Raw genomic sequence first — 115,343 nt, forward strand, 5'->3', positions numbered from 1 at the left:
GGGGTAGGGGGGCTCGGGGTTGTTCAATCTGGCGTCCCGGGCGATGGGGGCGCTGCTGCCCCCGCCTGTCCCGCTCAGGCCCGTCTTGGCCGGGGCGCTGTTGCTGCCGCGACTCAAGGGATTGGCCGCGGTCAGCGGTGCGGCTGGGGCTGCCGGTGCAGTCACCGGCTGGGCCTTGGCGACAGGTTTGACCACGGGTGCTGGCGGCGCCTTGGGCACCGGCCTGGGCGCGGGTCTCTTGACCACCGGCTTGGGCTGCTTATGGGATACGGGCACGGGCGGCTTGGCGACTTTCGGCTGCGCCGGGGTGGGCGCTGGCGCCGCCGGTTTGCCCGGCGCGTCATGCTGGTTCGACTCCCCGGCCCAGCGGGCAGAGAGGGTAATGGGTTCGGGCGGCGTGACGGGGCGGCTGCCTTGCATCAGCCACAGGAGGGCGAGGTGCAAGACAAGGGCGACGGTCAGGCAGGCAAGGTGAACAGCGCCCAATGCCTGCGGGTCGCGGCCGTGGGTCGGCCTCATTGCGCAGGCATCCATCAGCCTGCCTCCTTGCTGGTCGTCATATTGGTACTCAAATGCCCATGGGATTGGCCCCGGATCCGGGCCCTGGCGTCCAGCATGCGCCATCGGATAACGCGCAAACAAGAAACATTATCAATCGCGTTTTAATCGCTCCGTCATCACCCAGGCTCTTCGGGCTCCTGACCAGGGCGTGATCAAGAGGTGGGATGCTAGTGGCAGGTGCCGAGCGTCATCCTGGCCCGCGATCTAAGCAGAAATGAAAGCGCTATCAATCACATACAGCCAATGGCGAGGTCGACGGCGGTCACATTTTGCGCCTGTTGGCCATGAGTCGGTCACTCGGGACTCTAGACTGGTCGGGCTCATCTGAAGGCGGGACGTTGCGGATGGGGGAATGCCGGGACACACCGGCATCACACACAAACAATGAAAATAAAGGACTATCAATGGCTAGATGGATACTCGCGGCCGGATTGTTGGGAACCCTGATCACGGCGCCGAGCACGGCGGCGGAGTGGTTCTTCCGGGGCACCGCGAATGGATGGGCGGCGACCGCCATGGTGTCGACCGATGGGGTCAACTTTGACACCTGTCAGCGCTTCCAGAGCGGAGACGCCAGCGGCGGCCCGCGCTTTAAAATCGACCGATACGGTAACTGGCAGCAGAGCTCCCCGAGCGCCGACTACGCGGTCACTGCCAATACCTCCTATCAGATCCGCATCCATGCCGGCACCCAGGCCATCACCACCACGGCGGTGGCGAGTTGCGAAGGGGCGGGGTTTGCTAGCACGCTGCCGCAGCTCAAGGTGCGCGGCACCTTCAATGGCTGGGCCAGTTTGCCCATGACGCTGGTGGCAGATCACCTGTGGCAGGCCGACGCCTACATGGATGGCAAGACCAACCAGCGGCTCAAGTTCGATCAGGCGGGTGACTGGGCCATCAACTTCGGCGACAGCAACGTCGACGGTGTGCTGGAGCGCAGCGGCGGCGACATCCTCTGGAGCGGCACCGGCAATGTGCGCTTCCAGGTCAACGACCAGACCCAGGCCTACAGCATCACGGCGCTCGGGGACGACAACCAGCCCCCCATCGCCGTCATCACCCCGGGGGGCATCCTGAATGTCGCTGTGGGGGATACCGTTACCTTGAGCGGCAGCGACTCCACGGATCCCGACGGCCAGATAGCGAGCTATCTCTGGAGCAGCGGCGAGACCACGGAGAGCATCAGCGTCAACACAGCCCAGGCGGGCACCTTCACCTATGGCCTGACGGTCACCGACGATCAGGGGGCCAAGGGCAGCAGCAGCGTGAGCCTGGTGGTTGCCGCCCCCCAGACCGGCGGCAGCTGGTATTTCCGCGGCACCCCCAACAACTGGGGCCTGACCCCCATGACCAGCGAGGACGGAGTGACCTTCTGTACCGAGCAGGCCTTTGGCAGCAGCAACCCCCGCTTCAAGATTGACCGCAAGGGTGACTGGACCGAGGCTTACCCGGCCCAGGATTACCTGGTCAGCGCCAACACCAGTTACCGCATCTGCTTCGATAGCCAGGACAAGACGCTGGAGGTGGCACCGCTCGCCGGTGCCGACAATCAGGCGCCCACCGTGACCGCCACCCCGGCCCCGGGGAGCTATGTGGATAGCCAGTCCATCACCCTGGGGGTGAGCGACGATAACGACAGCGCCCCCGCCGTCCATTTCACCACGGACGGCAGCACCCCCACCACGGCGTCCCCCCTCTACGCCGGTCAGACCATTCTCGCCAGCGACAAGGGGAGCGGCACCGATCTGGTGATCCGCACCCTCGCCATCGACGCCAGCGGCAATCAAGGGGTGCAGAGCTTCAGCTATCAGATTGGCGAGACCCCGGTGGCGGGGGGCGATTTTCGCGCCGAGAGCATCTACTTCCTGCTGACCGCCCGCTTCTACGATGGGGACGGGAGCAACAACTACTTTAACCGGGACCGCTACAAGGCGGGGGATCCCCACTGGCGTGGCGACTTCAAGGGGCTCATCGAGAAGCTCGACTACATCAAGGATCTCGGCTTCACCGCCATCTGGGTGACGCCGCCGGTGGAGAACCGCTCCGGCCTCGACTACCACGGCTATCACGCCTACGACTTCTACCGGGTCGATCCCCGTCTGGAGTCGCCGGGAGCCGGTTATCGCGAGTTCATCCAGGCCGCCCACGCCAAGGGGCTCAAGGTGATACAGGACGTGGTGATCAACCATTCGAGCCAGTACGGCCTGCGCGGCAAGACCTGGATCGATCGCCTGCCGGTCAAGTACTACGTGCCGGCAGGCTCCAGCCAGGGGCTCATCAGCAACGGCCCCTATCAGGGCAACCTCGGGGACTACGCCAGCGCCAACCGCTGTGACGACGACAACCCGGCGGCCCCCGACTGGTACAAGGCCCGCTGCCAGTCCGATCCGGCGGGCACCCAGCCCCTGGTTGACCCCAAGACCGGCGCCACAGTGCCGAGCGCAGGTTACAACCCGAACCGCTTCTTCGGCATCGACGCCCAGACCCTGGATCCCAGCTGGTATCACCTGGACGGCTTCATGTCCGGCGGCGATTGGGAGAGCCCGCTGGCCCTGCAGCGCAAGCACATGGCGGGGGATTGCATCGATCTCGCCACCGGCAACCAGAACGTCAAGGAGTACCTCAACGGCGCCATCCACCAGTACCTCGACATGGGAGTCGATGCCATTCGCATCGATACCTTGAAGCACATAGAGCGGGACGAGCTGCTGACCTATGTGCACGACTGGCAGGCCCACAAGCCGGGGCTGTTCGTCTTTGGCGAGAACCTGGTCAAGGGCACCGGCTGGGGCTCTGAGCTGGCCAACGACAATGCCTCCGCGGTGATCCGCCCCTGGTGGTATACCCGCACCACGGCCAACCCGGCGGATCCCCGCGCAGGGGGCGATTCCGGCCTCTCGGTGCTGGACTTCTCCCTCTTCTCCACCTTCCGTGACAACGTCACCAAGGGGAGCTTTGGCGGGGTGGGGGGGATCTTTGCCATGGACTGGGTCTATGGGGATGCCACCAAGCTCATCACCTTCTTCCAGAACCACGACGTGGGGCCGGACAACGACTTCAAGTACCGCTACGGCGGGGAAGAGGGCAATGCGGCCATGACCTACAACCTGCTCTGGACCGCGCGGGGCATCCCGACCCTCTACTACGGGGAGGAGGTGATGTTCCAGGCCGGCAAGCCGCAAGACATCGACGGTGCCACCATGACGGTGGATCAGACCGGTCGCGCCTACTATGGGGAGGTGCTGGACAACCCGGCCACCCCGAGCCACCCGCTCTATCAGCACATCAAGCGCCTGAACCAGATCCGCAAGGCGGTGCCCGCCCTGCAGAAGGCGCCCATGAGCCAGGTGAACGAGTGGGGGAGCGGCATCAGCTTTGTGCGGGATCTCGGCGCCGAGGGCAGCTACGCCGCCGTGGGCCTTGCGGCCAACGCGGCCCAGCAGATAAACCTGAGCGGCCTGAAGAACGGCACCTACAGGGACGCGGTGACTGGCGCAAGCCAGAGCGTCAGCAACGGCAGCCTAAGCTTCCAGGTGCCCGCCTATTCGGCGCGAGTCTGGGTGTTGAACGGCCCGGGCAAGGTGGGGGCTGACGGCACATACCTCAAATAAGGGAAGCCTGTCATTGTGTGCAGCGAGTCGGCCTTGGGGCCGACTTTTTTATGGCGCCGAGGCATGAAGCGGGGGAGGAGAGCAGGTCCATCCCGCCCGGATCGCGCCGGGGGAGGCAAGCGCAGGGCCCAGAATTGCACATTTTTGGTGCGCTTGCCCCGATATGGTGCATATCCTTTTTGTTTGCCCTTGAGCCTAATCCCGCAGAAACATGTCATATCGCCCCCATGGCGCCCTCCTGATGGACATCTTACATGCTGTAAAGTGGCATTTCGTCGGCATGATCTACCGAAAAAACGAGTTAATCAGGGGTGACCGCGACATGTTTTCTGGTTGACTGGGTAAACATGCTGATCCGGCACAGAAGGCCATCCCTGGATTGGTATAATTCATCTGCTTTTTGATAGTTATGCGGAATTTAAATTTGATTTTTGATGGTATCTCGGACTCTTGTTTTGATTGGCGCTCTTTTTGCTGTGACTTGTCATGCCCATGATGGCGATATCAGGGGCAGGGGGCCGCAAGGTCGGGGGCGGGTGCCGGCAGGCTGAATGCACCGCCGCCATCCGTGCCGGAACGGCCTGGTTTTCGGGCAAGGGACGCCACAATCAATTCGTGTTAAGGAGTCATATGGAAGGTGAAATGACCATGCAGCCACTCTCTGTGGACAAGGGGCTGGCCCACACCCTCAAGGACGATGTCTACGGCATGGTGCTCGGCGTCATGTTTATCGCAGTCGGCCTCAATCTGCTCAAGTGCGCCGGCATGATCACCGGCGGCATCGCGGGCATAGCCCTGCTGCTTGCCCATGTCAGCAGCCTGCCCATAGGGGTGCTCTTCTTCCTGGCCAACCTGCCCTTCCTGGTGTTTGGCTACGTCACCATGGGGCGGGCCTTCATGGTCAAGACGCTGATCGTCAATATCGCCCTCTCGGCCGCCACCCAGGCGGTGCCGCTGCTGTTGACGGTGAGCTATGTCCACCCCCTGTTCTCGGCCCTGGTGGGGGGCACCTTCCTCGGCATGGGGGTCTTGTCCCTGGCCCGCCACAACGCCTCGGTGGGAGGCATAGGCGTGGTGACGCTCTGGCTGCAACGGCGCACCGGCATCAATGCGGGAAAGAGCCAGATGGTGCTGGATGTGCTGGTGTTCGCCCTCTCCCTGCTCACCCTGCCGCTCTCTTTGCTGCTCTGGTCTACCTTGAGTGCGCTCGCCATGAACGCCATGCTGATGAACTGGCACAAACCCGGCCGCTATCAGGGGGGCTGAGTCCGGCCCCCTGCGGCGCTCGGGGGAGGGGAAGTGTTGAAAAGTGACCCGACGGGCCCTTGGCGGGCATTTGGCTGCCAACGGCAAAAAAGATCATCTTGTCGCGAAAAAAGGCATGGTTACGCCTGAATTTATTGGTTTTTTGCCCCGTTGGCGGCGTTAAACCGGGCTACACCATAAAAAATTCAAAAAACTTCTTTACCACTGACCAATGCATGAGTAAAATTTGTCGGCAATATTTTACACCCCCACTCCTCAACGGTGAGATATTGCCATGCTCAGGATTGCCAAAGAAGCGCTGACCTTCGACGATGTACTGTTGGTTCCAGCCCACTCCACTGTTCTTCCGAATACCGCCGACCTGCGTACCAAGCTCACGTCTGCTATCTCCCTGAATATCCCGATGATTTCCGCTGCCATGGACACAGTGACCGAAGCCCGTCTGGCTATCGCACTGGCCCAGGAAGGCGGCATCGGCTTCATTCACAAGAACATGTCCATCGAGCAGCAGGCTGCCGAAGTGCGCAAGGTCAAGAAGTACGAGAGCGGCGTGGTCTCCGACCCCGTCACCGTACGCCCTGACATGACCATCGCCCAGATCAAGGAGCTGAGCCACAAGAACGGTTTCGCCGGTTACCCCGTGGTGACTGACGGCAACCAGCTGGTGGGTATCATCACCGGCCGTGATGTGCGCTTCGTGATCGATCTCTCCCAGACCGTTGAACAGATCATGACCCAGAAGGATCGTCTGGTCACCGTGCGTGAAGGGGCCCCTCGCGAAGAGGTGGTTGCCCTGATGCAGAAGCACCGCATCGAGAAGGTGCTGGTGGTGAACGCCGACTTCAAGTTGAAGGGCATGATCACCGTCAAAGACTTCCAGAAAGCCGAACGCAAGCCGAACGCCTGTAAAGACGAGCGCGGCCGTCTGCGGGTCGGTGCCGCCGTCGGTGCCGGTGCCGGCAACGAAGAGCGCGTCGCCGCCCTGGTGGAAGCCGGTGTGGACGTGCTGCTGATTGACTCCTCCCATGGCCACTCCCAGGGCGTGCTGGATCGCATCAAGGCGACCCGTGAAGCCTACCCTGACCTGCAAATCATCGGCGGCAACGTCGCCACTGCCGCCGGCGCCAAGGCGCTGGTCGCCGCCGGCGTCAACGCGGTCAAGGTCGGTATCGGCCCGGGCTCCATCTGTACTACCCGTATCGTGACCGGTGTGGGCGTGCCCCAGATTACCGCCATCTCCGACGCCGTGGACGCCCTGGAAGGCACCGGCGTGCCTGTGATTGCCGATGGCGGCATCCGCTTCTCCGGTGATGTGGCCAAGGCCATCGCCGCAGGCGCTAGCTGTGTCATGGTGGGCTCCATGTTTGCCGGTACCGAAGAAGCGCCGGGCGAGATCGAGCTCTACCAGGGCCGCTCCTTCAAGTCCTACCGCGGCATGGGCTCTCTGGGTGCCATGTCCAAGGGCTCCAGCGACCGTTACTTCCAGACCGACAACGCCGCCGACAAGCTGGTGCCGGAAGGGATCGAAGGGCGTGTGCCGTACAAGGGCCGCCTCAAGGAGATCATCCACCAGCAGATGGGCGGCCTGCGCTCCTCCATGGGCCTGACCGGCAGCGCCACCATCGACGACATGCGCACCAAGGCCGAGTTCGTGCGCATCTCGGGCGCCGGGATGAAAGAGTCCCACGTTCACGACGTGACCATTACCAAAGAAGCCCCCAACTACCGGATGGGCTGATAAAACGGGGCCCTGCGCCCCGTTTTTCCACCATTTTTTTATCCCGTGCTTTTTGTGACAACATCAGCCTGATGCAGGAATAAAATGACTAAAGACATTCACGCCCACCGTATCCTTATCCTGGATTTTGGTTCCCAGTACACCCAGCTCATCGCCCGTCGCGTCCGTGAAATCGGCGTCTACTGCGAGCTGTGGGCCTGGGACGTAACCGAAGAGCAGATCCGCGAATTCAATCCGAGCGGCATCATCCTCTCCGGCGGCCCGGAATCCGTGACCGAGGCAGGCAGCCCGCGCGCCCCCGAGTACGTGTTCAACGCCGGCGTGCCGGTGTTCGGCATCTGCTACGGCATGCAGACCATGTCCGAGCAGCTTGGCGGCAAGGTGCAGTCCTCCAACCTGCGTGAATTCGGTTATGCCCAGGTCGAAGTGCTGGGCCACTCCGGCAAGACCAGTGCGCTCTTGCGCAACATCGAAGACGCCATTGCCGACAACGGCAATGCCCTGCTGGATGTCTGGATGAGCCACGGCGACAAGGTCACCGAGATCCCCGCAGGCTTCACCACCATAGCCCAGACCGCGACCTGCCCCCATGCGGCCATGGCCGACGAAGCCAAGCGCTTCTACGGCGTGCAGTTCCACCCGGAAGTGACCCACACCCGTCAGGGTGCCCGCATGCTGGAGCACTTCGTCAAGGACATCTGCGGCTGCGAATGCCTCTGGACCCCGGCCACCATCATCGACGACGCCGTCGCCCGCATCCGCGAGCAGGTGGGTGACGACGAGGTGATCCTGGGCCTCTCCGGCGGCGTGGACTCCTCCGTGGTCGCCATGCTGGTGCACCGCGCCATCGGCGATCGCCTCACCTGCGTCTTCGTGGACAACGGCCTGCTGCGCCTGAACGAAGGCACCCAGGTGATGGACATGTTCGGCGATCACTTCGGCCTGAACATCATCAAGGTCGATGCCGAAGAGCGCTTCCTCTCTGCTCTTGCCGGCATCGACGAGCCGGAAGCCAAGCGCAAGACCATCGGCCGCGTCTTCGTGGAAGTGTTCGACGACGAAGCGAAAAAGCTGAAAAACGCCCGCTGGCTGGCGCAAGGCACCATCTACCCGGACGTCATCGAATCCGCTGCCAGCAAGACCGGCAAGGCCCATGTCATCAAGTCTCACCACAACGTCGGCGGCCTGCCGGAAGAGATGAAGATGGGTCTGGTGGAGCCCCTGCGCGAGCTGTTCAAGGATGAAGTGCGCCGCGTCGGCCTCGAACTCGGCCTGCCCTACGACATGCTCTACCGTCACCCCTTCCCGGGTCCGGGTCTGGGCGTGCGCGTGCTCGGCGAAGTGAAGAAGGAGTACTGCGACTTGCTGCGCAAGGCTGACGCCATCTTCATCGAAGAGCTGCGCAAGGCCGACCTCTACAACCAGGTCAGCCAGGCGTTCGCCGTCTTCCTGCCGGTGCGCTCCGTCGGCGTCATGGGCGATGGTCGCAAGTACGACTGGGTCATTGCGCTGCGCGCTGTCGAAACCATCGACTTCATGACCGCCCACTGGGCTCACCTGCCGTACGACTTCCTGGGTCACGTGTCGAATCGCATCATCAACGAGATCAACGGCATCTCCCGCGTGGTGTACGACGTCTCCGGCAAGCCGCCCGCGACCATCGAATGGGAATAAGCGGCTAACGCCTCTTCCTGCGATCACGCAAAACTGTCAAAAAGGCGCCCTTGAGGCGCCTTTTCTTTTTCCAATCGTTTGCGCCACACATCTTCGTTTTCCGAGCAGCTTTTTCACCGCTTTGCCCCTGTCATATGTGACAGGGGCATTTTCACTATCCCGCACTAGGCTCTCTCATGCCAATTGAGACCATTATCATCAGGCGCTCATGGCAAGGGGAAGGGCTGACTCACAAGCTGACAGCTGCGCAAACAGCCCATCGTCATCACGTCAAACGGCAGTGATGACACCCCGGTGGAGTCCGGACACCACTTGAATCAACGGGGCGGAACCCGAACAGCCAAACGAGTAGGGACAAGCGATCACGGAGGGTTTGTTTATGTCAGAACAAGCAGTGTTGTTGGGCGGATGGACTGCCTACCACAAGCTGAGCGCCAAGGATCAGGCGGTATTCAACCAGGCGCTGGAAGGATTTGTCGGGGTGCAGTACACCCCCTTTGAAGTCTCCACCCAGGCCGTCGCCGGCACCAACTACCGCTTCAAATGCAAGAGCACTGTGCCGCTGCCCAACCCGATCCATGGGGAAGCCGTGGTGCAGATCTTCCAATCCCTGGATGGGTCGGCCCATATCACCTCCATCACCCCGATCTGATCCGGTAGCGAGACGAATTGGGGAGGGAGTGAGGGCATTGATCGGCTAGCCTCGAAACCTCACCAATAAGAAAGACGCCCTTAGGGCGTCTTTCTTTATCTATGGCTTGCAAGAACGTTATCCCTAAAGCTGGACGCAGCTGCGACTTGTAGATGCAATGATTCTGCCCTCGGAGGAAATTAAACCTGACCTTCGGGCGTATTTTTTGCCGATCCAGGAAGCTCTTTCCCCATCCAGCGAACGGCATATCCCTATGTCACCAGTGGCTATACCACTGCGCTCGGCTCGGTGGTCTGTATGGGGATCAATATCCTATCTATCAATGGCAAGGATTGGCTCGAACAATGGAAAGGTGGGTGTCCCAATATCTTGTCTTGCAGCAATAAGCTTGTAAACCGTGTGTAGTTCAGTTGAAATGAATGAACTTCAGGGGCGACTACCAAACTCCAATAGGACATTATTAGAAATTTGAGCGGTAGTATGACCAAAGGTGAGTTGAAAAAATGGCGTTTGTATGTTTCCGTTTTTTAAGGGGGCGTTAATTCCGTATCATATGATAAAGACAATCACTTCTCTAACACGCAGGCTTGCTAATCGCCTTGATAGCGCAGTGTCTTGGCTGGAAAGTAAAGACTGCTCCGGCCACACTTCATCTAAGTTCGTAGACCTTGCGCCAACTGATGAGGCAGACAAGACTGGCGTATATGCCGAAGCGATTCTGTTTGCTACGAATAATTCGAAGGTATCCAACATTGCTCTAACGGGTCCCTACGGGTCAGGAAAGAGCAGTATAATCCAGACCTTCTTGCGGAAATATCGGCGGCCTGCACTTCATATTTCTCTGGCTTCGTTCGTTCCCGAAACTGATTCGGAGGGAGGGAAGGTGAGCCGCCAAGAGATTGAGAGAAGTATTCTGCAACAGATGTTGTATGGCGCTGATGCAAACAGACTTCCACTATCACGATTTAAAAGAATTCAGTCTCCAAGTGCATTGGCTATATTTAAATCTCTATTCATAATGCTTGGGATCTTCTCACTTTGGTACGTTTTTCATCAGCGAGAGTATATTATCAGTGGCACTTACTTCACTCCATTCGATATCAGCAATGGCATTAATATTGCTGTATTTACTCTCGCTGTAGTATTTTTCTGGGGGATGTTGCATCATTTTTATGTTGCTAGCTTTGGACTGTCACTGAAAAGTATATCATTAAAAGATATTGAAATAAAACCTGCGTGTGATGACCAGACCTCCATATTAAATAGGCATCTAGATGAAATAGTCTATTTTTTCCAATCAACGAATTACGATCTTGTTATTATTGAAGACTTAGATCGATTTGAGAACGCAGAAATTTTTGTCACACTGCGTGAAATTAACAGTCTGGTAAATGAGAATGCTGGTGTAAAACGCACCATAAGGTTTCTCTACGCCCTGCGCGACGATATGTTTGTCAATACAGATAGAACAAAGTTTTTCGAATTTATCATACCTGTCATACCGATCATTAACACATCGAATTCGATCGATATGGTATTGGCGCAAGGAAAGAGACTTGATCTCGATGGGCGCCTTGATAGACAGTTTTTAAGAGAAGTATCACGATACCTGAATGACCTCAGGTTGATTCAGAATATCTTTAATGAATACGCTATCTATGTGGCTAATTTGGAAGCTGATGGAGAAAATCTGCTCGATGCTAATAAACTCCTCGCGGTTTTGATCTATAAAAACGTCTGTCCAAGAGACTTTGAGAAGCTACACCGTGGCACGGGTAATCTTACTGAAATATTAAGCCTGCAAGATAAATTAATTGAGTCTGGTGAAGCTACCTATAGGGCTGAAATTACGGAAATAGAAAAGCAGCTTGAATTTTTCGAACGACAAACACCTTCTAGTCTAAGAGAATTACGGCTAATATACGCTATGGCTCTTGTTGAGAAGCTTCCGATACATGCAACTAGTGCCAGTCATAATGGGCAGATATATATTGCGATCCCTCAGTTAGTCAGCAATGATATTTTTGAGAAACTTATAGAATCCTCATATGTTTACTACAGCTACTCCAATGGTCATGCATCCCAGCCAATCGATATTTCAAAATTGCAAAGTGAGGTGGACTCTCATAAAAGTTATAAGCAACGAAAAATGGAAATTGAAAGTAAGTCACTTGAAAATAAGAATAAGAGCTTGCGCCAATTACATGACTTAAGGGAAAAAATAGCAACACTTCGCACGACTAAACTTAAAGAGTTGTTGCGCTCGAATGCCAGTAGTGTTCAAGATGTCTTCGACAACTTCGGAGAAAATGGGAAACTTGCTCGCTTCCTGTTATTGGAAGGCCATCTTGATGATACCTACTACCAATATACCTCACTCTTTCACTCAGGCCGTTTGTCACCTAATGACAATAAGTATCTGATTCAGATTCGAGCATTTATCACCCCCGTTCCAAGTTTTCCAATCGATAATCCACATGAAGTTATTGCAGCGATGCGGGATGAGGACTTCCGGCAAAACTATGTTTTGAACATTAAATTGGTTGATTGTCTCCTGAGCGATCGGAGTCGTTACCACTACCAACTGCAGAAGCTTTTCGAGCTTCTTTCCTCCGAATTTGAGAGTTGCGAAGACTTTTTTGATACGTATTATACAAGTGGTCGCGATGTTGTAGGGCTACTTTCGGGACTAGCCAACGCTTGGAAAGGCCTTGTTCCTACTGCTTTGGTAAGCAATAATAATATATCCCACGTAACGCAACTAGTTTCTAACTTGCACGAAAGCCAGCTCGAAGGGCTGGCAAGAAGTTTCGAAGAACTACCATTATTTGTTTCGGAGAACCTCCCCGAGATACTGGTAAATTCACCTGAAATTACACCAGAGCGTCTTGTATGTATCGACTTTGAGGTCAAAAATATGGCCGTCATCAAAGAGCATTCTGAGATTGTACGCACCATGTTCGAAAAGGGGCGATTCGAACTCACAATCGCTAATCTGGAGTATATCTATCAATCCATTTTGGGAGAGAATGATCTTGAGCAACTACGTGAAAGGAACTTTACTGCTATACGCTCGACGAATAACACAATCTTGATGACGCGGATCGAACTCGATTTCGAGCGCTACTTACATGACATCCTTGTGGTGCTTGAAGGGAATTCAAAGGAGGATGTCCCGGCTATTCTTGCCGTTATACACCATGAAGGACTTGATCAGGATGATCTACTGAAATTTCTTGAACGACAGACGAACTTGTTGCCTACTCTTGCGGATGTTCCAGAGAGGCTGCATGCAATACTGTTTAAGTTAGGTTTGATCGAGCCAACTTGGCTGAACTGTCTTTGTTTTATAGAAAGTAAAGAGTTCGTGGCGGAGAGCTTGATAGGATATCTTGAACGAGACGTTGTTCGTACGGCTATCCTGAAACACCTTATTCCTAGTGATGATGATTCACAGAAGCTGCGTCGTTTCCTCTTCAATGCGGGTTCTCTGACTGACTCCGCCTACAGAGAATATATTCATGCTCTGCCGAAGTCGTTCACAAAACCACCTGAAGGGTTTGAGCCAGCCAAGCTTAAAATTCTGATCGATGAAGGGAAAATTACCTTCTCCAATGAGAGTCTTGATGCACTCGCTGATTACAAGGATCTGCAGGTTTTATTTGTAGCAGAAAATATTGATACATACCTTGAAGAGCCAGACGAATTCGACCTCGATGATGATTTTAGAGAAAATCTTCTTCGCGCTGAAATTGATAATAAAGCCAAGCTTGGGATTATTGGTTTGATGGACCTGGAGTTACTTGTGAACCACCCTGAACGGTCGGCTCTCATCGGTAAAATTATTAACAGTACTGATGCTAACCTATCCAATATCAATAGTGGTATTGCTCAATCCTTAGTCATTAACTCCATGCCTATTGCGACGAAAATTTCACTCTTTAATAAACATCATTCTCTTATGACGGATGATGAAGTACGTTTTGTCTTGGCAAATCTACCGAAGCCATATTCAGAAATAAAAGTCGGATACAATATTCCGATGTTGAAGAAAACTCCTGAGAATCAGGTTTTTGTTAGATGGCTTGATGACAGGAACATTATCTCGTCGTGGCGTGAGAACCCTATCTTCACTGACGAGATAAGAGTGAATCTTTATAGGCGCTGATAAGAGAAAAGGCTGATTGTAGAATTAGGTGCTACTCATGCCTCGCCGCTTCCCAGGCGTGTATCGCCTGTTTGCGGGTCTCGCCCCAGTGATAACCGCCGAGTTTGCCGTTTTGCTGAATGACTCTGTGGCAGGGGATCATCAAGGCGACGGGGTTGGCGCCCACCGCCAGCCCCACGGCGCGGGCGGCCTTGGGGTTGCCGACGGCGCTCGCCACCTGGGCGTAGCTCACCACCCTGGCTGGCGGGATCTCGAGCAGCGCCCGCCAGACGCTGATCTGGAAATTGGTGCCGCTCACATGCAGCGAGATGGGGCGATCCGGTGCCTTGCTGGTGTCGAACATGGTGTGGATGACCTCTTGGGTGCGTGATGGCACTTCTCGCAGCTGGGCCGCAGGCCAGCGCTGGGCGAGGGCGACCAGGGGCGCTTGTGGGGCCTGGTCATCGAGAAACGAGAAGTTGCACACCCCCCGCGGGGTCAGGGCGACGAACGCCTGGCCGAAGGGGGTGTCGTGCACCCCGTGATCGATGACCAGCCCGGCGCCGCGCTGCTTGTACTCCCCCGGCGTCACCGCTTCGAGCTGCACGAAGTGATCGTAGAGCCGCGAGCCGCTGCTCAGGCCCAGGGTGTCGGCCACCTCCAGCAGCGGGCGTGACTCCTGCAGCAGCGCCTTGGCCCGCTCCAGGGTCAGTACCTGCAGATAGCGTTTAGGCGTCACCCCGGCCCAGCGGCTGAACAGCCGCTGGAAGTGAAAGGGGCTTAAGTGAACGTGCGCCGCTATCTCGTCCAGGGTGGGCTGGCGCGCCACCTGGCTTGCGATAAAACGGATGGCATCGGCGATGCGGGCGTAATCAGACATAGGACGCTCTCACGATAGGTTTGCAGCCGCAGGATCTTGGGTGCGACAAGGTCATGTGCGACAAATAGATACCCCACCATCGGCCAGCAGGGCAATGCCGGTGGTAAAGCTCGACGCATCGGACGCGAGGTAGAGGGCCGAGCGGGCGATCTCCTCCGGTTGGGCCAGCCGTTTGAGGGCATGCATATTCTGCACAAAGGCGAGGCTTTCCGGCGTATTGGTAAAGGCCCGCCCCATGGGGGTGTCGGTGCCCCCCGGCAGCAGGGCGTTGACCCGCACCCCTTGTGCCCCATATTCGGCGGCCAGCACCTGGGTCAGGCCGATGAGGCCGGCTTTGCTCGCGGCATAGGCCGCCATGCCGGGCAGCCCCAGGGTATGGCCGACGAAGGTGGAGGTAAAGATAAGGGAGCCGCCCCCGCGCGCCAGCATGGCGGGGATCTGGTACTTGGCTCCCACAAAGGCGCTGGTGAGGTTGGTATCCAGGGTCTCATGCCACTGGGCCAGTGCCATCTCCTGCACGCTGCCCGGTGCCCCCGTGGTGCCGGCGTTGTTGAAGGCGACATCGAGCCCGCCGAAACGCCCCACGGCCAGCTCCACCAGGGCGCTGGCGTAAGCCTCGCTTTTCACATCCCCCGCGAGGCTCACCGCCTGGCCCCCGAATTTCCTGATCTCCTCCACCAGCGCATCCAGCTCGGGCTGGCGGCGGGCCCCCAGCACGACGCTGGCCCCCTCCCGTGCAAACAGGATGGCGCTGGCGCGGCCGATGCCGGAGCTGGCTCCCGTGATGATGGCGACCTTGTTGGACAGTTGTGACATGGCAGTTCCCTCGCAGGTGTGTTGTGCAGGCGCACAGGGTTGGCAGTGGGTTGGAACCTCAATAGATTCGAACCCACTTTTGGTTTGAGTCCACTATGGCCGCTGGCCCCCGTCACGACGACCCGGATCTTGCTCTCTTTCTTTACGTGGCTGGCGCCTGTGTGCGTCCTGGTGGCAACAAAACAGGGGATCTCTGGCCGTCGTTCTTTATAATGCCCCTCCTTTGTGGCCATCGGGCGAGTGCCCGGCGGCGCCGTTGGCCGCGAGCCAGCCACCCCGATAGAGACGATCCCATGCATACCCTGGAACAGCTGCGCGCAGGCGAACTCTGCGGCGCCCGCCACTTGAAGCTTTGTGAAAACCTGACGGTGTTCCCCTCCGAGATCCTGAGCCTCAAGGAGACGCTGGAGGTGCTTGATCTCACCGGCAACCAGCTGAGTCGGCTCCCTGACGAGCTGGCCGAATTCACCAGGCTGCGCATTATCTTCTGCTCCGAGAACCGCTTCACCGAGCTGCCCGAGGTGCTGGGGCGCTGCCCTGCACTCACCATGGTGGGGTTCAAGGCCAACCGGATCGCCACGGTACCCGCCGCGTCACTGCCTGCGGGGCTGCGCTGGTTGATCCTGACCGATAACGAGATTGAAGGTCTGCCGGACGAGCTGGGGCAGTGCGCCGCCCTGCAAAAGCTGATGCTCTCTGGCAACCGCCTGCGCGAGCTGCCGGCGAGCCTGGCCAACTGCCAGCGTCTGGAGCTGTTGCGCATCGCCGCCAACCGGCTGGAGGTGCTTCCCGAGTGGCTGCTCGGTTTGCCGCGCCTCGCCTGGCTGGCCTATGCAGGCAACCCCTTTAGCGACGAGCAGGAGCGCCGACTCGGCGAGACGGCAACCGCGGCCGAGATCCCCTGGCAGGCGTTGACGCTGGGGGAGCAACTGGGGCAGGGGGCGTCCGGGGTTATCCATCGCGCAGCACTGCACTCCGATGAGGGGACGCAGGGGGTGGCGGTCAAGCTCTTCAAGGGGGCCATGACCAGCGATGGCCTGCCTCGCTGCGAGATGGCGGTGTCGCTCGCCGCAGGCAGGCACCCCAATCTCATCGGGGTGGCGGGCCGAGTCAGCGGCCACCCCTCTGGCATGCCGGCCCTGGTGATGGCGCTGATAGACCCTGATTTTGTCAACCTGGCGGGGCCGCCGAGCCTGGACTCCTGCACCCGGGATGTCTATCCGGCGGATCTGACCTTCACCCCGGCTGCGCTGCTTGCCATGGCGCAGGGGGTGGCGAGCGCCGCGCTGCATCTGCACGGGCGCGGCATCCTGCACGGGGATCTCTATGCCCACAACCTGCTGCACTCTCTGCTGCGCTCTGTTCAGGAACAGGGCCGGGTGCTGCTCGGGGATTTCGGTGCCGCCTCCTGTTATGACGGCGCCGACCGCGAGCGGGCTGCCCGGCTCGAGCGCCTGGAGGTCAGGGCCTTTGGCTGCCTGCTGGAGGAGCTGCTGGCGCGCTGCCACCCCAGGGACGAGGCGCTTGGGGCGCTCCATTCACTGGCCGAAGCGTGTCTCCTGGAGGCTGTGTTGCAGCGCCCCTCGTTTGCAGAGATTGCTGCCCGGATAGACGCCGTGGCGACCACCATGGCTGCGGAGCCCGCCTGCGCCTGAGTGCGCTCGGCTGGACGTCATCGGGCCCTCGCTCCCGGTGCAGTGGACAACAAGGCTTGCGCCGCCCCGATGAAGTTGTGATATTGATGCATCATTGCAGATGACGAGAGGATGAGGATGGAAGCGGCGTTTTGGCATCAGAAGTGGAAAGAGAACCGGATTGGCTTTCATCAGGCTGATTTCAACCGCTGGCTGCAATCCTGGTGGTCGGCCCAGCAGCAGGGTGAGCCCGTGCTGGTGCCCCTGTGCGGCAAGTCCCGCGACCTGCTCTGGCTGAGCGCTCAGGGGCATCCGGTGGATGGCTTCGAGCTCTCCGAGCTCGCCATCACCCAGTTTTTTGACGAGAACAATCTGAGTGCAGAGACAAGCGAGGTGGGCCCCTATCGGTGTCACCGGCACGACGACCTGCGCATCTATCAGGGGGATTTCTTCGCCGCCCCCGAGCTTGGCCGCCGCTACCGGCTCGCCTATGACAGGGCCGCCCTCATCGCCCTGCCGACGGCCATGCGCCGCCAGTATGCGACCCTGATGAGCCGCCTCATCGAGGCGGGTGGTCAGGTGCTGCTGGTGACCCTGGAGTATCAGCCGGAGCAGCAGGTGCAGCCGCCGTTCTCGGTGGGGGAGATGGAGGTGCGCACCCTGTTCGAGCGCGACTTTAGCGTGGAGGTGCTGGGGCGCGCCGCCGAGCTGGATCACCCAAGGGTGCTCTCGGGGCAGCTCTCCTATTTCGATGAGGTGGCCTATCGCCTGATCCGTCGTGGCTGAGGCGACAATGTGATCCCGCCTGATAAAGACGCTGGCGCGCCAGACTTTGTTACCTCCTTTGACATAGATCAACGTGACAAATCGGGGGAATGCCTAAGATGAGGCTGTTTCTCAATCACTGCAGGTGTCGACCGATACGCTCTGGTTTGAACCATTCGGCCGTTCATCGACTCAGTGTCTGATTTTCACGCTCATGTTCACTTTTGGCGGCTCTGGTCGCAATTGATTATGGTTTTTCCAGCCGACCCCCAGGGTCGGCTTTTTATTGTCCGCAATCTGCCGTGGGACGGGTGGGGGTCGAGGCCTGATCAGGCCTCGAAGGTGGCGGCATTGAGCCGGAACGCCTTGGGATCGTCGATGAACTGGCCGGTGATCCGCTCGTCGTGCTCGTGGCCCAGGCCATAGCTGCAGAGGATCAGCCGATCCGAGGTGCGCGAGCGCAACTGGGTGATAAAGCGCACCAGATCGGCGCGGCTGAGCCTGCCCACCTCCTCGCGCACCCGCTCCCGCTGATCGAAGCCGAGATCCTTGTTGCCTATGCTGACCCAGAGCCGCTGGCCGCGGCTGCGCAGGTTGGCATCCCGCTCGCTGAGCTGGGCCTGCAGCCCCGCCTTGCTGTCCTGCCACTGCTGCTCGGTGAACTCCAGCATGGCCAGCGGGAAGAGATCGATGAACTCCTCAACCGCATCCAGCAGGATCTGCGGCCCCGCCACCGGCGACTGTATATAGAAGATGAGGCCGGGGTGGCGATTGAGGGGCAGGTTGCCGGCCCCCACCACGTAACCGAGCTGCTGGCGGGTGCGCAGCTCGTGGAAGAAGGTGGAGGACATGATGTGGTTGGCCAGGGTGAAGCAGGCGAGATCCCGCGCCCGGGTGGTGCGGGACTGGTAATAGACCAGGAGCGCCGAGTCTTCGTGATCGCACCCCTGCTCGCGAATGAGGGTGCCCCTGTCCTGTATGGAGATGAGGGGGCGGCGGGTCTCGGCACTGGGCTGGCTGCTGACGCCGAGGTGACGCTCCAGCAGGGCGGCCAGTTCAAGCGCCTCGGCGGCGGTCCAGTCGCCGTGCACCAGGGTCTCTATGTGCACCTCGGCAAAGAGCCGGCTGACGAAGTCGGGCATCTCGTCGAGTGCTATGGTGCGCAGGTGGCGCAACAACTGCTCGAACGGCGGGTTGTTCGGTTGCAGCAAACTGGTGAGCTGGTTGAACAGCTGGGAGATGGGCCTGGTCTTGGACTGGTTCTCCCAGTTGCGGATGAGCTGCTCCTTGATTTCGCTGAAGCGTGCCGGATCCGGGTAGCCCAGAGTGCGGTTGCCGAGGATCATGTCGAGCAGCAGCGGCAGCTTGTCGGCAAAGCCGCTCAGGTTGATGGTAAAGCCCCCCTGATGGGCATAGATCTGGTAGCCGAGCCCGGCGAGCTCGGCCGGGTAGGTGAGGGCATTGAGGTGATCCGTGAGCAGCTCCACCGCGAGCCTGGCCATGGCGATGTGGCGCGGGCTTCTGACCGCATGCTCGCTGTCGATGGAGATATAGAGGCTCCCCTTGGGCACTCCAAACAGGTGCTCGTGCAGGTGCCAGAGCCGAAAACCGGGGCGGTCGACCAGACAGGCCGGCATGTCGGCGCTGAGGGACGGCGTCCTGGCATCGAGGCGGTTGCTGATAAAGGGGTTGGGGGAGGGCAGGTGCAAGGCGGGATCCGGCTCGCTCTGCTGCCAGCGGATCTTCTCCGCCTCGGTGATGCTCTGGACGCTGTAGGGGGTCTGATACCAGCGGGCCAGGCGATCCGTGCTCACCTCCGGCGCCTGTATGGTGACGCGCAGGTTGTGGGGGGTCAGCTTGGCGAGGAAGCGCCGGATCAGGGGCTCATCGTACTCGCGCATCATGTAGTCGCCGTGGAGCAGATCGTCCGGGGCATAGCTGAACAGGTTGAGCACGAGGCCGGAGACGGTGTCGAGCGCCCGGCCCCGCTCCTGGAAGCGGAAGGCGGATTCCAGCACGCTGCGCTTCTCGTCATAACGCCAGGCCTGCAGGCCATGGCGTTCGATGAGTTTCAGGTAGCCGAACAGGTCGGCGATGATGTCGTCCACATGGGCAAGCCCGAGGGGCGTGAGGCCGAAGCTGATGCCAAAGTCCTTGAAGTTGGCGCCGCTGATGCCGCCACCGGCGGCGAGCTGGTTGACCCAGCCTCTCGCCTTGAGCAGAGAGAGCAGGCTGCCTTCCCCTTCGTAGCCGATGAGGTGGCTCAGGAAGGTGAGGGGCTTCTTGTCGTAGAGGGCATCCACGCTCGGCAGCGGGAAGGTCAGCGCCAGTTTGCGGGTCTCCTTGACCGGGGCTATCTGGATGCGGATGCCGAGATCATCGAGCCGGTAGAGGGGCGCCGAGAGGGCAGGAGGCCCCAGGCGGCGATCCGGAATGGTGCTGAAGAAGCGCTCGCACCAGGCAAGCTGGGTTTCAATGGATGCCGGAGAGAGCATCACCAGCGCCATGCGATCCGCACTGTAGTGGGTTTCGTAGAACGCAATGAGGTCGGAGCGCAGATCCCGGCCGGGCAGATCCGCCAGGGTATCCAGGTTGCCGACCGAGAACTTGGAGAAGGGGTGGGCCGGGTTGACCGTCTCCTTGTGCACCTGGTAGCTGCGGCGCACATCGTCCTGCAACTTGAGGCGGTATTCGGAGTCGACCGCGTTGCGCTCCTTGTCGACCCACTCGGGGGCGAAGGTGGGGCAGATGAAGAACTGGGAGAAGCGATCCAGCCCCGCTTCGAAGAAGCCGTTGTCGATGTCGAAGAAGAAGTTGGTGAACTCGGTGCCGGTCCAGGCGTTGTTGCTGCCCCCATGGCGGCTCATGAACTGCTGGTACTCGCCGGGTCTGGGATAAGTACGAGTACCGAGGAACAGCATATGCTCAAGGAAATGGGCCATGCCCTGGCGATCGACCGGGTCATCGAAATGGCCTGTGTTGACGGCCAGGGAGGCGGCCGATTTATCGGTCTCGGGATCGCAGATCAACAAGACCCTGAGCCGGTTTGCCAGCTCCAGATAGTGATACCGCCGATGGTCGTTGGGACTGGCATATGGGCTCATTGGGGCGTGACTCGCGGTGAATTTATTTGAATTTAAACATGATTATCGACCCCGCTATCTCACGAGGCAAACCCTTTTCTGAGAGGTAGCGCAATTGTTTCCCCCGAGATGGCGGGGTAAGATCCCCCCGCTATTTAAACAGGCCCCCTGGGCGAGGTTGTAATGAAAATCTACATCATGCGTCATGGCCAGGCTGGCATGAACGCAAAGACTGATGAACAGCGTCCACTGACCGAGCAAGGCATCGAAGAGTCCATCCACATGGCGAGCTGGTTGGCCCCTCAGCTGGCCGGCTCCCTGAGCCTGGTGATCCACAGCAACTACCTGCGTGCCAGACAGACCTGGCAGGCCATCTCTGCCGAGCTGCCCGAGGCCCTGAAGGTCGAGGAGAGCGGCGAGATCACCCCCTACGGGGATCCGGCCTTCGTGGCGAGTTATCTCACCGCGCTGGCGGCGACCCACGACAACATCCTGATGGTCAGCCACCTGCCCCTGGTCGGGTATCTGGTGCAGAGCCTCTGTCCGGCGGCGGGTGCGCCCATGTTTGCCACCTCGGGTCTGGCCTGCATCGAGTGGCGAGATGGCAAGGGGGCCTTGCTCTGGCTGGAAGGACCGCATACAATACGGTAAAAGTTAATAAAAAGTTACAGATTGGTTTTTTGGGGAAGAGAGAGTCGATTTTTCCGGTTTTTTATACAAAATTTACGGAATTATCTCGCATAAGCTGCTGTCATACGGATACAACTGCAAGAGGTTGCAAACGATGAGAGTGTTCAAGAAGTACCTGCCACTGATGGTGGCAAAGCATGTCAAAACCTTCTTCAAGGGGCGGATCTACATCCACGGCAGGGGGCGCTTCGATTTCCAGTCGGGCCTGCTGATGATGCCACTGCAAGCCGATATTCCCCACCGCCAGACGGTGCTCGAAGTCAACGAGCTGATATCGAGGCTGCACATGGATGCCGCTTGAGTCGCATCTATGGTGTCATCTCCCCCTCATGCCCGCCCAGTGCGGGCATGATTGTATCTGGGGCTGAGTGAAGCAGTTTGAACCCATTCAAATCGATTTCCGGATAAGGTTGTCGCGCCCCGCATCAGCATGCTTGCTTATCCTGTTTGCCTCTCTATACTCCCGCGAAATATCCACCCCCTTTCTCTGGACATAGCGATGCCCCTTGCCTTCCTGTTCCCCTTCTCCTGCATGGCCATCTGGGCCGGCAACGGCATCGTCAGCAAGCTGGCGGTGGGGGTGCTCTCGCCGGCCGCCCTGGCCTGGTCGCGCTGGATGGTGGCGGCCCTAGTGCTGACCCCCTTCCTCGCGCGGCGGGCCTGGCGCATGCGGGACAAGCTGCGGGCCGGTTTCTCGAAGCTGGCCATGCTGGCTCTGCTCGGCATGGTGCTGAACCAGACCTTTGGCTACTACGCGGCCCAGACCCTGGGGGCCACCGAGATCGGGCTGATGATGGGGCTGACTCCGCTGATGACGGTGCTGCTCAGCATCTGGCTGCTGCGCGAGCGCCCCACCTGGGGCGCCCTCGTCGGCGGCGTCATCTCCATCCTGGGGCTCGCCATCCTGCTGGGGCAGGGGGATCCGACCCGCTTGTTCACCCAGGGTATTCACATCGGCTCCGTCTACATGCTGCTCTCGGCGGCCACCTATGCGCTCTACAGCGTGCTGCTCAAGCGCTGGGATCTGGGGCTCGACAACTGGTCCATGCTCTACGGCCAGGTGCTCTGCAGCCTCTTGTTCCTCACCCCCTTCTATCTGCTGGTGGACGGGCACTGGCCGGATGGCAGCGCGCTCTGGCTCATCCTCTATGCGGGGATCCCGACCTCGGCCCTCTCGCCCTGGCTCTGGATGCAGGGCATCGCCCTGCTCGGGGCCAGCCGCACCGCCATCTTCATGAACCTGCTGCCGGTGATGACGGCTGCCCTTGCCATCAGCTGGCTGGGGGAGCGGCTCACCAGCTATCACCTGATCGGCGGCGGCATGACACTGCTGGGAGTGCTGCTGGCGCAGCTGCTGGTCAAGCCTGTGAGGGTACGGCGGCGGGCCCGGCTCGCGATGGCGGGCTGTCAGGAGAAGTAGGATAAAAAAAGACCGCCCAGGAGGCGGTCTTTTTGGTCTGGTGCCTGCGTCACTGTGCCGTCAGATAGAGGTCTTTGGCATAGACCAGATCTTGCGGGTTCTGGTAGGGATAGCCCTTGACGTTGGGCTTGAGCAGCCGTGACTTCACATAGAAGTAGACGGGGGCTATGGGGGCCTCCTCGTCGATCAGTGCCTCGGCCTCCTGATAGAGGCGGTTGCGCTCGGCCGGATCCTTGGCGTCATGGGCCTTGGCCAGCAGGGCATCATAGGTCTTGTTGAACCACTTGCCGCTGTTGGCGCTGCTGCTGGAGGTCATGATGTCGAGGAAGGTGGAGGCATCGTTGTAATCCCCGTTCCAGGAGTAGCGACTCACCCCGAAATCCCCCTCGTTCAGGGCGGAGACCATGGTCTTCCACTCCATGTTGTTGAGCTCCGCCTTGACCCCCAGGTTGTGCTTCCACATGGAGGAGATGGCCAGCGCTATCTTCTTGTGCCCCTCGTTGGTGTTGTAGAGGATGTCCACGTCCAGCGGATTCTGCGGCCCGTAGCCCGCCTCGGCGAGCAGCGTCCTGGCCTGCTTGATGCGTTCTTCCTTGCTCATCAGCTCGCTGGCGGGGCGTTTTAGCTCGAAGCCATCCACGCTCGGCGGGGTCAGGCTGAAGGCCGAGAGCTGCCCCTGTCCCAGGATCTTCTCCGTGATGGTGTCCCTGTCGATGGCAAGGGAGAGCGCCTTGCGCACCCTGACGTCGTCGAAGGGTTTGCGCTGGGTGTTGAACACGTAGTAGTAGGTGGCGAGCATGGGGGCGCTCACCAGCTCCTCCGGGCTCTGGCGCTTGATCTGCTGATACTGCTCCAGGGGATAGGTGGTGTAGTGCAGCTCGCTCGCTCGATAGCGGTTGTAGGCCGCAGTATCGGAGACGATCTCCAGGTAGATCACCTTGTTCAGCACTGTGTGCTCGTTGTCCCAGTAATGGGGATTGCGCTCGGCGATGAGCCGCTCGTTGGGGGTCCACTCCTTGAGGGCGAAGGCACCGTTGGAGACGATGTTGCCCGGCTTGACCCACTCGTGACCGAACTTCTCTATGGTGGCCCTGGGGGCCGGGAAGGTGGTGTAGTGGGAGAGGGTCTTCAGGAAGAAGGGGACCGGGGCCTTGAGGGTGATCTGCAGGGTGTGATCATCAAGGGCCTTGATACCGAGGGCATCCGGGCTCTTCTTGCCCTGCACCACGTCGCTGGCGTTGGCGACGCCGGTCAGCTCGATGAACCAGGCGTAGTTGGAGGCGTTCCTGGGATCCGCCGCCCGCTGCCAGCCATAGACATAGTCCGCCGCCGTCACCGGCTCGCCGTTGGACCACTTGGCATCGGGTCTGAGCTTGAAGGTGTAGACGGTGCCGGAGTCATCGAGCTCGTACCCGAGCGCCCCCGCCGCCTGCAGCTTGCCGTCGCCATCCAGGGTGTAGAGCCCCTCGAACAGATCGTTGACGACGTCGCTGCCCGCGTTCTCTTCCACCATCTGGGGGTCGATGGAGGCGGGCTCTGTGCCTATGTTGCGCACGAAGGTTTGCTGGGCACCGGGCAGCAGCTTGGTGCCTTCGGGCACCTGGGCCGCCAGGGCGGGGAGGGAGATCAGGGCGGCAACCGCGCCGGCAATGAGAGTCCTTTTCATTGAATATCCTTATGTTTTTTTGCTTCCAAAGCCGAGCCAGTGTGCTGGATCGAGGAAGAGATCTCAAGAGGGGGAGCGGCGGGTGCCGGGGGAGAGCACCAGACGGGCAGGGGCGGGGTGAAATAGCATTCTTGTCACGAATTAACATGATGAAAGATGCCGGATGGCACCCTTTTTTCACGGTGAAAGCCCGTGGTGGCGCGGTATTCTGGCGATTTATACGGCGGCTTAATTCGCTGCAAAAACAAAAAACAGGCGTTACATTAGGTTACAAAACAACGCTGCCGAGGATCGGCACTTTTTTTGCCGACACTTGCAAACGTTTTCAACGGCCAACGGAAACGATCTTAAAGGAACAAGAATGCGAAACATGATCACCATGGGCGAGTTCATCGTCAAAAAGCAGGCGGACTACCCTACCGCGACCGGCGAGCTGACCTCCTTGCTCAGCTCCATTCGTCTGGCTGCCAAGGTGGTGAACCGGGAGATCAACAAGGCGGGGCTGGCGGACATCATCGGCTCCATGGGGGCCGAAAACGTGCAGGGGGAAGTGCAGCAGAAGCTGGACGTCTACGCCAACGAGCGCTTCAAGGCGGCCCTCGAGGCCCGTGGCGAGGTGTGCGGCATGGCGTCCGAGGAGGAGGAGGACTTCGTCTCCTTCGATTCCGAGCTCTCCCGCCACTCCAAGTACGTGGTGCTGATTGACCCCCTGGACGGCTCCTCCAACATAGACGTCAACGTCTCGGTCGGCACCATCTTCTCCATCTACCGCCGGGTCAGCAAGCCGGGGGCCGGGGTGACCCTGGAGGACTTCCTGCAGCCGGGCAACCGCCAGGTGGCCGCCGGTTACGTGGTCTATGGCTCCTCCACCATGCTGGTCTACACCACCGGGTTTGGGGTCAACGGCTTCACCTACGACCCTTCCATCGGCTGCTTCTGCCTCTCCCACGAGAACATCCGCATCCCGGAGGAGGGCAAGATCTACTCCATCAACGAGGGCAACTACATCAAGTTCCCGGACGGGGTGAAGAAGTACCTGAAATATTGCCAGGAGCGTGACGAGGCGACCCACAGGCCCTACACCTCCCGCTACATCGGCTCCCTGGTGTCGGATTTCCACCGCAACCTGCTCAAGGGCGGCATCTACATCTATCCGTCCGGCACCAACTCCCCGAACGGCAAGCTGCGCCTGCTCTACGAGTGCAACCCCATGGCCTTCCTGGTGGAGCAGGCCGGTGGCAAGGCGTCCGACGGCTTTGGCCGCATCATGGACATCCAGCCCACGGCGCTGCACCAGCGTACCCCCTACTTCGTCGGCTCCACCAGGATGGTGGAGCGGGCCGAGGCCTTCATGCGGGAATTCTCCGCCCACGAGGATCCGGCCCGTCAGGGGTGATGCCCGGTTTGTCGCCCTGGTCGCGGCAAGAGTCACATAAAAAAACGGGAGCCGATATGGCTCCCGTTTTGTTTGGCGCTCCTGGCCATTAGAGGCTGTGGCTGGCGAGATCCGTCAGCAGGGCATCCACCAGTTTCAGCCGCATGGCTCTCTCCTGGTTCGGTACCTGGAAGCGCAATCGGGTGGGTCCATCCATTTTATAGATACGTGGCTGCTCGGAGAGCAGTTTTACCAGATAGGTCGGGTTGACCCTGGTCTCCTGGGTGAAGTCCAGGTAGCCGCCGCGATCGCTCATCTCCACCCGGCGAATGCCCAGCGCCGTGGCCCGCTGGCGGAAGGCCGCGATCTCCATCAGGGTCTTGGTCGGCTCCGGCAGCAGGCCGAAGCGATCGATGAGCTCCACCTTCAGCTCGCGCAGCTCCTGCTCGTCCGCCGCACTGGCGATGCGCTTGTACATGGACAGACGCATGTTGACGTCCGGGATGTAGTCGTCCGGCAACAGTGCCGGCAGGCGCAGCTCCACCTCGGTGTGCTGGCTCATGAGCTGCTCAAGCGACGGCTCCTTGCCATGCTTGAGGGCCTCCACCGCCTGCTCCAGCATCTCCATGTAGAGGGTGAAGCCCACCGATTCGATCTGGCCGCTCTGATCGTCGCCGAGCAGCTCGCCCGCGCCCCGGATCTCCAGATCGTGGGTGGCGAGCGCAAAGCCGGCCCCGAGATCTTCCAGCGAGGCGATGGCTTCCAGCCGCTTGGCCGCATCCTTGGTCATCAGCTTGGGATGGGGGGTGAGCAGGTAGGCATAGGCCTGGTGGTGAGAGCGGCCGACCCGGCCCCGCAACTGGTGCAGCTGGGCAAGCCCCAGATGATCCGCCCTGTCCATGATGATGGTGTTGGCGCTCGGCACGTCGATGCCGGTCTCTATGATGGTGGTGCACACCAGCAGGTTGAAGCGCTGGTGGTAGAAGTCCGACATGATGCGCTCGAGGTCACGCTCGCGCATCTGGCCGTGGGCGATGCCAAGGCGCGCCTCCGGCACCAGCTCGGCAAGATCGCTTGCGCACTTCTCTATGCTCTCCACGTCGTTGTGCAGGTAGTAGACCTGACCGCCGCGCTTCAATTCCCGCAGCACCGCCTCGCGCACCACCGCCGGCTCGTGCTGGCGCACGAAGGTCTTGATGGCGAGCCGCTTGGCGGGCGGGGTGGCGATGATGGAGAGATCCCGCATGCCGGACATCGCCATGTTGAGGGTGCGCGGGATAGGGGTTGCCGTGAGGGTGAGGATGTCCACGTCGGCGCGCAGCGCCTTGATCTTCTCCTTCTGGCGCACCCCGAAGCGATGCTCCTCATCGACGATGAGCAGCCCCAGATCCTTGAAGGTGAGCTCGGAGCCGAGCAGCTTGTGGGTGCCAATGATGATGTCCACCTTGCCATCGGCCAGCTCCTTCAAGACGCTGGTCTGCTCCTTGGCGGAGCGGAAGCGGCTCAGCACCTCCACCCGCACCGGCCAGTTGGCGAAGCGATCGCGGAAGTTGTCGTAGTGCTGCTGGGCCAGCAGGGTGGTGGGCACCAGCACGGCCACCTGCTTGCCGCCGTGCACCGCCACGAAGGCGGCGCGCATCGCCACCTCCGTCTTGCCAAAGCCCACGTCGCCGCACACCAGGCGATCCATGCTCTTGGCCTGGCACATGTCCCCCAGCACCGCATTGATGGCATTGAGCTGATCGTCCGTCTCCTCGAACGGGAAGCTGGCGGCAAACTGGCGGTAACTCTCCTTGTCGTGCTTGAAGGCAAAGCCGGCCCGCGCCGCGCGATGGGCATAGACGTCCAGCAGCTCGGCCGCCACGTCGCGCACCTTCTCCGCCGCCTTGCGCCGTGCCTTGACCCAGGCCTCGCCGCCGAGCTTGTGGCTGGGGGGGTTATCCGACCCCGTGTAACGGCTGATGAGGTGGAGGTTGGTGACCGGCACGAACAGCTTGTCGCCACCGGCGTATTCCAGGGTCAGGAACTCGGTGGGCAGGCCGCCGGCATCCAGGGTCTCGAGCCCGAGATAGCGGCCGACCCCGTGATCCAGATGCACCACGGGCTGGCCCTGGGTCAGCTCGCCGAGGTTTCTGATCACCGCATCCGAGCTCAGGTTCTTGCTCTTCTCCCGCTGCCGCTTGCTGCGGATCTTGCCGCCGAGCAGCTCGGTCTCTGTGATGAGGGCCAGGGCCTCTGCCCCGGCGGGTTCGAGCAGGAAGCCCCGCTCCAGCGGGCTGACCAGCAGGCCATGACGCGCCTTGCTCTCGACGAACTCCTCGAGGGAGGCGAACTCCCTGGGTTGCAGCGCGATCCGCGCCAGCAGATCGCCGAGCCCCTCGCGCCGCCCCTCGGACTCCACCGCAAACAGGGTGCGGCCGGCAAAGCCTTGCAGGAACTGGCTGAGGGCCTGCAGGGGTTGCTCCTTGCTGTGATCGAGCTGCAGGTCGGGCAGGGGGGCGATGGGTAAGTCGTGCTGGCCCGCACCGCCGTCGGTGGCGGCCTCCTGCAGGCGCACGGCGCCATACTGGCCCAGCGCCGCAAACAGCTGCTCCACCGGCAGGTAAATTTGCTGGGGGGGCAGCAGGGGGCGGGTATTGTCCCAGCGCCTGTCTTCATAGCGCTGGCCTATGTCGTTCCAGAAGCGCTGGGCCGCCGGGTAGATCTCCCCCACGGTGAGCAGCAGGGTGTTGTCCGGCAGGTAGTCAAACAGGCTGGCGGTCTGGCTGAAGAAGAGCGGCAGATAGTATTCGATGCCGGCGGGCCAGCGCCCCTTGCTCACCTCCTGATAGACGGAGCCCTCCGCCCGCGACAGCTCGAACTGCTCGCGAAACTGTCCGCGAAACAGCTCGATGGCGGCCTCGTCGGTGGGAAATTCCCGGGCGGGCAACAGGCTCACCGACTTGACCGGCTCGCTGGAGCGCTGGCTCTCGGGATCGAAGGGGCGGATGGAGTCCACCTCGTCGTCGAAGAAGTCGATACGATAGGGGCGGCTGCTGCCCATGGGGAAGAGATCCAGCAGGGAGCCGCGGGCGGCGAACTCGCCGTGCTCCAGCACCTGCTCCACCGCCACATAGCCCGCCTCGGCCAGCCGTCCCCGCAACTGTTGCAGGTTGAGGCGCTGGCCGCTGGTCACCATCAGGCTGTATTTGTCGAGATAGGCCTGGGGCGCCGTGCGCAGCATCAGGGTGGATATGGGCACGATCAGCACGCCGCTGCTCATCTGCGGCAGCGTATAGAGGGTCTCGAGCCGTTGGGAGATGATGTCCTGATGGGGGGAGAAGGTGTCGTAGGGCAGGGTCTCCCAGTCCGGGAACATCAGCACGGGGCAACCCTGATCGGCCAGCAGGAAGCCAAGCTCCTGTTCGAGGCGCAGGGCGCTCGGGGTATCGGCAGTCACCAGCAGGACGGGGCGGTTGGCCTCCCGGGTGAGGCGGGCGGCGACCAGCGCCAGGCTGCTGCCGACCAGCTGGCCCAGAGTCAATTTCTGGCCCGCTTTGGCGGGCAAGGCGGGGAGTTTCATTGGCATCGTTCGATTCTTTTAACGTTGACGTTGGCTGTGATTAGCGCTGACGCTCTTGGGCACGCAGCTTGAGCTGTTTCGATTGCACATGCAGGCTGGCACGCACCAGCAGCTCCCTGTCATCCTCGCGGATCCGCACATAGTCGAGCACCACATGGGTGCCGTGCTCGCCGGGCTCCCGCTGCTTGACCTCCCCATAGCAGTAGACGGCGGAGGCCTCTTCCCGCAGGAAGATCTTGAGCCGCACTAGCTGGTGCAGCTGCGGCGGCTCGCCGTGCCCCTGGTGCGGGTGCAGGTAGGTGAGCTGACCGGCGCCAAAGCGCAGGGTGTGGAAGCGATGTTCGGGGTGGTCCTGCGCCGCCAGCACGAAGCCCATGATCATGTCGATCTTGCGGGACTGCTGGTTGATGATCTCCACCAGATCGTGCATGGACTCGTTCTGGTTGCGCAGCAACCGGCTGCTCACCAGATCGATGGAGGTGATGGCGGAGGCGATGCGAAAGGGCTCGGGCAGCTCGGCATCAAGGGCCTCCAGCGTCGGCAGGTGAAAGTCGGCCGGCATGGGGATCACATTGACCGGCGTGGCATGGGTGACGCTGAAGAACTGTTCCTGCATGGAGGCTATCCCTTGTTGTCATAGACGATTTTTAAAGGCGCTGTTGACCTTGCCCCGCGGCGGCGTCCCCGGCCTGGCGCGAGACGCCATCTCCGGCCGTCCCCGGGGCTCTCCCGTCTGGCGGCGCAACATGACGGCGGGGGCCTCGCATCGGGCGAAACATGGTGCCATGGGCGGCCTCTCGGGCTCAGGGGAATGGGCCATTGAGCCAGCCCCGGCGTCATCTGCTGCGGCAACGCGGCTTGCGTTGAGGCGTCAACAGACCCTATTATCCGGCATCTTATTTTGTTGGCAACGTAGATATCCTTGAAGACCGGACTTTTTCAGCCACTCTCGCTGGCCATAGGGCTGCGTTATGCAGGCTCGCGACGCAGTAACCGCTTCGTCTCCTTTATCTCCCTGTTTTCCACCTTTGGCATCGCCATCGGGGTTGCTGCCCTGATGGTGGTCATTTCGGTGATGAACGGGTTCGAGGGACAGCTCAAGGGGCGCATTCTCGGGGTGATCCCCCACGTGGTGGTGACCAATCCGGCGGGGCGCATCGATGCCCATCCGCCCGGCCTGCCCGATCTCGACAAGTTGCCCCACGTGGTGGCCACGGCCCCCATGCTCGACAGCGAAGGCATGTTGCAAAGCCCGGGCCAGCTCACCGGGGTGAGCGTGCAGGGGATAGATCCGGCCCGCTGGCCCAAGGATGACATCCTCCATGCCCAGATGCTGGGGGGGCGGCTGGACAGCCTGCAGCGCGGCCAATACCACATAGTGCTGGGGCAGGGGGTGGCCAACCGCCTCAAGGTCTCCATTGGCGACGAGGTGCGTCTCATCCTGACCGAAGGGACCCGCTTCACCCCCTTTGGCCGGGTACCGGCCCAGCGGATCTTCACCGTCTCCGGCATCTTCGGGGTTGGCGCCGACGTGGACAGCCAGGTGGCGCTGATTGCCCTGGGGGACGCCCAGCGCCTGCTGCGCCTGCCCGAGGAGACGGTGGGCGGCATCCGCCTCTGGCTTGACGATCCCTTCGCCGCCGACCAGGTGGTGAAAACCGCGCTGCCGGACGGGCTGGAGTGGCAGGATTGGCGCCGGGAGCGTGGCGAACTCTTCCAGGCGGTGGCCATGGAGAAACGCATGATGGGGCTGATGCTGGTGCTGATCATCGCGGTCGCTACCTTCAACATCCTCTCCGCCCTGGTGATGGTGGTCACCGACAAGGAAGGGGAGGTGGCCATACTGCGTACCATGGGCATGAGCGAGTCGGGGATCGTCAAGATTTTCATGGTGCTGGGGGCGTCGAGCGGCGTCATCGGCGCCCTGTTCGGCGGTCTGGCGGGGCTGGCCCTGTCGTTCGGACTCAACCCCCTGCTCGATGCGATGGGGCTCAACCTCTATATGGCGGCGGGGGGCAGTGGTCTGCCGGTCATCGTCGAACCCGCCCAGGTCATGACCATCTTGCTGGGGGCGGTGCTGCTGAGCTTCAGTGCCACCCTCTATCCGGCGGCCCGTGCGGCCCGGGTCAAACCGGCAGAGGCATTACGTTATGAATAGCGCTGTGAATCCATCATCTTCTGTTGTTACCTCCGGTGCGAGTGCCGGCGTTGTGACTGGTGCCAATGTGGTCACCGGTATAAGTGGAGCCCCTGTTATGAATGAACCCCAGTCCTGCGAGCCTCTGCTGCGCTGTCAGGCCCTCAACCATGTCTATAAAGAGGGCAATCTGGAGACCCAGGTGCTCAAGGGGATAGATCTCTGCGTCGCCCCCGGCGAGATGCTGGCGGTGGTGGGGAGCTCGGGCTCGGGCAAGACCACCTTGCTGCACCTGATGGGGGCGCTGGACAACCCCTCGAGCGGTGCCGTGCTGTTCAAGGGGCAGGATATCCACCACTGGGACAGCAAGACCCAGGCCCGTTTTCGCAATCAGGAGCTGGGCTTCGTCTATCAGTTCCACCACCTGCTGGCCGAGTTCACCGCGCTGGAAAACACCGCCATGCCGCTGCTGATCGCCGGCGAGTCGGTGGCGAGCGCCACCGACAAGGCGACCCGGATGCTGGGGCGGGTGGGGCTCTCCCACCGTCTCCATCACCGGCCGTCCGAGCTGTCCGGTGGCGAGCGCCAGCGGGTGGCCATCGCCCGTGCCCTGGTCAACGAGCCGAGCCTGGTGCTGGCGGACGAGCCCACCGGCAACCTGGATCACGCCAGCGCCACTGCGGTGTACGAACTGCTCTGCGAGCTCAACCGGGAGCTGGGCACGGCCTTCGTGGTGGTCACCCATGACTTGAGCCTCGCCGCCAAGCTGCACCGCCGGGTGACCCTGGTGAGCGGCATCATGGCGGAGGTCGCCTGATGTTCAAGCCGCTGCCCCTCTTTCTGGGCCTGCGTTACAGCCGCTCCCGCCGTCGCAACGGCTTCATCGCCTTTATTTCCGCCTCCTCCCTGATCGGCATAGCACTCGGGGTGATGGCCCTCATTCTTGGCCTCTCCGCCATGAACGGCTTCGAGCGGGAGCTCAAGAACCGGGTGCTCTCGGTGGTGCCCCACGGTGAGCTCATCGGCATGGAGGCGCCCCTGCCGGACTGGCCGAGGCTTCGGGACTACCTGCTGGCCCAGCCTGGGATCGAGGCCGCGGCCCCTGTCATCCGCCTCGATGGCCTGCTGGAGCACGGCTCCGCCATCAAGGGGGTGCAGGTGCGCGCCGTGCTGCCCGAGCTCGAGGCGAACCTGTCGGACGCAGGCAACTACATGACAGGGCTTGGCTTTCGTGAGCTGCAGGCGGGCGAGCACGGGGTGATCCTCGGCAAGACCATCGCCGACAAGCTGGGGGTCAAGATAGGTGATCCCGTGACCCTGCTGCTGCCCCAAGGGGGAGACGAGACGGGGATCAAGAATCCCCGGCGGGAGACCCTGACCGTGGTGGGGCTGCTGGAGATAGGCGGCCAGCTCGACGGCGTACTCGGCTTCATGCACTTGGCCGATGCCCAGTCCATCACCGGCATGGGCAGCGCGGTGGAAGGCTTCAGCCTCAAGGTGAACGACGTGCTCAAGGCGCAGTCCATCACGGTGGCGGCCGCCCGCAAATTCCCGCACTACGTCTACATCAGCAGCTGGATGAGCCGTCAGGGCTATCTCTATCAGGACATCCAGATGGTGCGCACCGTCATGTACGTGGTGATGCTGATGGTGGTGGCGGTGGCCTGCTTCAACATCGTCTCCACCCTGGTGATGGCGGTCAACGAGAAGCGCAGCGAGATCGCCATCTTGAAGACCATGGGGGCGAGCCCAGGCCAGATCCGGCTCACCTTCGTCATCCAGGGGATGGTGAACGGGGTGCTCGGGGCCTTGCTCGGTGCCCTGCTGGGGGGCCTGCTTTCGAGCAAGCTCACCCAGATCCTGAGCGGTATCGAACAGCTCATCGGCCATCGCTTCTTGAACCCGGACATCTACTTCATCGACTTCCTGCCGACCGAGCTGCACATGCAGGATCTGGTGATTGTGACCAGCGCCGCCATCCTGATGAGTCTGCTGGCCACCCTCTATCCCGCCTGGCGGGCCAGCGGTCTGGTGCCCTCCCGGGAGCTGGGTCACTGATCCGCGAGCCAGCTCTGCCAAGCCTGGCAATATGCTGAAAAAGAAGGGCCCGCCGATCTGCACCGGCGGGCCCTTCTCTCTTCTGGTCGTTCCGACTGGCTTAGTGGGCGTTGAGCTCATCGAGGGGCAGGGAGAAGCTCGCGACGAACACATCGATAAAGTAGCGCATGGCCGGGTTCATCCTGGCCTCCAGCATCTGCTCGAGGCGCTTGCGCGCGGGCTCGAACTCCCGGTTGCCTGCATTTATCTCCTCCAGACACTTGGTATAGGCACAGAGGGTGTCGGCATCCTTCACCAGCCGGGCGAGGGCGTCGTCCTGGGCAGCGGAGTCGAGCAGGGGGCGAAAGTCTTCCATCAGCTCGGGGGGCAGCATGCCCAGCAGGCGCTGTTCGGCGGCGAGTTCAATCTTCTTGTACTCGCGGGCTATCTCGGGGTTGAAGTACTTGACCGGGGTCGGCAGATCGCCGGTCAGCACCTCGCTGCTGTCGTGATAGAGGGCCATCACGGCGGCGTGGTTGGCATCCACCTTGCCATCAAACAGCCGGTTGCTGATGACGCCGAGGGCGTGGGCCACCATGGCCACCTGCAGGCTGTGCTCGGCGATGTTTTCCGGCTGTATGTTGCGCATCAGGGGCCAGCGGTAGATGAGCCGCATGCGGGCGAGGTTGGCGAAGAAGTGGCTGGGCAGCATGGAGGACCTCGAACTGGGGCAATGAAAAAGGGCAGACCCTAGTCTGCCCTTTTTTGACATCCCAGGCATAGCCTGGTGATGCATTCTTGCTTAGCGAATATAGCGACCGGATTCGGCCTCGTGGTTGGTGACTATCATCTGGCCTATGGGGGCCAGGGCAATCAGCGCCAGCTTGAGGTGTTGGATGCCGAACGGGATGCCGATGATGGTCACGAAGCAGGCCAGGGCCGAGGCGATGTGGCCGATGGCCAGCCAGATCCCGATCACCAGGAACCAGAGGATGTTGCCAATCATCCCGAGGGCCCCTGTGCCGATGTCGCTCTGGCCCGTCATTGTCTTGCGGTTGACCGCCTGCTTGCCAAACGGGAAGAAGGTAAAGGTGCCGATGACGAAACAGGCCCGTCCCCAGGGGATCCCGATCAGGGAGACGAAGCAGAGCAGCCCGGCCAGCCACCAGGCCAGCCCCATAAAGACGCCCCCCAGTACAAACCAGAGCAGATTGAACAAGAAGCGGAAAAAGGACATGTGGGTCTCTCCAGACTCATAAATTGGCAGTCACCATAGCGAGCGGCGCCGAGGGACGCAATGGCTGATGCGAGAAGGCGGACAATTTGGGTCGCAGACCCCCTGACCGCGGCTCTCCCGATGACGCCGGGAGATGAAAAAAGCATAGCGTGACGTGCAAAAGGGTGAGCAAGCGCAAATTATTGCGAACCTGATGCTTGAACTCGGCGCAAGGCTTCCCCATATAGGAGGCAGTCTTGCGCAAATTGTGCTGTCTGTGCCCCTGATGGGGGATGTGCGGCTCGACGCGACCAATGTGCGCCGCTATAATGTCGCGTCATATTTTCTCATCACAAAGACAGTCGTTGTCTTTATAAACAGGAAGACTCCGGGCTTTGCCCAGGGGTAATAAAGGGTCAGCACACAGTGCTGAGTTGAACGAGGTAAAAGAATGCAAGTTTCTGTAGAGACAACCCAAGGTCTGGAACGCCGTCTTACCATCACTGTACCGGCTGCTACCGTTGACGCTGCCGTGCGTAAAGAATTGAATGGCCTGGCCAAGACTCGTCGCATCGACGGTTTCCGTCCTGGCAAGGCTCCGGTTGCCATCATCAAGAAGATGTTCGGCGCCATGGCCCATGCCCGCGTTGCCGATGAAATGATGCAGAACAACTTCATCAAGGCCATCATCGAGAGCAAACTGAGCCCGGCCGGTGCGCCGACCATGGATCCGAAAGAGATCAAGGAAGGCCAGGATTTCGAATTCACCGCCACTTTCGAAGTGTACCCGGAGTTTGAAGTTGCCGGTCTCGAGAGCATCAAGGTCGAGAAGCCGGTTGCCTCCGTCAAGGATGCCGACCTGGCCAACATGATCGACACCCTGCGCAAGCAGCACGCCACCTGGTCTGATGTCGATACCGCTGCTGCCAATGGCATGCGTGTCACCCTGGACTTTGTCGGTTCCATCGACGGTGAAGAGTTCGACGGTGGCAAGGCTGAAGGTTTCACTCTGGAACTGGGCGCTGGGCGCATGATCCCTGGCTTCGAAGACGCCATCCTGGGTAAGAAAGTGGGCGACGAGTTCACCATCGAGGTGACTTTCCCGGCTGACTACCACGCCGAAGCCCTGAAGGGCAAAGCGGCCAAGTTCGCCTCCAAGCTGAGCAAGGTTGAAGAGCAGGTTCTGCCTGAGCTGACCGAAGAGTTCGTCAAGCGTTTTGGCATCGAGAGCGGCAGCGTCGAAGAGCTGAAAGCCGAAGTGCGCAAGAACATGGAGCGCGAACTGGCCCAAGCCCTGAAGAACAGCGTGAAAGAGCAGGTGCTGAACGGCCTGGTTGAAGCCAACCAGATCGATCTGCCGAAGGCTGCCGTTGCCCAGGAAATCGATGCCCTGCGTCAGCAAGCCCTGCAGCGTTTCGGTGGCTTCCAGGGCGGCAACGCTCCCGAGCTGCCGGCCGAGCTGTTCCAGGCGCAAGCCGAGCGTCGCGTACGCGTCGGTCTGCTGCTGGGTGACGTCATCCGCACCAACGAGATCAAGGCTGACGACGCCCGTGTGACCAGCATCATCGAGTCCATGGCCACTGCCTACGAAGATCCGAAGGAAGTGATCGAGTACTACCAGAAGAACGAGCAGATGCTGAACGGCGTTCGTAACCTGGCCATCGAAGATCAAGCCATCGACCTGATCCTGTCCAAGGCGCAAGTGACCGAGAAAGAAGTTGCCTTCGACGAAGTGATCAACAAGTCCGGTGCCGCTGCCTAAGAACATTTGACTTAAGGTCAAAACTGTTAAGTATAATGGCCCGTGTGATCTCCACTCGGGCCATTTTATTTTAGGGACAATGCCTTATGTACAAGAACTATAACGATGTGACTGAATCCCCACGCAATGCGCTCATCCCTATGGTGGTCGAGCAGACGGCGAAAGGGGAGCGTTCCTATGACATCTATTCCCGTCTGCTCAAGGAGCGGGTGATCTTCCTGACCGGTCAGGTTGAGGATCACATGGCGAATCTGGTGGTGGCTCAGCTGCTGTTCCTGGAGTCCGAAAACCCGGATCAGGACATCAGCATCTACATCAACTCGCCGGGTGGTGCCGTCACTGCGGGGATGTCCATCTATGACACCATGCAGTTCATCAAGCCGGACGTCAGCACCGTCTGCATGGGGCAGGCCTGCTCCATGGGCGCCTTCCTGCTGGCCGGCGGTGCCAAGGGCAAGCGTTTCTGCCTGCCTAACGCTCGGGTGATGATCCACCAGCCGCTGGGCGGCTTCCAGGGCCAGGCATCTGACATCCAGATCCATGCCCAGGAGATCCTGAAAATCAAGAATACCCTGAACGATCGTCTGGCTTTCCATACCGGACAGGACATGGCCACCATCGAACGCGACACCGACCGTGACAACTTCATGTCGGCCGAGCAGGCCGTGGCCTATGGTCTGGTTGACGGCATCCTGAGCCAGCGCGGCTGAGCAGGGTATCCCGTCCTGTTGTAAACTCAACAGGACGATCCATCCTCTATTGATAAAACGAGGTCGCTGAATGACAGAGAAACGCAAGGGTGAGGGCGACAAGCTGCTTTATTGCTCTTTCTGCGGCAAAAGCCAGCATGAAGTGCGTAAGCTGATCGCTGGCCCTTCCGTCTACGTATGTGATGAGTGTGTCGAGCTGTGCAACGACATCATCCGCGAGGAGATCCGCGAGATCTCTCCCAAGCGCGATGGTAGCGAGCTGCCGACCCCTCATGAAATCCGCGCTCATCTGGACGACTACGTGATCGGGCAGGAGTACGCCAAGAAGGTGCTGGCAGTTGCCGTCTACAACCACTACAAGCGTCTGCGCAGCGGCAGCGAGTCCGGTGGTGTGGAGCTTGGCAAGTCCAACATCCTGCTGATTGGCCCAACCGGCAGCGGCAAGACCCTGCTGGCCGAGACGCTCGCCCGTCTGCTGGATGTGCCCTTCACCATGGCCGATGCCACCACATTGACCGAAGCCGGTTATGTGGGCGAGGACGTGGAGAACATCATCCAGAAGTTGCTGCAAAAGTGCGACTACGACGTGGAGAAGGCCCAGCGCGGCATCGTCTACATCGACGAGATCGACAAGATCTCCCGCAAGTCGGACAACCCCTCCATCACCCGCGATGTCTCCGGGGAAGGGGTGCAGCAGGCACTGCTGAAGCTGATCGAAGGCACCATCGCCTCCGTGCCGCCGCAAGGGGGCCGCAAGCATCCGCAGCAGGAGTTCCTGCAGGTTGATACCTCCAAGATCCTCTTCATCTGCGGTGGCGCCTTCGCCGGCCTGGACAAGGTGATCGAACAGCGTTCCGTCAAGGGGACCGGCATCGGCTTTGGTGCCGACGTCAAATCCAAGAATGCCAAGGCGACCTTAAGCGAGAACTTTGCCAAGGTGGAGCCGGAAGATCTGATCAAGTACGGTCTCATCCCCGAGTTCATCGGTCGTCTGCCGGTGGTGGCGACCCTCACCGAGCTGGACGAAGCGGCCCTCATCCAGATCCTGAAAGAGCCGAAGAACGCGCTGACCAAGCAGTACGCCGCGTTGTTCGCCCTGGAAGAGGTGGAGCTGGAGTTCCGTGACGACGCCCTGAACGCCATCGCGCGCAAGGCTATGGAGCGCAAGACCGGTGCCCGTGGTCTGAGATCCATCGTCGAAGCCGTGTTGCTCGACACCATGTATGACCTGCCCTCCCTGGAAGGGGTCAGCAAGGTGGTGATCGACGAGACGGTGATCAAGGGGGACTCCGCCCCCCTGATGATCTACGACAATCCCGAGACACAGGCCGCAGCGTCAGAGTAACTGACTGATTTTTAATCACATAAAGGGGCATTTTGCCCCTTTCATGCTTTTTACGGCCAAGGCGATTGAATCTCATCTTTGCGCCCCCATATACTCAGCCAAGCGCTTTGCCAACGGTATAACAAGCCGAGAGGACATATATGAACCTAGAGCGTTCAGAACGCATCGAGATTCCCGTCCTGCCTCTTCGTGACGTGGTGGTTTACCCCCACATGGTCATTCCACTCTTTGTGGGGCGGGAAAAATCCATTCGCTGTCTGGAAGCGGCCATGGAGCAGGACAAGAAAGTCCTGCTGGTGGCCCAGAAGGATGCGTCAACTGACGAGCCGACGGTGGAGGAGATCTTCTCCGTCGGGACAGTGGCCAACATTTTGCAGATGCTCAAGCTGCCTGACGGCACCGTCAAGGTGCTGGTGGAAGGGGGCCAGCGTGCCCGTCTTGAGCGGATGATCGATGACAAGGACTTCTTCGTCGGTGAGGCGCAGTACATAGCGTCTGCCCCCATCGAGGAGAAGGATCAGGATGTGCTGGTGCGCTCCGCCATCGGCCAGTTTGAAGGCTACATCAAGCTCAACAAGAAGATCCCGCCCGAGGTGCTGACCTCGATCTCGGCGATCGATGATGCGGCGCGCCTGGCTGACACCATGGCTGCCCACATGCCGCTCAAGCTCGAAGACAAGCAGAAGGTGCTGGAAATCGCCTCTGTGTCCGAGCGCATCGAGTTTCTGATGGCCATGATGGAGTCGGAGATCGATCTGTTGCAGGTCGAGAAGCGCATCCGCTCCCGGGTCAAGAAGCAGATGGAGAAGAGCCAGCGGGAGTACTATCTCAACGAGCAGATGAAGGCCATCCAGAAAGAGCTGGGTGAGCTGGAAGACAGCCCGGACGAATTCGAAGCCCTCAATCGCAAGATTGACGAGGCGGGGATGCCGGACGATGCCCGTGAGAAGGCCCTGGCCGAGCTTGCCAAGCTGAAGATGATGTCCCCCATGTCCGCGGAAGCCACAGTGGTGCGCAGCTATGTGGACTGGATGGTGCAGGTGCCGTGGAAGGCCCGCTCCAAGGTCAAGAAGGATCTCGCCAAGGCCCAAGAGGTGCTGGATTCGGATCACTATGGCCTGGACAAGGTCAAGGATCGCATCCTCGAGTACCTGGCGGTGCAGGCGCGGGTGAACAAGCTCAAGGGCCCCATCCTCTGTCTGGTCGGGCCTCCCGGTGTGGGCAAGACCTCGCTCGGTCAGTCCATCGCCAAGGCGACCGGTCGCAAGTACGTGCGCATGGCGCTCGGTGGCGTGCGTGACGAGGCGGAGATCCGCGGTCACCGCCGTACCTATATCGGCTCCATGCCCGGCAAGCTCATCCAGAAGATGGCAAAAGTCGGCGTGAAGAACCCGCTGTTCCTGCTCGACGAAATCGACAAGATGAGCTCGGACATGCGCGGCGACCCCGCGTCCGCCCTGCTGGAAGTGCTGGACCCCGAACAGAACAGCAGCTTCAACGATCACTATCTGGAAGTGGATTATGACCTGTCGGACGTGATGTTCGTGGCCACTTCCAACTCCATGAACATCCCGGGTCCGCTGCTGGACCGGATGGAAGTGATCCGTCTGTCCGGTTACACCGAGGACGAGAAGCTCAACATCGCCAAGCAGCATCTGCTGGCCAAGCAGATCCAGCGCAACGGTCTGAAGGAGTCCGAGATCACCATCGAAGACTCTGCCCTGATCGGCGTCATCCGCTACTACACCCGCGAGGCGGGGGTGCGTAGCCTGGAGCGCGAGATCTCCAAGATCTGTCGCAAGGCGGTCAAACGCATCCTGCTGGACAAGAGCATCAAGCATGTTCAGGTTAATCAGGAGAACCTCAAGGAGTTCCTCGGGGTACAGCGTTTCGACTACGGCAAGGCCACCAGCCAGAACCAGATCGGTCAGGTGTGCGGGCTGGCGTGGACCGAAGTGGGGGGCGATCTGCTCACCATCGAGACCACCAACATGCCGGGCAAGGGCAAGCTCACTTATACCGGTTCCCTCGGTGACGTGATGCAGGAGTCCATCCAGGCCGCCATGACGGTGGTGCGGGCCCGTGCCGAGAAGCTGCGCATCAATGCCGACTTCTACGAGAAGCGCGACATCCACGTGCACGTGCCGGAAGGGGCGACCCCGAAGGACGGCCCGAGCGCCGGTATCGCCATGTGTACCGCCCTGGTCTCCAGCCTCACCGGCAACCCGGTGCGTGCCGATGTGGCCATGACCGGCGAGATCACCCTGCGGGGCGAAGTGCTGCCCATCGGGGGTCTCAAGGAGAAACTGCTGGCGGCTCACCGTGGCGGTATCAAGCGGGTGCTCATCCCGAAAGAGAACGAACGAGATCTCGAGGAGATCCCGGACAATGTCAAACAAGACCTTGAAATTTATCCGGTTCGCTGGATTGACGAGGTGCTTGCACTGGCGTTGCAGGACAATCCGCAGGGTTTCGAACGCGTTTCTGTCGTGTAAATGTTGATGCGCCGCAAATTTGGCGCATTCGGGGGGTGGTTAAGGCTTGCATGCGCCGGATAACGGAAGTAGCCTTGACCACCGATCGGGTACTCATGATGAGTCGCAATGCGTGATGTGGCGCGGGTTTGCGCCAGATTGTCACTTGCAACTGATCAGGAGGCTTGTTATAAAACCTCCACTTGTTGTGGCCAGGGAAATCAGTGCCGCAGCGATGTTCGATAAAAGGGGAATATAAGAGTGAATAAATCTCAACTGATTGACAAGATTGCAGACGGTGCTGATATCTCCAAAGCCGCCGCTGGTCGTGCGCTGGATGCTTTCATTGACGCCGTTGGTGAAGCCCTGAAAGAGGGTGACCAGGTTGCTCTGGTTGGCTTCGGTACTTTCGCCGTTCGCGAGCGTGCCGCTCGTTCTGGCCGTAACCCGCAAACTGGTGCGACCATCGAAATCGCTGCCGGTAAAGTTCCTGCCTTCAAAGCCGGCAAGGCCCTGAAAGACGCGGTCAACTAAGCCGGGCGCTGATTTTCATCGGCTCCGACCTTGGTCGCTGACCAGACAAGTGAGAGGGCTCTCCCTCATACTGATTGACCAAGGCGCATCGCAATCGGTGCGCCTTTTCATTATTCATGCCCATCGAGTTCGGGAGCATAAGTACAAACATGATGTTGGATAAACTACGCGAAGGGGCGCAGGGCAAGGTAGCCAAGGTTATCTTGGGCCTGATCATCCTCTCCTTTGCCTTGGCCGGTGTAGGCAGCTACCTCAATGGCCCGGCACGTACCGCCCCCGCTACCGTCAACGGCAATGACATCAGTGCCCCCGCACTGGAGAATGCCTATCGCAACGAGCGGGCCCGCATGGAATCCCAAATGGGTGAGGCCTTCAACCAGCTGGCCGCCAACCCCGACTACATGAAACAGTTCCGCCGCGGCGTGCTGGACCGGCTGATCGATCAGGCGCTGATCGATGACAAGGCCCGTCAGCTCGGCCTGCGGGTCAGTGACGAGCAGATCAAGCAGGCCATCGTCGCCATGCCGGAGTTTGCCGAAGAGGGCAAGTTCAACAACGATCGCTACCTGCAGCTGATCCGTCGTGCCGGCATGACCCCTGAGATGTTCCGCGACTCCCTGCGCCAGGACATGGTGCGCCAGCAACTGATGGGCGCCGTGCTGGGCTCCGAGTTCGCCCTCAAGGGCGAGGCCGAGCAGCTCGACAAGCTCTACAACCAGACCCGGGACCTGCGCCTGGTGCGCCTGGCTGCCTCCGCCTACCTGGGTGAGGTCGAGGTGAGCGACGCCGAGGTGGATCAGTTCTACAAGACCAACAGCGGCCGCTTCATGAACGACGAGAAGGTCAAGGTCGACTACCTGCTGCTGGATGCGGCCAACCTCGGCAAGAACATCAAGGTGACCGAGCAGGATGCCCAGGATTACTACGATCAGCATCAGGACCTGTTCCAGCGTGCCGAGCGTCGCCGCGTGGCACACATCCTGATCCCCTTTGGCAAGGATGAGAAGGCGGCCCAGCAGAAGGCCGACGAGCTGCTGGCCAAGGCCAAGGGCGGTGAAGACTTCGCTACCCTGGCCAAAGCCAACTCCAGCGATACCTTCTCCGCCAAGAAGGGCGGCGAACTGGACTGGTTCGAGAAAGGGGTGATGGATCCTGCCTTCGAGCAGGCTGCCTTTGCACTGGCAAAGACAGGGGATCTTTCCACCGTGGTGAAGAGCCCGTTTGGTTTCCACATCATCAAGCTGCTGGCCGTCGAGCCTGGCAAGACCAAGCCGTTCGTGGATGTGATGAGCGAAACCATCACCCGTCTGCAAGCGGACAAGGCCAAGGAGCTGTTCTTCGCCGAGCAGCAGAAGATGGCCGACAGCAGCTTCGAGAACCCGGACTCCCTGGATCTGACTGCCGAAGCCATGGGTCTGAAGGTGATCTCGTCTGATTACTTCAGCCAGGCCGATGCCCAGGCGCCCCTCAATGATCCCAAGGTGCTTGCGGCTGCCTTCTCCGAGCAACTGCGCGACGAGAACACCAACTCCGACGTGATCGAGCTCTCCGATGGCAAGGCGCTGGTGCTGCACATCATGGGTCACCAGCCCAAGGCAGCCAAGCCGCTGGCGGAGATCAAGGATCAGGTGATTGCGGCCATCAAGCATGAGAAGGCCAGCGAAGTGGCCCGTGGCAAGGCTCAGGGCCTGCTGGACAAGCTGCACGCCGGCGAGGACATCCAGGCCGATCTGACCGCCCTCGGGCTGAAGGTGGAGAGCCACAAGGGGGTTTCCCGCTTCGCCCAGGAGATGGATCAGAACCTGCTGGCCCAGGCGTTCCGCATGCCCCATCCGAAGGATGGCAAGCCGAGCGTCGAGCTGGTGGCCGAAGCCAATGGCGATCGCGTGGTGGTGGCCCTGGACAAGGTCAATGTGACCAAGGAGCCCTCCCAGATGGTGAGCCTGCTGCAAGGCCAGCTCGGTCAGGGCAAGGCCCAGGCCGACTACAAGTCGCTGATCGACGAGCTGCGCAAAGCGGCCAAGATTGAGTACTTCACCGATGTGGAGGCGACCGTCGAGTAATCGACTCACGCCCTCAATTGAAAACGGCTCCTTGATGGAGCCGTTTTTTTATGTCCCGAACACGTGTCTGCTCGGCAAGCGCGGGCGGGCTGAAGAGGGAAGGGGCCAGCCACCGGCTTGTGCTGTCTATCCTGGGATAAGCCGGACGGCTGCATAAGAGTGCGGCTCTTGCACAGCACTCTTGCTCCCCAATCCTTCCCTTGCCGTGGGGGACGCTTGCTGGGGTGCACGGAGGCATAAAAAAAACCGGCGCCACTGGCGCCGGTTTCACGATGTAAGACCCGGGAGTTACACCACGCCCTGACTGCGCAGGTAATCCTCATAGGTGCCGCCGAAGTCGTGGATGCCGTTCTCGGTCAGTTCCATGATGCGGGTCGCCAGGGAGGAGACGAACTCGCGGTCGTGAGAGACGAAGATCAGGGTGCCCTGATACATCTCCAGCGCCAGGTTCAAGGATTCGATAGATTCCATGTCCAGGTGGTTGGTCGGCTCATCCATGATCAGGATGTTGGGACGCTGCATCATCAGCTTGCCGAACAGCATGCGACCCTGCTCGCCACCGGAGAGCACCTTGACCGGCTTCTTGATGTCGTCCTGGGAGAAGAGCAGACGACCCAGCACCGAGCGTACCGCCTGCTCGTCTTCGTTGGGCTGTTTCCACTGGGACATCCAGTCGAACACGTTGAGATCGGTGTCGAAATCGTCGGCATGATCCTGGGCGTAGTAGCCGATCTGGGCATTCTCGGACCACTTGATGGTGCCGCTGTCCGGCGCCAGCTCGCCCATGAGGGTCTTGATCAGGGTGGATTTACCGATGCCGTTGGTACCCAGAATGGCGACCTTCTCGCCCACTTCCAGCATCATGCTCAGGCCCTTGAACAGCGGCTCCTCACCATACCCCTTGGACAGCCCTTCGATCTCCAGGATGTTGCGGTAGAGCTTCTTCTCCTGCTCGAAGCGGATGAAGGGGTTCTGACGGCTGGAGACCTTCACTTCCTCGATCTTGATCTTGTCGATCTGCTTGAGGCGGGAGGTGGCCTGGCTCGACTTGGAGGCGTTGGCACTGAAACGGGAGACGAAGGATTGCAGATCGGCAATCTGGGCCTTCTTCTTGGCGTTGTCGGCGATCAGACGCTCGCGGGCCTGGGTGGCTGCCGTCATGTATTCGTCGTAGTTGCCCGGGTAGACGCGCAGCTCGCCGTAGTCCAGATCCGCCATGTGGGTGCAGACTGAGTTCAGGAAGTGACGGTCGTGAGAGATGATGATCATGGTGCTTTCACGATCGTTGAGCACCTGCTCCAGCCAGCGAATGGTGTTGATGTCCAGGTTGTTGGTCGGTTCGTCCAGCAGCAGGATGTCGGGGTTGGAGAACAGCGCCTGTGCCAGCAGCACCCGCAGTTTCCAGCCCGGGGCCACTTCGCTCATGGGGCCGTTGTGCAGCTCGATGGGGATGCCGGCACCCAGCAGCAGCTCGCCGGCGCGGGATTCGGCGGTATAGCCGTCATACTCGGCGACCAGGCCTTCCAGCTCGGCGGCCTTCATGTAGTCGTCGTCGGTGGCGTCGAGGTTGGCATAGATGGCATCGCGCTCGGCGATGGCGGCCCACAGCTCGCTATGACCCATCATGACCACGTCCAGCACGCGCATCTCTTCGTAGGCGAACTGATCCTGGCGCAACTTACCGATGCGCTCGTTGACGTCCAGGCTCACATTACCGCCAGTGGGCTCCAGATCGCCGCCGAGGATCTTCATGAAGGTGGACTTGCCACAGCCGTTTGCGCCGATGAGGCCGTAGCGGTTGCCGCCGCCAAACTTGACGCTGATGTTCTCAAACAGCGGCTTGGCGCCGAACTGCATGGTGATGTTGTTGCTGCTTAACAAAGGAGATGTCCCGGGTTGTCTGTCAAATGGCGCGCATTATGGCACAGATCCCCCGAAAGTTTTAGCAAGAACTGTGATCGGGGCCCATTGCAACGGGGACCCGGTGGCGAAAAAGGCGTCGCTCATCTGAGGTGAGGGAAAGGAGAGGCGAGGGGGAGGCCCGGAATAAGAAAAGCCGGCCTGGGCCGGCTTGGGGGAGTCAGACAAGTTTAGTGGGCGGAGGCGCCGGAGGCACCGAGCCCGGTCTGGGAGCGGACGAATTGCGGGAAGAACTTCGCATGCTCGTCGGAGGCGTTCTGGGACTTGTCGGTGACCGAGAAGAACCAGATCCCGATGAAGGCCAGCGCCATGGAGAAGAGCGCCGGGTACTCGTAGGGGAAGATCGCCTGGGCATGGCCCAGTACCTTCACCCACACGGTCGGGCCCAGGATCATCAGGGTCACGGCGCTGATGAGGCCCAGCCAGCCACCATAGACGGCGCCGCGGGTGGTGAGGCGGGACCAGAACATGGAGAGGAAGAGCACCGGGAAGTTGCAGCTCGCCGCGATGGAGAAGGCCAGGCCCACCATGAAGGCGATGTTCTGCTTCTCGAACAGTATGCCCAGACCGATGGCCACCACTCCCAGCACTAGCGTGGTCATCTTGGAGACGCGCAGCTCGTCGGCTTCGTTGGCCTTGCCTTCCTTGATGACGCAGGCATAGAGGTCGTGGGAGACCGCAGAGGCGCCCGCCAGGGTCAGCCCGGCGACCACGGCGAGTATGGTGGCGAAGGCCACGGCAGAGATGAAGCCGAGGAACAGGCTGCCACCCACGGCGTCGGCCAGATGGACGGCCGCCATGTTGGTGCCCCCCAGCAGGGCACCGGTGGCGTCCTTGAAGTCCGGGTTGGTGCTGACCAGCAGGATGGCACCGAAGCCGATGATGAAGGTCAGGATGTAGAAGTAGCCGATGAAGCCGGTGGCATAGAACACCGATTTACGGGCTTCCTTGGCGTCGCTCACGGTGAAGAAGCGCATCAGGATATGGGGCAGACCGGCGGTGCCGAACATCAGGGCCAGTCCAAGGGAGATGGCGGAGATGGGGTCGGCGACCAGGCCACCCGGACTCATGATGGCGGCGCCATTGGCATGGACCTTGACCGCTTCGCTGAACAGGGCGCCGATATCGAAGTTGACGGACTTCATCACCATGATGGCCATGAAGGAGGCGCCGGAGAGCAGCATGACCGCCTTGATGATCTGCACCCAGGTGGTGGCCAGCATGCCGCCGAACAGCACGTAGAGCACCATCAGGATACCGACCAGCACCACGGCCACATGGTATTGCAGGCCGAACAGCAGCTCGATCAGCTTGCCGGCACCCACCATCTGGGCAATGAGGTAGAGGGCGACCACCACCAAGGAGCCGCTGGCGGAGAGGCTGCGCACCGAGGTCTGCTTGAGGCGGTAGGAGGCCACGTCGGCGAAGGTGTACTTGCCGAGGTTGCGCAGCCGCTCCGCGATCAGGAACAGTATGATGGGCCAGCCTACCAGGAAGCCGATGGAGTAGATGAGGCCGTCATAGCCCGAGGTGTAGACCAGGGCGGAGATGCCGAGGAAGGAGGCGGCGGACATGTAGTCGCCGGCGATGGCCAGACCGTTCTGGAAGCCGGTGATGCGCCCGCCGGCGGCATAGTAGTCGGAGGCCGAGCGGTTGCGCTTGGAGGCCCAGTAGGTGATGAAGAGGGTGGCGGCCACGAAGGCCACGAACATCACGATGGCCGAGATGTTGAGGGGCTGGCGTTGCACCTCGCCGGTCAGCGCATCGGCCGCCAGCAGGGGAGTGGACAACAGGCTGCCGAGCAGCAGAGACTTGCCTTTCATGATTGCACTCCCTTGAGGATCTTCTGGTTCAGCTCGTCAAACTCGCCGTTGGCCCGGAATACATAGACGCCGGTCAGCACGAAGGAGGCGACGATGAGGCCCACGCCAACCGGGATGCCGCGGGTGATGCTGGAGCCGTCGCTGAGCGGGGTGCCAAGCCAGCCCGGGGCGAAGGCGATGAGCAGGATGAACGCCAGGTAGAGCCCCAGCATCAGGATGGAGAGGGTCCAGGCGAAGCGCTGGCGTTTGCTGACCAGCTCCTGGAAGTTGGGATCTTGCTGGATCCTCAGATAGCGTTGCTGTTCCATTGCAGTTCTCCGTGACGGTTGTGTCAGCTGTGATTGAAGGGTGTCCCTACCGAGCAGGAGACCTGCTCATGTAAGCAAAATGTGAATTAAATGTTATTTTCGGGCAATTAGACTTTGGGATAAGCCAGCGGGCCGCCCTGATGCAGGCGCAGGAAGATGAGGGCGGCGGCGGTGGCGTCACTCAGGGCGTCGTGAAGGGGCAGGGGCGGCAACCCCAGATGCTGGCAGATGGCGGCCAGATGCAGGTCGATGACGGCATCGGGATAGCGCCGAAAGAGCTGGTCGTGATAGAGCCGGCTCACCTCTATGCCACGCTGGGGCAGGGTGAGCCCCCAGTGCCGCTGGCAGGCCAGATTGAGGATCCGCAAGTCATAGGCGATGTGGTAGCCCACCAGTTCGCGGGGGCCGATGAAGGCCAGCAGCAGACGCAGCGCGGCTTCCAGCGCCATTCCTTGCTGCAGATCCTGATGGCGCAGGCCGTGGATCACCACGGAGTGCGCGCTCAGGCTGGCCGGTGGTTGCACCCTGATGTTGAGGGCCTCGCCGATCAGCACCCGGTTGCCCTGGATGCGCACCGCTCCGATTGAGACGATCTCCGCCTTGGCGGGATCCAGGCTGGTGGTCTCGAAATCGAGCGCCACCCACTCCTCCTCGGGGGGCGTCGCAAAGAGCGGGGCAAACTCCCCGTCCCGGAAGGCTCTACCCAGCCAATGACGTTGCCAGCGGCGCCACATGCCTATTGCCTAAGACGAAAGTGCAAGGTGAGCCACTGCTGGAACTTTTTCACCTGATGCAGGGCATGGCGCAGCAGATCCCTCTCCCCGTGCGCGAGTTCGCCAACTTGTACCCGGCTGTCGCCATCCTTGAGCTGGCTACGCAGCCGCAGCCGCACAAACAGCCGGAAGGCTTCCGCCAGGTTGGCGCCATAGTCGGGGCTGAGGCGCCCCGCGGCCACCAGGGCGTCGATCCGTCCCTGGGTCGAGGTCTCCAGCACTTCTGCCTCCAGGGCCAGCACCCGCAGGCCGTGTACCAGGGGGAAGAGGCCGCCGCGCTTGAGATCCAGCCCCTCGGGGGCCTGCTCCAGCCGGCCAAAGAGGGTGAGGGGGGTGTGAAAGGCGACCGCCGCCCGGGCCATCTCCGCCAGCAGATCCGGCCGGTCGGCCAGGCACTTTCTCAGGTGGCGGGCGAGGGGGGCGAGCAGAGGGCGATCCCCCATGATGGCCTGGGCATCGGCCAGGGTGGCGAGCCACAGCAGATCGGCCTCGCTGGCGCGCACACAGGCCTGCTCTATCTCATCCTGCCACTGGCGGGCTCCCTTGACCCACTCCGGGTTGCTGACCATCACCTTCCCCGGGCAGGGGGGGTAGCCGAGGCGCGCGAGCAGGGCGCTGAAGGCGGCCAGATCGGCCTGCCGATCTGGCCAATGCAGGCCATCCGGCAGGATCAGGGCGTTGTCCTGATCGGTCTTCTGGATCTGCTCGCCGCGCCCCTCAGAGCCCAGCATCAGCAGGCACACCTGCTCCTGCACCTCGGGGGGGATCACCAGGGCGAAGGCCTTGGCGATCAACTGCTCGTTGATGGTGGCGATGAGCTTCATCAGAAACAGGGTATGGATCCCCTGGGCAAACAGGGTGCGGATGAGTTGCTGCTGCTCCCGGGCCACCGCCTCCAGGGCCCCCTGGCTGTCCGCCCGGGCGATGCGCAGGGTCAGCACATGGGAGTGGGCGGAGAAGAGCCCCAGCACCTGGGTCAGGTGCAGCACTCCCGCCACCTCCTGCCCCTGCCAGATGACCAGCCGCTTGATGCGGTGACGGGTCATCAGCAGCAGGGCATCGAACAGATAGCTGCCTTGCGTCAGGCCGATCAGCGGTGCCGGGGTCAGCACCGCCAGGGTTGCCGTCAGGGGCAGCCCCTTGAGGGTCAGGGCGTGGAGCAGGGTCTTGCGGGTGGCCAGGCTCAGGCTGCCGTCGGCGGCGGGATAGAGCAGGCAGTCGGTGCCCCGGCTGGCCATGGCTTCGCTGGCGGCGAGCAGGGTCGTCTGGCTGTCGAGCTGCAGGGGCGGCTGCAGGTGGCCGGGGTCGATGCGGGTCAGGATAAATTCCGCCAGGTTCTGTTGTCCGAGCTGGCCGCGGCGCTCCTGCTCTCGCTGACGCTCGGCCAGGGTCGCGGTGAAATAGTGTGCGAAGGGAGGGTGCGCGTCGCACAGCCCCTGGAAGGTATCGCGGGGGATCAGCTGGCAGAGGGTGTCTTCCAGGGCGCTGAAGCGATGGCGGCAGCGGCCGTCGAACTGGGCGCGCACGTCGAACATGTCCCCCACGCCATAGTCGCCGAAGGGCTGGTGGGGCGCCGACTCCTCCACCGCGCCCTTGATGACGAGGTAGAGGCCGGCGGGCTCATCCCCCGGCTGTTGCACCGTCTGGCCGGCGCGGAAGTAGCAGATGCTGAGGCGCTGGCCGAGTCGTTCACGGGCCGCCTCGCCCAGGCAGTCAAAGGGCGGACGGGCAAAATCGAACAGGAGTGACATGACAATTCTCGGCCTGTGGGCATGGGGCCAGTCTGGCAAAGGGGCCAGGGCGGGGCCAGCCGACTTTAGTCGCAGAGCCGGGCTGGCCTCCCTGTACCTGCCGATAACACTCTGGTAACGTTGTGGTATGACCAGTGTCGGCACAAGGAAGAGGAAGGAAATGGACAAGCCAAGGATCAGATGCGAGATCCGGGACGGCATCGCCGAGGTGATGCTGACCCGGGGGGACAAGCTCAATGCCCTGGACAGGGCCATGTTCGGCGCCATCGACGAGACGCTGACGCAGCTCGCGCAGCACAAGGGGCTGCGGGCGGTGATCCTGCACGGCGAGGGGCGGGCGTTCTGCGCCGGGCTGGATGTGAAATCCATGCTGAGGCAGCCGGTGGCTGCCCTGGAGATCTTGAGGCGCGAGGCGGATGAGGCGACCAACCTGGCCCAGCGGGTCGCCTATGGCTGGCACCAGTTGCCGGTGCCTGTGATCGCCGTGACCCAGGGGGTCTGTTTCGGCGGCGGTCTGCAGATAGCACTCGGGGCCGATTTTCGCTTCAGCACCCCGGATTGCCGCTTCTCGGTGATGGAGATCAAGTGGGGCATCATCCCCGACATGAGCGGCAGTGTCACCCTGCGCAATCTGATGGGGGTGGACACCGCCATGGAGCTGGCCATGAGCGGCCGCGAGCTGGATGCCCAGGAGGCACGGGCGCTCGGGCTGGTGAGCCGGGTCTGCGAGGATCCCCTCGACGCGGCGCGGGAGTTCGCCAGGACCTTGATCACCAAGTCGCCGGATGCACTGGCGGGGATCAAGCAGCTCTACCATCAGGCCTGGGCCCGCAGCGACGAGCTGATGCTAAAAGAGGAGACCCGGCTGCAGAAGCAGATCCTGGGGCGCCCCAACCAGTGGCGGGCAACCCTCAACAGCCTGTTTCGCTGGCGCCTGCCGTTCGGACCACGCCGCAACGCGCTCTAAGCCGCCGCGCCCTCAGGAGAGCACCAAATGAAAATGGCAGCCGAAGCTGCCATTTTGCATTGTGCCGTCTGATCACTTGGCAACGGAATCCGCATCCGGCTCGAACGGGTGACCAGATTGTTCCTGCTCCAGGTTTTGCTCGGAGCGACGGCCCGTCCAGTAGTCGGCGTTCTTGATGCCGAGTTTCTCCGGGTGGAATACGGGATCCAGCCCCAGGGCCTTTTGGGCCTCATAGTCCTTCAGGCAGGCGAAGGCGGGCTTTTGCAGCAGCAGTATGGCACCGATGTTGAGCCAGGCCATCAGGCCGACCCCGATGTCACCCAGACCCCAGGCCAGCTCGGCGGTCTTGACGGTGCCATAGACGGTGGAGGCCATCAGGGCCAGCTTCAGCAGGAAGGTGAGCCAGGGGCGGTTTATCTTGCGGTTGATGTAGGCGATGTTGGTCTCGGCGATGTAGTAGTAGGCCACTATGGTGGTGAACGCGAAGAAGAACAGCGCTATGGCGACGAAGTAGTTGCCAAAGCCTGGCATCATGCTCTCCATGGCGGTCTGCACATAACCGGGGCCGGCCGCGATGCCGGCGATGCCGGTATAGATGGCGGCACCGTCCGGACCCTGTACGTTGTACAGGCCGGTGATCAGCAGCATAAAGCCGGTGGCGGAGCAGACGAACAGGGTGTCGATGTAGACGGAGAACGCCTGCACCAGGCCCTGTTTGGCAGGGTGGCTCACCGCGGCGGCGGAGGAGGCGTGGGGGCCCGTGCCCTGTGCCGCTTCGTTGGAGTAGACGCCACGCTTGACGCCCCACATGATGGCCAGGCCCAGAATGGCACCGAAACCGGCTTCCATCCCGAAGGCGCTCTTCCAGATCAGCAGGATCACGCCAGGCAGCTGGCCGATGTTGAGGGCGATGATGACGCAGGCGACGATGATGTAGCCGAGCGCCATGAAGGGCACCACAGTACTGGCGAAGCTGGCGATGCGTTTCACGCCGCCGAAGATGATGAAGCCGAGCAGCAGCGCCAGACCGGCGGCGGTGACGTTGGGATCGATGTCAAAGGCGGTCTGCAGGCTGGAGCCGATGGAGTTCGCTTGCACCCCAGGCAGCAGCACGCCGCAGGCGAAGATGGTGGCGATGGCGAAGGTCCAGGCGTACCACTTCATGCCGAGCCCTTTCTCGATGTAGAAGGCCGGGCCGCCGCGGTACTCGCCGTTGATCTTCTCCTTGTAGACCTGGCCCAGGGTGGACTCCACGAAGGCGGAGCTGGCGCCGAGGAAGGCGACCATCCACATCCAGAACAGGGCGCCCGGGCCCCCGAAGGTGATGGCGGTGGCGACGCCGGCGATGTTGCCGGTACCGACCCGGCCGGCCAGGGTCATGGCCAGTGCCTGGAAGGAGGAGACGCCCGCATCCGTGCTCTTGCCATCAAACATCAGGCGCACCATCTCCTTGATGTGGCGCAGTTGCAGGAAACGGCTGCGCAGGGAGAAGTAGAGGCCCACCCCCAGGCACAGGTAGATGAGCGCTGGGCTCCAAATCACGCCATTGATGGCATTGACGATCTCATTCATGTACAACAACTCCTTTGTTGCGCTGTCTTGGCGAGGTCTGTGCCTCGCTCCCTTAACATTGAAATATGTGGTGACCAAGAGGGTCACTCAGTATTGTGCGGGACTTTCGACTGGTTAGTCCGCGGGTTTTAACATATCGGTTTGTATCGGCCCTTCCTAGTGAAAAGTGTTGTCACTTTGTTAATTTGTGAATTGACATTAACAAATGGTGCGTGGAACTGGACAAGATTCGGAACTTACCCATCAAGTGCATCTTTTCCAGAGCCAGGGGCCCGCAGGGCATAGTGCAAATAGGAGGCCAGGAGTGACAATGAGAGAAAATGACTGCACCATTCGTCTCGCGGAGCGGGGGGATGGCGCCCTGTTGTCGACGCTGTTCGCCCAGCTGGGCTATCCGACCCCGGGGGAGGAGGTGGACGGGCGGCTGGCCGAGCCGGATCCCGCCCGGGAGGTGCTGGTGGCCCTCCATCATGGGGAGATGGTCGGGGTGCTGGTATGGCATCGGCTGCAACCCATGCACCTTGCACCAGCCTGGGGCCTGATCTCGGCGCTGGTTATCGATGAAGGTGCAAGGGGCGGCGGCGTGGGTGCCCTGCTGCTGGCGGCGGCCGAGGCGCGGGCGCAGGCCTTGGGGTGCAGTCAGCTGGAGCTCTCCAGCAGCCTCAAGCGCGAGGGGGCTCACCGTTTCTACCTGGCGCAAGGGTATGGCGAGCGGCCGAAACGGTTCGTGAAATTATTCTGATGTGGCATGAGGAGTCTGTGTGTTCTGGTCCAGGTTGAAAGCGGTATTCGGTCTTGCATCCCCCGGGGAGCGTCATGTCCCCGAGGCGCTGGAGTGGCAGCAGGCCCTGGCGGCCGTGCCCATCTTGCAGGGCTTCTCCCACGATGAAGAGCAGCAGCTGATCGAACTGGCCCGCCACTTCCTCTCCCGCAAGACGCTGACCCAGATCGGGGTCGAGCTCACCCCCCGTCAGCAGGGAGTGCTGGCCCTGCAGGCTGTGCTGCCCATACTGCATCTTGGGCTGGAGTGGTATCGCGGCTTTCATGAGGTGATCATCATCCCCGAACCCGTTACCCGCCGCCAGGAGGTGCAGGACGAGTTTGGGCTGGTGAGCGAGTTTGAAGAGGAGAACGCCGGCGAGTCCTGGCCCCAGGGACCCCTGGTGCTGGCCTGGAGCGAGTTGCAGCAGGATGGGGACTGGGATGGTTTCAACCTGGTGATCCACGAGCTGGCGCACAAGCTCGACATGCTGGGGGGGGATGCAGACGGCGGGCCACCGCTCCCGAGCGGCATGGATCAGCGGCAATGGACCCAGGCGCTGCAGGACGCGTTCGATGAGATGAATGCCGCGCTGGCCAGGGGAGAGGTGACCCAGATAGACCCCTATGCCGCCACCCATCCCGCCGAGTTCTTCGCGGTGTGCAGCGAGAGCTTCTTCACCGAGCCCCTGCGTCTGAGGGCCGTCTATCCCGCCGTCTACGAGCAGCTCGCCCGCTTCTATGGTCAGCAGCCTGCCGCCCGCTTCCCGGCCACCCGATGGCTGGCAGGGGATGGCGAGCTGCACAGCTGACGGGCTCTATGCCTCGGCGACAGAAAAACAAAAGGCACCCGAGGGTGCCTTTTGCATGGGCGCGAGCGCCAGAGCGCGGCAGATTATGCGGCAGCCTTGAGCTGGACTGCGGCGGCTTTCTTGTGATCGCCGATGGGCAGCACGGTACGGCCGAACTGCTCGTTGATCACGGTGGCCATGGCCAGGTAGATGGCGCTGGCGCCGCAGATGATCCCTTCGAAACCGGCGATGGTGCCGATCAGGGTGCTGCCGGTGAAGTCACGGGCGGCCAGCAGGAAGAAGAGCACGGTCAGGGAGGCGAACACGAACTGCTTCACCCGCGGGAAGTTGACGGTGCCAACCAGCATGAAGAGGGTGAACATGCCCCACATCAGCAGGTACCAGCCCATGTAGGCGTGGGGAGTGGCTTCGGCCAGACCCATGGTCGGCATCACCAGCAGGAACACCAGGCTCCACCAGAAGGTGCCGTAGGAGATGAAGGCGGTGACACCGAAGGTGTTGCCACGCTTGAACTCCATGATGCCGGCGATGATCTGGGCCAGACCGCCATAGCACAGGCCCATGGCCAGGATCATGGCGCTGATGGGGAAGAAACCTGCGTTATGGATGTTCAGCAGAATGGTGGTCATACCGAAACCCATCAGACCCAGAGGGGCAGGGTTGGCCAATTTTTCGCTCACGTGGCGTTCTCCAAAAATAGAGGTGGGGGTTGATAAAAGACGCGCGATTTTAGGCAGGCTCTCGGCCCTGAGCAAGGGGGTGAGGAGGCTAAATGGTAAAAAAATGACAGGAAATTTTAAGTGACCAACCATTCGTGCCATTCAGGTAGACGACAGGTGAATAGATAACGTTTTCAATGTTGCTTTTTTGTATGAAAGGCACCCGAAATGAAAGCGGGCAACGAAAGGCGCGTCTGCGGCTATGACCGGGTTGCGGGCCCACCGCGCGCTGGAACAAGCGATGTCGGGTTGAAAATTCATCTCATATGCCATCAGACAAGAGGTGTTCAGCACCACTTGATCAACTGGAACCCTCTGCTGATTGACGGCACAGCCCCGACGCCAGGCAGGGGCGTGGTGCTGGGCCCGAGCCAGGAGATCGGCCAGCGAAGCCGGGAAGCCACCTTCAGGAAGCACGGCTACAAGGACGGCGCGCATATCAGCCGCCAACCGGCCTGAGGGGAAGCGCAGGTTCACGGAGGTGCTGGCCTGGGTGGGAGCGCCGGATTTTCCACCCTCCCTGGGCTGGTGTCTGGTCACAAGGGATGGTGCAGGGCCAGGGGCCTGCGGTTCGCAAGGAAGCAAGCAAAGAGGCGAGCAGAGAAGGGAGCAGAAAGAGGGGCTGAGGGCGCGAGCCAGAGGGGGGAAATCCCCCCTTCCCGGGGCCATCATCGCGGCTCAGTTGTCCAGGGTGAGGACCACCTTGGCCTCCTTGTCGCTCTCCTTGACCTGGCTGTCGAGCACGAACAGGCGATCCGGCGTGATGCCCTGGGTATCGACCAGGTACTCCTTGGTGTTCTGGGCCCGGCGCATGGCGAGGTTGCGCAGGGACTTGGCGGTGATCAGCTGCTGGTCCCGCAGCAGGATCACCGCCTGGGTGCGCAGGGCCGGGCTCTGGGCCGGGAGCGCCAGGCGATCGGCCAGGGTGCCGAAGTTTTCGCTGAACTTGGCCTCATAGGCCTCGGCCAGGGCACCCTGCAGGGCGGGATCCTGCTCCAGCAGGGCGAGATCCACCGGGTTGCCGGTGATCTTGGCCAGCACCCGCTCCAGCTTCTGGCGCTGCAGGATGGGGCGCTCCTCGTTGAAGTTGACCTTGCCGCGGATGTTCATGCTGAGCCTGGGCCTCTCTTTCAGTGCCTGAGCCAGGGTGGTCAGCTTGCTCTGCTGGCTCGGGGTGAGGGCGGGATCGCCGGGCAGGAAGGGGAGCTCATCGAGATCCTTGGTGCCCCCTGTCAGGGACGCCAGCAGGGAGAAGGGGGAGGTGATGGCCTTGCTCAAGGTGTTGCCGAGCACATCCCAGAAGATGTTGCCCAGGCTGAAATCCGGCTGATCCAGGTTGCCTTTCACCTTGAGGTTCATCTTGATGACGCCGCTGGCGTCGCTCAGCAGCGCGATGGCGAGCCCGAGGGGCAGATCCCTGGCCTGCTCGCTTTTGACCTTCTCGCCGAGTTGCAGCTTCTTGATGGTGATGTCGTTGTCCCCCTCCAGCCGGTTGCCCTGCAACTTGTAGTTGAGCTTCATGGAGAGCTGTCCCTTGTCGATGGCGTAGCCGGCATAGGTGCTGGAGTAGGGGGTGAAGGTGGTGAGCTCCAGGTTGTTGAAGGCCACGGCGACGTCGAGCACGGGATCCTCGATCAGCAGGTTGGCGCCCCCCTTGATGGTCACCGGGGCGTATCTGTCCACCTTGCCGTTGAAGTCGAGCTCGGAGCGCTGCCCCGGGACATTGGTGATGTGGCGGCTCTGGCCCGCGAGGGAGGCGATGTCCACCACGAACTCCGGGCTCAGGCTGCGATCGGCGAAACGCAGGTTGCCCTGGGTGGTGCGGACCTGATCGATGAGGATGTGCGGGGCGGGCGCGCTCTGCTTGCTGGCCGGTTGCGGCAGCAGCAACTGCTGGACGTTGGTGACGCCCTCCTCATTGATCTCGATGCGGGCGAAGGGCTTGCTCAGCAGGATGTCGGCTATCTTCAGCTGCTGGCTGATGCCGTCATAGTGCAGTCCGCTCAGTTGCAGCTTCTCTATCTGCAGCAGTCGCTGGTTGTCGGCCCGATCCAGCACGTTGAGCCCCTCGATGTCGAGCCCGCCGCTCAGCGCCAGCTTGCTGAGGGCCCCCTTGTCATCGGTGGCAAGGTCCAGCTTGGTGCGGCTGGCGAGCCGGCCGTCCCGCACGCTGATGCGCAGCAGATCCTGCAGGTAGGGCTGGGCCAGGGTGAGCGGCAGGCCCTGCTGCTTGAGGGTGCCGTTCAGGGCGAAGGGGCCAAGACCCAGGGTGCCATCAAAGGCCAATGTCGCCTGGGGAGGGAGTGTGCCGGTCAGGGTGAGGGGGCTACTCTGGCCGGGCTGGCTGCCGAGGGGCCCCAGGGTGAGCTCCAATCCCGAGAGCTCCCGCAGCAGGGGCTTGCCGCTGCTGGACTCGGTCAGCTTGAGCGCCCCCTGGCTGATGCGGGTCTCTTTGAGCTGCCAGCGCCAGGGCTTGCTCGCTGTCGGCTGTTTGGTCGCCGCTGTGGCGCCGGGCGGCGAGATCAGCAGCGCGGCCAGGTCCAGTTGCTGCTTCTCATCGAGCACGGCGGTGACGGCGGGGCCCTTGAGGGTGAGGGTGCCGAGTTCGAGGCTCTGCTTGCTGCCATCGACCCGGATCCCGGTCAGGGCCAGCTGGTTGAAGCGGGCAAATTCGCCGCCCTTTGCCCTCTTGAGCTGCCAGTTGACCAGGGTCAGCCTGCCCTTGGCGATCTGCCATGCCAGCCCCTGCTTGCCGGACGTGAGCCGGTACGCCAGCTCGGCGCTGGCCTCGCCCCTGGCCAGTGTGGCCTTGACATAGGGGGCCCAGAGCGGGGAGAAGGGGGCGAGGGCAACCTTGCCGAGGCTGAGCTGCCCCTTGCCGGCCCGTGTCAGGATGTTGAATTCACCGTCGGCCTTGAGGGGGCTCTTCTCATTGAGGGTCGCACTCAACCGATAGCGGTTGAGGGCCGACGGCGTGCTGGAAAAATCGGGTAGCTGCAGGGCTATCTTGCCGAGGGTGAGAGGCGGCAGCCAGCCCGGGCTGCGCTGCTTGCGGCTATCGCGGTAGTGGAATTGCCCCTGGACCAGGGCCAGCTTGCCGATGCTTACCACCAGGGGCTCGCCGGTGGATGGCGCCGGTTCCCTGCTCTGCAGGGCGTCGAGCAGGGGGGTCAGGGCCTCGGTCAGGTTGAAACTGGCCTCTCCCTTGTTATCCGCCAGGCGCACCAGGCTCACCCTGGGGGTGGTCAGGGTCACCTCCTCCAGCACCAGTGCTCTCTGGCGCCAGCTCGCTTTCAAGGCGGGAATGACCTTCAGCTCTTCGAACGACACCAGTGGCTGCTGCCGCTCATCGAGCAGGGCGCTGGGCCCCAGCACGAGGGAGGGGGAGCGCAACCCGACCTCTATCTTTCCCAGGGTGAGCTGCAGCCCATAATGGGTGGCGAGCCAGCCCGGCAGGTGGCGCTGGATGAGGTTGGGGGCTTGCCAGAGCAAGATGGTGACGCAGATGAGCAAGAGCGCGACAAGATAGAGGGCGTAACGCAACAGGCGAGCGGGCAGAGGCTTGAGCATGATGGTCTCCATTGGATGCGCACATGGTAGCAATTAATCGCCGTTCGATCATGGTATGGCTCTCGGGCTGCGCCTTACTCTGTCCGGGTTAGCTGAATTATCGAGCAAGGCTCGGCCTCCCGCGCCAGGTCGGGACTCTTTTTGGCCGAGCGGCCTTCTTGCTGTTCGGGACGGGGGGATTGAGCCGTCGGCAGCCTTTAGCGCCGACTCGGGTGGGCGGCGCAGGCCAGCGGGGTGTGCGGCGACAGGCCTTGAGAGCAGGGGATCCTTGTCAGGGCCATGGCTTGCTTCGGGGGCGAGCGGCCCCCAGCGCCCGTCAATCCGCGTCTGTCTTCAAGCCGCCGAGGGAGTGGATGCAGCGCTGCTCGGCGGCATCGAGCTCGGCCATCACCATCTGGATGTCTTCGAGCTGCTGGCGCAGGGAGTGGCGCCGCACCTCGATGAGCTGGATCATGGAGTGCAGCTGCATCCGGCTCGAGCGGTCGGTGTCATACATGTCGAACAGCTCGCGGATCTCCGCCAGGCTGAAGCCGAGCCGCTTGCCACGCAGGGTCAGTTTCAGGCGGATCCTGTCCTTGTGGCTGTAGATGCGGGTCTGCCCCTCCCGGGCCGGGGTGATCAGCCCCTCGTCCTCGTAGTAGCGGATGGTGCGCGGGGTGATGTCGAACTCCTGGGCCAGCTCGGAGATGCTGTAGGTTCTCTCCTTGCCGCAGAAACTGCCGCCTCTCATGGCCTGATCCTGCATGGGTCAACCTCCAGACATGACGACATGCTGCCGCTCTTCTCCCCGGCGGGGGCGCTTTCAGGGGTCATGGCACTCTCCTTGTGCTATCTCATCGAGTCCAGGCTGCAGCTCTCTGGCCCTGGCGTGGAGCGCCTGCCCGACCCGCGAGCCGTTGGGGCGGCCGAGCTGCTCGCTCACCCACTGACCGGTGGCGGCCAGCCTGTCGAGGTTCACCCCCGTGCTCATGCCAAGGCCGTGCAGCAGATAGACCACCTCCTCCGAGGCGACGTTGCCGGAGGCCCCGGGGGCATAGGGGCAGCCACCCAGCCCCGCTACCGAGCAGTCTATGGTGCGGATGCCGCGCTCGAGCGCCGGCAGCAGGTTGGCCAGCCCCTGGCCATAGGTGTCGTGAAAGTGCACCGCGAGCCGGCCGGCCGGCACTTCGTGCAGCACCGCATCCAGCATGGGGGCTACGGTGCCCGGGGTGCCTGTCCCTATGGTGTCGCCGAGGGAGATCTCGTGGCAGCCGAGATCCAGCAGCCGCTCGGCCAGGGCGGCGACCCGTTTCGGGCGGGTCGGGCCGTCATAGGGGCAGGCGATGACGGTGGAGAGGTAACCCCGCACCTTGATGCCGAGGCGGCGTGCCTCCGTCACCAGAGGGGCGAAGCGGATCAGTGACTCTTCGACGGCGATGCCGATGTTGGCGCGGGTGAAGCCGTCTGAGCAGGCGGTGAAGAGGCCAATCTCGTCGACCCTGGCATGGATTGCGGCCTGCAAGCCCTGCAAATTGGGCACCAGGGCGCCGTAGCGGGTCGCGCCCTTGCGGGGCAGCGCCTTGAACAGTTCGGCGGAGTCCGCCATCTGTGGCACTCGCTTCGGGGAGACGAAGGCCCCCACCTCGATCCGTTGCAGGCCGCTCTCGGCGAGACGGTTGATCAATGTCAGCCGCTGCGCCAACGACAACAGGCGGGGTTCGTTCTGCAGCCCATCCCGGGGCCCCACCTCCACCAGGCTGACCCTGTCGACGGGGGTGCCATGCTCCTTGCTCATGCTGCACCTCCCTCGGCGTTCTCTGCGTTCGGGTCGGCAAAGTGCACCAGCACGGCGCCCTGGCATACCTGCTCCCCCTGGTGGCAGGAGAGGGCGGTGATCACCCCCTCCTTGTCTGCTTTCAAGACGTGTTCCATCTTCATCGCCTCCAGTACCAGCAGGGGCTGCCCCTTGCCGACGGGTTGCCCGACCTCGACCAGCAGCGCTACCACGATGCCGTGCATGGGGGCCACGGCGCCCTGGGCCCCGTCGTGATCATGATGCGGCCTGTGGCGCCGATCATCGGCGGCGAAGGGAATGCGCCTGCCATCCAGTTGCAGCACGAAGGCGCCCTCTGCCGCCGGGGTGACGGGGCAGCGCACCCAGCGGCCCGCCCGCTGCAGGCGGACAAAATCAGTGCCGAGCTCACAGGGGCAGGTTTCCCCCTGCCATGTGAGCAGACCGGCGCGCTCGGCCAGGGTCAGCACCCGGGCCTCCTCGCCGATCCGCACCGCCGCCGTCAGGCACCTGCTCTCGCCCAGCCGAAAACCGGGGGCCTGCTGCCAGGGGGAGGGGCCGGTGCGACTGGCGAGCCAGAGGGTGGCCAGCGGCCAGGCGAGGTCCGGTATGGCCAGCGAGTCGGTCGGAATGGGCCACTGGGTGTGGTGCGCCATGGCCAGCACCTCCGGCTCCTCGCACAGGCGCAGCAGCAGCGGGCCGTTGTGCACCAGGGGGCCTAGACTCAGGGCCGCCAGGGCATCGGCCAGCCTGGCGAAGGCCTCGGCGCGGCTCTGACCGTGGGCGATCAGCTTGGCGATCATGGGATCGTAATAGGGGCTCACCTCATCGCCGGCGGCGACCCCGGTGTCGATGCGTACCCCCTGTGGCCAGTGGAGCCACTGGATGGGGCCGCTGGCGGGCAAGAAGCCTGCGCCGACGTCCTCGGCGTAGAGGCGCGCCTCCACCGCATGGCCGCCCAGCACCACCTCCTCCTGGCTGAGCGGCAGCGGCTGGCCCTCGGCGACCGCCAGCTGCCAGGCCACCAGATCCTGGCCGGTGACGGCCTCGGTGACCGGGTGCTCCACCTGCAGCCGGGTGTTCATCTCCATGAAGAAGAACTCATCCTCGCACAGCAGAAACTCTATGGTGCCGGCCCCCACATAGTCGATGGCCCGGGCGGCGGCCACGGCGGCCTCGCCCATGGCGCGGCGAAGCGCCGGGGCTATGTTGGGGGCGGGGGCCTCTTCGATCACCTTCTGGTGGCGGCGCTGCAAGGAGCAGTCCCTGTCCCCCAGGTAGATGGCGTTGCCCAGGGTATCGGCGAAGATCTGCACCTCTACATGGCGGGCCCGGGGGAGGTAGCGCTCGAGCAGCACCCTGTCATCCCCGAAGGCGGCCAGGGCTTCCCGTTTCACCGCCGCCAGGGCGGCGTCAAACTCGTCTATCTGCTCGACCCGGCGCATCCCCTTGCCGCCGCCGCCGCTGGCGGCCTTGATAAGAAGCGGAAAGCCGACCTGGTGCGCCTGATCACGCAACAAGGCCGGCGTCTGATCCGCGCCGTGATAGCCGGGCAGCACGGGGACGCCGGCCGCCTGCATCAGTGCCTTGGCGCCGGATTTGTCCCCCATGGCGAGGATGGCGGCGCCGCTCGGGCCGATAAAGCGCAGCCCCTGTTGCGCACAGGCGCTGGCAAAGTCGCTGTTCTCCGACAGAAAACCGTAGCCGGGGTGCACGGCGTCGGCCCCGGCCTCGCGGGCCATTGTCAGCACCCTGGCGGCGTCGAGGTAGCTCTCCCGCGCCGGGGCCGGTCCCAGATGCCAGGCCTCGTCGGCTTCCCGCACGTGCATGGCACGGGCGTCGGCGTCCGAGTAGAGGGCTATGGTGTGAATGCCGAGGCGGCGGGCGGTCCGGATGATGCGCACTGCGATCTCGCCTCTATTGGCGATCAGCAGGCGTTTGATGGGCTGGTATTGAGTCATGTCTCATCCTTGAAACGGGGGCGCCAGTTGGGGGGGCGCTTGTCGAAGAAGGCCTGCATTCCCTCCTGGGCTTCGAGTCCGACCCGTACCCGGGCTATGGTCTCGACGGTTATCTCTTCGTGTTGATGGCCGGGCTGGTGCTCGATGGCAGCCAGCAGCCGCTTGGTCTCCTTCATCGCCTCCGGGCCGTTGCGGCAAAGACGCATTCCCAAGGCCTGCCCTTCGAAGAGCAGCGTCTCCGGCGCACAGAGCCGGTGCGCCACGTTGAGGCGGCAGGCGGTGATGGCATCGAAGGGCTCGGCGCTCAGCATGTAGCGGCGGGCCTGGCGCATCCCCATGGCGCGCACCACATAGGGGCTGATCACCGCAGGCACCAGTCCCAGGCTCACCTCTGAGAGGCAGAAGCGGGCGTCCTCGCTGGCCAGCACTATGTCACAGGCACAGAGGAGGCCGAGCGCTCCGCCATAGGCCGCTCCCTGCACCAGGGCCACGGTGGGGAAGGGCAGCTCGTCCAGGGCTTGCATCAGCCTGGCCAGCACCCGGGCATCCTCCCGGTTCTTTTCAAACGAGCCGGGATCGAAGTCGCCCTGAAGCTGGTTGCGCATCCAGTTGAGATCGGCGCCAGCGCAAAAGTGCCTGCCCTCTGCCCGCAGCAGCAGGACATGGGGGCGTTCGGCCAGGGGCTGGCCGTGGCGATGGGCCAGATCCCCCAGGCAATCGAGCAGCTCCTGCATCAGATCGGCATCGAGGGCGTTGTGGCGGGCGGGGCGTGCCAGCACCAGCTCAACCAGCGGACCGTGGCGCTCAAGCCGGCAGCCGGCCAGGGGGTCATTGCACAGTGGATCGGACATGTCGAACTCCTTACATCCTGAAGATGCCGTACTGTTCCGGGCCGGTCGCGGCCCCCTGGCAGGCGGCCAGTGCCAGGGCCAGCACGGTGCGACTCTGGGCGGGATCGATGACGCCGTCATCCCAGAGCCTGGCGCTGGCGTAGTAGGGGTGCCCCTGGCGTTCATACTGCGCGATGACGGGGGCGCGGATGGCGTCCGCCTCCTGCTCCCCCAGGGTCTTGCCGTCGGCCGCCAGCTTGTCCCGGCGTACCTGCACCAGCACGTTGGCCGCCTGCTCGCCCCCCATGACGGAGATGCGGCTGCCCGGCCAGCTGAACAGAAAGTCGGGCTCATAGGCGCGGCCGCACATGCCGTAGTTACCGGCGCCGAAGCTGCCCCCGACGATCAGGGTGAGCTTGGGCACCCGGCTGCAGGCGACGGCGGTGACCAGCTTGGCGCCGTGCTTGGCGATGCCTTCTCGCTCGGCGGCACTGCCCACCATAAAGCCGGTGATGTTCTGCAGGAACAGCAGGGGAATGGCGCGCTTGTTGCACAGCTGGATGAAGTGGGCCCCTTTCTGGGCGCTGTCGCTGTGGAGCACGCCGTTGTTGGCGAGGATCCCCACGGGCATGCCCTGGATGCGGGCAAACCCGGTGACGAGCGTGGTGCCGAACAGCGCCTTGAACTCGTCAAACTCGGAGCCGTCCACCAGGCGGGCGATGAGCTCCCGGGCGTCATAGGGGCGCTTGAGGCTGGTGCCCACCAGGCCGTAGAGCTCCTCCACGGGGTAGAGGGGCTCCTCGTAGCCGTAGCTTGGGTGGCACCCAGGCAAGCCCGAGGCTGGCATGCGGTTTTCCCCCAGATTGCTCACCAGGGTGCGGGCGATGGCCAGGGCATGGGCGTCGTCCTCGGCCAGGTGGTCTGCTACCCCGGAGTGGGCGCAGTGCACCAGGGCGCCCCCCAGGGCCTCGGCGCTGATCTCCTCGCCGGTGGCCGCCTTGACCAGGGGCGGGCCCGCCAGAAAGATGGTGGCCTGTTCCCTGACCATGATGGATTCATCCGCCATGGCGGGCACATAGGCGCCCCCTGCGGTGCACAGCCCCATCACCACGGCGAGCTGGGGGATGTTCTGGGCCGACATGCGGGCCTGGTTGTAGAAGATGCGGCCAAAGTGCTCCCGGTCGGGGAACACCTCGTCCTGCATGGGGAGGAAGGCGCCGCCGGAATCCACCAGATAGAGGCAGGGGAGGCGCAGCCGCTCGGCGATGGCCTGGGCCCGCAGGTGCTTTTTCACCGTGAGCGGGTAGTAGGTCCCCCCCTTGACGGTGGCGTCGTTCACCACCAGCAGGCAGAGCCGGCCCGCAATCTGGCCTAGCCCCGTGATGATGCCGGCGGCGGGCACAGCTTCCTCATAGACCTGCCAGGCGGCCAGCGCCGAGAGCTCGAGGAAGGGGGAGCCCGGGTCCAGCAGCCGATTGATGCGCTCCCGGGGCAGCAGCTTGCCGCGCCCCTGATGGCGGGCATTGTTGGCCGCGCCGCCGCCCTGGGCTATCTCGGCGAGGCGGGCATCGAGATCGGCCACCAGGGCCTGCATGGCGGCCCGATTGGCGGCAAACTCGGCGCTGGTGGTATCCAGGCGGGAGTGGATCTGGCTCATGGGTTCTCTCCCATCTGGTTGTTGTTGCCGATGGCAGGTGACAAAGGGAGCAGCATCATGCGTTATCTCCCATCAGCTCGCGGCCGATGAGCCAGCGGCGGATCTCCGAGGTGCCGGCCCCTATCTCGTAGAGCTTGGCGTCCCGCAGCAGGCGGCCCGTGGGGTATTCGTTGATATAGCCGTTGCCGCCGAGCAGCTGGATGGCATCGAGCGCCATCTGGGTGGCGTTCTCGGCGGCAAAGAGGATGGCGGCGGCGCAATCCTTGCGGCTGGTGTGGCCCTTGTCGCAGGCGCTTGCCACCGAATAGACCAGGGCGCGGCTGCTGGCGAGGCGGGTATACATGTCGGCGAGCTTGCCCTGCACCAGCTGGAACTCCCCGATGGCCTGACCGAACTGCTTGCGCTCGCGCACATAGGGGAGCACCACGTCCATGCAGGCCTGCATGATGCCAAGGGGGCCAGCGGCCAGCACCACCCGCTCGTAATCGAGGCCACTCATCAGCACCCGGGCCCCGCCGTGCAGGGCGCCGAGCAGGTTCTCTGCCGGCACGGCGCAGTGGTCGAACACCAGCTCGCAGGTGCTGGAGCCGCGCATCCCGAGCTTGTCGAGCTTCTGGGCCGTGGTGAATCCCGGGGTGCCCGCCTCGACGATGAAGGCGGAGATCCCCTTGGCCCCGGCGGCCGGATCCGTCTTGGCATAGATGACGAAGGTGTCCGCATCCGGGCCGTTGGTGATCCACATCTTGTTGCCGTTCAGCACGAAGTGATCTCCCTCGCGCACTGCGGTGAGGCGCATGCTGACCACGTCTGAGCCGGCTCCCGGCTCGCTCATGGCCAGCGCCCCCACGTGCCTGCCACTGACCAGATCAGGCAAATAGCGGGCCTTCTGATCAGGGGTGCCGTGGCGGTGGATCTGGTTGATGCAGAGGTTGGAGTGGGCGCCGTAGGAGAGGCCGACCGAGGCGCTGGCGCGGCTCACCTGCTCCATCACCAGCACATGGGCCAGATAGCCGAGGCCCACCCCCTCATACTCTTCCGCCACCGTGATGCCGTGCAGTCCGAGCTCACCCATCTTTGGCCAGAGATCGCGGGGGAAGGCGTTGCTCTGGTCAATCTCGGCGGCGCGCGGTGCTATCACTTGTTGGCAGAAGGCCTCGACCTGTTCGGTCAGGGCGCGGAGGGTTTCATCCATCAGGGCATGCATCCTTGCTCTCCTTGGTCTCTGGTGCTCACCCGTCTCGCGCCTCCGAAGCGGAGGGAAACTGGTCAGTCCATTCGTGATTTAAGTTTACGTTAGCGTAAACGTAAATGAGTTGTTAGTCTAAGGTAAATTCGTTGAGTGCCGACTGCAAGGGGCATACCCCCGAGCGGGCAAACGCAAGGAGCGAGCAAGATGATCAGCGAGTGCATCCGGTCTGCCGGTCTGCCTGAGGGGCGCCGGCACAGTGCCGGCCAACGGGCAGCCAAGGAGAGTGCGGCATGAACCAACACCACACCCAGTACGGGGATCTGCCGCTCTATATTGGCGGCGAGGCGTACCCTTCCGCGAGCGAGGCCTGGATCGAGGTGACCAACCCGGCGGATCAGAGCCTGCTGGCGCGGGTGCCGAAAGCCACTGCCGGGGAAGTAGAGCTGGCGGTGCGCCGCGCTCACGACGCCTACCTGCTGTGGCGGGAGGTGCCGGCCCCCGAGCGGGCCAGGGTCATGTTCAACTACCAGCATCTGCTCAAAACCCATCACGACGAGCTGGCGACCCTGCTGGCCCAGGAGACGGGCAAGAACCTGGCGGACGCCAGGGGAGATGTGTGGCGCGGCATCGAGGTGGTGGAGCAGGCCTGCGGCGTCGCCAGTCAGACCATGGGGGAGACCATGGGCAACGTAGCGCGCCGGGTGGATGGTCACTCCTGGGTGCAGCCGCTGGGGGTCTGCGTCGGCATCACGCCGTTCAACTTCCCCGCCATGATACCGCTCTGGATGTTCCCCCTGGCGGTGGCCTGCGGCAACGGCTTCGTGCTCAAACCCTCGGAGCAGGATCCCCTGACTCCCATGCGGCTGGCCGAGCTGTTCACCGAGGCGGGGGCGCCAGCGGGCATCCTCAGCGTGGTGCACGGGGGCGCCGAGCAGGTGGATGCGCTGCTCGCCCACCCGGACGTGAAGGCGGTGAGCTTCGTGGGCTCGGCTCGGGTCGGGGCCCACGTCTATCGCACCGCCACCGACCACCTCAAGCGCGCCCAGTGTTTCGTGGGCGCCAAGAACCACATGGTGATCATGCCGGACGCCAACAAGGCGCAGGTGCTGAGCAACCTGGTGGGGGCCGGGGTGGGGGCCGCCGGCCAGCGCTGCATGGCCATCAGCGTGGCGGTCTTCGTGGGGAGCGCGAGGGAGTGGATCCCGGAGCTCGCCGCCGAGTTTGCCAGGGTCAAGCCGGGTGTCTGGCATGATCCAGAGGCCGCCTATGGCCCCCTTATCAGCCCTGAGGCGAAAGTCAGGGTAGAGGGGCTGATTGAAGCAGGCATGGCCGAGGGTGCCCAGTGCTTGCTGGACGGGCGTTTTTGCGACGTGCCCGGTTACCCGGTGGGCAACTGGGTGGGGCCGACCCTGTTTCGCGGCGTGACCCCCGAGATGCGTATCTACAAGGAGGAGATCTTCGGCCCCGTGCTGGCCTGCCTGGAGGTGGAGAGCCTGGACGAGGCGCTCGCCCTCATCAACGACAACCCCTATGGCAACGGCACCTCCATCTTCACCGGTTGCGGCGCCGCGGCCCGCAAGTTCCGCCACGAGGTGGCGGTGGGGCAGGTGGGGATCAACGTGCCCATTCCGGTGCCGCTGCCGTTCTTCTCCTTCACCGGCTGGCGTGGCTCCTTCTACGGGGATCTGCACGCCTACGGCAAGCAGGCGGTGCGTTTCTACACCGAGACCAAGACGGTGACCGAGCGCTGGTTCGACGAGGACATACCGACCGGACCCAACATGACTATTCACCTGCGTTGAGCAATGGCCGTTGGGCCGAGGGCATTCCCATCGGCGTCAACCACGACCATCCACCTGCGGTGAGCAATGGCCGATGGGCCGAGGGCACGCCCGCCGACGCCCACCACGGCTGTCCTGCATCTAAGGGTGGATCTGCGACAAGCAATCGAGATAACGAGGAAGCGAACAAGATGGACTTTACCCTGACCGAATCCCAACGGGCCTGTGTCGACTCGGCCGGTGCCTTCGCCGATCTGGCGCTCAAGCCCCATGCCGCCCGCTGGGACAGGGAGCACGAGTTCCCCGTCCCCACCATCAAGCAGGCGGCGGCGCTGGGTCTGTGCGGCCTCTACACCCCGGAGCAATATGACGGCCTGGGGTTGAGCCGGCTCGACGCCAGCCTCATCTTCGAGCGCCTGGCCATGGGCTGCACCTCCACCACGGCCTACCTGACCATACACAACATGGTGAGCTGGATGCTGGGCAGCTGGCTGCCGAGTGAGGTGGCCGCAGAGTGGGTACCCAGGCTTAGCTGCGGCGAGCTGCTCGGCTCCTACTGCCTCACCGAGCCGGGGGCGGGATCGGATGCCGCCGCCCTCAAGACCCGTGCGGTGCGCGATGGCGACGATTACCTCATCGAGGGCAGCAAGGTGTTCATCTCGGGGGCGGGCAGCACTCAGGTGCTGGTGGTGATGGCCCGCACCGGGGGGGAGGGGGCCAAGGGGATATCTGCCTTTATGGTGCCCGCCGATACGCCGGGTGTGAGCTATGGCAAGGCGGAGGAGAAGATGGGCTGGAACAGCCAGCCGACCCGGGAGGTGAATTTCAGCGCCGTGCGCATTCCCGCCCGCTACCGGCTGGGGGAGGAGGGAGAAGGGTTCAGGTTCGCCATGCAGGCGCTGGATGGGGGGCGCATCAATATTGCCAGCTGTTCGCTGGGCACTGCCCAGCAGGCGCTGGACGACGCCCTGGCCCATGTGCAGCAGCGCCAGCAATTTGGACACCCGATCAGCGAATTCCAGAGCGTGCAGTTCCGCCTCGCCGACATGGCCACCGAACTCGCCGCCGCCCGCCTGCTGGTGCGTCAGGCCGCCGCCAAGCTCGACGGCGGCAGCCCGGACAAGAGCGCCTGGTGCGCCATGGCCAAGCGCTTTGCCACCGACGTGGGTTATCGTGTCTGCGATGAGGCCCTGCAACTCTTTGGTGGCTATGGTTATATCCGCGAGTATCCGCTTGAGCGCTATCTGCGCGACACCCGAGTGCACCGCATTCTGGAGGGCACGAACGAAGTGATGCGGCTCATCATCGCCCGCCGCCTGCTGGGGGATCCCGGCCTGTCGCTGGAGTAGGGGAGGCGGCTGCCGTCCTCCGACTGCTGCCGGGGCGGGCTGACAGGCGCCGCGCCCTCGTCAGGCTTTGTGAGCCAGCCGAATTTCGGCTCCATTCAACCCTGTCATCATGGCGGCAGGTTTAATGACAAGGACAGTGCAATGACAAGGATCAGGCTCGAATATCACGGTCACGTGGCCTACATCACGCTCGACCACCCCCCCGCCAACACCTGGACTCTGGCCAGCCTGCAGGCTTTCTTGCAGATGATGGTGGAGCTCGACAGCCGCCCCGACGTGGTGGCCCTGGTGATCCGCGGGGCGGGGGACAAGTTCTTCTGCGCCGGCGCCGATCTCAAGATGTTTGCCGACGGCAACCCGGAGCACGCCCGCGAGGTGGCAGAGGCCTTCGGTCGCGCCTTCGAGGCGCTGGCCCGCTTCCACGGGGTCAGCATAGCCGCCATCAATGGCTTTGCCATGGGAGGGGGACTCGAGGTGGCGCTGGCCTGCGACATTCGCATCGCCGAGCAGCAGGCGCTGCTGGGGCTGCCGGAGGCCTCGGTGGGTTTGCTGCCCTGCGCCGGCGGTACCCAGCGCCTCACCGAACTGGTGGGGCCGGGCTGGGCCAAGCGGATGATCCTCTGCGGCGAGAAGGTGAGCGCCACCCTGGCCTACGAGATGGGGCTGGTGGAGGAGGTGGTGACCGAAGGGCACGCCTGGACGGCGGCGCAGCAGATGGCGCAGCGGGTGGAGCGCCAGAGCCCCAGCGCCCTGCGCGCCTGCAAGCAGCTCATCAATCAGGGGCGCAGCGGCCACAGGGACGCGGCCCTGCCGCTGGAGCGCAGCCTGTTCCTGGCCCTGTTTGACGATGCCAACCAGCGCGAGGGGGTGGCCGCCTTCCTCGAGAAGCGTGCCCCGCGCTGGCGCTATGACAAGAGCGCGGGAGAGTCCCATGACTGAGCCCGTGCGTCTGGCAACCCATCCCACGGCGGACGGGCACCTCATCGGCCTCCTGACCCTGGACAGCCCCGCCTCCCTCAATGCCCTGAGCCTTGAGATGATCCAGCGCCTGCAAGAGGCGCTCACGGCGTGGGAGCAGGATCCTGCCATCGTCTGCGTGCTGCTGCAGGGGGCCGGCGAGAAGGCCTTCTGCGCCGGCGGCGACATTCGCTCCTTCTATTACCGCCGGCAGGAGGAGAGCGAGCAGGCGCTCTTTGCCTATGCCCGCGACTTTTTTGAGCAGGAGTACAGGCTAGATCACCATATCCACAGCTACAGCAAGCCGCTCGTCTGCGTGGCGGACGGCATCTGCATGGGGGGCGGTATCGGCCTCTTCGCCGGCGCCGATTTTCGGGTGGTGACCGAGAAGAGCCTGTTCGCCATGCCGGAGGTGACCATAGGCCTCTACCCGGACGTGGGGGCCAGCTGGTTCTTGAGCCGCATGCCCGGGCGGCTCGGGCTCTGGCTTGGGCTCACCGGTGCCCGTTTCAACGGCGCCGATGCCCTGGGGCTGGGGCTCGCGGATCACGCCATGACGAGCCGCGAGCGGGCCGAACTGCCGGCACGGCTCGCCGCCCTCGACTGGGCCGCTAAGGGGGATCCGCGCGAGCAGATAGATACGTTACTGGGCGGGCTGCACGCCGAGGCCCGCGAGCAGTTGCCGGCCCCCGTGATCCTGCCTCATCAGGCGAGGATCCATGCCCTGCTGGCCGGGCGCACCCTGCAAGGGGTGCTGGACAGGCTGGACAGGAGCGAGCTGGACGAGCCCGACCTGGCCCGGGCCCGCGACACCTGCCGCGCCGGCAGCCCCATCAGCCGCGCCATCCTCTGGCGCCAGTACTGGCAGGCGCGCCGCCAGTCCCTGGCCGAGGTGTTTGCCGACGAGCTGGCGCTCTCGGTCAACTGCGTGCTCAAGGGGGACTTCGTGGAAGGGGTGCGGGCCCTGCTCATCGACAAGGACAGGTCCCCCCGCTGGCAGCCGCCCCGGCCCGGTACCGACTGGCTTGAGGATTTCTATCGCTGGCCCGAGGGGACAAATCCCCTGGCCTAGCGCTGCCAAGGGGCGCGCCGGACGAGGGGCCGGATAACGAACGGAGCAAGGAGCAAAGCATGACAAGGATTGGATTTATCGGGCTCGGCAACATGGGAGGGCCCATGGCCGCGAACCTCGCCAGGGCGGGCCATGCAGTGCAGGTCTTTGATCTGGTGCCCGAGAGCCTGGAGCGGGCGATCAAGGCCGGTTGCATCGTCGCCGGGGATGCCCGCGAGGCGGTCACCGGCTGCGATCTGGCCATCAGCATGCTGCCGGCCGGCGAGCATGTGCGCGGGCTCTGGCTGTCGGAGGGGGGTGGCCAGGATCTGCTGGGGGCCTTGCCGGCGGGGGCCCTGGTGATCGACTGCTCCACCATAGACGTGGCCTCGGCCCGCGCCGTGGGGGCGGCGGCGAAGGCGCGGGGCATCCGCTTCCTCGATGCCCCCGTCTCCGGCGGGGTGGCAGGCGCGGCGGCGGGCACCCTCACCTTTATCGTCGGTGGCGAGAGCAGCGACTTCGAGGCGGCCAAGCCGGTGCTCGCCTGCATGGGGCAGAACCTGTTCCACGCCGGGGCGCTCGGGGCGGGGCAGATCGCCAAGATGTGCAACAACATGCTGCTCGCCATCCACATGGCGGGCACCGCAGAAGCCCTGGCACTCGGGGTCAAGGAGGGGCTGGATCCGGCCGTGCTCTCTACCATCATGGGCAAGAGCTCGGGCAACAACTGGAGCCTGGAGCGCTACAACCCCTGGCCCGGGGTGATGGAGAACGCCCCGGCGTCGCGCGGGTATGAGGGGGGCTTCATGACCCGATTGATGGTCAAAGATCTGGGGCTCGCCATGGCGCTCGCCGAGCACGCCCACAGCGCCGTGCCCATGGGGGCGCTGGCCCGCAACCTCTTCAACCTGCATGCGGCGAAGGGGCAGGGGGCCAAGGATTTCTCCAGCATTCTCGAGCTCTATCGGGACAACACAGATCCGGGGTAAGGGCCGCTATCCGCCTTCTTACCCGATAGTCTTTTACTCGACAGTCACCGGCCATTTCATCAGGAGCATTCATGGACATTCATAACAGAGTCATTGCCATTACCGGGGCCGGGCGTGGGCTTGGCCGCGCCATCGCCCTGCGTCTGGCCAGTCAGGGGGCCGTGCTGGCCCTGGTCGACGTCAACCGCGCCGATCTGGAGGTGACCGAGGCGGAAGTGCGCAGCCGGGATGGTCGCTGCGCCCTGTTCGTCTGCAACGTGGCGAGCGAGCCCGAGGTGGAGGCGACCTTCGCCGCCATCGAGGAGCAATTGGGCGCCTTGCATGGCCTGGTCAACTGCGCCGGCATATTGCGGGACGGCATGCTCATCAAGGTCAAAGAGGGGGCGCTTGTGGAGAAGATGAGCCTGGCCCAGTGGCAGGCTGTCATCGATGTCAACCTCACCGGCACCTTCCTCTGCGGCCGCGAGGGGGCGGCCTTGATGGCGAAAGGGGGGCAGGGGGGCGTCATCATCAACATCTCCTCCATCGCCCGCGCCGGCAATATCGGCCAGAGCAACTATGCCGCCAGCAAGGCGGGGGTCGCCTCCCTGGTGGTGACCTGGGGGCGGGAGCTGGCCCGCCACGGCATCCGGGTGATGGGCATAGCCCCCGGCGTCTTTGCCACCGACATGACGGCGGCCATGAAACCCGAAGCCATGGCCCGGATGCAGCAGGCCATTCCGGTCGGCGCCCTGGGGCAGGGGGAGCAACTGGCCCAGACGGTGCAATTCATCCTCGCCAACGACTACCTGTCCGGCCGGATCATCGATCTCGACGGCGGTCTGCGACTCTGACCCCGGCGGCGATCCGCCCATGCCCCTTGCCACAGGCACAGGGGCATTTTTATGGCCGTTTAAACCAAAAGACCTGCCTGACGCCCAGCGCGGCCCGTTGCATGGGCATGCAGGGCTTCTTTGAAAAACAGGGCTGACATCATGGAAAAACGTGAAAGATCAACGGGTCTTTCTGAATTTGAACCAGCTCACAGGCCGGGGGAGTGAGTGCTGTAGAATTGCGCGCGGTCAAGGCGGTGCATGATTGGCACTGCGAAGGATTGCGGTCGGAATAGTCATGCAATATAGTTGCCGCCTTTTTCACGGGGTACGGATTTATCGCCCCTCCCATGTCGCGCGCTGTATGAATACGGATGCTCAGCCGCCGCTTAATAAAACAGGTTTGAGATGGACAAGAAACTAGGGCTCGGCGCCCTCATTTCGCTGGTGATCGGCTCCATGGTCGGTGCCGGGGTCTTCAGTCTGCCACAAAACATCGCAGCGCACGCCAGCGCCGGGGCCGTCGCCCTGGGGTGGGCCATCACCGGGATCGGCATGATCTGCCTCGCCCTGGTCTACCAGAACCTCTCCATGCGTCGCCCGGATCTCGACGGGGGCATCTTCAGTTACGCCAAGGCCGGTTTCGGTGATTTCGTCGGCTTCAACGCCGCCTGGGGCTACTGGCTCTGCCAGCTGCTGGCCAACGTCTCCTACTCCATCGTGGTGTTCAGCGCCCTGAGCTACTTCTTCGACACCCCGGACAGGGTCATCTTCGGCGACGGCAACACCCCGGTCGCCATCACCCTCGCGTCCCTGCTCATCTGGTCGGTACACGCCCTGGTGCTGCGCGGCATCCAGGTGGCGGCCCTGGTGAACATAGTCACCACCATCGCCAAGATGGTGCCCCTCATCGTCTTCTGCGTCGCCGTCCTGCTCGCCTTCAACATGGAGACCTTCACCCTGGACATCTGGGGGCAGGGCAACACCGAGCTGGGCTCGGTGATGGATCAGGTCAAATCCACCATGAAGGTGACGCTCTGGGTCTTCATCGGTATCGAGGGGGCCGTGGTGGTCTCCGCCCGTGCCCGTCACCGCAAGGATGTGGGCCGTGCCACCGTACTGGCGCTGCTCGGCGCGCTGGCGCTCTACGTCATGGTGACCCTGTTCTCCCTCGGCGTCATGAACCAGCCGCAGCTGGCGGCCCTGAAGAACCCCTCTACCGCCATGATCCTGGAAGCCGTGGTCGGCCCCTGGGGCGCCTGGCTCATCAACATCGGTCTGGTGATCTCCGTGATGGGGGCCCTGCTGAGCTGGACCGTGCTGGCGGCAGAAGTACCCTACATCGCGGGCAAGACAGGGGTCTTCCCGGCCTGGTTTGCCAAGGAGAACAAGAACGGCTCCCCCCAGGTGTCGCTCTGGTGCTCCACCTGCCTGGTGCAGGCTTTCCTCATCATCATCTACTTCCAGAGCAGCACCTACCTGGCGCTGGTCAACATCGCCACCTCGGCGGCCCTGGTGCCTTACGTCTTCTCCGGCGCCTATGGCCTCAAGCTGGCGCTGCAGGGCACCACCTACGAGCACCAGCCCCATCAGCGCAAGCGTGATCTGCTGCTGGCCCTAGTGGCCACCGTCTACGGCTGCTGGCTGGTCTATGCCGCCGGGGTGGAGTACCTGCTGCTGGTGGCGCTGCTCTACAGCCCGGGGATCTTCATCTACTGGAAGGCGCGCCAGCACCATGGCCTGCGCAGCCTCAACCGGCTGGAGCGGGGGATGACGGCGGCACTGCTCGGTTGCGCCGTGCTGGCCTTCTACAAGGTGATGGACGGTACCATTCCCCTGCATTAATCGGCACAATAACGAGATGGCGCAACGCCATCTCTTTTTTTATGGGCAATGGCGGTCAAGTTGACCGCCATTTAGCTATATAAGGAATTTTTATGCTGTTTGTGGGTTATCTGGTGTTGGGAGCCTTCGCGGGCATGCTGGCGGGACTGTTCGGGATCGGCGGCGGGCTCATCATAGTGCCTGTGCTGGTGCTGAGCTTTCATGCCCAGGGGGTGGCCCCGGAGATCATTACCCATCTCGCCCTCGGTACTTCACTGCCCACCATGATCTTCACCGGCTTCAGCTCCCTGCGGGCCCACCAGGAGGCGGGAGCGGTTGACTGGGTGATGATACGGCGCCTGGGGGCCGGCATGCTCATCGGCGCCTGGCTCGGCGGCCTGACCGCCAGCCAGCTCAGCGCCAGCACCCTCAACATCATCATCGGCTGCTTCGCCTGGACCATGGCGCTGCAGATGGGGCTCAACCTCAAGCCCAAGGCGGAGCGCCACATGCCAGGGCCGGTCGGCACCGGCATCGCGGGCACCATCATCGGCTGGCTCTCGGCGCTGTTTGGGATAGGAGGGGGCTCCATGACGGTGCCTTATCTCAGCTGGAACTCGGTGCCCATGCGTAACGCCGTGGCGGCCTCCGCCGCCTGCAGCATGCCCATCGCCCTGGCGGGCAGCCTGAGCTACCTCTATGCCGGCTGGGGTCACGCCGATCTGCCCGAGTGGAGTGTCGGCTACATCTATCTGCCGGCCCTGCTCGGCATAGTGCTGACCAGCACCCAGTTTGCCCGTGTCGGCGCCAGGCTGGCCCATCGCCTCTCCCCCAAACGGCTCAAGCAGGCGTTCGCCCTGCTGATGCTGCTGGTGGGCGCCAAATTCATGCTGTTTAGCTGATCCATTCGGCAGATTGTTGAAAAATAAGGCGAACGGTTCGTCTCCTGGCAGAAAGCCATTGCATTGGCAGGCCAGTTTGCCTATTCTCCTCGCCGGTGGTCCCATTGGTCCTCTCGCATTGATAACTCGTCAACCTGGTCAGGACCGGAAGGTAGCAGCCAAGGCGGGGGACTCGAGTGCCGGGATGTGGCTGGTGGGGCCACCACTTGTTTCTGGAAATCAATAAGTTACCTTCCTAAAGCCCTTGGTCATCCACCCTGTGTGGACGACGAGGAGCTCATCGATGAATCTCTGGCTCAGTCCCCATGGCATCTGGTATTACCGGAAAGTCACCACGCTTCCCTGTGGTCGTCGTAAAGAGATCAAAAAATCCCTGCATACCCGAGACAAGCTGACGGCACGAAGCAAGGTTGCCCAGTTGCTTGCCTGTGTGCGTTCCAGAGCTCAGCCAGTCGTGCAATCCGCAAGCGAGCCAGAGAACCCTCAACCTCAGTCGCACATCAAGCCTGCTGTTCCGGCGGCCAAACCGCTTGCTCCGCTCTTGTCGGTCTTGAGTGACCGCTATCTGAAAGAGAAGGCCCTCTCCTGGGCACCGAAAGAGCTCAGCAACCAGAAGAACTACATCGGCTGCTTCATCAAGGCGCTGGGTGATAGACCGGCCGCTGACTATGGGAAAGCGGATGTGGTCAAGTTCAAGGAGGGCCTGCTGAACTCCGGCAAGAGCCCGACCACCATCAACAAGTATCTCCAGAAGCTCTCCCTGCTGTTTAACTGGCTGGCTAACCATCAGGATGGGGTCATCAACCACTTCGCCGGATTGAAGCTACAGCGAGCCAAGGAGGTGAACTCACGAAGTGGGTACACAGCGGAAGAACGTCGCAAGTTTATCGGGTGGGCTAAGCAGCAAGAGCCCCACCGTAGGTGGATTGCTCTGCTGGGTCTGTTCACCGGAGCTCGTGCCAACGAAATCTGTCAGCTCTATGCCGATGATGTGCAAAAGGTTGACGGTATATGGTGCCTGAATATTCGCAGTGGACGGCCAGACCAGAAACTCAAGACGGCCAATAGTGCTCGTCTCGTTCCTCTCCATCGGCACCTTCTCCAGAGCGGTTTCATCGAGTTTGTGAAGGGGAGGATAGGGGGACGCATCTTCCCTGAGCTTCCCCATCGACAGGACAGTTACAGCCACCTGTGGGGGCAGTGGTTTAGCCGCCATCGCCCCGTCGACAAGGACTTCCACAGCCTGCGGCATACCGTGGGGGCAGCACTCAAAGATCACGGAGTGCCATTGCAGTATGCGGCGGCGATCTTGGGTCACACCAACGGGGCGATCAGCTATGACCGATACGGTGGGGATGTCTCGCTGGAGAAGCTCAGCGAGGTGATAGAAGCGGCCCTCTCATCCTTTGCTGATGCCGGATAAAAAGAGGGATGGGTCTGCCGATCTGCTGAAATTTTGGCAGATTTAAGAACTTTTTCTACGAAGTCTCATACAGGAAAAGTTCTATAAATAGCTGAAATTTCTGCAGATTGATTGCTTGGTTTGAGCCCTTTGCTTTTGTTGGCGGGCAAAACGGGAAAATCAAAAACAGCAGAGGGGCCCGCAGGCCCCCCATTCGTCATACAGTGTAGTTCGCTCCTGTTTCCGGCTGCTCCCTACGGACTGAGACCGTCATGTCAGCCATCTCGCTATCGAGCAGGGTCAACCCGATGATGGTGTCCTTGCTGTTATAGCGGGGGATCAGATAGCCCTTTTCTAGCAGCTTCTTCTTGAGGGCCAGCTTCTTCATGGCCCATTCACCGTTCTGCTGTGCCCATCGGCTGTAGACCGCGTAGACCTCGCTCATGGGCACTTTGGCCCCTGCTCTGGCCTGGGTGCACTCTTCAAGGAAGCAGCCAACCATATCTGACTCGGCACGGTAGGTCTCGACATCCTGCTTGAGACGAGCAGGAATCGATGCCTTGAGCCTCTGCTCTTGCCACATCTGGCAGCCCTGGATGGCCCAGTTCAGAATGCCGGGCATCTCGGCCCGCAGCTTCTCCATCAGCATTGGGTCCAGCTGTTCCTTCGTGAAGGAGGCATTGAAGGGCAGCATCAGCATCCGACGCCACATGCCATTGCTGGTATCGCGGATCTCGGGCTTGTGGTTGCCCACCATCACCAGAGAGAAGGATGGGCGGAACTCCATCTCCTTCTTGGCGTAGGGAGCACGGGCGACAATTACGTCATCCCCCGTCATGGCCTTCACCAAGTTCTCATCCATACGGGCCCCCTCTGGCAGCTCGTTGGCGACCACCAGACGTGCATCCACCAGCTTGGTCAGTGATGGATTCGGACCGGTATTGCCGTTGCGGTTGAACAGCAAGACGTTACTGTTGATCTGCCGGCTGAACTCTCCCAGCAACTGCTGAATGACCGACATGAAGGTACTCTTGCCGTTGCAGCCGCCCCCGTGGAGGAAGAACAGGAGCTGTTCGTCGGTACGGCCGGTGATCCAGTAGCCCACACAACGTTGCAGGAAGGCAGCGTACTTGGCATTACCACAGCAGATCTCGTCGATGAACTGCTCCCATCGTGGGCAGGTGGCGGTCGGGTCATAGGCCACTGGGCTATGGTGAGTCATCATGAATGCCCGTCTCGGTGCCAACAGGCGACCCGACTTCAGGTCGATGACACCATTGGCCGTGCCCAACAGCATCGGATTGGCGTTCAGCTCGTGCAGTCTTGCCGTCATCATCGGCTTGGCCAGTTCCAACATGTTCTGAATACCAGCCCGGTTAAGGCTGCTAGAACCGTGTCTGAGCACTGTATAGGCCCAAGACAGCTCTTCTTTCTTGCATGCTTGCTTGATCAATGCTTGCCCGATTTCCTGGATCTCTTTGCCCACGGTTTGAGCAAGGATCATGGGCGTCAAGTCATTCTGGGTCCAGTGCGTACCATCGAAGTGGATGAAGCCACCTAACTCAGGGACGAACTTCAGGTTATGCCCGTGCATCTGCACGAACCGTTCGGCGTTGGCCGAATCGTTGAGCTCGTTTTCAAAGATGGCAGTACGTGGATTGACCTTGACGACTTCCGGCTGCTGATCATCGTCCTGAACGGCTTCGGCTTCGGCTTCGGCTTCGGCTTCGGCTTCGGCTTCGGCCACAGGCTCAACCAGAGTGAATGTCGCCACCAGCTCGGTCAGAGGCAAGGGGTTGTCGCCATGCAGGTATTCGTCGATGTCCTTGACGCTATCTGGCAGCTTGACCTGAGTCAGCTTGAGGCCCAACCGAGCCACCTTTGAGCGGTACTTTTCGCCCGCCTCATCGGTGTCGAAGAAGGTCACGACGTCACGTTCAGTCAGCTCACGCTTCAGCCAATCCAATTGGGTCTGTGACAGCGTGCCAATAGTCGCGAGTACAGGGCCCGGCCAACCGGCATCCACCAGCGACAGGCGGTCATTTTCCCCCTCCACCAAGGCGACAGGGCCGGGGGCTTTCAGGCTCTCTTCTCCGTAGAACAGCACCCCGTTAAGCCAACAGGCGCTTGGCAGTTGGTACTGGTGCTGCTTGTTCGGGTCCTTGAAGGTGAAGCGACTGACTTGTCCGTTGCGGTCGAAGTGCGGGAACACATAGACACCGCTCGGGAAGAAGTCACGAAGCAGATCAGGGGCATCGTTGCGAAGCTTGACCAGACCGGAGGCCAGTCGCTCCTCTTGGCTGAATCCTGCATCCTTCAGCACCTTGTTCAGGCCACCGGAGAAGCCGATATCCAGCCCCACCAGCACCTCCTCTGAGTGGCCACGCAGCTCCATCAACTCCTCTACATCCAGGCGAGCTTGGTAGTGACGAGCGGCGAGATTGAAGAGCTCTTGCAGACGAGCAGGTGGGGCCGTGTAGATCGGCTGCTCCAGCTTCACCACTTTGCGAACGGTCGGGGTGACTGCCAGTTCTCCCAGCAGGAGCAGACGAGCAGCATCAGATGCCTTATCGGCTTGACCGCACTTGACGATCAGATCGAACACGTCGCCTCTTTCCTCGCAACTGAAGCAGTGGAAGCTATTGTCGTCAGGGTAGAGGGTAAAGCAGTCGTTATGACCGCACAGTGGGCAACTGGCATCATCCAGTCGATAGGTGTTGGAGCCGACTTTCTTGACGTCTTGCCCGGTCAGGGCCGAGGTGACATCCATAATGGGGAACTGCTCTTTGATGGCAGCAAAGTCGATAGTCAGGGAGTGGCCAGCATCGGCCAGGGCAAACTCAAGGTCAACTTGTTGTGTTTGAGACATGGTGTCTCTCCTTCGATGACCGCAGCTGGAACTAAAATTAGGATGAGTGTGTTCCAAGCGGCGGTAATCAGGTCGGGTAATTGGCGCCCCCCGAGGGCTTATGGCGTGAGCCAAGGTGCGATGTGCGGGGGCGTCTGCCCGCCGACAACCCCGACTATACGGATCGGCAGAAGCAATACAACCCCTCTTTTTTCCTCCCCAAGGTCCTATTTCGCGTTTTCGTTGTGAACAACGCAAAAACGGCTATTCATGAAATATTCTAATGATTGCTGAGTTGTGTGAGAGGTCTGGTCATACACTTCCAACCAAGGAATCAACTATCTCGGCAGATTCGATTTTCCTCAATCCCATCATCGTGGTAGGTTAACGCCAATTTCTGCAGTCACCGCCAGTCAGGCCACTTTGGTGCCGCCTGATGTTGGCTTATGGATCCCCGTATCATGGCTAAACTTACTCTCTCCAAACTCTCCCGCGAGCTGTTCAAGGCTTGCGACATTCTGCGTGGCAAGATGGATGCCTCCGAGTACAAGGAGTACATCTTCGGGATTCTGTTCCTTAAACGGATGTCCGACCAATTCGACAAGGATTACGCTGATAAGGCGAAGCAGCTCAAGGCTGACGGGCTCGACGATGAAGACATCCAGGAGCTGTTAAGCGATGCCGATCTGTTTGACTTCTTTGTACCCAAAGCTGCCCACTGGAGTAGCCTCAAGCACCTGAAGGATAACGTCGGTTCGGGTCTTAACAAGGCGTTGGCGGCATTGGAGGAAGAGAACACCAGCAAAGGATTGGAAGGGGTTCTTAAGCACATCAACTTTAACCGTAAGGTTGGTAAAACACCGATCCCCGATGCCCGGCTGATCGAGTTTATCCAGCACTTTGACCAGATCCCGCTTTCCAACGATGACTTCGAATTTCCCGATTTGCTGGGGGCCGCTTACGAATACCTGATCAAATATTTTGCTGACAGTGCGGGCAAGAAAGGAGGGGAGTTCTATACCCCGGCTGAAGTGGTTCGTTTGTTGGTTGAGATCCTGGAGCCTCAGGAGAAGATGGAAATCTATGACCCCACCTGCGGGTCGGGTGGCATGTTGATCCAGAGCCGCAACTATGTGCAGGAGTCGGGTGGTAATGTCCGCGATCTGCACCTGTTTGGCCAAGAAGATAACGGCGGCACCTGGTCTATCTGCAAAATGAACATGATCCTGCATGGTTCAGGCGGTGCCAATATCGAGAATGGCGATACCCTTGCCAACCCTCTGCATCTGACCGAAGCCGGTGAAGTGCGGACCTTTGATCGGGTGATCGCCAACCCACCGTTCTCCCAGAATTACAAAAAGGCAGATATGAAGCTCAAGAGCCGCTTCGATGTCTTTATGCCGGATGGGGGAAAAAAGGCTGATCTGATGTTCGTTCAGCATATGGTTGCATCGCTGAAGGCCAACGGCAAAATGGCGGTGGTGATGCCCCATGGAGTATTGTTCCGGGGAGCTGAAGAGCGTGCTTGTCGCAAGCACTTCGTCGAGAAAGGCATCTTGGAGGCTGTTATTGGCCTGCCAGCAGGGCTGTTCTATGGCACAGGTATTCCGGCTTGCGTATTGGTATTCAATAAATCTGGGGCAGAAGAGCGGGACTCTGTGCTCTTTATCAATGCCGATAGGGAGTACCGTGAAGGGAAGGCTCAGAACAGCTTACGACCAGAAGATATTGAAAAGATCACCCGTGTTTATCGCTCCTTGCTGGCGAACCCGGCTGATCCAGATATCGATGGGTATGCCAAGCGAGTTAGCGTAACCAAGCTGGCTCAAGAAGACTTCAACTTCAATATCCGCCGCTATGTCGACAATAGCCCAGCTCCTGAGCCTCAAGATGTGAGGGCCCATCTTAACGGTGGCATTCCGGCCGATGAGATCGCCGCACAAGCCAGCACGTGGCAGGACTATCCTGGTTTGAAGCAGAGTCTGTTTGTTCCAAGGGCTAACTGCGATCGTTATCTCGATTTTGTCGAACAGTTTGAGCAGTTGTCTGGTATCAAACCTCATATCGAGAAGTTCCCAGCGGTGCTGGAGAAACATTCGCAATTTCAGCAGGCGCTGGATAGTTGGTGGCAAAGCGAATTGCCTGCTTTTGCTGCTCTCGGAGATAACAAGTTAGGCGATAGCGGGGTCTTCTCGCTGCGTCGAAACGCCTTGAACACTATCGAGCAGCATCTGCTGCCGGTCAATTTGCTTGATACCTACAAGGTGCGGGGAGCGTTGGCTGACTGGTTCAAATCGTTGTCAGCCGATCTCAAGTCGGTGGCAGCCAGCGGCTGGAACGCCGAGTTGATCCCGGATGAGGTGCTGTTTGCCAGCCAGTGCAGCGATATCATCAAAGATTTGGCCGATAAGCAGACCCGTATCAACGAGCTGCAAGCCTGCTTCGATGCCGCTGAAGAGGAAGAGTACGAGCCTTCCGACGACAACCCGGTACTCCCCGCTGCCTATGCCAGCCAACTGAAAGAGGAACTGAAAGAGCGTAAAGCCTTGGTGGCGACCTGTGTGCAGCAATTGAAGTATCAGATCAAGGATGCTTTTACCGAGGTTAAGCTTGCTGCGGCAGTGCCCAAGGGCTGCAAAGCCAGTGATTATCAGCAGGGGCTGACTGCCAAGGAACAGAACTTTGCGGTCTCTTCGCAGATCTTGGCGCTGGCGGCAGAACATGGTCTGACCCTGAGCAACCAGACGCTGATCTCGCGTATCGCTACTCAAGGCGAGCAGGCCGTGCATCGGGTGACCGAGATCGAACAGGTGTTGGCTGCCGATAAAGCGGCGGAGAGTGAACTCAAGACACTCAAGGCGGAGATTAAGGAGACCGAACTGCGACGAGATCAACTGCTGCAGGCAGCTCGCCAGTCTATTACTCCTGACGAGGCTAAGAGCCTTATCATGGCTCGCTTTAAGAACGAATTGGATTCCAACTATCAGGGCTATGTGCGTGCCCTGCTGTTGGGGCGGATTGCCGCCATTGAAAATCTGCATCGCAAATATCAGGTGACGGCCAAGGCTATCACTGACCAGCGTAACAAGGCTGCTCAACAATTGGCTGACTACCTAAAGGAGCTGGGGTATGAGTGATATGCATGAAATTTCTCTTAGATCATTCTTTTCTCATTCTATTACCGGTGAATGGGGCTCGGAACCGATAGGTAATAAGGATGTTACTGTCTTCAGAGCTGCCGATTTTACCAAGGATTGCAAACTAAGGCGTGATGGTGGCGTACTTCGAGCAATACCGCCGAGTAAGCTTAACGCTCGTCGCCTTGAAAACAACGACATTCTCATAGAGAAGTCTGGCGGCAGCCCAGACCAACCTGTTGGTAGGGCCGTGATGTTTGAGCCTCAAGATGAAGAACAGGTGGCGGTTTGCTCAAATTTTATTCAAAGGATGGTCGTAAAGGAATGCTATGAACCATTATTTGTTTACTATTTGTTGCTGTTCCTATACGAACAGAACGCAACACTTCCATATCAGCAGCAAACCACAGGAATTATAAACCTGAAGCTAGATGAGTATCTCGAGCTTCAGGTAAAAACCTATCTGGAGCGTTCTGTACAGACCCAAATTGCTTCTATTTTGAAGAGCGTGGACCAGCAAATAGCCTTAACTCTGTCTCAAATAGAGAAGATGACTCTTCTCAAAAAGGGCATGATGGCAGATCTGTTTAGCCGTGGGATTGATCCAACCACTGGTCATCTTCGCCCAAGTTTTCATGATGCACCGGAATTTTACTATCACACTCCATTGGGGCCAGCTCCCAAGGGGTGGGAGTATGGCTTACTCAAAAGGTTTGTTCGGGCAGCAGAGTATGGTATCTCGACAAGTTTGAACGAAGATGTGACAGGTATCCCCGTGCTTCGTATGAATAACATACAAAACAATCGCTTTGATGTAACTGACTTAAAGTACACAAAAGATCCTGATGCATATCGCTTGAGGCTCAAAAAAGGCGATGTACTCTACAATCGAACCAATTCAATGGAGCATGTAGGGAAAACCGCTGTATGGCGAGAAGAGCTGGATGAGTGCTCATTCGCATCGTATTTGGTTCGCCTTAACTTGCATGAAGACCTGCTAAAACCTGAATACTTTGCACATTGGATGAGCCAAGAGTCTTCTCAGAATGCACTTCGAGCCTTCGCCACACCAGCGGTTCAACAAGTGAATATCAACCCGACAAATTTGCAGCGTGTGGAAATCTGCTGCCCCAGTGATCCGCACGAACAAGATCTGATAGTTGAACGGATTGATGCTCTGGATGACAACATCGCGGCTGAATCAGCGAACCTAATAAAGCTTCAGGATCAAAAAGCTGGCTTGATGCGAGATCTGCTAACAGGAATGGTGCCAGTCGGCGCCCAGTGATAACAATAAAATAGCGATATGGGGCCGAGTTTTGGCCCCTATTTAAGGGAGAGTACGGATGTCGGAGTATCTGGAGGTTGAAAAGCCGCTGTTGGACCAGCTAGCGGCGATGGGTTGGGAAGTGCATGATCTGGGGCAGGGAGTGCCCAAAGACCCGTCCACCAGCTTTCGCTCCTCATTCCGGCAGGTGGTACTCCCCGATATCTTTAAAAAGGCGGTGGATCGCATCAACACCACCGAAGATTGCCAGCGCTGGCTGACCGATAGCCAGCTTGAGACGTTGCTCGGGGATGTCACTGATTTCGGCTCCCATAAGCTTCTGGAGGCCAACGAGACCTTCTTGCAGCGTCTTTACAAGTGGCAGCTTGACCGCAATGAAGTGACCGGTGAGGCCGACCCTGTGGTCAAGCTGATCGACTTCGATAACTGGCAGAACAACACCTTCACCGCCATTAATCAGTTTCGCATAGATACCCCTGGCCACAGCAAAGAGCATATCCGCCCCGATATCGTGTTGTTTGTCAATGGAATGCCCTTGGTTGTGATCGAGTGCAAGCTGCTGGCTGACTATTGCTCCGACCCCATGGCTGAGGGGATTAATCAGCTGCGGCGATTCGCCGATCTGCGAGAGCCTGAGCACAGCAAGTTGCGGGAAGGTGAGCCCACCCTCTTTTACACCAATCAGCTGATGATCAGCACCTATGGTGACGATTGCCGTTTCGGCAGCATTACTTCGACCGAGGAGTACTACTTCAACTGGAAGACCATCTATCCGGACGAAGAACCCTATGTAGCCCTTGAGGTTGGTCGCCATCGTCCTCAAGAACAGTTGGTGCAGGGGATGCTAAAGCCAGAGCGGCTGCTCGACATTACCCGCAGCTTTACCCTGTTTATGGATGCGGGTGGTGCCCGAGTGAAGGTGATCTGCCGCTATCAGCAGTATCGGGCAGTGCTCAAGATTATCGAGCGTATGCGGCAGGGAGAGACCGGGTTGCGACGCTCCGGGGTGGTATGGCATACCCAGGGCAGCGGCAAGAGCCTGACCATGGTGTTTCTGGTTCGTCGACTGCGTCGTTGCTCCCAGTTGAAGCGTTACAAAGTCTTGATGGTCAACGATCGCACTGATCTTGAAGAGCAGTTGACGGAAACCGCAGTGCTCACTGACGAAAAGGTGATTGAGATTAGCAGTACCGAAGAGGCCAAGAGCCAGCTCGCCAATGACAGCTCCAACCTCAATATGGTGATGATCCACAAGTTTCGGGAGCAGGATAGCCGTTTCTTGCCTGAATCGGTCAAGAAGAAGCTCGACCTTGACTATGCTGCCGCTCAAGCCAGTGGTGACGAGGACAAGATCGAAGAGGTCAGTGCCGATTATCAGGCCGAGATTGTTCGCCATCAGCCCTTTGGTGTGATCAGCAACCGCGAAGAGGTGCTGATCCTGATTGATGAAGCTCATCGTACCCAGCGTAGCGGCAAGGATAGGGCCAGCCTCTCGGATAATCTCTTTGATGCCTTCCCCAAGGCTACACGCATCGCTTTTACCGGCACGCCACTGATCGCCGAACATCATACCGCTCCGACCTGGAAGCGGTTTGGCACCAGTCAGGAACATGCTTATATCGACAAGTACAAACTGCAAGATGCGGTAGATGATGGGGCTACCCTGCAGATCCTCTACGAGGGAAAGACTGCCGACAGTGCCATCAACGATAAGTCTGGTTTCGACACAAAGTTCGAAGACCTGTTCAAAGATCGCACCGAGGCAGAACTATTGGCCATTCGCCGCAAGTACGGGGCGGAAGGGGATATCCTGGAGGCCAAGGCCCGTATCGAGGCTATCGCCAGCGATCTGGTAAAACACTACCTTCGCAATATTTTGCCATCCGGTTTCAAGGCTCAGGTTGTCTGCTCTTCCAAGTTGGCAGCTATCCGTTATCAGGAAGCCATTGACAAGGCTCTGGCCGAAGAGATTGCAGCCTACGAAAAGCAGCCGCCCTCGTCAGTAAGCCATGAGTGGTTGGCTCGACTCAAGTTCCTCAAGACTGCAGTGGTTATCTCTTCGGATGGTACTAACGAGTCGGCTGCATTTATTCAGGCTCGCAAGCAGGCTAACGAGCTCAATGCGGTTGAGAGTTTCAAGAAAAAATTTGACGAGGCCAATCCCAATACGGGTGTCGCGTTCCTGATCGTTTGTGACATGCTACTTACCGGCTTCGATGCCCCCATCGAGCAGGTGATGTACCTGGACAAAAAGTTGCGGGAACACAACCTGTTGCAAACTATTGCGAGGGTAAACCGAACCGCCAAGGAGAAGACTCGTGGCTACATCGTCGATTACATCGGTTTGGCCCATCATCTGCACGAAGCTCTCGCTATGTACTCACAGGATGATCGAAACGATATCCTGAACAGTTTGCAGAGTATCGACAGTGAACTGCCGGTACTTGAGAGCCGTTATCGCCGCTTGCTACAACTTTTTACCGATGCTGATGTTCAACAAATTGAAGCCATGGTGATGCAAAAGCTGGGGTCAGATGCACATTATCAGGTGCAGTTGAATGCTATCGAAGTGTTGGAAGACCCCAGACGGCGGGACAGTTTCAACGTGTTCCTGAAAAAGTTTTTGCAGAGTATGGATATCGTCATGCCAAGCGCTCTGGCCAATCCATACAAGATCCCCATGTACCAGTTTGTCCACATTCAGGCGAAGGCGAAGGAGCGTTATAAAGACGAGACCATGAGCTTTAGCGGGGTGGGCGAGAAGATCCGCAAGCTGATAGACGAACACCTGATCAGCCTGGGCATCAACCCCAAGATCAAGCCGATGGAGCTGTTTAGCGACAGCTTTATGACCCAGAATGCCAAAGAGCCTGACTTGAAGGCTCAAGCCAGCGAGATGGAACATGCCATCCGTAAGCACTGTAAGGTAAATGCGGAAGATGACCCGGTTTTCTTCAAAAAGATGAGCGAGAAGCTGGAGGAGATCATCAAGAAGCACGCTGGCAACTGGGAGCAGATGATGCTTGAGCTGGCTGCTTTGCGTAAAGATGTGCTGGCGGGACGAGGCCCCGATGCCAAAGTCGAGGACCCCTTCTTTGATTTGATAGTCAGTATCGCCTTTACGGGTGGCAATTTGGCTGAGTATGTGGAGCAGGTGAAAGCATGCCTCGACAAGATCATGGAACTGCTGAATGAAAATATCGGCAATCTGGATTTTTGGGAAAGGGCCGATCTGGTATCGGACCTGAAAGGGCAAATCAAGAAAGAGCTGTTTCTCAGCAGAGTACCGCAACTGAAGGCTCAACGGGAACAACTGGCGGTTGAGGTTGTTGCTCTGGCTCGTCGTCGTAGTGCCGAGGTGTTGGGCATGAGCCATATAGCTGACAGTAGTGAGTCGATTTGATGCTCTCTTACAAAGACATTCAGTACCGGCTCAAGCAGAGCAAACGCAAGACGACCAGCATCTTTATTGAGCGAGACGGCAGCGTGTCAGTGTTGGCTCCAGAAGGATATGGTGCCGAAAAAATCGAGCAGATCCTGGAGCAGAAGCGTAGCTGGATTTATCGTAATCTGGCCGAGTGGGAAGACCTTAACCGAACTCATGTCGAGCGTCAGTTTGTCAGTGGTGAAGGGTTCCCCTATCTAGGCAGCAACTATCGCCTCAAGCTGGTGGATGATCAGCAGGAAGACCTGATCCTCAAGAATGGTTACTTCTTGATGAGGCGTGACAGAGCTGATCGGGGAATGGAGCTGTTCAAACACTTCTATCGCAATAAGGGATTGTCCAGGGTAACAAAGCGAGTGACCTATTATGCCCCCAAACTTGGAGTAGACTACCGGACAGTCAGAGTGATGGAGCTGCAGCATCACTGGGCTTCCTGTTCGACCAAGGGGGATCTGAATTTCCACTGGCGTTGCCTGATGGCACCTCTGTCTGTGCTGGATTACATCGTTGTGCATGAATTGGCCCATCGGCTCCACCGCAACCATAACGCTGCATTCTGGGATGCTGTCGATAAGGTGCTGCCGGATTACCAGAAGCAAGTCTCCTGGCTGAAACACAATGGGGCAGGGATGACGCTTTAGATGCGCCTATCGCCCGGAAAAGGGGATACACAGAGCCATAGGGGGCGATTCAGAACAGCCATTCTGCTGAAATTTTGGCATTTTTAAGAACTTTTTCTACGAGATTTCAAACAGAAAAAGTTCTATAAACAAATGAAATTTCAGCAGATTGAACATCCGACATGGCCCTTTTTCCTTTGATGGCGGGCAAAAGGGCCAGATCCAAAATCAGCAGATATTAGCTTTGCGGATTTCGCAGTGGGCGCCATACGTATCCTGATAGCTCTTTGGCATTTGCCGGGGGCAGAGTATGCAGATCATCTGCTTCGAAACCGAAAAGATTCATCATCTCTGACAGGGAGTGACAGAGGTACTCGCCATCAGCTCGGCTGAAGGTGCCGTCATAGCGCTGGATGAAGTTCGGGGTGAAGCTCTCACCTGTTGTGCAGACTGGTTGTGTCTGTATCTTGAAGTCTTCTGACTCACCTTCTGTAATCTTGACGGCGTACCCGAGCAATGGGTAACGCTCAAGGGTCGTTTCTCCGTTGTCATTTGGTTCGACAATGATGTAACCGTACTCACTGGGCTGAGCGGGGATAAAATGAGTAGTTGCCACTGGTGTTCTCCTTCACACAAAACGAGACGATATTGCTAAAAATTGGTCTCAAGTGAGTTTTAACCCCTCTTTTTTGACCACGAGTGGAAACATATCGCGTCATAAAAGGGAAAACCGTGAAATCCGTCTAAAAATTTCTAAGAGGGCTCATAGGTGAACGTGGGCCCCTGCACCCCTTATACCGGTTCCGTTCGGGTTCAATAACAACCAAATCCCCTGGCATAAGTAACTCGTGTACCCAAACGACGCGAGGTTACTGTTATGTCACAACACTATGATGATCACCCCGGACAGGGCGATCACATCATCAATCAGGCATTGGCCATTCTGGAGAGCCGACAGCGGCATCTGGGCCACGCCTTCACTCAGCCCAAAGCAGCAGCAGACTTCCTGCGGCTCAAGATGGGGGAGTACGAGCGGGAAGTGTTTGCCGTCATGCTGCTCGACAATCAACACCGACTGCTCGATTACCAGGAGCTGTTCTTCGGCACCATCAATGCGGGCACCGTTCACCCCCGTGAGGTGGTCAAGGCGGCTCTCAGCAGAAACGCCGCAGCGGTCATTCTGGCCCACAACCACCCCTCCGGTATGATCGACCCCTCGGATGCCGACAAGGCTGTTACCGCTCGTCTCAAGGATTTGCTTGAGATGGTAGACGTGCGAGTGCTCGACCACTTTGTGGTGGGACGGCACGACATCGTTTCGTTTGCCGAGCGGGGGCTGCTATGACTCCATTCAAACCGCTACAGGCTCTGTTCGCGAAGATCATCGGCAGCTACCCCGATGCCACCGCCCTGACCCTCAACTTCCGCAGTCCCGATTATTCCGCCGACACAGGTGGTTACCGTCCGGTCGAAATCCGTCTGGAAAAACGGGCTGGTAGCTGGGGGATGGCCTACGTCACCGAGTTCACTTACCTCGGTGGTGAGCTGGTCAAGGATCTCGATTTTGACTTCAACGCCGGGCTGACCTCACAGCTCTGTTGTGGAGAGCGGCCGCTGGCCATCACCATGGACCTCTACCGGCTTTGGGAGAGGAACTTTCTCGACTATCACCGGATGGAGGTCTACCGCCTGAAGATAACCCCTGAGTAATCGCTATGAATGACTTCATGAAAACCTTGCTGCTGGACGCCTTGAAGGCAGCCCTGACGGCGTTCGCGTCTGTAATCGTCAACGCGATGATGGCCCGCTACATGCCGCCACACTTCTACAACATGAACGAAGAGGACTACCCATGAACAAAATGATCCTGACCTCGGTGACTCTGGTTGCCATTGCAGGGGGAACCCTGATGATCCGCCTCATCGCCCGTGACAAGGCTCATGCCGAGGAGCTGGCCAAGGTATTGCGGATGCCGGGCGGGGCGACGCGTCATTGAGATCCCCCCGTCGGCACCCTGCATGACCAATAGATAGAGCAGCCAGAGCATCTGGTTGACTACCCCTGCGGGCCCTCCATCACGGAGCGGCCCGCTTTCATTTGTATCACTGGCAGAGGTCAATAGACCAAGCCCGTGTGACGCGAGCGAAAGTGCCACTTTTTGCCGGTCATATGGGTTCCTTTCGACCTTCTGACCGGTCGCGTCAGTGTACCTTGCCCTATTGACCAGGAGGAGACCATGGCACTGGTGGGATATGCACGTGTCAGCACGGTGGGGCAGAGCCTGGATGCCCAGCTTCAGGCACTGGCCGAGTGCAGCAAGATATTCCAGGAAAAAGTGAGCGGGGCCAAGGATGACCGCCCGCAGCTCTCGTTGATGCTGGATTTTGTGCGTGAGGGAGACGTGGTGATGGTGACCAAGCTGGATCGCTTGGCTCGCAACACCCGCCACCTGTTGGAGATCTCGGAGTACCTGCACGCTAAGCGGGTCTCTCTGAGGATTTTGAATCTAGGGATCGACACCTCGACCCCGACAGGCAAGCTGATGCTGACCATGATCGGGGCCATCGCCACGTTCGAGCGGGAGCTGATGCTGGAGCGACAGGCTGAAGGGATTGAGCTGGCTAGACGGCGTGGGGTCTACAAGGGCCGCAAGCCGACAGCCATGGCGAAGGGGGATGAGGTGCAGGCACTGGCAGCAAGAGGACTCGCCAAGGCCGAAATTGCACGTCGGACGGGGATCAGTCTCTCCAGCGTGCAGCGGATCTTGCGTGGTGGGGGATAAATTCAATGAAATCATGATTATAGAAAGAAAAATGTTCATGAAATCGGTATCAATCACATAAATCAACTCCCAGACTCTTTAGTATCCCGCTTTTGTGTGGGCTATCGAGTCGCGTTGAATCAATAGAGAACAAGGAGAAACTGATGACAGTTCGTTCGTTAATTAGTGTAGGGGTAAGTCTGGCTCTGGTAGCTTGTGGTGGCGGTGGGGGAGGCGATGGTGGGTCCGATACCCAACCCGTCGCCAAGACTGCTATTCAGGGCAAGGCTATCGACGGCTATGTGCAGGGTGCAACTGCCTATCTGGACTTGAACTTCAACCGTCAGTTGGATGACGGGGAGCCCAATGCAGTGACTTCTGACACTGGTGATTATCGTCTGGAGCTAACTGAGGCTCAGCAGGAATGTGCCCAGTACGTGCCCTTGGTGGTCGATGTGCCGGTGGGGGCTGTGGATTTGGATCTCGGGCCCGTCGAGCAGGCTTACCAGATGGTGTTGCCACCGAAGTTTAAGCCGATCACGAAAGATGATTTCTATCATGTGACCCCGCTTACCACGGCCCTGTGGAGTTCGGTCGAGAAGGAGTTGGCGGTTGGTGGGGCTCTGACCTGCCAGAGTGTGATGGCCGATCAGCAGAAGCGCGAACAGCTGATAAATTCACTGGAACAAGCGATGGATCGGGTGGTGTATCACTACAACATTCCCGAGCAGAAGATCTACGAGGATTTCATCGCTACGGGGGATAGTGAAACATCGACCAAGGCCCAGGAGATAGTCCGTGGTCTGCAGAAATCGTTCAGTGCCAGCGAAGAACTAAAGCGTGCTCATCCTGATGCGTTCTATGCCTACGTGGATTACCACCAGGGGGACTATAGAGACCACGATAATGCCTATCCGCAGGCTTGGTATCGTGATCAGGGGATCTATTGGGTCAACAAGAGTCGGACTGAACTGGTCAAGGTCAGTGATGACTTCAGTCAAGATATCAAAACCATCATCTATGGCGAGAAGGTCAGTGTCACGGGCAATGGTTATCGCTATAGCAACAGCTACGAGTTTGAGTCTCGTGGTGGGGATGATGCTCCCTACACTTGTGACATCAAGGAGACCGTTTCAACGACAGTGGATGGGAAGAAGTATGAGCTGGTGAACCTCGCTAACGGAGAGGCTCAGGTCTTTGCCGACTGCGTCCCTGAGGACTTGGCCGGGGCGATCACCCATCGCTATGCGACGGTCGGTTATAAGGATGCCGAAGCCGACTACAGCAGCCAGTTTGTCTATTTCCTTGGTGGTTCTAACAGCTTCCCCTTCCTGAACGATTGGATAGGGATGGCGGATGATCATGCAACCCGCAACATGAGCGAACTGGTCGCTGCTTTTGAGCAACTACCTTATCGCTACGACGATAAGACCGCAGAGCCTGAAGCCGCTGGGTGGGTTAAGAACCAGACCATCACGGACAGCAGCGGCGTGACCACGAAGATTAGCTATGACGAGCAAGGTCGTTACCGCAAGTTCACGGTCTTCGCCAATGGGACGCACACAGAGGAGTGCGGTACAGATGGCGTGGCGTGGGGGACATGCAACCAGTAACAACCCAAGGAGCCCTACCGGGCTCCTTTTTAACAAGTTCTGACTGGGTCGAGTCGGTAGCGATGCTTGGCCCGGCAGCCTCGACACCAAGACTGGATGCGGATCACTCCAGCCATACGTCGAAAACCGAACTCACCAGCTCGATAGAAAACATGATGTCCCGCCAGTTCTGAGCAGTTGGGGCAGCTTTTGAGTTTCTGCCCGTTGTGCTGGAACTCGACGGAATGATTCAGAGGGTGACCACATGAGCAGGAGTCAGTCATGCTTCGCCCTACTTGCGACGGTCGTCGACTTCTTTTGCCACGCCCTTGAAGGGGTCTCCATCTTGCTTTTGCTCGATAAATCTCCCGGTATCGGTGTCTCGTTTCGTCCAGTTACCGTTGGTTGGATTCTGAACCTGAGTCCGATCCCGAACTGAACCCTGCCGATAGCCTTTGCCTGTGTTGGTAGCCATGATCTGTCCTCCTACATTCACCTGAACAACAAGATCCACACGATACCCTGCGGATGTTTTTTGCTCAACCCTTGCTGATGTCATAGCTACGGTTCTGGCGGATTTTTCTCACGGGATATGGCTTGAAGCGATGGAGGAGGGCAGGTAAGATTTTGCTACTTGTTACCTATGAAGCATGTCCACTTGATGTGGATGACCGCACTTCTGGCGGGTTGTCGCTTGTTGAGGTTTCAGAACACTGTTGATGGCAATCAGTTCCATCCCTAAGTGCCTGATTTATTTGGGCTCGCATTGATAACTCGTCAACCTGGTCAGGACCGGAAGGTAGCAGCCAAGGCGGGGGACTCGAGTGCCGGGATGTGGCTGGTGGGGCCACCACCTGTTTCTGGAAATCAATAAGTTACCTTCCTAAAGCCCTTGGTCATCCACTCTGTGTGGGCGACAAGGAGCTCATCGATGAATCTCTGGCTCAGTCCCCACGGCATCTGGTATTACCGGAAAGTCACCACGCTCCCCTGTGGTGGTCGTAAAGAGATCCAGAAATCCCTGCAAACCCTAGCCAAGCTGGCTGCCGTGCCGCGGTAACCAGGCAGCTCTCCCGTACTATCTCCAAGCGTCACACCCTCAATCCCCTTGGTTTCGCCTCCCTGTCAGCTTTAGCGTGCGTACCCCGTCAACGCACACGCTGCGGCCTTGCCTGTCACCTCGCTCATTGACCCTCTGCCCAATATCAACTGACCTCTGCTGTCCTGGCTCCCTCGCCATTCCTGCCGTCCATGACGGCAACACTCATCTTGGGATCCACGCCAGGATGAACCCGTCATGAGCTTCATGTTGCCGGGGCAATACCCTTGGCATGGGCAAGGCGCAGCTCCTCGGCGCCGAGCACGAACTCCGGGCTGTCGGTGAGGCGCTCGACCGCCAGATCGATGAAGCGACGTACCCGGGCGGGCTGGGCCGCACGGCTGCCGTAGTAGAGAAACAGGCTGTACATGTCTGTCATGTGGTCGAGCAGCAGGGGAACCAGGCGGCCGGCCCGGATGTGCGCCGCCGCCGTCGGCCCGGCGATCTGGCCTATCACTTCCCCCGCCAGCACGGCGCCCAGCTCCACCGTCTCGTCATTGGTCGATATCGCCGGACGAACGAGATGGTCCTGCACGCTCTCACCAAGCTTTACATGCCAGGGAATTAGGTGGCCGGTGCCGGCATGACGAAACACGCTGCAGCGGTGCACGCCCAGATCGTGCAGCGTGTGCGGCACCCCATGTTTGCGCAGATAGGTGGGGGAGGCGCAGATGATGAGCTGCAAGGGAAACAGGCGGCGTGCGATCAGCCCATCCTGTGGCGAGAGGCCGATCCGCAAACCCACATCGACCCGCTCCTCCACCCAGTTGCCGATGCGGTCATCGAGCTGTACATCGGGCTGAACCTCGGGGTAGAGCCGGCAGTACTCGTCCAGCACTGGGCCTATGATCATCTGCGCGACCGAGCGGGGCCCCACGATCCGCAGCGGGCCGGCGAATGCCTCCCGGGTCTGCCTCGCGGCCGACAGGGCCTGTTGCAGGCCGAGCAGGGCGGGTTGGGCCGCCTCCAGGAAGCGCTGGCCCTCTTCGGTCAGCGACATGCTGCGGGTGGTGCGATGGAACAGCCTCACCCCGAGATAGGTCTCCAGCTGCCTCAGTGCCTTGCTGGCGGCCTGAGGGGAGATCTGCTGGGCCTCGGCGGCCTTGCTGAGGCTGCCCAGTTCCACCGTGCGCACGAAGGTGGTGATGGATCTCAATTCGCTGATCATGCTCTTTCTCGTCGATTTACATCATTTAGTTGTAACTGATTCATCCATTTGCCGTCTAGTTCGATGTTTGTTGCCCATTTATAGTTCAGTCCATCGAGATGCCACCTGGCATGCACCCAGACAGCGAGACGAGCAAGATGGACAATTTCAGCTTTTACAACCCGACCCGGATCGAGTTTGGCACCGGTAAGGAGCGCCTCATCGGCGAGATCCTGGCCCAGCACGGCATCAAGAAGGTGCTGCTGGCCTATGGCAGCGATCGCATCAAGGGCGATGGCCTCTTCGCGACCGTGAGCGCCAGCCTGGGCGAGCAGGGGATCCCGTTCGTGGCGTGCGGCGGCATCGTCAGCAACCCGCTCATCTCCAAGGTGCGTGAGGCCATCGCCCTGGCACGGGAGCAGGGGGTCGACGCCATCCTGAGCGTCGGCGGCGGCTCCGTGCTCGACAGCGCCAAGGCCATTGCCGCAGGCAGCCTCTATCAGGGGGATGTCTGGGATCTGTTCGTCGGCAAGGGGCAGATCGAGGCGGCGCTGCCGGTGTTTGCCATCCTGACCCTGGCTGCCACCGGCAGCGAGATGAACAGCGGCGCCGTGGTGACCAACGATGACACCAAAGAGAAGTTCGCCATCAACTCGGTGCACACCTTCCCCAGGGTCTCCATCGTCAATCCGGCGCTGATGCAGACGGTCTCCCGGGACTATCTGGTCTACTCGGCGGCGGACATCATAGCCCACTCCATCGAGGGCTACTTCACTGCCAAGGTGCAGCCGACAATCCAGTCCCGCCTGGTGGAGTCCGTCATCGCCACCGTGCTGGAGACCACGGAGCAGTTGCTGGCAGACCCCGAAAATTACAACGCCCGCGCCGAGTTCGCCTGGGCGGCGACCCTGGCATTGAACGGCCTGACCTATGCGGGGACGTCGGGCTTTGGTTACCCCAACCACATGATCGAACACGCGCTCTCCGCCCTGTTCAATGTGCCCCATGGCGCAGGCCTGTCGGTGGTGATGCCCGCCTGGATGAGGTGGTACCAGGGCCAGAATCCGGCTCAGTTCGAGCGCTTCGCCCAGCAGTTGTTCGGCTTGAAAACCGCCGAGGAAGGCATTGCCGCCCTGGAGACATGGTTCGACAAGATTGGCACGCCGACCCGCCTCTCCCAGCTCGGCATCACGGAGGCGGACCTGCCCGCCATCCTGGAGAACCTCAAGGGCAACGCCCGCTGGTTTGGTCTGGCCGAGACCTACACCCAGGAGGTGCTGGCCAGCATCCTTCGCAAGGCCATATGAGTGGCGGTGCCTCCCGCTCCGGCGTCGGGAGCGAGCCGCCAACCATCACACCAGGCGGGTGCCAGGCACCCACACCATGGCGCTTTCCCAGGAGAGCGCCTTCCAGGAAAAGGGATCCATCATGCAAACACGTACTTTGGGTAACAGCCGGCTGACAGTGTCGGCCATCGGTCTGGGCTGCATGGGGCTGAGCTTTGGCTATGGCCCGGCCACGGACAAGGGGCAGGCCATCAACCTGATCCGCCGCGCCCATGAACTGGGAGTGACCTTCTTCGATACCGCCGAGGCCTATGGCCCTGGCGATAACGAACTGCTGCTGGGGGAGGCGCTGGCCCCGTTCCGGGACAAGGTGGTGATCGCCACCAAGTTCGGTTTCAAGAACGGCAAGGTGCCCGATGGGCTGGACAGCCGGCCGGAGAATATCCGCGCCGTGGCCGAGGCTTCCCTGCGCCGGCTCAACACCGATGTGATCGATCTCTTCTATCAGCACCGCGTCGATCCCGATGTCCCCATGGAAGAGGTGGCTGGCACAGTGCGAGACCTTATCCAGGAGGGCAAGGTGCGTCACTTCGGTCTGTCCGAGGCCGGTGTCGACTCCATTCGTCGTGCCCACGCCGTGCAGCCGGTGGCGGCGCTGCAGAGCGAATACTCCCTCTGGTGGCGCGAGCCGGAGCAGGCCATTCTGCCGCTGCTGGAGGAGCTGGGCATCGGCTTTGTGCCGTTCAGCCCCCTCGGCAAGGGCTTCCTGACCGGGGCCATCAAGGCCGATACCCGTTTCGATGACACGGATTTTCGCAACCAGGTCCCACGTTTTGCCGAGGCGGCGCGCCAGGCCAACCAGCATCTGGTGGAGGTCTTGAGCGACCTTGCGGCCAGCAAGGGGGTGACCTCTGCCCAGATTGCGATCGCCTGGCTGCTGGCACAAAAGCCCTGGATCGTCCCCATACCCGGGACCACCAAGCTGCATCGGCTCGAGGAGAACCTGGGTGCAGCCCGGGTGGCACTGAGCGCCACCGATCTGGGAGACATCCAGCGTGCCCTGGCCGGGATCAAGGTGGAGGGGGATCGCTATCCGTCACACCTGCAGAAGAACGTGGGTCGCTAAGGCAGGATCCTCAACAGGAGTCTCATGAATGCAGAACCCCTCTGTACTCTCTCGCGCCGTCCCCAGGGGCCGGCGCGCTCTCTGGTTGCTAACAGGAGCCGTGATGGCAGGCATTATCTCCTATGTATTGAAACCGGGCCTGCCCGCGCACCCTGACTCTTCCCAGTATCAGGGGGGTCGGTTCAGCAATGTCGTGGCACTGCCGCAGCGCAGCACCTGGGACGGGGTCCGGCTCTGGTGGGATTTTCTGTTCGCCAAGCCTGAGGGCACAGTGCCGGATCGCGCCATCCCGGTGCAGGCCATGACCCGGGAGGGGCTGATGGCCGCCCCGGACAACAACGTGTGGCGCCTCGGCCACTCCAGTCTGCTGTTCAAATTGCAGGGCAAGTTCTGGCTGACGGATCCGGTGTTCAGCGAGCGCGCCTCGCCGGTGCAGTGGTTCGGTCCCAAACGCTGGCACGCGCCGCCCATCACCCTGGATGCGCTGCCCCCCATAGAGGCGGTGATCCTCTCCCACGATCACTACGACCACCTCGATCATGACGCCATCCTGGCGCTGCAAGAGAAGGTCGGCCACTTCATCACGCCGCTCGGGGTGGGGGCGCGCCTGGTTGCCTGGGGTGTCCCCCGGCACAAGGTCAGGGAGCTGGATTGGTGGCAGCAGGCCCGGGTCGGCGGCATCGAATTCATCGCCACCCCGGCCCAGCACTTCTCCGGCCGTGGCCTTGGGGATGGCAACCAGACCCTGTGGGCCTCCTGGGTCATTCGCGGGGAGGAAGCCACTCTCTTCTTCAGCGGTGACAGCGGCTACTTCGACGGCTTCAAGGAGATTGGCAGGCGCTACGGCCCGTTCGACATGGCCTTCCTCGAGACCGGGGCCTACGACAAGCGCTGGGAGTACGTGCACATGTTGCCGGCGCAGACGGCGCAGGCGTTTCACGATCTGCGCGGGCAGTGGCTCTATCCAGTGCACAACGGCACCTTCGATCTGGCCATGCACCAGTGGGATGACCCCCTCGAGCAGATAGTCCGTCTGGCCGCCGAGCAGCAGATCCCATTGACCACCCCGATGATGGGGGAGTCCCTGAACGTGCTGGCTCCCCACGAGGGCAGCGCCTGGTGGCGCGAGTGACACATTTTTTAAAACGCAGGAGTCGACAATGAACCCAATATCCGCCACCACGCTCGCCGCCGCCATGGCGCTCGGCCAGGCCGAGGCAAAGGAGCAGACGATACAGGTATTTTCTCCGGGGCAGGTGCCTGCAACCCAGGGGGCCAGCGAGTTCTTCGTCGGGGATGTCTATGTGGATCAGCGCTATCAGGGCACGGCGCCCGCCGCCATCTCCGGTGGTCTGGTCAGCTTCACGCCGGGGGCGCGCACCGCCTGGCATACCCATCCCCTGGGCCAGACCCTCTACGTGGTCAGCGGGGTGGGGCGGGTGCAGATGGCGGGAGCGCCTGTCCGGGAAATCCGGCCAGGGGACCTGGTGTGGATCCCGGCCGGGGTGAAGCATTGGCACGGTGCGGCGCCAGATACCCCCATGACCCACCTGGCGCTGGCAGAACAGCAGGATGGCAAGGTGGTGACCTGGCTTGAGCAGGTGAGCGAGGGTGATTATCGCGCCGCCGTCGCCGGGGGGCGGGATTGAACATGCGGGGGAATAACAGTCAGCCCGTTGCCGGACCGGCACACCCGGATAGCCTGCCCGAACGCGCTCATGCCCAGGAGCTCAGGATCCTGATCATCCTGAGCGCCTTGATGTCGTTTGCCTCCATTTCCACCGACATGTACCTGCCGGCGTTGCCGCAGCTGGTCCATGACTTGAACACAGACATGACCCAGATCGAGCTGACCATCTCGACCTTTCTGATCGGTTTCAGCCTGGGGCAGCTGTTCTGGGGGCCGGCGAGCGATCGCTATGGCCGGCGCCTGCCCATCATGCTCGGTATCGGGCTCTTCATCCTGGGCTCGGTGGGCTGTGCCCTGGCCGAGACCGCCCCTCAGATGCTGGTGTGGCGCATCATTCAGGCCCTGGGGGCCTGCGCCGGCCCCGTGCTGGCCAGGGCCATGGTCCGTGATCTCTATGCCAGGGAGCGGGCGGCCCAGATGCTGTCGACCCTGATCCTGATGATGGCGGTCGCGCCTCTGCTCGGGCCGTTGCTCGGGGGACAACTGCTGCTGTACTGGTCCTGGCGAGGGATCTTCTGGGTGCTGGCCATCATGGGGGTCGTGGCCCTGATCGCCATGCGCTACCTGCCCGAAACCCTGGCACCGGCGAGCCGCAGCCAGGCGTCTCTGGCCGTGACAATGAAAGACTATGTCGCCCTGGCGATGGACGGACGCTTGCTGCGCTATGCCCTCGCCGGCGGCTTTTACTACGGCGGTTGCTATGCCTTTATCGCCGGAACCCCGTTTGCCTACGTCGATTACTACCAGGTGTCGGCGCAGGCCTATGGCCTGCTCTTTGGCGCCAATATCCTGGGGTTGATGGTGCTGAATTTCGTCAACACGCGCCTGGTGGCGAAGTGGGGGCCCGAGCGTCTGTTTCGCTACGGTGCCTGGGCTGCCGCTGCCTCCGCTCTCTGGCTGGCCCTCGATGCCTGGTGGGGATTGGGTGGGGTCGCCGGGTTGGCCGTGCCCATCTTCTGCTACATGTCGGTCAGTGGCTTCATCGTCGCCAACTCGGTGGCCAGCGCCCTGGCGCTCTTCCCGAAGCAGGCGGGCGCGGCCTCTTCCCTGGTCGGTGCCATGCACTACGGCAGCGGGGTGTTCAGCGCGGCCCTGCTCGGCTGGTGCACCGATGGCACCCCCTGGACCATGGGCTGGATAGTGGCTGTCGGGGGAGTGGGCTGCCTCGTCTTTGCACTGTGGCGACGCACCGAGCCCGAGGCGTCTTGCGAGCCGATGTCACAACCCGAGCCGGTGCGATAAGGACGTTTGGCGATGACGCCATGGGGAAACAGGGGGGAGCCAAAGAGATGAACAGCCCCGGTCCGCGCCGTGAAGGCACTGACCGGGGCGATGGGGGTATCGTCAGATGTTCTTGTCGAAGAAGGCATCGATCCGGCTCATCGCCTGATCCACGTAGCGAGGCACCCAGTAGGTTTCAATGTGCGTCGCCCCCTCGATGAGGAACAGCTCTTTATTGGCGGTGCCGGTGGCTTTCTTGAAGGCGCTTTCGGTCATGTAGCGCGAGTCCGCCTTGGTCCCCGCCATCATCAGCAGCGGTTGATTGATGAGCTCCATGTTGCTCTGGGCATCGAAGTTCATCAGGTCGAGCAGGCTGCTGGTGGTGTAGCGGAATGTCGAATTGGGATGGGCATGGGTCTTCCAGTAGTACTCATAGCCTTGGCGGTACAGCTCGAACGGCAGCTTGGCTATCTGTTCGTCGGTCAGGTTGGCATCGCCGGAGTAGCTCACCTCACCCGTGGTGACCTCCCTGGTGCGGGCATCGGTGGCCTGCTTCAGGCGCTCCTGCACGGTGGCGAGTTGAGAATCCTGATATCCGTTGCGACGCACCAGCCCGGAGTCAAACATGCTGAGGGTCGCCAGGGCCTTGAAACGCTTGTCGGTCTGGGCCGCTTTCAACGAATAACCGCCACCGCCGCAAATGCCAAGCAGGCCGATGCGTTCCTTGTCAACGCCGGGGTACTGGCCGAGGTAATCCGCCATGCCGTGAATGTCCTCGATGCGGTTTGCCGGTTTATCGACGCTGCGGGGCATACCTCCGCTGGCCCCCTGGTAGGCGGCGTCCGCCGTGATGGCGATGTAGCCTTGCTCTGCCAGGCGCTGGGCATAGAGGCCCGCGACCTGCTCCTTGACCCCTCCGTTGGGGTGGGCAACGACCACGGCCGGGTAGGTTTTGGCGGGATCATAGTCGGCAGGGGTATAGACATTCGCGGCTATCTGGATGCCATGGAGGTCATATTTCACCGGGTGGAGGTTGACCCTGCCCTGGATGTTTTCGGTGATGGCCCCTTCATAGGCCAGGGTAAACGGATTTTGTCTGTGATCGGCGGCCTGGACGGTGGCGGCAAAGCCTGCCAGCGCCGTCAGCACCATGGCATTGAGAAAGGTCTGTTTCATGTGGACTCCCGAGGGTAAGCGCGGCCTGGCTCCAGAGGCACGCGGTGGATATTGCCGGACAAGGGTAAGGGGAGGGGGCTGTCAGCCCCATGACGGGGAAATGACAATGCTGTCAGTCAGGTGGTGGCCTTGGCCTGGATTTCTGACACGGCTGTCAGCTTGCTGTCAGGGGAATGTTGGTAACGAATCAATAGGATGTGGCAATACGAAGTGGTCTTCGTCACCCGTCTGGTCATAAAAGGAGTCTCTTATGGAGAGCAAACCAGCAGTGTTTACGCCCGATGCACCCGCGATGCCAGCGCGACGCAAGTTGCTGATCGCGGGGGCCGGCATGGCCGCGGCCTCGTTGATCCCCCAGGTCAACGGGGCTCAGCAATCCCCACAGTCCCATGGCGCAGGTCAGCCCGTTGCCGGGCCAGGAAGGCGCAAGCTGGGTGGACTTGACGTCTCTGCCATCGGACTGGGGGTGCAGAACATGAGCCGCAAATATGACACCTCCGTCCCCTGGCGCCCTGAAATGGTCAACATAGTGCGCAGGGCCTTTGATCAGGGGGTGACGTTCTTTGATGCCGCCGAGGCCTATGGCCCCTTCGAAGTGGAGCGGATCCTGGGCGAGGCCGTGGCGCCCTTCAGAGACACGATCGTCATCGCCACCAAGTTTGGCTGGAACATCGATCAACAGACCGGTGAGCGGCGTCCCGGGCTCAACAGTCGGCCCGAGCACATCAAGCAAGTCGTCGAGGGAATGCTCAAGCGCCTGCGCACGGATCGTATCGATCTGCTCTATCAGCACAGGGTCGACCCCCTGGTGCCTATCGAGGATGTTGCCGGCGCTGTGAAAGATCTGATGGAGCAAGGGAAGGTGTTGCACTGGGGCCTGTCTGAAATGGGGATCGACACCTTGAAACGCGCCCACGCAGCGCTCCCCGTCACGGCGGTTCAGAGTGAGTACTCGATGTTATGGCGGGGGCCGGAACAGTCTGTGCTGCCGACCTGCGAAGCGTTGGGGATAGGGTTTGTGCCGTGGAGCCCGCTGGGGGTGCAGTTCCTGACTGGCTGGATCGACAAGAATACCCGCTTTGCCCCCGGTGATTTCCGGGGGACGGAGTCGCGCTTCGCACCCGAAAATCTGGAGCATAACCTTGGGCTCGTGGCCGTACTGAAAACCTGGGCTGAACGCAAGAGTGCGACGCCCGGACAGATAGCGCTGGCCTGGCTGCTGGCCAGGAAACCCTGGATTGTGCCTATCCCGGGCACCACTAACATGGACCACATGCTGCAAAACACGTCGGCAGCGGCGATCCAGCTGAGCGCTGCCGAGATGACGGAGCTCACCCTATCTCTGGATGCCATCGTCATCAAGGGACAGCGTCTGCCGGACGCGGTGCAGGCCTATTCCGATGTGGACGCGCCGCCGAAGCGCTGACTTGCTGGCCGATGGCGGGATGAATGGAGGTAGGGCCCCGTTGGCACCCTGTTCATGCTGTCATGAGCGCGAGCCCTAGATATAAGGAGGTGGATGCCATGCGTCTGTTGTTGGTAGAGGACGAAGAGAAGACATCGTCATATCTTTGTCGCGCACTGGGAGAGTCGGGCTTCATGGTCGATGTCTCCGCGGAGGGGCCCGAAGGGCTCCATTTTGCGCTGGAGTACGAGTATGACGCCATCATTCTGGATGTGATGTTGCCTGGCATGGATGGCTATCGGGTGCTGGAGGGGCTTCGTGCGAGCAAGCAGACACCGGTGCTGATGCTCTCCGCGCGCGGATCCGTGGACGAGCGGGTCAAGGGGCTGCGTCTGGGGGCCGATGACTATCTGCCCAAACCCTTCTCGCTCATTGAACTGGTTGCCCGTATTCAGGCCCTGGTGCGTCGTCGCGGGGCCGATGGCGCGGACATCACCCAGTTGCAGATCCACGATATGCATCTGGATCTGCTGGCGCGTCGGGTGTCGCGCGCCGGCCATCGGCTGGAGCTCACCGCCAAGGAGTTTTCCCTGCTCAGTCTGCTGGCCCGCCATCAGGGGGAGATCCTCTCGAAGATGATGATTGCCGAGCAGGTCTGGGATATGAATTTTGACAGTGATGCCAACGTCGTGGAAGTCGCGATAAAACGGCTGCGAGCCAAGATAGATGCGCCTTTCGAGGTCAAGCTGCTGCACACGGTGCGCGGCATGGGCTATGTGCTCGAAGTCAGGCCGGACCTGCACCCTTGAGGGGAGGAAACAAGATGTTCACAGGCTCCATCTCCGGACACCTGGCGCTGATGTTTGCCCTGAGTGCCGTCCTGATCGTCTCGGCATCCGGTCTGCTGCTGAGGAGTTCGCTCCATGACTCCTTGCAAAAGCAGATGCACAACGAGCTGTCGTTTCGTGAATCCTTGATGAGCCCCTGGATCAGTGCCCGCACCTCCAGCGAAGGGTGGTCAGTGCTCGCCAGCAAGTTCACCAATCTGGCCAGCTCCGAGGGGAACCGTGTCCACTATTGGATTGTCAGCGACGATCCCCGCTTCAGGGTGGGAGGCATACCGCCATCGGGGGTAGCCTGGGACGCTCTCAAGGAGGGGTTCAACAAACTGCCCGGGGCCTCGGAGGAGGCCTGCTCGCTCTTCCTGCTGGTGAAGACCATTCCCGCCAATGGGGAAAGGCCCGAGCTGCGCTATGTGGTGTCCATCGACTCGACCCCCTATATGAGCACACTGGACGCCTTTACCCGCACGCTGCTGGTCATAACTCTCCTTGGCGTGCTGATGGTCGCCTTGCTGGGGTATGGCGTTGCCCGGATTGGTCTGCGCCCGGTGGGGGCCTTGAGTCAGCAGGCCCATCGACTGGCGCCGGGAGACCATGGTCAGCGGCTGGACACTGACGCCTTGCCCGAGGAGCTGCAGCAGCTGGCCTCCTCGTTCAACGGCGTCTTGGCACGTCAGGAGGTGGCATGGCGGCAACTGGAGAGCTTCAATGCCGATGTGGCCCATGAGCTGCGGACCCCACTCACGAATCTGATTGGCCAGACTCAGCTGGGGTTATCCCGCAGGCGTTCGCCAGAGGAGCTGGGCGACTTGCTCGGCTCCAATCTGGAGGAGCTGGAGCGGATGGCTTCCATCGTCAACGACATGCTGTTTTTGTCCCATGCCCATGCGGGGGAGCATGCCTCCCAACTGGAGCGGGTTTCGCTGCGCGAAGAGACCCTCAAGACGGTGGAGTATGTGGAGCCCTCCCTCGCCGAAAAGCGGCTCTCACTGCAGGTGGAAGGGGATGTGAGCGCTCATATCGACCGGCGCCTGTTCCACCGTTCACTCGCCAATTTACTGGAGAATGCGGCAAGGCACTCACCGCCCCACGGAACCATCACCGTCAGACTGAGCCAGCGCGAGGAGCAGGCCTGGGTCGCTGTCTCAAACCCCGGCGATCCCATTGCCCCTGCCCATCTGTCTCGCCTGTTTGAACGCTTTTACCGGGTTGACTCAGCCAGGGCCCGCAGCGACACCCATCATGGCCTGGGGCTGTCCATTGTCCGGGCGGTGGCGATCATGCACCGGGGAGAGGTGTTTGCCCAAAGCGAGGAGGGGGTCAATACCTTTGGACTCACTTTTGCACTGTCCGCACAGAGGGGACGGGATCATGAGTCAGCTCCCGCACTGGAGAGGCGATTGGCGCCTTCCATGCCCGCTATATCCTGACGGGAACGTCAGCCTGGGGTCAGCCTGACGACATCTCGTGCTTGCTAGCATGGCAGCGGTTTAACTCCAAGCTCACTCACTAAAGGGATCGCGTTTCATGTCAGGAAAAATGCGTTATTTCGCTCTGCTGCTGCCGCTTATGAGTTGCGTCGCCATTGCAGCGGAGCAAGGAGCAGCCACCGGCATCGCCGTCGCGGGCAGCCAGGCGGCGGTGTACGGTTCGGCGGACAACTTTACCGGCCGGGTCCGGGTCGATCCGCTTTTCACGGCCGACCAGGCTATCCCGGTATCGGGCGCTCATGTCACCTTCGAGCCCGGGGCGCGTTCGGCCTGGCACAGGCACCCTGCAGGGCAGCGGCTCATCGTGACCTCGGGGGTCGGCTTGACCCAGCAGGAGGGTCAACCGGTACAGATCATCCGTCCCGGTGATGTCGTCTCCTGCCCACCCGGGGTCAAGCATTGGCATGGTGCCACCCCCGGCAGTGCGATGACGCATCTGGCGGTGACCGGCAATGTGGATGGCAAGAGTGTTGAATGGATGGAGAAGGTGACAGATGAACAATACCAGGCACATTAAGGCGATCACGGCAGCGGCGCTGCTGCTCCTTGGCACCGGACTGCCCTACGGGGTGGCCGCCATTGAGGGTTCCACCCAGGTGAGCCAGCAAGGATCCGTGACCGACACCCTGACCACGCGCCAACAGGCCATTCCCTTGATCGCCTCGGCGATGGCGACCAGCAACATGGAGAAGCTACGAGATGCCCTCAATCGGGGTCTGGATGCAGGGTTGACGGTGAATGAAGCCAAGGAGGTGCTCGTTCAGCTCTATGCTTATACCGGTTTTCCTCGCAGTCTGAATGCCTTGAATGAGTTGATGAAGGTTGTCGAGGCCCGCAAGGCTCGGGGCATCAGCGATCCTCTCGGAAAAGAGCCCGTCACCCCCATCCCGGTAGGTGATGAACTGCGCCGAGTGGGGACCGCCAACCAGACCAGGATCTCGGGCGCACCGGTACAGGGTCCGCTCTTTGAGTTTGCCCCTGTGATCAACCAGTACCTGCAGACACACCTGTTTGGCGATATTTTTGCTCGCGACAACCTGGACTGGCAGAGCCGTGAACTGGCGACGGTAGGGGCATTGGCTTCCATGCCAGGGGTGGAGGCCCAGTTGCTGTCCCATATGCGTGCCAGTCAACGGGTCGGCCTGAGCGCCGGTCAATTGCATCAGGTGGTGCAACTGCTGCGCGAACAGGGCGAGGTCGATGCCGCCACCCGGGCACAGAAGGCACTGCAGCAGGCGCTGGCCGCGACCAAATAGGGCAGTGGACGTTACCAAGGAGCAGGCAGCATGTCAGATCACCATGACCCCACCCGAAGGAAGCTGCTGGCGGCGCTGCCGGGCTTGACTCTGGTGAACCTTCCCCTGGGCCAGGCCATCGCCAGCGCGCAGGCGCGACAACCCAACGGCAGTATCCTGGTCGCCTATTTCTCCCGAAGCGGCAATACACGGGTGATCGCGGGGGTGATCCAGCGCACGCTGCAAGCCGATCTGTTCGAGATAGCGCCAGCGAGCCCGTATCCGGCGGATTACTTCCAGACCGTCGCACAGGCGCAGCGTGAGCGGGATCTTGGGCTGACTCCCGCACTGAAACAGTCCGCCACCATGGCGGGCTATCACACCCTTTATGTCGGCTTTCCCATCTGGGGGATGACGGTTCCCCCCGTGGTCAAGAGCTTCCTGAGCGGCCATGATCTGGCGGGTAAGCGACTCGTGCCTTTCATCACCCACGGTGGCTATGGCATCGGGGATAGCGAGGCGGTACTCGCCAGACTGGCGTCAGGTGCCAGGCGAGATGCGCCACTGATCATGGAGTGCGATCAGGAGAGGCGAACGACCGAGACAGTCGCCCGGTGGCTGGAGGCCAGAGGGAGTTGATCTCATCTTTGGGCGAGGCAGACAGGTCATCGTCGTGAGGGCGACAAGTGATGTTCATCCATGTAAACAGGATTGAGGCCACAGGCCAAACAAGGGAACACAACCATGAAGAGACTCAGTAAATCATTGCTTTTTTGCATGCTGGCGGGGGTGCTGGTGGCACCCGCTCATGCCGATCCCCTGGTTATCCAGGAGCAGGGCAGCTTTGCCGCAGGGGGCGCCGTCGTCACCGCACCCGGCACCTTTGACCCCAGGAAACCACTTGACCCTGCCGGTCAGACCTACCATGGGGATCACGCCAGCGTCTTCTATCAGATCCCGTCCAACCCGCACCCGTATCCGATCGTCATGCTCCACGGCGCTGGCCAGTCTTCCCGTACCTGGCAGACCACGCCGGATGGCCGGGAAGGTTTCCAGACCCTGTTCCTGCGCCGGGGGTTTGCGACCTATCTGGTCGATCAACCCCGCAGAGGCAGCGCGGGTCGCAGCATGGTGGAGGGGACAGTGGCCCCCAATCCGGATGAGCAGTTGTGGTTCAATCAGTTCCGCCTCGGCGTCTGGCCGGATTATTTCAACGGCGTCCAGTTCTCGCAGGATCAAGCTGTGCTGAACCAGTATTTTCGCCAGATGACCCCCAACACAGGGCCCTTTGATGCCAACGTCATCGCCGATGCCATGGCGGCGGTGCTGGACAAGAGTGGTCCTGCCATCCTGTTCACCCACTCCCAGGGGGGCGGACCTGGCTGGCATACCGCCATAAAAAGCAACAAGGTGAAGGCCATAGTCGCGTTCGAACCAGGCAGTGGCTTCCTCTTCCCTGAGCAGGCGTTGCCAGCCCCCATGCCGAGCGCGTTCGATACCCTGAAGGGGGAGCCGGTGGCGATGGCGCAGTTCATGAGCCTGACCAGGATCCCGGTGCTGATCCTGTATGGCGACAACATCCCGGACAAACCGACCGCCATGCCCGCCCAGGACAGCTGGCGAGTCAGGCTGGCGATGGCTCGCCAGTGGCGGGATCAGGTCAACCAGCATGGGGGGGATGTCACCGTCGTTCACCTGCCCGAAATCGGCATCAAGGGCAACACCCACTTCCCCTTCTCCGATCTGAACAATGTGCAGATCGCCGATCTGGTCAGCCAGTTCCTGAAAGAGAAGGGTCTGCAATAACCAGGGGAGACAGCAAGGGTGATGACGCGATTCATGAATATTGCTAATAAACCCTAGCAAGATCCCGGGTCTAATCTCGTCCATCCCCTTGCGTTATGCTGGGTACACACTATCGGAAGGATATAGTCATGCACATAGTCAGACTCAATAACGGTATAGAAATGCCCCTGCTGGGGTTTGGTGTCTTCCAGATGACGGACGCGGCAGAGTGCGAGCGCGCCGTCATCGAGGCCATAGACACCGGCTATCGGCTGATCGATACCGCCGCCTCCTATCAGAATGAGATTCAGGTCGGGAACGGGATCAGGCAGAGCGGCATCGGGCGCCGCGAGCTCTTTGTCACCACCAAGCTCTGGTTGCAAGACGCCAGCTACGAGGGAGCCAAGGCGCAGTTCGAGCGCTCCTTGAATCGCCTGCAGCTCGATTATGTGGATCTCTATCTCATCCATCAGCCCTACGGGGATGTCCACGGCGCCTGGCGGGCAATGGAGGAGTTGCAGCAAGCCGGCAAGATCCGGGCAATCGGCGTCAGCAACTTCCAGCCGGATCGGCTGGCGGATCTCATGGCGTTCAACAAGGTGGTGCCTGCCGTCAATCAGATAGAGGTGAACCCCTTCAATCAGCAGCTGCATGCCGCCCCCTGGATGCAGAGTCGACAGATACAGCCACAGGCGTGGGCCCCCTTCGCCGAGGGCCGAAATGGTCTGTTCCAGCACCCGGTGCTGACCGCCATCGGCGCGAAGCGGGGAAAGAGCGTGGGACAAGTGGTGTTGCGCTGGATCTTCCAGCGCGGCATAGCGTCGCTGGCCAAGTCGGTGCGCAAGGAGAGAATGGAGGAGAACCTCGACATCCTCGACTTCGAACTCAGTCAGGACGAGATGGTGCAGATAGCCGCGCTGGATACGGCGACCAGCGCCTTCTTCTCTCACCGCGATCCCGCCATGGTGGAGTGGCTGACCCAGCGCAAGCTCGACGTCTGACAGGGGCAATCAGCAATGGCGTCGGGAGATGACAGACGGTGGGTGGCGCGGTGCGCCGCCAACCGTTCTTCCTGCTGAGTGAACACAGTGCCCGCGGCCGGAGAGGGGAGGCATCATGCCCGCAAGCGCACGGCGTCCAGGAACAGCCGAAAGGCGGGAGAGTTCTGGCGCCGGCTGGGGTAGTAGAGGTGATACCCGGGGAAGCGTGGGCAATAGGGGGCCAGTACCGAGATCAGCGCCCCTGTGGCCAGATGGGGTTCGGCCATGTCTGAAGGCAGATAAGCCAGACCGTGGCCTGCCAGCGCGGCGCGCAGTACGGGCGTGCCTGTGTTGAAGATGCACTGACCCTGTACATGGGCCTTGATGGGTTGGCCATCTTGCTCAAACTCCCACAGCATCAGGTTGTCATAGGTGGGCAGCCGCAGGCCGATGCATTGATGAGCCGCCAGATCCTGAATGGTGTGGGGGGCCGGGTTGCGGGAGAGATAGTCGGGGGAGGCCACCACGACGATCTGCATATCCTGGCTGATACGCACCGCAATCATGTCTTTCTCCACCTGTTCCCCCAACCGGATCCCCGCATCAAACTTCTGCTCGACTATGTTGGTCAGGCCGTAGTTGATATCGATTTCTACCTGAATGTCCGGGTACTCCTTGAGCAGCGGCGATATGCGCGGCCACAGGTAGATATCTGCCGCATGCTCCGCAGTAGTGATACGGATCAAGCCCGCGGGTTTGTCCTTGAGCTCATTGAGCGCCGAGATCTCATCCTCTATCCCCTCAAAATGCGGCTGCAGGCGTTCAAGCAGCCGCTCGCCCGCCGGGGTTGGGGAGACGCTGCGCGTGGTCCGGGTCAACAACCGAATGCCCAGTCGCTCCTCCAGCCCCCGCATGGCGTGGCTCAGGGCGGACTGGGATACCCCCAGGTGAGCCGCCGCGCGGGTAAAGCTGCCTTCTCTTGCCACCGCCATGAAGGAGATCAAGTCGTTGTAGTTGGTTTTTGCCATGAGTTGCCCTGCCGAAGGTCGTGATAGGGGGAGGTGCGTGCCGGCAGGGTAACTGCCGACTCGGCATCATTACTAGCGTAAATTCATGAGATTTTCTCATAAACCCATTCTGATTATCCCGTCTAATCACGTTATCCAACAACCAGTACACTGCCGTCACTGAACACCACATCGGTGCTCACCGCATTATCGCCCTGGGGCGGTGCACAGCGAAACCATGCCTGGCGCGACACTGTGTCTCTGGCATGGCCGACAAGGAGACGTCGTTCTGGCCTGCGGGCCTTCCACCATTGACGATGTGAGAATGATGATGAAACACGCAATCACACTGCTGGCCTTCTTCGGCCTGATGAGTTCCCCTCTGGCCATGGCCGCCATCCCTGCCAAGATCAACGCCATCCCCGGCGCTCTGATCGTGAACTGGCAGCCTCAAGGCGCCGGACAGCACATGGGCGATGCCCTCGAGGTATACAACGATGCTGGCGATCTGCTGGCACGGGTGCCGGCCAGGATGTCGGGTCAGCAGCGGGTCGTGCTGCCCGCAAAGACACAGGGTGATCTGCGTCTGAGTCTGGGAAGTGAACAGGCGCAGTATCGCGTGCCGTTCGGTTTTGGTGGCGGTCAGGAATAAGCCGCTCACTCCCTTTGTGCTTCGTTTTGCGGGCAGGCTTCGTCTGCTGGGCCTGCCCGCATTTTTGCTGCCATCAGCAGAACTGACCAGAATATCGCCCCCCTTATTTTCAGAGCGGATGAATCCATCTGCTCTCGTCGAACTTCCCCATCAATGGACTATGTGAATATGACTGCCAGAACAGGTTTTACTGCGCGGCGTGCGGCGCCCTATCTGGTGGCCCTCTCGGTGGCATCTGCCCTGGGGGCTGCCCTCAATACCCACCAGAGCCAGGCCGAGGCGCCAGCCATGGCCGAGGCCGCTGTGCCTGTCTCCGTGAGCAGGATAATGCCCAATCGCATCAAGCTGTGGGAGGCGTTCTCCGGCCGGTTGGAGTCGGTGGAACGGGTGGAGCTGAGGCCCCGAGTGGCCGGCACCATACAGGGGATCCACTTTCGGGAAGGGGCATTGGTTGCGCGCGGCGATCTGCTGATCACCATAGACCCTGCCCCCTATGCAGCCCAGGTGGCCCAGACCGAGGCGGTGGTCGAGGCTGCGCGTGCCCGGTTGGCTCAGGCGGGATCCGATCTGACGCGTGCGCAGCGGTTGATTGCCTCCAGCGCCATCGCTCAGCGGGATCTCGATCAGCTGCACAACGCCAAGCTGGAAGCCGTTGCCAACTTGCGCGGCGCCGAGGCGAGCCTGCAAGCGGCTCGGCTCAACCTCGATTACACCCGGGTCAGGGCGCCCATCTCGGGGCGGATCGGCCGCCTCGACATCACAGTGGGTAACCAGGTGGCGGCGGGGCCGACGGCCCCTGTCATGAGCACGCTGGTCTCGGTCTCCCCCATCTATGCCAGCTTCGATGTGAGCGAGGCGACCCTGGATCGGTTGCAGGTGTCGCGCGAACAGATCGGTGACACCCCGGTACAGCTTGGCACCAGTGGAATGACGGGCACGCCACTGGAGGGGCGTCTGCAATTTATCGACAATCAGGTGGACGCCGGCAGCGGCACCCTCAGGGTTCGCGCCACGCTGGATAACCGGGACGGCAGCCTGATCCCTGGTCAGTTTGCCAGGATCAGGCTGGGATCTTCCCGTCAGGTCGACGCCCTGTTGGTGAGCGAGCGGGCTATCGGCTCGGATCAGAGCAAGCAATTCGTCATGGTGGTGGGCGAGGGGAACCGCGCCGAGTACCGCGAGGTGAGCCTTGGCATGAGTGTCGAGGGGGAGCGTATTGTCACCCGTGGCCTGCAGCCCGGGGAGCGAGTCATCGTCGATGGTCTGCAGCGGGTGCGACCCGGCACACTGCTGGCACCCAGCCCGATTGAACCCGCTGCACTCACGACCACCCAAGCCCGGACGGCCAGTCGCGGCTGATGGCCGCGTCATTGCATCAGAGTCACACCATGAATATTTCCAAGTTCTTCATCGACCGGCCCATCTTCGCCGGCGTTATCTCCATCCTGTTCGTGCTGGCGGGACTGGTGGCAGTCAATGCTCTGCCCATCTCCGAGTATCCCGAGGTGGTGCCACCCCAGGTGGTCGTGCGGGCGACTTACCCGGGAGCCAGTCCCAAGGTGATCGCCGAATCGGTGGCCATGCCGCTCGAGGAGTCCATCAACGGGGTCGAGGGGATGATCTACATGGGCAGCCAGTCCACCACGGATGGCACCATGACCCTGACAGTCACCTTCCGTCTTGGCACGGATCCGGACAAGGCGCAGCAACTGGTGCAAAACCGGGTGGCTCAGGCCGAGGCGCGCCTGCCCGAGGAGGTGCGTACCCTGGGGGTGATCACGGTCAAGGCGAGCCCGGACCTCACCATGGTGGTGCACCTGGTCTCACCGGAGGATCGCTATGACATCGACTACCAGCGCAATTATGCGTTGCTCAATGTGCGTGACCGATTGGCCCGGATCCAGGGGGTGGGGGACGTGGCCATCTTTGGCGGTGGGGAATATGCCATGCGGATCTGGCTTGATCCCGACAAGGTCGCCGCCCGTGGCCTCGCGGCCAGCGATGTGGTGGCGGCGCTGCGTGAGCAGAACATTCAGGCGGCGGCCGGGGTGGTCGGCGGGTCGCCGGCGCTGCCGGGTACCGAGCTGCAGCTCTCCGTCAATGCTCGGGGCCGGCTGCAGAGCGTGGAGGAGTTTGGCGACATCATCGTCAAGTCGGGCGGCGGCGGCGCGGTGACGCACCTGCGTGACATCGCCCGTATCGAGCTCGGGGCGGCCGACTACTCGGTGCGCTCGAAACTCAATAACAAGCCGGCGGTCGGCATCGGCATCCACCAGGCTCCGGGCGCCAACGCATTGCAGATCTCCGACGAGGTGCGCAGCACCATGAGCCAGATAGCCAAGACCATGCCCCAAGGGCTCGAGTACCGTATCGCCTACGATCCGACCCAGTTCGTGCGCGCCTCCATCGACTCTGTGGTGCACACCCTGCTCGAGGCGATCGCCCTGGTGGTACTGGTGGTTATCCTGTTCCTGCAGACCTGGCGCGCCTCCATCATCCCGCTGCTGGCGGTGCCTGTCTCCATCATAGGGACCTTCGCCGTCATGCTGCTGTTTGGCTTCTCCCTCAATGCGTTGACCCTGTTTGGGCTGGTGCTGGCGATAGGCATAGTGGTGGATGACGCCATCGTGGTGGTGGAGAACGTCGAGCGCAATATCGAGGGGGGACTGTCGCCGCGCCTGGCGACCTACCGCGCCATGCGGGAGGTCTCCGGCCCCATCATCGCCATTGCCCTGGTGCTGTGTGCGGTATTCGTGCCGTTGGCCTTCATCACCGGGCTGACCGGCCAGTTTTATCGCCAGTTTGCCCTGACTATCGCCATCTCCACCGTCATCTCGGCCATCAACTCACTCACCCTCTCGCCGGCGTTGGCGGCCCTGCTGCTCAAGGGGCATGGCGCGCCCAAGGATGCGCTGGCGCGAGGCATGGAGCGGCTGCTTGGTCCACTGTTTGCGCGCTTCAACCGCGGCTTCGAGCGCGGCGCCCGCGTCTATGATGCCGGCGTGCAGGGGATCTTGCGACGCAAGGCCCCGACACTGCTGCTGTTTGCCGGCCTGCTGGTGCTGACCTATGGCCTGTTCCAGAGCGTGCCCGGGGGCTTTGTGCCCTCCCAGGACAAGCAGTACCTGATTGGCTTTGCCCAACTGCCGGATGGTGCCACCCTGGATCGGACCGACAGGGTGATCGAGCGGATGGGGGCTATCATGGCCAGCAATGAGAACGTGGAGGGGACCCTTGCTTTCACCGGGCTCTCTATCAACGGCTTCACCAACAGCCCCAATGCCGGGGTGGTGTTCGCCATGCTCAAGCCGTTCGAGCAGCGCACAGGCGCCGATCAGAGCGGCATGGCGGTGGCGGCGCAACTGAACCAGGCTTTCGCCGGCATCGAGGAGGCGGTGGTGGTGATGTTCCCGCCACCCCCCGTGCAGGGGCTTGGCACCACGGGGGGTTTCAAGTTGCAGCTTGAAGATCGCGGCGGGCTCGGGTACGGGGAGATGGATGAGGCGGTGCAAGGTTTCCTGGCCAAGGCGGTCAAGGCTCCCGAGTTGACCGGGCTCTTCAGCAGTTGGCAGATCAATGTGCCGCAGCTCTTTGCCGACATCGACCGCACCCGTGCCCATCAGCTCGGGGTGGAGGTGACCGATATCTTCAACACGCTGCAGGTCTACCTTGGCTCGCTTTATGTCAACGATTTCAACCAGTTCGGGCGTACCTACTCGGTGCGGGTGCAGGCAGATGCCAGCTATCGCAGCCATGCCGATGATATCGGCAGACTGAAGGTGCGTTCGCTCTCGGGCGAGATGATCCCCTTGTCGGCCCTGATGAAGGTGGATCACACAGTCGGTCCTGAACGGGCGATGCGCTACAACGGTTTCCTTTCTGCCGATATCAGTGGCGGGCCGGCGCCTGGTTTCAGCTCGGGGCAGGCCAAGGCCGCCATCGAACGCATCGCCGCCGAGACCTTGCCTCAGGGCATAGGTTTCGAGTGGACCGAACTCACCTATCAGGAGATCCTGGCTGGCAACTCGGCGCTGTGGGTCTTCCCGCTTGCCATCCTGCTGGTGTTCCTGGTGCTGGCCGCCCAGTACGAGAGTCTGACGCTGCCGCTGGCCATTTTGCTCATAGTGCCGATGGGGCTGCTCTCGGCCATGGCTGGGGTCTGGCTCTCTGGGGGGGACAACAACGTCTTCACCCAGATAGGGCTCATCGTACTGGTGGGGCTCTCGGCCAAGAACGCCATTCTC

At 61.1% G+C, this 115,343-nt stretch carries 91 protein-coding genes and 2 other RNA genes (2 of these 93 only partly in view); 64 read left to right on the forward strand and 29 right to left on the reverse strand.

Annotated elements, in window-relative coordinates:
* Positions 1-534, reverse strand: partial view of an energy transducer TonB gene (locus AC3WR3_RS02705; RefSeq protein ID WP_492291082.1) — the 5' portion only. 228 nt of this gene lie to the left of the window's left edge; only the first 534 of its 762 coding nucleotides appear in the window; it begins with the start codon at positions 532-534; the stop codon falls past the left edge of the window.
* 431 nt (positions 535-965) lie between these two features.
* Here AC3WR3_RS02705 and AC3WR3_RS02710 point away from each other — a divergent pair, with 431 nt between their 5' ends.
* The 6 genes from AC3WR3_RS02710 to AC3WR3_RS02735 all read left to right on the forward strand — a co-directional run bounded on the left by AC3WR3_RS02710 (position 966) and on the right by AC3WR3_RS02735 (position 13,670).
* Positions 966-4,172 (forward strand): alpha-amylase family glycosyl hydrolase, encoded by a 3,207-nt coding sequence (locus tag AC3WR3_RS02710; RefSeq protein ID WP_492291083.1) that lies wholly within the window; start codon positions 966-968, stop codon positions 4,170-4,172.
* A gap of 630 nt (positions 4,173-4,802) precedes the next feature.
* Positions 4,803-5,438: a YitT family protein gene (locus AC3WR3_RS02715; RefSeq protein ID WP_492291084.1), complete on the forward strand. Its 636-nt coding sequence runs from the start codon at positions 4,803-4,805 to the stop codon at positions 5,436-5,438.
* Positions 5,439-5,712: 274 nt separating this feature from the next.
* Complete coding sequence (gene guaB / locus AC3WR3_RS02720) at positions 5,713-7,176, forward strand: IMP dehydrogenase (RefSeq protein WP_041992212.1); 1,464 nt, start codon at positions 5,713-5,715, stop codon at positions 7,174-7,176.
* An 84-nt stretch (positions 7,177-7,260) separates the two neighbouring features.
* Positions 7,261-8,850: a glutamine-hydrolyzing GMP synthase gene (gene guaA / locus AC3WR3_RS02725; protein WP_289982878.1), complete on the forward strand. Its 1,590-nt coding sequence runs from the start codon at positions 7,261-7,263 to the stop codon at positions 8,848-8,850.
* A 379-nt stretch (positions 8,851-9,229) separates the two neighbouring features.
* Positions 9,230-9,502, forward strand: coding sequence for an immunoglobulin domain-containing protein (locus tag AC3WR3_RS02730; RefSeq protein WP_489152310.1), 273 nt, complete (start codon positions 9,230-9,232; stop codon positions 9,500-9,502).
* A gap of 514 nt (positions 9,503-10,016) precedes the next feature.
* Positions 10,017-13,670: a YobI family P-loop NTPase gene (locus tag AC3WR3_RS02735; protein WP_492291085.1), complete on the forward strand. Its 3,654-nt coding sequence runs from the start codon at positions 10,017-10,019 to the stop codon at positions 13,668-13,670.
* 31 nt (positions 13,671-13,701) lie between these two features.
* Here AC3WR3_RS02735 and AC3WR3_RS02740 read toward each other — a convergent pair whose 3' ends face one another.
* Both AC3WR3_RS02740 and AC3WR3_RS02745 read right to left on the reverse strand, forming a co-directional pair.
* Entirely contained in the window at positions 13,702-14,529 is an 828-nt protein-coding gene (locus tag AC3WR3_RS02740; RefSeq protein WP_492291086.1) for a bifunctional transcriptional activator/DNA repair enzyme AdaA, read from the reverse strand.
* Positions 14,530-14,580: 51 nt separating this feature from the next.
* Positions 14,581-15,345 carry an SDR family oxidoreductase gene (locus AC3WR3_RS02745; protein ID WP_492291087.1) on the reverse strand — a complete coding sequence of 255 codons (765 nt, stop codon included), beginning with the start codon at positions 15,343-15,345 and terminating at the stop codon, positions 14,581-14,583.
* Positions 15,346-15,638: 293 nt separating this feature from the next.
* On the opposite strand from AC3WR3_RS02745, the gene AC3WR3_RS02750 reads away from it, so the two are divergent.
* Both AC3WR3_RS02750 and AC3WR3_RS02755 read left to right on the forward strand, forming a co-directional pair.
* Positions 15,639-17,000 carry a leucine-rich repeat-containing protein kinase family protein gene (locus AC3WR3_RS02750; RefSeq protein WP_492291088.1) on the forward strand — a complete coding sequence of 454 codons (1,362 nt, stop codon included), beginning with the start codon at positions 15,639-15,641 and terminating at the stop codon, positions 16,998-17,000.
* 117 nt (positions 17,001-17,117) lie between these two features.
* Positions 17,118-17,765, forward strand: a complete 648-nt coding sequence (locus AC3WR3_RS02755; RefSeq protein ID WP_202045395.1) for a thiopurine S-methyltransferase — start codon at positions 17,118-17,120, stop codon at positions 17,763-17,765.
* A gap of 308 nt (positions 17,766-18,073) precedes the next feature.
* Here AC3WR3_RS02755 and AC3WR3_RS02760 read toward each other — a convergent pair whose 3' ends face one another.
* Positions 18,074-20,848: an insulinase family protein gene (locus tag AC3WR3_RS02760; RefSeq protein WP_492291089.1), complete on the reverse strand. Its 2,775-nt coding sequence runs from the start codon at positions 20,846-20,848 to the stop codon at positions 18,074-18,076.
* A 162-nt stretch (positions 20,849-21,010) separates the two neighbouring features.
* Between AC3WR3_RS02760 and sixA the strand changes: the two genes are divergently transcribed.
* The 3 genes from sixA to AC3WR3_RS02775 all read left to right on the forward strand — a co-directional run bounded on the left by sixA (position 21,011) and on the right by AC3WR3_RS02775 (position 22,937).
* The gene (gene sixA / locus AC3WR3_RS02765; protein ID WP_492291090.1) at positions 21,011-21,478 is read left to right on the forward strand and encodes a phosphohistidine phosphatase SixA; all 468 of its coding nucleotides are present in this window, start codon (positions 21,011-21,013) and stop codon (positions 21,476-21,478) included.
* Positions 21,479-21,611: 133 nt separating this feature from the next.
* Complete coding sequence (locus tag AC3WR3_RS02770; RefSeq protein ID WP_005324080.1) at positions 21,612-21,818, forward strand: DUF1107 domain-containing protein; 207 nt, start codon at positions 21,612-21,614, stop codon at positions 21,816-21,818.
* Between the two features lie 198 nt (positions 21,819-22,016).
* Positions 22,017-22,937 carry a DMT family transporter gene (locus tag AC3WR3_RS02775; protein ID WP_139437830.1) on the forward strand — a complete coding sequence of 307 codons (921 nt, stop codon included), beginning with the start codon at positions 22,017-22,019 and terminating at the stop codon, positions 22,935-22,937.
* Between the two features lie 49 nt (positions 22,938-22,986).
* On the opposite strand, the gene AC3WR3_RS02780 is transcribed toward AC3WR3_RS02775, so the two are convergent.
* Complete coding sequence (locus tag AC3WR3_RS02780) at positions 22,987-24,603, reverse strand: peptide ABC transporter substrate-binding protein (protein ID WP_492291091.1); 1,617 nt, start codon at positions 24,601-24,603, stop codon at positions 22,987-22,989.
* A gap of 146 nt (positions 24,604-24,749) precedes the next feature.
* Here AC3WR3_RS02780 and AC3WR3_RS02785 point away from each other — a divergent pair, with 146 nt between their 5' ends.
* Entirely contained in the window at positions 24,750-24,977 is a 228-nt protein-coding gene (locus tag AC3WR3_RS02785; protein WP_139439402.1) for a hypothetical protein, read from the forward strand.
* A complete protein-coding gene (gene fbp / locus AC3WR3_RS02790; protein WP_139439401.1) occupies positions 24,965-25,999 on the forward strand; it encodes a class 1 fructose-bisphosphatase in 1,035 nt (344 codons plus the stop codon). Before AC3WR3_RS02785 ends, fbp begins: the two co-directional genes overlap by 13 nt.
* Positions 26,000-26,087: 88 nt before the next feature.
* Here fbp and mfd read toward each other — a convergent pair whose 3' ends face one another.
* Both mfd and AC3WR3_RS02800 read right to left on the reverse strand, forming a co-directional pair.
* Complete coding sequence (mfd, locus tag AC3WR3_RS02795; protein WP_492291164.1) at positions 26,088-29,540, reverse strand: transcription-repair coupling factor; 3,453 nt, start codon at positions 29,538-29,540, stop codon at positions 26,088-26,090.
* Positions 29,541-29,580: 40 nt separating this feature from the next.
* Positions 29,581-30,156, reverse strand: coding sequence for a PilZ domain-containing protein (locus tag AC3WR3_RS02800; RefSeq protein WP_025326811.1), 576 nt, complete (start codon positions 30,154-30,156; stop codon positions 29,581-29,583).
* Between the two features lie 306 nt (positions 30,157-30,462).
* Here AC3WR3_RS02800 and AC3WR3_RS02805 point away from each other — a divergent pair, with 306 nt between their 5' ends.
* From AC3WR3_RS02805 to lolE, 3 genes are all read left to right on the forward strand, one after another.
* A complete protein-coding gene (locus AC3WR3_RS02805) occupies positions 30,463-31,698 on the forward strand; it encodes a lipoprotein-releasing ABC transporter permease subunit (RefSeq protein ID WP_492291092.1) in 1,236 nt (411 codons plus the stop codon).
* Between the two features lie 97 nt (positions 31,699-31,795).
* Positions 31,796-32,494 carry a lipoprotein-releasing ABC transporter ATP-binding protein LolD gene (gene lolD / locus AC3WR3_RS02810; protein WP_374394789.1) on the forward strand — a complete coding sequence of 233 codons (699 nt, stop codon included), beginning with the start codon at positions 31,796-31,798 and terminating at the stop codon, positions 32,492-32,494.
* The gene (lolE, locus tag AC3WR3_RS02815) at positions 32,494-33,735 is read left to right on the forward strand and encodes a lipoprotein-releasing ABC transporter permease subunit LolE (RefSeq protein ID WP_492291093.1); all 1,242 of its coding nucleotides are present in this window, start codon (positions 32,494-32,496) and stop codon (positions 33,733-33,735) included. Before lolD ends, lolE begins: the two co-directional genes overlap by 1 nt.
* A 100-nt stretch (positions 33,736-33,835) precedes the next feature.
* Here the strand turns inward: lolE and yfbR are convergent, their stop codons facing one another.
* Both yfbR and AC3WR3_RS02825 read right to left on the reverse strand, forming a co-directional pair.
* Positions 33,836-34,426, reverse strand: coding sequence for a 5'-deoxynucleotidase (gene yfbR / locus AC3WR3_RS02820; protein ID WP_139439396.1), 591 nt, complete (start codon positions 34,424-34,426; stop codon positions 33,836-33,838).
* Between the two features lie 90 nt (positions 34,427-34,516).
* Complete coding sequence (locus tag AC3WR3_RS02825) at positions 34,517-34,951, reverse strand: YccF domain-containing protein (RefSeq protein WP_025326815.1); 435 nt, start codon at positions 34,949-34,951, stop codon at positions 34,517-34,519.
* Positions 34,952-35,381: 430 nt separating this feature from the next.
* On the opposite strand from AC3WR3_RS02825, the gene tig reads away from it, so the two are divergent.
* The 6 genes from tig to ppiD all read left to right on the forward strand — a co-directional run bounded on the left by tig (position 35,382) and on the right by ppiD (position 43,818).
* A complete protein-coding gene (gene tig, locus AC3WR3_RS02830) occupies positions 35,382-36,692 on the forward strand; it encodes a trigger factor (RefSeq protein WP_492291094.1) in 1,311 nt (436 codons plus the stop codon).
* Between the two features lie 86 nt (positions 36,693-36,778).
* Positions 36,779-37,402 carry an ATP-dependent Clp endopeptidase proteolytic subunit ClpP gene (clpP, locus tag AC3WR3_RS02835; protein WP_005324106.1) on the forward strand — a complete coding sequence of 208 codons (624 nt, stop codon included), beginning with the start codon at positions 36,779-36,781 and terminating at the stop codon, positions 37,400-37,402.
* A 70-nt stretch (positions 37,403-37,472) separates the two neighbouring features.
* Positions 37,473-38,747, forward strand: coding sequence for an ATP-dependent protease ATP-binding subunit ClpX (gene clpX, locus AC3WR3_RS02840; RefSeq protein WP_005324108.1), 1,275 nt, complete (start codon positions 37,473-37,475; stop codon positions 38,745-38,747).
* Between the two features lie 140 nt (positions 38,748-38,887).
* Positions 38,888-41,242 carry an endopeptidase La gene (lon, locus tag AC3WR3_RS02845; RefSeq protein WP_202045408.1) on the forward strand — a complete coding sequence of 785 codons (2,355 nt, stop codon included), beginning with the start codon at positions 38,888-38,890 and terminating at the stop codon, positions 41,240-41,242.
* Between the two features lie 240 nt (positions 41,243-41,482).
* Complete coding sequence (gene hupB, locus AC3WR3_RS02850; RefSeq protein WP_005315375.1) at positions 41,483-41,755, forward strand: nucleoid-associated protein HU-beta; 273 nt, start codon at positions 41,483-41,485, stop codon at positions 41,753-41,755.
* A gap of 149 nt (positions 41,756-41,904) precedes the next feature.
* Positions 41,905-43,818: a peptidylprolyl isomerase gene (ppiD, locus tag AC3WR3_RS02855; RefSeq protein ID WP_404838355.1), complete on the forward strand. Its 1,914-nt coding sequence runs from the start codon at positions 41,905-41,907 to the stop codon at positions 43,816-43,818.
* A gap of 288 nt (positions 43,819-44,106) precedes the next feature.
* Here the strand turns inward: ppiD and AC3WR3_RS02860 are convergent, their stop codons facing one another.
* From AC3WR3_RS02860 to AC3WR3_RS02880, 5 genes are all read right to left on the reverse strand, one after another.
* Positions 44,107-45,699, reverse strand: coding sequence for an ABC-F family ATPase (locus AC3WR3_RS02860; RefSeq protein ID WP_492291095.1), 1,593 nt, complete (start codon positions 45,697-45,699; stop codon positions 44,107-44,109).
* Between the two features lie 209 nt (positions 45,700-45,908).
* Positions 45,909-47,561 (reverse strand): cation acetate symporter, encoded by a 1,653-nt coding sequence (locus AC3WR3_RS02865; protein WP_492291096.1) that lies wholly within the window; start codon positions 47,559-47,561, stop codon positions 45,909-45,911.
* Complete coding sequence (locus AC3WR3_RS02870) at positions 47,558-47,869, reverse strand: DUF485 domain-containing protein (protein ID WP_139439389.1); 312 nt, start codon at positions 47,867-47,869, stop codon at positions 47,558-47,560. Before AC3WR3_RS02870 ends, AC3WR3_RS02865 begins: the two co-directional genes overlap by 4 nt.
* 107 nt (positions 47,870-47,976) lie before the next feature.
* On the reverse strand, positions 47,977-48,603 hold the full coding sequence (locus AC3WR3_RS02875; protein WP_492291097.1) for a 3'-5' exonuclease: 627 nt from the start codon (positions 48,601-48,603) through the stop codon (positions 47,977-47,979).
* A 2-nt stretch (positions 48,604-48,605) separates the two neighbouring features.
* Positions 48,606-50,393: a putative nucleotidyltransferase substrate binding domain-containing protein gene (locus tag AC3WR3_RS02880; protein ID WP_492291098.1), complete on the reverse strand. Its 1,788-nt coding sequence runs from the start codon at positions 50,391-50,393 to the stop codon at positions 48,606-48,608.
* Between the two features lie 160 nt (positions 50,394-50,553).
* On the opposite strand from AC3WR3_RS02880, the gene AC3WR3_RS02885 reads away from it, so the two are divergent.
* A complete protein-coding gene (locus AC3WR3_RS02885) occupies positions 50,554-51,360 on the forward strand; it encodes a crotonase/enoyl-CoA hydratase family protein (protein WP_202045414.1) in 807 nt (268 codons plus the stop codon).
* A gap of 72 nt (positions 51,361-51,432) precedes the next feature.
* Here AC3WR3_RS02885 and AC3WR3_RS02890 read toward each other — a convergent pair whose 3' ends face one another.
* The gene (locus tag AC3WR3_RS02890) at positions 51,433-52,932 is read right to left on the reverse strand and encodes an alanine/glycine:cation symporter family protein (protein ID WP_139439385.1); all 1,500 of its coding nucleotides are present in this window, start codon (positions 52,930-52,932) and stop codon (positions 51,433-51,435) included.
* 310 nt (positions 52,933-53,242) lie between these two features.
* On the opposite strand from AC3WR3_RS02890, the gene AC3WR3_RS02895 reads away from it, so the two are divergent.
* Together AC3WR3_RS02895 and AC3WR3_RS02900 are read left to right on the forward strand one after the other, a co-directional pair.
* Positions 53,243-53,674, forward strand: coding sequence for a GNAT family N-acetyltransferase (locus tag AC3WR3_RS02895; protein ID WP_202045416.1), 432 nt, complete (start codon positions 53,243-53,245; stop codon positions 53,672-53,674).
* A 19-nt stretch (positions 53,675-53,693) separates the two neighbouring features.
* Positions 53,694-54,503 (forward strand): M90 family metallopeptidase, encoded by an 810-nt coding sequence (locus AC3WR3_RS02900; RefSeq protein ID WP_492291099.1) that lies wholly within the window; start codon positions 53,694-53,696, stop codon positions 54,501-54,503.
* An 83-nt stretch (positions 54,504-54,586) separates the two neighbouring features.
* On the opposite strand, the gene AC3WR3_RS02905 is transcribed toward AC3WR3_RS02900, so the two are convergent.
* Positions 54,587-55,183, reverse strand: coding sequence for an acetate uptake transporter (locus AC3WR3_RS02905; RefSeq protein ID WP_005315399.1), 597 nt, complete (start codon positions 55,181-55,183; stop codon positions 54,587-54,589).
* A 336-nt stretch (positions 55,184-55,519) separates the two neighbouring features.
* Here AC3WR3_RS02905 and AC3WR3_RS02910 point away from each other — a divergent pair, with 336 nt between their 5' ends.
* A complete protein-coding gene (locus AC3WR3_RS02910; protein ID WP_492291100.1) occupies positions 55,520-55,681 on the forward strand; it encodes a hypothetical protein in 162 nt (53 codons plus the stop codon).
* Positions 55,682-55,900: 219 nt separating this feature from the next.
* Here the strand turns inward: AC3WR3_RS02910 and AC3WR3_RS02915 are convergent, their stop codons facing one another.
* The 7 genes from AC3WR3_RS02915 to AC3WR3_RS02945 form a co-directional block, all read right to left on the reverse strand.
* The gene (locus AC3WR3_RS02915) at positions 55,901-58,804 is read right to left on the reverse strand and encodes a DUF748 domain-containing protein (protein ID WP_492291101.1); all 2,904 of its coding nucleotides are present in this window, start codon (positions 58,802-58,804) and stop codon (positions 55,901-55,903) included.
* 304 nt (positions 58,805-59,108) lie between these two features.
* The gene (locus AC3WR3_RS02920; protein ID WP_492291102.1) at positions 59,109-59,522 is read right to left on the reverse strand and encodes a MerR family transcriptional regulator; all 414 of its coding nucleotides are present in this window, start codon (positions 59,520-59,522) and stop codon (positions 59,109-59,111) included.
* Positions 59,523-59,594: 72 nt separating this feature from the next.
* Entirely contained in the window at positions 59,595-60,566 is a 972-nt protein-coding gene (locus AC3WR3_RS02925) for a hydroxymethylglutaryl-CoA lyase (protein ID WP_492291103.1), read from the reverse strand.
* Positions 60,563-62,524 (reverse strand): acetyl/propionyl/methylcrotonyl-CoA carboxylase subunit alpha, encoded by a 1,962-nt coding sequence (locus tag AC3WR3_RS02930; RefSeq protein WP_492291104.1) that lies wholly within the window; start codon positions 62,522-62,524, stop codon positions 60,563-60,565. Before AC3WR3_RS02930 ends, AC3WR3_RS02925 begins: the two co-directional genes overlap by 4 nt.
* Positions 62,521-63,375 carry an enoyl-CoA hydratase-related protein gene (locus AC3WR3_RS02935; protein ID WP_492291105.1) on the reverse strand — a complete coding sequence of 285 codons (855 nt, stop codon included), beginning with the start codon at positions 63,373-63,375 and terminating at the stop codon, positions 62,521-62,523. Before AC3WR3_RS02935 ends, AC3WR3_RS02930 begins: the two co-directional genes overlap by 4 nt.
* Positions 63,376-63,385: 10 nt before the next feature.
* The gene (locus AC3WR3_RS02940) at positions 63,386-65,011 is read right to left on the reverse strand and encodes a carboxyl transferase domain-containing protein (protein WP_492291106.1); all 1,626 of its coding nucleotides are present in this window, start codon (positions 65,009-65,011) and stop codon (positions 63,386-63,388) included.
* A gap of 55 nt (positions 65,012-65,066) precedes the next feature.
* Positions 65,067-66,215 carry an isovaleryl-CoA dehydrogenase gene (locus AC3WR3_RS02945; protein ID WP_265437502.1) on the reverse strand — a complete coding sequence of 383 codons (1,149 nt, stop codon included), beginning with the start codon at positions 66,213-66,215 and terminating at the stop codon, positions 65,067-65,069.
* A 275-nt stretch (positions 66,216-66,490) separates the two neighbouring features.
* On the opposite strand from AC3WR3_RS02945, the gene AC3WR3_RS02950 reads away from it, so the two are divergent.
* The 10 genes from AC3WR3_RS02950 to AC3WR3_RS02995 all read left to right on the forward strand — a co-directional run bounded on the left by AC3WR3_RS02950 (position 66,491) and on the right by AC3WR3_RS02995 (position 77,288).
* Complete coding sequence (locus AC3WR3_RS02950) at positions 66,491-68,002, forward strand: CoA-acylating methylmalonate-semialdehyde dehydrogenase (RefSeq protein WP_492291107.1); 1,512 nt, start codon at positions 66,491-66,493, stop codon at positions 68,000-68,002.
* 170 nt (positions 68,003-68,172) lie between these two features.
* The gene (locus tag AC3WR3_RS02955; RefSeq protein ID WP_202045427.1) at positions 68,173-69,330 is read left to right on the forward strand and encodes an acyl-CoA dehydrogenase family protein; all 1,158 of its coding nucleotides are present in this window, start codon (positions 68,173-68,175) and stop codon (positions 69,328-69,330) included.
* Positions 69,331-69,471: 141 nt separating this feature from the next.
* Positions 69,472-70,269: an enoyl-CoA hydratase gene (locus AC3WR3_RS02960; RefSeq protein ID WP_111912052.1), complete on the forward strand. Its 798-nt coding sequence runs from the start codon at positions 69,472-69,474 to the stop codon at positions 70,267-70,269.
* Positions 70,262-71,359 (forward strand): enoyl-CoA hydratase/isomerase family protein, encoded by a 1,098-nt coding sequence (locus tag AC3WR3_RS02965; protein WP_492291108.1) that lies wholly within the window; start codon positions 70,262-70,264, stop codon positions 71,357-71,359. Before AC3WR3_RS02960 ends, AC3WR3_RS02965 begins: the two co-directional genes overlap by 8 nt.
* 59 nt (positions 71,360-71,418) lie before the next feature.
* Positions 71,419-72,327, forward strand: a complete 909-nt coding sequence (mmsB, locus tag AC3WR3_RS02970) for a 3-hydroxyisobutyrate dehydrogenase (RefSeq protein WP_492291109.1) — start codon at positions 71,419-71,421, stop codon at positions 72,325-72,327.
* A gap of 71 nt (positions 72,328-72,398) precedes the next feature.
* Positions 72,399-73,160, forward strand: coding sequence for an SDR family oxidoreductase (locus AC3WR3_RS02975; protein WP_139439408.1), 762 nt, complete (start codon positions 72,399-72,401; stop codon positions 73,158-73,160).
* A gap of 387 nt (positions 73,161-73,547) precedes the next feature.
* The gene (gene arcD, locus AC3WR3_RS02980) at positions 73,548-74,984 is read left to right on the forward strand and encodes an arginine-ornithine antiporter (protein WP_492291110.1); all 1,437 of its coding nucleotides are present in this window, start codon (positions 73,548-73,550) and stop codon (positions 74,982-74,984) included.
* Positions 74,985-75,076: 92 nt separating this feature from the next.
* Positions 75,077-75,865, forward strand: a complete 789-nt coding sequence (locus AC3WR3_RS02985) for a sulfite exporter TauE/SafE family protein (protein ID WP_139439410.1) — start codon at positions 75,077-75,079, stop codon at positions 75,863-75,865.
* 102 nt (positions 75,866-75,967) lie between these two features.
* An RNA gene (gene ffs, locus AC3WR3_RS02990) (signal recognition particle sRNA small type) lies at positions 75,968-76,064 on the forward strand.
* Positions 76,065-76,148: 84 nt separating this feature from the next.
* Complete coding sequence (locus AC3WR3_RS02995) at positions 76,149-77,288, forward strand: tyrosine-type recombinase/integrase (protein WP_492291111.1); 1,140 nt, start codon at positions 76,149-76,151, stop codon at positions 77,286-77,288.
* A gap of 196 nt (positions 77,289-77,484) precedes the next feature.
* Here AC3WR3_RS02995 and AC3WR3_RS03000 read toward each other — a convergent pair whose 3' ends face one another.
* Entirely contained in the window at positions 77,485-80,136 is a 2,652-nt protein-coding gene (locus AC3WR3_RS03000) for a phage/plasmid primase, P4 family (RefSeq protein WP_492291112.1), read from the reverse strand.
* A 440-nt stretch (positions 80,137-80,576) separates the two neighbouring features.
* Between AC3WR3_RS03000 and AC3WR3_RS03005 the strand changes: the two genes are divergently transcribed.
* From AC3WR3_RS03005 to AC3WR3_RS03020, 4 genes are read left to right on the forward strand one after another with little or no spacing between them, the layout of a single operon-like run.
* A complete protein-coding gene (locus AC3WR3_RS03005; protein WP_492291113.1) occupies positions 80,577-83,252 on the forward strand; it encodes a type I restriction-modification system subunit M in 2,676 nt (891 codons plus the stop codon).
* A complete protein-coding gene (locus AC3WR3_RS03010; protein ID WP_492291114.1) occupies positions 83,245-84,540 on the forward strand; it encodes a restriction endonuclease subunit S in 1,296 nt (431 codons plus the stop codon). The genes AC3WR3_RS03005 and AC3WR3_RS03010 overlap by 8 nt, the downstream gene beginning before the upstream one ends.
* Positions 84,541-84,598: 58 nt before the next feature.
* Positions 84,599-87,943, forward strand: a complete 3,345-nt coding sequence (locus AC3WR3_RS03015; RefSeq protein ID WP_492291115.1) for a type I restriction endonuclease subunit R — start codon at positions 84,599-84,601, stop codon at positions 87,941-87,943.
* Positions 87,943-88,626, forward strand: a complete 684-nt coding sequence (locus AC3WR3_RS03020; RefSeq protein ID WP_492291116.1) for a M48 family metallopeptidase — start codon at positions 87,943-87,945, stop codon at positions 88,624-88,626. Before AC3WR3_RS03015 ends, AC3WR3_RS03020 begins: the two co-directional genes overlap by 1 nt.
* A 217-nt stretch (positions 88,627-88,843) precedes the next feature.
* Here the strand turns inward: AC3WR3_RS03020 and AC3WR3_RS03025 are convergent, their stop codons facing one another.
* Positions 88,844-89,221: a hypothetical protein gene (locus AC3WR3_RS03025; protein ID WP_216962389.1), complete on the reverse strand. Its 378-nt coding sequence runs from the start codon at positions 89,219-89,221 to the stop codon at positions 88,844-88,846.
* A gap of 261 nt (positions 89,222-89,482) precedes the next feature.
* On the opposite strand from AC3WR3_RS03025, the gene radC reads away from it, so the two are divergent.
* The 6 genes from radC to AC3WR3_RS03055 all read left to right on the forward strand — a co-directional run bounded on the left by radC (position 89,483) and on the right by AC3WR3_RS03055 (position 92,979).
* Positions 89,483-89,950: a RadC family protein gene (radC, locus tag AC3WR3_RS03030; RefSeq protein WP_241872312.1), complete on the forward strand. Its 468-nt coding sequence runs from the start codon at positions 89,483-89,485 to the stop codon at positions 89,948-89,950.
* Complete coding sequence (locus AC3WR3_RS03035; RefSeq protein ID WP_492291117.1) at positions 89,947-90,315, forward strand: DUF2787 family protein; 369 nt, start codon at positions 89,947-89,949, stop codon at positions 90,313-90,315. The genes radC and AC3WR3_RS03035 overlap by 4 nt, the downstream gene beginning before the upstream one ends.
* A gap of 17 nt (positions 90,316-90,332) precedes the next feature.
* Positions 90,333-90,461 carry a hypothetical protein gene (locus AC3WR3_RS03040; RefSeq protein WP_254902196.1) on the forward strand — a complete coding sequence of 43 codons (129 nt, stop codon included), beginning with the start codon at positions 90,333-90,335 and terminating at the stop codon, positions 90,459-90,461.
* Positions 90,458-90,601: a hypothetical protein gene (locus AC3WR3_RS03045; RefSeq protein WP_005345168.1), complete on the forward strand. Its 144-nt coding sequence runs from the start codon at positions 90,458-90,460 to the stop codon at positions 90,599-90,601. The genes AC3WR3_RS03040 and AC3WR3_RS03045 overlap by 4 nt, the downstream gene beginning before the upstream one ends.
* A gap of 240 nt (positions 90,602-90,841) precedes the next feature.
* Complete coding sequence (locus AC3WR3_RS03050) at positions 90,842-91,387, forward strand: recombinase family protein (RefSeq protein ID WP_201035114.1); 546 nt, start codon at positions 90,842-90,844, stop codon at positions 91,385-91,387.
* A gap of 143 nt (positions 91,388-91,530) precedes the next feature.
* A complete protein-coding gene (locus AC3WR3_RS03055) occupies positions 91,531-92,979 on the forward strand; it encodes a hypothetical protein (RefSeq protein WP_492291118.1) in 1,449 nt (482 codons plus the stop codon).
* Positions 92,980-93,250: 271 nt separating this feature from the next.
* Here the strand turns inward: AC3WR3_RS03055 and AC3WR3_RS03060 are convergent, their stop codons facing one another.
* The gene (locus AC3WR3_RS03060; RefSeq protein ID WP_492291119.1) at positions 93,251-93,433 is read right to left on the reverse strand and encodes a hypothetical protein; all 183 of its coding nucleotides are present in this window, start codon (positions 93,431-93,433) and stop codon (positions 93,251-93,253) included.
* Positions 93,434-93,713: 280 nt separating this feature from the next.
* Between AC3WR3_RS03060 and ffs (AC3WR3_RS03065) the strand changes: the two genes are divergently transcribed.
* Positions 93,714-93,798: signal recognition particle sRNA small type (gene ffs / locus AC3WR3_RS03065), an RNA gene on the forward strand.
* A 91-nt stretch (positions 93,799-93,889) separates the two neighbouring features.
* On the forward strand, positions 93,890-94,018 hold the full coding sequence (locus tag AC3WR3_RS03070) for a hypothetical protein (RefSeq protein ID WP_265437111.1): 129 nt from the start codon (positions 93,890-93,892) through the stop codon (positions 94,016-94,018).
* Positions 94,019-94,262: 244 nt separating this feature from the next.
* On the opposite strand, the gene AC3WR3_RS03075 is transcribed toward AC3WR3_RS03070, so the two are convergent.
* Positions 94,263-95,225, reverse strand: a complete 963-nt coding sequence (locus AC3WR3_RS03075) for a LysR family transcriptional regulator (protein WP_265437110.1) — start codon at positions 95,223-95,225, stop codon at positions 94,263-94,265.
* A 137-nt stretch (positions 95,226-95,362) separates the two neighbouring features.
* On the opposite strand from AC3WR3_RS03075, the gene AC3WR3_RS03080 reads away from it, so the two are divergent.
* The 5 genes from AC3WR3_RS03080 (at position 95,363) to AC3WR3_RS03100 (ending at position 100,548) form a co-directional block, all read left to right on the forward strand.
* Positions 95,363-96,511 carry an iron-containing alcohol dehydrogenase gene (locus tag AC3WR3_RS03080; protein ID WP_492291120.1) on the forward strand — a complete coding sequence of 383 codons (1,149 nt, stop codon included), beginning with the start codon at positions 95,363-95,365 and terminating at the stop codon, positions 96,509-96,511.
* Positions 96,512-96,632: 121 nt separating this feature from the next.
* Positions 96,633-97,616, forward strand: a complete 984-nt coding sequence (locus AC3WR3_RS03085; RefSeq protein ID WP_492291121.1) for an aldo/keto reductase — start codon at positions 96,633-96,635, stop codon at positions 97,614-97,616.
* A gap of 103 nt (positions 97,617-97,719) precedes the next feature.
* Complete coding sequence (locus AC3WR3_RS03090) at positions 97,720-98,748, forward strand: MBL fold metallo-hydrolase (RefSeq protein WP_492291122.1); 1,029 nt, start codon at positions 97,720-97,722, stop codon at positions 98,746-98,748.
* A gap of 28 nt (positions 98,749-98,776) precedes the next feature.
* Complete coding sequence (locus tag AC3WR3_RS03095; protein ID WP_139439414.1) at positions 98,777-99,265, forward strand: (R)-mandelonitrile lyase; 489 nt, start codon at positions 98,777-98,779, stop codon at positions 99,263-99,265.
* A gap of 2 nt (positions 99,266-99,267) precedes the next feature.
* Positions 99,268-100,548 carry a Bcr/CflA family multidrug efflux MFS transporter gene (locus tag AC3WR3_RS03100; RefSeq protein WP_492291123.1) on the forward strand — a complete coding sequence of 427 codons (1,281 nt, stop codon included), beginning with the start codon at positions 99,268-99,270 and terminating at the stop codon, positions 100,546-100,548.
* 102 nt (positions 100,549-100,650) lie between these two features.
* Here AC3WR3_RS03100 and AC3WR3_RS03105 read toward each other — a convergent pair whose 3' ends face one another.
* A complete protein-coding gene (locus AC3WR3_RS03105) occupies positions 100,651-101,703 on the reverse strand; it encodes an alpha/beta hydrolase (protein ID WP_429108341.1) in 1,053 nt (350 codons plus the stop codon).
* A gap of 250 nt (positions 101,704-101,953) precedes the next feature.
* On the opposite strand from AC3WR3_RS03105, the gene AC3WR3_RS03110 reads away from it, so the two are divergent.
* The 8 genes from AC3WR3_RS03110 to AC3WR3_RS03145 all read left to right on the forward strand — a co-directional run bounded on the left by AC3WR3_RS03110 (position 101,954) and on the right by AC3WR3_RS03145 (position 109,461).
* Positions 101,954-103,129 (forward strand): aldo/keto reductase, encoded by a 1,176-nt coding sequence (locus AC3WR3_RS03110; protein WP_492291124.1) that lies wholly within the window; start codon positions 101,954-101,956, stop codon positions 103,127-103,129.
* 98 nt (positions 103,130-103,227) lie between these two features.
* Positions 103,228-103,917, forward strand: coding sequence for a heavy metal response regulator transcription factor (locus AC3WR3_RS03115; RefSeq protein WP_247626249.1), 690 nt, complete (start codon positions 103,228-103,230; stop codon positions 103,915-103,917).
* Positions 103,918-103,931: 14 nt separating this feature from the next.
* Positions 103,932-105,380: a heavy metal sensor histidine kinase gene (locus tag AC3WR3_RS03120; protein ID WP_492291125.1), complete on the forward strand. Its 1,449-nt coding sequence runs from the start codon at positions 103,932-103,934 to the stop codon at positions 105,378-105,380.
* 97 nt (positions 105,381-105,477) lie between these two features.
* The gene (locus tag AC3WR3_RS03125; RefSeq protein WP_265437098.1) at positions 105,478-105,957 is read left to right on the forward strand and encodes a (R)-mandelonitrile lyase; all 480 of its coding nucleotides are present in this window, start codon (positions 105,478-105,480) and stop codon (positions 105,955-105,957) included.
* Complete coding sequence (locus tag AC3WR3_RS03130; RefSeq protein ID WP_492291126.1) at positions 105,935-106,696, forward strand: carboxymuconolactone decarboxylase family protein; 762 nt, start codon at positions 105,935-105,937, stop codon at positions 106,694-106,696. Before AC3WR3_RS03125 ends, AC3WR3_RS03130 begins: the two co-directional genes overlap by 23 nt.
* 30 nt (positions 106,697-106,726) lie before the next feature.
* A complete protein-coding gene (locus AC3WR3_RS03135) occupies positions 106,727-107,314 on the forward strand; it encodes a flavodoxin (RefSeq protein ID WP_492291127.1) in 588 nt (195 codons plus the stop codon).
* 105 nt (positions 107,315-107,419) lie between these two features.
* Complete coding sequence (locus tag AC3WR3_RS03140; RefSeq protein ID WP_479757803.1) at positions 107,420-108,481, forward strand: alpha/beta hydrolase; 1,062 nt, start codon at positions 107,420-107,422, stop codon at positions 108,479-108,481.
* A 128-nt stretch (positions 108,482-108,609) separates the two neighbouring features.
* Positions 108,610-109,461, forward strand: a complete 852-nt coding sequence (locus AC3WR3_RS03145) for an aldo/keto reductase (protein WP_492291128.1) — start codon at positions 108,610-108,612, stop codon at positions 109,459-109,461.
* 113 nt (positions 109,462-109,574) lie between these two features.
* Here the strand turns inward: AC3WR3_RS03145 and AC3WR3_RS03150 are convergent, their stop codons facing one another.
* Positions 109,575-110,468 carry a LysR family transcriptional regulator gene (locus AC3WR3_RS03150; protein ID WP_492291129.1) on the reverse strand — a complete coding sequence of 298 codons (894 nt, stop codon included), beginning with the start codon at positions 110,466-110,468 and terminating at the stop codon, positions 109,575-109,577.
* Between the two features lie 310 nt (positions 110,469-110,778).
* On the opposite strand from AC3WR3_RS03150, the gene AC3WR3_RS03155 reads away from it, so the two are divergent.
* The 3 genes from AC3WR3_RS03155 to AC3WR3_RS03165 all read left to right on the forward strand — a co-directional run.
* On the forward strand, positions 110,779-111,099 hold the full coding sequence (locus AC3WR3_RS03155) for a hypothetical protein (RefSeq protein WP_492291130.1): 321 nt from the start codon (positions 110,779-110,781) through the stop codon (positions 111,097-111,099).
* 168 nt (positions 111,100-111,267) lie between these two features.
* Positions 111,268-112,458, forward strand: coding sequence for an efflux RND transporter periplasmic adaptor subunit (locus AC3WR3_RS03160; protein ID WP_492291131.1), 1,191 nt, complete (start codon positions 111,268-111,270; stop codon positions 112,456-112,458).
* Positions 112,459-112,487: 29 nt separating this feature from the next.
* Positions 112,488-115,343: the 5' portion of an efflux RND transporter permease subunit gene (locus AC3WR3_RS03165; RefSeq protein WP_492291132.1), read on the forward strand. The gene runs 309 nt beyond the window's last position; only the first 2,856 of its 3,165 coding nucleotides appear in the window; its start codon is at positions 112,488-112,490; its stop codon lies off the right edge, out of view.

Source organism: Aeromonas sp. EU05-FHT14A05 (assembly GCF_058791175.1).

Excerpts from the sequence above, each read along its gene's own strand:
- AC3WR3_RS02710 (WP_492291083.1), top strand. The coding sequence starts at position 966 with ATGGCTAGATGGATACTCGCGGCCGGATTGTTGGGAACCCTGATCACG.
- AC3WR3_RS02715 (WP_492291084.1), top strand. The coding sequence starts at position 4,803 with ATGGAAGGTGAAATGACCATGCAGCCACTCTCTGTGGACAAGGGGCTG.
- guaB (WP_041992212.1), top strand. The coding sequence starts at position 5,713 with ATGCTCAGGATTGCCAAAGAAGCGCTGACCTTCGACGATGTACTGTTG.
- guaA (WP_289982878.1), top strand. The coding sequence starts at position 7,261 with ATGACTAAAGACATTCACGCCCACCGTATCCTTATCCTGGATTTTGGT.
- AC3WR3_RS02730 (WP_489152310.1), top strand. The coding sequence starts at position 9,230 with ATGTCAGAACAAGCAGTGTTGTTGGGCGGATGGACTGCCTACCACAAG.
- AC3WR3_RS02735 (WP_492291085.1), top strand. The coding sequence starts at position 10,017 with ATGTTTCCGTTTTTTAAGGGGGCGTTAATTCCGTATCATATGATAAAG.
- AC3WR3_RS02740 (WP_492291086.1), bottom strand. The coding sequence starts at position 14,529 with ATGTCTGATTACGCCCGCATCGCCGATGCCATCCGTTTTATCGCAAGC.
- AC3WR3_RS02745 (WP_492291087.1), bottom strand. The coding sequence starts at position 15,345 with ATGTCACAACTGTCCAACAAGGTCGCCATCATCACGGGAGCCAGCTCC.
- AC3WR3_RS02750 (WP_492291088.1), top strand. The coding sequence starts at position 15,639 with ATGCATACCCTGGAACAGCTGCGCGCAGGCGAACTCTGCGGCGCCCGC.
- AC3WR3_RS02755 (WP_202045395.1), top strand. The coding sequence starts at position 17,118 with ATGGAAGCGGCGTTTTGGCATCAGAAGTGGAAAGAGAACCGGATTGGC.
- AC3WR3_RS02760 (WP_492291089.1), bottom strand. The coding sequence starts at position 20,848 with ATGAGCCCATATGCCAGTCCCAACGACCATCGGCGGTATCACTATCTG.
- sixA (WP_492291090.1), top strand. The coding sequence starts at position 21,011 with ATGAAAATCTACATCATGCGTCATGGCCAGGCTGGCATGAACGCAAAG.
- AC3WR3_RS02770 (WP_005324080.1), top strand. The coding sequence starts at position 21,612 with ATGAGAGTGTTCAAGAAGTACCTGCCACTGATGGTGGCAAAGCATGTC.
- AC3WR3_RS02775 (WP_139437830.1), top strand. The coding sequence starts at position 22,017 with ATGCCCCTTGCCTTCCTGTTCCCCTTCTCCTGCATGGCCATCTGGGCC.
- AC3WR3_RS02780 (WP_492291091.1), bottom strand. The coding sequence starts at position 24,603 with ATGAAAAGGACTCTCATTGCCGGCGCGGTTGCCGCCCTGATCTCCCTC.
- AC3WR3_RS02785 (WP_139439402.1), top strand. The coding sequence starts at position 24,750 with ATGATGAAAGATGCCGGATGGCACCCTTTTTTCACGGTGAAAGCCCGT.
- fbp (WP_139439401.1), top strand. The coding sequence starts at position 24,965 with ATGCGAAACATGATCACCATGGGCGAGTTCATCGTCAAAAAGCAGGCG.
- mfd (WP_492291164.1), bottom strand. The coding sequence starts at position 29,540 with ATGAAACTCCCCGCCTTGCCCGCCAAAGCGGGCCAGAAATTGACTCTG.
- AC3WR3_RS02800 (WP_025326811.1), bottom strand. The coding sequence starts at position 30,156 with ATGCAGGAACAGTTCTTCAGCGTCACCCATGCCACGCCGGTCAATGTG.
- lolD (WP_374394789.1), top strand. The coding sequence starts at position 31,796 with ATGAATGAACCCCAGTCCTGCGAGCCTCTGCTGCGCTGTCAGGCCCTC.
- lolE (WP_492291093.1), top strand. The coding sequence starts at position 32,494 with ATGTTCAAGCCGCTGCCCCTCTTTCTGGGCCTGCGTTACAGCCGCTCC.
- yfbR (WP_139439396.1), bottom strand. The coding sequence starts at position 34,426 with ATGCTGCCCAGCCACTTCTTCGCCAACCTCGCCCGCATGCGGCTCATC.
- AC3WR3_RS02825 (WP_025326815.1), bottom strand. The coding sequence starts at position 34,951 with ATGTCCTTTTTCCGCTTCTTGTTCAATCTGCTCTGGTTTGTACTGGGG.
- tig (WP_492291094.1), top strand. The coding sequence starts at position 35,382 with ATGCAAGTTTCTGTAGAGACAACCCAAGGTCTGGAACGCCGTCTTACC.
- clpP (WP_005324106.1), top strand. The coding sequence starts at position 36,779 with ATGTACAAGAACTATAACGATGTGACTGAATCCCCACGCAATGCGCTC.
- clpX (WP_005324108.1), top strand. The coding sequence starts at position 37,473 with ATGACAGAGAAACGCAAGGGTGAGGGCGACAAGCTGCTTTATTGCTCT.
- lon (WP_202045408.1), top strand. The coding sequence starts at position 38,888 with ATGAACCTAGAGCGTTCAGAACGCATCGAGATTCCCGTCCTGCCTCTT.
- ppiD (WP_404838355.1), top strand. The coding sequence starts at position 41,905 with ATGATGTTGGATAAACTACGCGAAGGGGCGCAGGGCAAGGTAGCCAAG.
- AC3WR3_RS02865 (WP_492291096.1), bottom strand. The coding sequence starts at position 47,561 with ATGAAAGGCAAGTCTCTGCTGCTCGGCAGCCTGTTGTCCACTCCCCTG.
- AC3WR3_RS02870 (WP_139439389.1), bottom strand. The coding sequence starts at position 47,869 with ATGGAACAGCAACGCTATCTGAGGATCCAGCAAGATCCCAACTTCCAG.
- AC3WR3_RS02875 (WP_492291097.1), bottom strand. The coding sequence starts at position 48,603 with ATGTGGCGCCGCTGGCAACGTCATTGGCTGGGTAGAGCCTTCCGGGAC.
- AC3WR3_RS02880 (WP_492291098.1), bottom strand. The coding sequence starts at position 50,393 with ATGTCACTCCTGTTCGATTTTGCCCGTCCGCCCTTTGACTGCCTGGGC.
- AC3WR3_RS02885 (WP_202045414.1), top strand. The coding sequence starts at position 50,554 with ATGGACAAGCCAAGGATCAGATGCGAGATCCGGGACGGCATCGCCGAG.
- AC3WR3_RS02890 (WP_139439385.1), bottom strand. The coding sequence starts at position 52,932 with ATGAATGAGATCGTCAATGCCATCAATGGCGTGATTTGGAGCCCAGCG.
- AC3WR3_RS02895 (WP_202045416.1), top strand. The coding sequence starts at position 53,243 with ATGAGAGAAAATGACTGCACCATTCGTCTCGCGGAGCGGGGGGATGGC.
- AC3WR3_RS02915 (WP_492291101.1), bottom strand. The coding sequence starts at position 58,804 with ATGGAGACCATCATGCTCAAGCCTCTGCCCGCTCGCCTGTTGCGTTAC.
- AC3WR3_RS02920 (WP_492291102.1), bottom strand. The coding sequence starts at position 59,522 with ATGAGAGGCGGCAGTTTCTGCGGCAAGGAGAGAACCTACAGCATCTCC.
- AC3WR3_RS02925 (WP_492291103.1), bottom strand. The coding sequence starts at position 60,566 with ATGAGCAAGGAGCATGGCACCCCCGTCGACAGGGTCAGCCTGGTGGAG.
- AC3WR3_RS02930 (WP_492291104.1), bottom strand. The coding sequence starts at position 62,524 with ATGACTCAATACCAGCCCATCAAACGCCTGCTGATCGCCAATAGAGGC.
- AC3WR3_RS02935 (WP_492291105.1), bottom strand. The coding sequence starts at position 63,375 with ATGTCCGATCCACTGTGCAATGACCCCCTGGCCGGCTGCCGGCTTGAG.
- AC3WR3_RS02940 (WP_492291106.1), bottom strand. The coding sequence starts at position 65,011 with ATGAGCCAGATCCACTCCCGCCTGGATACCACCAGCGCCGAGTTTGCC.
- AC3WR3_RS02945 (WP_265437502.1), bottom strand. The coding sequence starts at position 66,215 with ATGCATGCCCTGATGGATGAAACCCTCCGCGCCCTGACCGAACAGGTC.
- AC3WR3_RS02950 (WP_492291107.1), top strand. The coding sequence starts at position 66,491 with ATGAACCAACACCACACCCAGTACGGGGATCTGCCGCTCTATATTGGC.
- AC3WR3_RS02955 (WP_202045427.1), top strand. The coding sequence starts at position 68,173 with ATGGACTTTACCCTGACCGAATCCCAACGGGCCTGTGTCGACTCGGCC.
- AC3WR3_RS02960 (WP_111912052.1), top strand. The coding sequence starts at position 69,472 with ATGACAAGGATCAGGCTCGAATATCACGGTCACGTGGCCTACATCACG.
- AC3WR3_RS02965 (WP_492291108.1), top strand. The coding sequence starts at position 70,262 with ATGACTGAGCCCGTGCGTCTGGCAACCCATCCCACGGCGGACGGGCAC.
- mmsB (WP_492291109.1), top strand. The coding sequence starts at position 71,419 with ATGACAAGGATTGGATTTATCGGGCTCGGCAACATGGGAGGGCCCATG.
- AC3WR3_RS02975 (WP_139439408.1), top strand. The coding sequence starts at position 72,399 with ATGGACATTCATAACAGAGTCATTGCCATTACCGGGGCCGGGCGTGGG.
- arcD (WP_492291110.1), top strand. The coding sequence starts at position 73,548 with ATGGACAAGAAACTAGGGCTCGGCGCCCTCATTTCGCTGGTGATCGGC.
- AC3WR3_RS02985 (WP_139439410.1), top strand. The coding sequence starts at position 75,077 with ATGCTGTTTGTGGGTTATCTGGTGTTGGGAGCCTTCGCGGGCATGCTG.
- AC3WR3_RS02995 (WP_492291111.1), top strand. The coding sequence starts at position 76,149 with ATGAATCTCTGGCTCAGTCCCCATGGCATCTGGTATTACCGGAAAGTC.
- AC3WR3_RS03000 (WP_492291112.1), bottom strand. The coding sequence starts at position 80,136 with ATGTCTCAAACACAACAAGTTGACCTTGAGTTTGCCCTGGCCGATGCT.
- AC3WR3_RS03005 (WP_492291113.1), top strand. The coding sequence starts at position 80,577 with ATGGCTAAACTTACTCTCTCCAAACTCTCCCGCGAGCTGTTCAAGGCT.
- AC3WR3_RS03010 (WP_492291114.1), top strand. The coding sequence starts at position 83,245 with ATGAGTGATATGCATGAAATTTCTCTTAGATCATTCTTTTCTCATTCT.
- AC3WR3_RS03015 (WP_492291115.1), top strand. The coding sequence starts at position 84,599 with ATGTCGGAGTATCTGGAGGTTGAAAAGCCGCTGTTGGACCAGCTAGCG.
- AC3WR3_RS03020 (WP_492291116.1), top strand. The coding sequence starts at position 87,943 with ATGCTCTCTTACAAAGACATTCAGTACCGGCTCAAGCAGAGCAAACGC.
- radC (WP_241872312.1), top strand. The coding sequence starts at position 89,483 with ATGTCACAACACTATGATGATCACCCCGGACAGGGCGATCACATCATC.
- AC3WR3_RS03035 (WP_492291117.1), top strand. The coding sequence starts at position 89,947 with ATGACTCCATTCAAACCGCTACAGGCTCTGTTCGCGAAGATCATCGGC.
- AC3WR3_RS03040 (WP_254902196.1), top strand. The coding sequence starts at position 90,333 with ATGAAAACCTTGCTGCTGGACGCCTTGAAGGCAGCCCTGACGGCGTTC.
- AC3WR3_RS03045 (WP_005345168.1), top strand. The coding sequence starts at position 90,458 with ATGAACAAAATGATCCTGACCTCGGTGACTCTGGTTGCCATTGCAGGG.
- AC3WR3_RS03050 (WP_201035114.1), top strand. The coding sequence starts at position 90,842 with ATGGCACTGGTGGGATATGCACGTGTCAGCACGGTGGGGCAGAGCCTG.
- AC3WR3_RS03055 (WP_492291118.1), top strand. The coding sequence starts at position 91,531 with ATGACAGTTCGTTCGTTAATTAGTGTAGGGGTAAGTCTGGCTCTGGTA.
- AC3WR3_RS03060 (WP_492291119.1), bottom strand. The coding sequence starts at position 93,433 with ATGGCTACCAACACAGGCAAAGGCTATCGGCAGGGTTCAGTTCGGGAT.
- AC3WR3_RS03070 (WP_265437111.1), top strand. The coding sequence starts at position 93,890 with ATGAATCTCTGGCTCAGTCCCCACGGCATCTGGTATTACCGGAAAGTC.
- AC3WR3_RS03075 (WP_265437110.1), bottom strand. The coding sequence starts at position 95,225 with ATGATCAGCGAATTGAGATCCATCACCACCTTCGTGCGCACGGTGGAA.
- AC3WR3_RS03080 (WP_492291120.1), top strand. The coding sequence starts at position 95,363 with ATGGACAATTTCAGCTTTTACAACCCGACCCGGATCGAGTTTGGCACC.
- AC3WR3_RS03085 (WP_492291121.1), top strand. The coding sequence starts at position 96,633 with ATGCAAACACGTACTTTGGGTAACAGCCGGCTGACAGTGTCGGCCATC.
- AC3WR3_RS03090 (WP_492291122.1), top strand. The coding sequence starts at position 97,720 with ATGGCAGGCATTATCTCCTATGTATTGAAACCGGGCCTGCCCGCGCAC.
- AC3WR3_RS03095 (WP_139439414.1), top strand. The coding sequence starts at position 98,777 with ATGAACCCAATATCCGCCACCACGCTCGCCGCCGCCATGGCGCTCGGC.
- AC3WR3_RS03100 (WP_492291123.1), top strand. The coding sequence starts at position 99,268 with ATGCGGGGGAATAACAGTCAGCCCGTTGCCGGACCGGCACACCCGGAT.
- AC3WR3_RS03105 (WP_429108341.1), bottom strand. The coding sequence starts at position 101,703 with ATGAAACAGACCTTTCTCAATGCCATGGTGCTGACGGCGCTGGCAGGC.
- AC3WR3_RS03110 (WP_492291124.1), top strand. The coding sequence starts at position 101,954 with ATGGAGAGCAAACCAGCAGTGTTTACGCCCGATGCACCCGCGATGCCA.
- AC3WR3_RS03115 (WP_247626249.1), top strand. The coding sequence starts at position 103,228 with ATGCGTCTGTTGTTGGTAGAGGACGAAGAGAAGACATCGTCATATCTT.
- AC3WR3_RS03120 (WP_492291125.1), top strand. The coding sequence starts at position 103,932 with ATGTTCACAGGCTCCATCTCCGGACACCTGGCGCTGATGTTTGCCCTG.
- AC3WR3_RS03125 (WP_265437098.1), top strand. The coding sequence starts at position 105,478 with ATGTCAGGAAAAATGCGTTATTTCGCTCTGCTGCTGCCGCTTATGAGT.
- AC3WR3_RS03130 (WP_492291126.1), top strand. The coding sequence starts at position 105,935 with ATGAACAATACCAGGCACATTAAGGCGATCACGGCAGCGGCGCTGCTG.
- AC3WR3_RS03135 (WP_492291127.1), top strand. The coding sequence starts at position 106,727 with ATGTCAGATCACCATGACCCCACCCGAAGGAAGCTGCTGGCGGCGCTG.
- AC3WR3_RS03140 (WP_479757803.1), top strand. The coding sequence starts at position 107,420 with ATGAAGAGACTCAGTAAATCATTGCTTTTTTGCATGCTGGCGGGGGTG.
- AC3WR3_RS03145 (WP_492291128.1), top strand. The coding sequence starts at position 108,610 with ATGCACATAGTCAGACTCAATAACGGTATAGAAATGCCCCTGCTGGGG.
- AC3WR3_RS03150 (WP_492291129.1), bottom strand. The coding sequence starts at position 110,468 with ATGGCAAAAACCAACTACAACGACTTGATCTCCTTCATGGCGGTGGCA.
- AC3WR3_RS03155 (WP_492291130.1), top strand. The coding sequence starts at position 110,779 with ATGAAACACGCAATCACACTGCTGGCCTTCTTCGGCCTGATGAGTTCC.
- AC3WR3_RS03160 (WP_492291131.1), top strand. The coding sequence starts at position 111,268 with ATGACTGCCAGAACAGGTTTTACTGCGCGGCGTGCGGCGCCCTATCTG.